The organism is Providencia rettgeri, assembly GCF_013702265.1.
In the GTDB taxonomy this organism is placed as follows: Bacteria; Pseudomonadota; Gammaproteobacteria; order Enterobacterales; family Enterobacteriaceae; genus Providencia; species Providencia zhijiangensis.
Window position 1 is genome coordinate 1,557,128 of the sequence record NZ_CP059348.1, and the last position, 115,343, is coordinate 1,672,470.

The following is a 115,343-nucleotide window of genomic DNA, read 5'->3' on the forward strand; positions in this document are numbered from 1 at the left end:
GTACGATGGCTATCTCCATTTTTTGTACCATTATCACCGGCATCAGCATAGCCGCTGTAGACAAACTGCTGGCCAGACATTTGCACAATGGATGCGCCCATTTTACCCGTGACATAAAGCCCCGTTTTACTGTCATCCGTGTTAGCGAATGCTGGTAATGAAATGCACCCCATTAGGGCGGGAACAATAAACGCTTTTTTCATGATTGATTTCCTTTTAATCAATATCACATTAAGTATGGTTGAATCGCGTTATGTCAGAGGAAGGCATGAAAGATTTGACTCAATCACCTTAATATCACTGACATAAAGATAATTTAGCGTGAGACAGTTTAACTTAATCGATCTGTTTTACCTATCAATAATTAAAATACGATCGGTAATATCGATCGTAACTATCAATAAACGGTTATCGATCGGCGTAATCGATCAACTGTTGTTTTGGTGCTTAAATAAGAAAAAGAGTTGATGAGAGAGTGAGTCAAAATGGAAGGGAATAAAATGATGTTTAAAGAATTCTCTCCTTTCTTGAATAGGTTGGTATGCTCGATATTATCAAGTACCAAAATACGGAATAAGTCTTTATGTTAGCGCTAACGCTTTATAAGCAACGCCGTTTACTCATGTTATCGATATGAAAACCGAACTCCGTTAAGACCCAATGGTTTGATGTATGTAGTTGAATCATTCCTTTTTTCTCCAGCGAGTTGAGTGTCCTTTTGTTGCAGAGTGAGGCATAATTGAGTTTCACATTACCCAAGGTTTTTAGTTGACGTTCTGATAGTTTCATCGCGTTCACCGTAAGATTCAATTATTTAACGTATGCTGTGGCTATAGTTGTTCGCGTCCAGCAAAATGAGCATGCATTTGTTCTGTCAGTACCCACAACGCTTTATTAAGCTTAATATCCCCATCAATTCCATTCACTGAACGCGTGCGAGCGCGTTTACCTTTGGCATTCCTGCCTGATAATCCTCCCTTGATTAAATTTTCCTGCAAACGTTGGTACACTGTCCAAAGATCGTCTTTTTTATCTTCAAAGCGGCGAGGTTGTAACACTTGGGCTTCAGTGATCGGTTGATGTTCTTCGCCATAACGATACATGAGAGCGGCTTGGGCGAAGATCTGTTGTGCTGGTGGCGGTAATAGTAAGGACTGCATTTGCTCACGTTTTTCAGCGATAGCATCAAACGTATCTAACACTTCATAAGCCCCTTCAATGACTTTATTCACCACATCGCCCTTGTGCGGTACTCTCACTTCACCAAACGTGTCACCGCAAACGAGGCCATTACAGCAAATGGCTCTAAAGAAGCCGGGTAACATTTGATAGCTACTTGAGCCATCATGGCTATTGAGTAAGATGATTTCAGGCACTTGATTTCCTGTAATTTGATCATGGCGTCGAAGTCTTAACATATGCTTGGTGTGCTCTCGGCGACTAGCATCACGTACACGAGTCTGGCAAGCAAAGAACGGATAGAAGCCTTCTTTTTGAAGACTATCCAATAAGGTAATCGTAGGGATGTAAGTATAACGTTCACTTCTGGATTCGTGTTTTTCTTCTGAAAATACGCTAGGTACTGTGCGGAATAATTCTTCAATGGTTAGCGGGCGGTCACGACGAATAGAGCAAGCATTGCCAAAACGGGAAGCTAAACGAGACATAGGGGTTCTCCTCAATAATTAAACTGATAAATCATTCGATAAATGGATTAAATTAAAGATTGCTGGTGGGGGAAAGATAAAACCGTGACTGATAATTCAGTCTATAAGGCGAAAGATTTGAGCTTGCTCCGGATGCTGTATAGCGTAATCACGCAACAGGTAAAAATATTCCACCAGCACAGGGCTTTCGGTTTTAAATGACCAGATGCTATACACCAGTAAACAGACAGCAATACCAGCTGCCTCCGGGCTTAACTCAGCTTCATTTCCGTTATGCGGGTTAAACATTTGCAGGGAGGTTTCGAGCATATCAGGCCAGATAAATGCGCCGCCATTAGACAGCATACTGAACTCCCAGAAAGCACCTTGATAGCGATGACAGCATTTAGCCATCATGTTAAAGATATCGCCTTCAATACGTTGCCAGTCTGGCACAGTACCAAAGTAAAAACGCCAGAAGGTACTACGACCACGGGAATTGACGAGGTTGGTTTTGATAACCGTTGATTCTTGCTCTTGTAAAGTAAACATAATAGAACTCCAATTCAGTCGATATTGATAGACAGTAATAAACAAAAAAGCCCTACACCTTGCGGTGCAGAGCTTTCTCGAAATGATAGGTATATTGAGTATCATTTTTAGTGACGCATTCTGATGATTGATTCACTAAAATAATATAGATATAAAAATAAATGTAAGTTAATTAATGGGTTAGTCTGATGATGCTTTTATAATGAATCAGATAATACGAAGGCGTAAATAAGGACGTGGTTAATCGATTAGATGGAAAATGGCGGAACGTTCTGGGTGTTGTGCCGCATAATCACGCAATTGATAAAAGCGATCGACGAGGATGTCACTTTCCGTTTGAAATGACCATAAACTGTACATCATCAAACACACGGCAATGCCTGCCGCTTCACACTTAACGTTCGCTTCATTGCCGTTATGCGGGTTGAACAGCGTAAGCTCTTCTTGATTTAAATCGGGATAAATAAAAGCGCCGCCATTAGATAAAGTGCAATATTCCCAATACCCGCCGTGGTAGTCCTCACAAAACTGTCCCATAGTAGTAAAGATGACCACTTCAAAGGTGCTCCAGCCTTTCACGCTTCCGAAGTGGTTGATCCAAAAATCCAGGCGTTGCTCATCGGGAACGAGTGTCATTGTAACTGCACATTCAGTTGAATTATTCATCAGTTGATACTCCAAGAAAAAGAAATAAAAAAGCGCCAATCCTTAACGGGACTGGCGCTGAGAGTGATAATTAATGGTTTAATGTAAGAGGTTAAAAGAACATTCTCCACAGGGATTTAGCGACGGAGACGATACTGTTTTTAACGGTGCTAACCGTACTTCTTATCAATGGCGGCAAGGGAATGATATTGATTAAGGTATCCACAATATCACTGACACATTGCCCAAAATCGTTACGTGCGGCGTTCTCCACCGATTGCGTCCGGTAAGGGCTGTTCAGTTGCCTAGCTACTCCGCTACTGGCTTGCGCCGGTAACGCCTGTATGAGTTGCTCTGCTAATTCAGTGAGTTGATAGTTTTCGACCGCAGAAACTGTTATCACAGGATGATGCGGCTTAAAGGCGGTTATGACGGCTTGTTGCTTTAATTTTAAGTTATAGGCCTGCTCTGAGGATGGTTGATGCTTGTATTCATCCCACTGGCGACAAGGCTCTATTTTATCGGCTTGGTTCAAGGCAAATAGAAATTGATTAGGTTGGTAACCGCATTTCTTCGTGAGAAAGCGATAGCACTGTTCATCAGAAGACCATGCTCGGTCATCGGCCTTGAGTACCCAAATGATTAAATCGAATTCTGGTAATAAGTTGCGATAGAGCTGGTGGTACTCTTTATCCCGCTCAAGGCTTTCCCCCACGCCGGGTAAATCTACAAAAGTGAGAGTATGGTTGTTCATCGTCATGCTGAAGCGTTGGGCTTGGCGTGTGCAGCCTGAAACATCACTCACAGGTGATAATGACGATTGGAATAGTGCGTTGATAAGACTGGATTTTCCCGCTCCCGTTTTACCCATCAAACCGATGATGGGAGAGTAGTTGATTAGGTGACTGAGTTGGTTGAAAAAAGAGGTTTGGAATGAAGTCGGTAGAGTCGATAGGAGGGTTTTAAAGTGAGCGTTGTGATGCATATTACTCCTTGAAATAAAAGAAAATTATAGTTATTCAAGGAGATAATATATATCTGAGATTTTTTATAATACTGAGTAGAGTTTCGAATTAAAGTTAGTACAACCAATGGCTGTAAGCCAACGGTGCTTTATTCAGCAAGTCTTTGCGTTCTTGCCAATCAGGAAGTAGCTTATCCATATAGGCTTTAAATCGTTCATTATGTTTACGTTCAAGTAGGTGAACTAACTCATGAACTAGGATGTATTCTAAACATTCTGGTGGTTTTTTGGCGAGTTCTAAGTTTAACCAAATACGTTTTGCTTGCGTATTGCAACTGCCCCATTTGGTTTTCATTTTTCTCACGCCCCAAGCGTCGACAGTGACACCTATTTTGCTTTCCCAAATAGGTAACAAGTCAGCTATTCGCTTTTTAAGTGCATCACGGTAGTATTCAGTGAGAACTAAAGCCTTTTGCTCAGCAGTTGCAGTATGGCTTACATACAAATGTAATCGCCCACGGCCTAATTTGGCTTCATGCTTTCCTACATGTGTTACAACATTGAGGCGATAGCGCCGACCCCACAAGTAATGGCATTCTCCACTGACCATTTCGCGTTCTGATTGGCGGGGTTGTTTTATAAAATTATTCTGCTGCTGTTTAATCCAAGGGATACGACGGATCACCGCCATACGAATAGCTGTTTCTGTCATAGATACAGGTGCAGATACACGTACACGACCATCTGGTGGTAACACGCTGATATGTAAATTTTTGATTGCTTTACGATTCAACTGTATTGCGATTGAACCAATTTCAATCATCGTCATCATTGATACTCTTTTTGAGCTTTAGCGAGTTCCATTACAGCCTGAATATCCAATTCATAATCAGCTGTTTCCTCTCGAATGGCATTGGCAATTTCCCGTTCTTTAAAACGATCTCCAACCCAGTCGGCCTTCTTCGTATAACGAATTGCACTATCAATTTTGGTGGCAAGCCATTCATCTTTGCCAAAGTTATCATAAAAAGCACGTTTGGGATTAGTATCCATTGATGCAGGGTAATTAGATGCTATTTGTTCAGGACGTACCACTTTAGCAGCGAGTTCGCGAATTTTTTCGAGGTAATCTTGATATTCAATGGCTTTTTGTCGACGAAGTTCGATCAGTTCATTCAGTAATACTGACATCTGTTCATAGTATTTAGGGTTAACCGGATTTTCATCGACAATAATTTTTCGAACGTTATTTTCGATGGTTTCGGCCATGGCTTCCTGATTCTTACGAATACTTTCAGGCAAAGCCTCTACGGCATCAGCACCTTTTTCGACAATGAGCTCAATTAGCCCTAGCTCTTCAAAATCCATCAGTACTTCGCTGTCATCCGCACGAATATACATATCTAACAAATGGCGCATGGCAGGCTCAAAGCGTTTCATTTCTACCAAATCGCCACTGGCCAGTTTTACTTCGTCACGGACTTTTTCAAAATGAGCAACTTCTGCTCTTATCAAGTCTACATCTTGCGCAGAATAGCCTGCATCAGGCATTTCATTGGCGATATTGGCGAACGCACGCAGCAGTTTGGCAACGTTCTGATAAAGCGTTAAACGCAGTGCTTCTTTCTCGGTGAGCTCGTCTTGGTTCAGACCTGACTTACCACAAAAATAATAAATGTAGTCTTCCGTATTGCGTGGCGCTTTTACCGGCTCACACAAGGCGCGCACCATTTCCAGCGCATTATCCAAATCGAGCTTAGCTTGCTCTAAACGATCTTTCAGCAGCCCTGCAACGTCTTCCTTGTCATAACCATCAAATGCGCCTTGAGTATAATCAGAAATCGCTTTATCCAACGAGCGGAACAGATCTTTGTAATCAATGATGTAACCGTATTCTTTATCATCGCCATCCAAGCGGTTCACGCGGCAAATGGCCTGAAACAGGTTGTGATCAGCCATCTGCTTGTCGATATACAAATAGGTAGCCGAAGGGGCGTCGAAGCCAGTCAGCAACTTATCGACCACGATCAATAAGCGCATTTGCCCTGGCTCATCAATAAATTGTTTTTTAACTTCTTTTTCAAACTCTTCAACACGGTTTGCGGCCTTATCTTCCGGTTGCTCGAAGTAATCCGCAAGCATCTTGCGGTAAATATCGTACTTAAAGAGCTTTTCCGTTAAGCCTTCACCGGTTTCTTCCCCTTTAATGCTCGCAGCAGTCGGCTGAAAACTGGTGACAATAGCCACCTTACCGGCTAAATCTGTTTGGCTGAACATTTCATAAGCTTTACAAGCTTGATAGACACTAGAGCAGACCAACATGGCATTGCCGTAGCCATCCATCAGGCGTGGCTTAGTGTCCATATCCAGCAAGATATCGTTCACAATTTGCTGCAAACGCGATTTACTGGACAGCACCTTTTGCATGGTGCCCCATTTCTGTTTCAACTGGGTTTTCGCTAATCGAGATAAGCCGCGAGTTTTGGCTTCAAACCATTCATCGATCTTTTTCTGCGACGTGACATTTTGGTCGATGTCTCGTGCTTCGTAGCGTAAATCGAGCACAACGCCATCGGCCACAGCTTCATCAAACTTATAGGTGTGAATGTAAGGGCCAAATACCTCAACCGATTTTTTCTTGTCTTTCTTCATCAAGGGGGTGCCGGTGAAGCCAACAAACATGGCTTCTGGCAGAATGGACTTCATCGCTTCGTGCAACTTGCCCGATTGAGTACGGTGGCATTCATCAACAAATACGAATAGGTCGCCTTTGGCTTTAAAGTCCGATGGTAGGGATTTCTTTAACTCGGCAATAAACTCATCCGTCGCGGTATCGTTTTCCGAATCAGACTGCCGACCAAATTTATGGACTAAAGAGCATACCAGCCAAGGGTTGGGCTGATTGAGCGTCGCCACCAAATCAGCACCGCTTTTGGTGCGATAAATATCCTCCTCGACACCGGTGAACACTTTTTCAATCTGTTCGTCCAGCTCAGTACGGTCAGTCACGATCAGCACACGAGCGTCTTTGACATTCTCACGTATCCATTTGGCCAGCCACACCATAGTGAGGCTTTTGCCAGAACCTTGCGTATGCCAAATAATGCCGCCTTCCCGCCTTGCGATATGGCGTTTTGCCGCTTCAATACCAAAGAATTGATTGTGGCGACAGGTCTTTTTTATACCCGCATCGAAAACAATAAAATCATGGATAATTTGCAGCAAGCGCGCTTTGTTACACACGCGACTCAGGTGAAAATCGAGTTTATGTTCGTATGGGTTGGTGCAATCTTCCTTCCACTCAAGGTAGTGCTTTTCTGGTGTCTCAATCGTGCCGTAACGCAAGCCTTGCGTATCGTTACCCGCCATCACCAGTTGCATGGTGGTAAAGAAGTTACGGATAAAATCTTTCTTCTGATTATCGAGGTTCTGGCGAATCCCTTCAGAGACAGACACCGAAGAGCGTTTCAGCTCAATCACGCCCAGAGCAATACCGTTAACATACAGCACTATGTCTGGGCGTTTTTTGTTCTCGCCCTTAATGGACACTTCTTCGGCAATGGCAAAATCGTTTGCTTCTGGGTTTTTCCAGTCAATCAGCCACACGGTTTCATTAAGATGGCCAGCACCTTCTTTTTCTTTCACGCCGTAACGCAGCAGGCGATAAACCTCTTTGTTGGCGTAATAGAGCTTTTTGCCTTCGCCCAGTGCCGCTGCCGTATCCAATTGGCGAATAGCTCGATTGATCAACGCCTCGCTGACACCACGTTTTTTTAACCAATCAACGAGGATATCCACTTCAATATTTTTATTATTAGCGCGATCCTGCCAATCGCCTAAATAGCGATAGCCTAAGTCAGTTTGAAAAAACTGAACGATACGATTTTGTGTAGCGCGCTCACGCTGACCAACGTTACTCATCCTAACCTCTAATCAATTCGAAGCTTGTTCCCCTTGCCAATCAAGCAACAACCAAGCAAGTTAGACTTTTGAGCACTTAACGCTACCAACTGTGCTCGCTATTCATCGAGCTCGCTTAATAATGGCCTTGAATGCATTACCAGCCCTGTCGTCAACAAACTCAATGTCTGGATACGCTTTTATCGCTCGTTTTATGCCGCTCCCCAAGCCTCGATATGGCAACACTTTTGGAGCAAACGAGGCCAAAATTGGGTTTCTAACATTCGAGTTACCCATTTTGATATTTTCTATCGTTAAATTATTGGGCAAGTGACCAGGGCTCACGATTTCAATTCGATCAGCAAACACCAAAACCTTAATCGGAGCGGATACAAAGTAATCTCGATGAATAAGCGCATTGGCAATAAGCTCCTCAAGAACGATTCGCGGAATTTCTGGCTCGCCTACTGAGTTGAAGCCTTGTTCATTCTGCACATGGCGAATGTTAGCCAGCACAAAACCCAGAACCTTTTGGAATACATCCGATAGCTTGCCGTTAATATCCTGGCTGTCGATATAGTGCTCGTCTTCGATATCAACACCCGGAAAAGCCACCGCTTTTACAATAAAAACGGGTAAGCGTATTTGTGGGCGTGATGCAAACAACAAGGCGCCGCAGATGTTAAGCTGCCCGTTCTTTGCCAAATTCATGTTTTCAAGCAGTTGAACACGAGAAACCTCTTGATCTTCAACTCGTTCGCCGTATTCCCTTTCAAAAAATGCGTCAAAAAACTCTTGGTCTATGTCCACAACTGAACTACCGCCAACAGGGATTTCATCAGCGTGTATCAGTGCAGCTTCTTGAAACATTCTCAGTAGCTCTTCTCGCGCGCTGACTTTGGATTTGTTAGCGCTATTTTTTACCCATACATGTAGGTTGCCATCCATATAAGGCTTGCTTATGCCTTCAGGCACATCAACAACCATCACCATACCACTGGGTAAAGCAACATTTTCAGTGGTAACGGAAATCGGTGGTTTTACATCCTTTGCCGCATTAGAAACCAACTGATTAATTCGCCCCATATCCTCAAGAGTTAGTCCTTGAATGCCTCCGTCATCAGTGATTCCAATAAACAATAAACCGCCTTTAGAATTACTGAATGCCGCTAACTCGGGCACCAGACTCTCAGCTCGGGTAATGTTTCGCTTAAACTGATGCCTTGAGTCTTCACCGTTGACAATAATGGCTAAGAGTTCTTCGGTTTCCATGCTTCATATACCTGCTTACGTTTCTCGAAGGCTTCGGCACCACCTTCCATAATATTTACAATGCGTTGCTGAACGTCAGCACAGTCAATACTGCCGTTAACTAATGCGATATGGTCATCTTGATACTCACAGGCAATCACCTGTTCCGCATCACCCAGTACCGGAATATTGGCGTTGTGTGTTGCGAAGATAAACTGGGTAGAAGGCTTAAGCTCTCTAATCAACTTGATGACATCGTCATAGATAGTTTGGTTGTCCAAATCATCTTCTGGCTGATCAATGATCACCACGTCGTTTTCTTGCTGACTTAACACAAACAGCATCAACGCCGATGCCCTTTGCCCCAACGAGTGGTGCGCCAGTGCTTTGCCGTGATACTCGATAGTAAACACATTCGGCACTTGCCAGGTTAACAAGGCTTCTAAGTTGTCTTCAAAATACTGCCAGAAGGTATCAAAAGACCCGCCAAGCGTGCTTTTCAGCTTTTCAATGTCGCGATAGGCCGATGCGAAATCACTGTATTCATCCACCACACTTTGCAACGTTGCTTCTCGAATACGGCTCCCGCGATACAAATCTTGAATGTGCTTAAGCATGGCAGCCTTATTCGCTTTAAATTGCGGCACAATTTTAAGGGGCGAATTAGCTCGATTGATCCTGCTCAGTACCTGTTCAATAGTGCGGTACTCCTCCAGCCAAAGATCATTAAGCTGCGCTAATTCACGCTCTAGGGATTGATTCAAATCCGCGTACTGCTGCTCGCTTTTGGCGAGTACGGCTAACATTTGCTCGGCTTGGTCTAACAAGCTTTTAAGCTGCTTAAACTCTTGCGGGCTAATTGCCTGTGCACCGGCTTGCTTAAGCTCGGTGGCCAGTTTGCGTTCAATCTCGGCAAACTCTTCTTTTAGCGCCTGCTTTTGTTGTACAAAGCCAGCTAGCTTCTGCTGTAATAGTGCAACCGTACTTTGACCCGTTAGTATCGTTTGCTTGATGCCATCAAAGCCAGCAATCAACTGCTGGTAGGTCGCAAAAAAGTCATCAAAAAATATCTGATTCTGGGCAGACTTATACAACGCCTGATTTTTTAGCTCATCTTCAAAGCTGGCCACAAAACTATTGAGCTCGGATAGATAATGCTCAGCACCTTGAATGACTTGCTGTGCTTTGCGCTCATCGCGCTCAAAATCAATTTGCTTTTGTAGCTTAGTTTCAACACCGTGTTGCTGATAGAACTTGAGCTTAAATTCAGCATCTTGCTTTTTCTGCAACCATTCTTGCTTTTGCGTTGCCGCTCGAGTAAGACGCTTAATCTGATTAATCGCATCCACCACCCGCTGCCGGCCCTGATCAATTTTTTGTCGAATGGGCACCAGTGCGTCGCCAAGCAACTTTTCAATCAAATCTTTTTCAAAGCCAGCGCCCGTACTGGAAAGATCTTTCTGACCAAAATAGATTGGCTGGTGCAATACCGTTTCACGCACCGACACGCCGGGTTGCAACTGACCATTCACATACACATCGGGGCGCTCACCCAAGATACGGCGGATTTGATAGGGCTGACCACGGCGATCAATGGCGTCGATGGTAATTTTACCGCCACTACGCAGTAAGTGTTTTACCAGCCCCTCTTTATATTCCACATCCGACGACTTATCACCAAAGGGAATATTCAGCGCATAACGCACCCCTTCCAATACGGATGATTTACCACTGCCTCGAATTCCAATCAGGGTATTGAGCTCAGGTGAAAGGGAAATTTCTGTGCCACCTAAAGTACCCGCCCCTTCAAAGCGGATTTTTTGAATATAAGAATGTTTATAGCTAGGCAGCTCGGCGCGGACTCGGGAAGCTTTATCACGCAACGCAAACTTAACCGCCTCAAAGCTGAATGAGCCAAGCTTTAAGTAGCTAGCCTCTTTACGGGCCGCCATATCGGCAAGGTTCTTGGCATCACAACCTTCCACTTCAGCCGGATATAAATTACCTAATGCCTGCTGGATTTTCGCGCGTTCATCACGGGTGCGCACTTTTTGAAAAGCCAAGACTCTACGCCTTACTGTCGCGTTATCAAATAAATCCTTTATTCGCCCTGCTGCGAGTTCTTTCCACACCCCCTTTGGCGCTTCGACGTGGGCAAAAATGAGAAAGTAATCTTTGTGAAATTTATCCAGCTCACGCACGGTTTCGACAATATCGTGGTTCGAGCGCGCATTTTCATCTTCGAAGTTCGCAATACCAGCAAAAGTCAGGCTAAGAAACGTCTGAATATGGTTGGTTTGTTCTTTGTTGCTAAACCACTCATCCGAAAATACCACTAAAGTATGCACACCTGCCTGACCATCCTTGATGGATAACTCAATGCCAGGCAACAAACCAATGCCTGATTTTTTGGCTTTTTTGCGCAATGCCTTAAATTCATCTGCATCAAATTTATTGTGGTTGGTGATAACCCCAAGACCAATGCCCGCATTCGCAAGCGCCGCAACATACTGGTTAGCATAGTCATTTTCTTCACCAGTATAAGTAAACTCTTTATCAGCGCGAGTATGGAGGTGGAAGTCGGCCTTTAACCAGCGGCTTCCGTATGCAAATACAGATTCACTCATGAATAACCTCCTTTGATGGCTTGATTAATCGCGTTTTACCCGTCAGCAGCTCTTGCATCATGCCTTGTTTGATCTGGCGGGTTTTGCTAAGGCGTTGTTCCAGCACTTGAATTTTTTCATCCATATCGGAGAGAATGGTGGCGATGGCGGTTTGTTCTTCTCTATTAGGCGACGAAAATTCGAAATTAACAAAATCCTTTTGATACAAGTGAGTAATCGTTGAGCCTGCCGTAATTCTGTTGATGAAATCATCAAAAATTCTGGAGGTAAGCACGTAGAATAAGAAACGTGGTATCAAATTGTTATATCTAGGCCTAATTACGAATATTCCACTATTTAGTGTGGCAGGCCGGCTAAGTGCAGCAACATAACCAACTTTACCAATTGTTCCATCCTTGGTTATCAATAAATCATCATTTTTTAACTGAATGTTTTGATCTTGTTTGTAACGCCACTCACTAACATAAAAACATCTTTCCCACTTCACTACACCAGAGTCAAAATCTGTCCCTGTTACCAAATAGATATCTCCTGTTGTTTGGTACTCTTTGGTAGTCAAAGCTTGCCAGCCAATACGAGCTTTTAATGTTGTATCTTGAGCGATTGATATAACCTTCCAATCCTCTGGTATTTCCCCCAACTCACTTGGCTTGGTACCTTTTGGCGTGCCATCTGCACGCAAAGCAAATTGCGGCAGGCGGGTGCGGCCTGTGAGGAGCTGCTGCATAGTGGCAGTTTTGATAGCTTGTTTTTTGGCGATCAGTTTTTCTAATTTACTAATCAGCGCATCAATATCGGATAGTGCAGTGGCTATGGCGTTTTGTTCGTTAATTTTAGGTAGAGCAATTATTGATGCACGAATGATTCCATTGTATAACCGAGCGATAGTACTGCCTTCTGATGACGCCCATTTGATTATCTTGTAGTAATGATATAAGTATTCATTAAGTAATTTATATTTATTAACTTCGAGCCAAACGATGTTCGAATCTTGGAAATATGCAGGCTTCCCATCATAAACTACAGATTTCCCGAGCGTTCCTGCTGCAGAAACTAAGATGTCACCTTTATTTGGAAATGAGTATTTAGCTTTAAATTCTTTATAAAGAAAGTGTGTAATATAAGCATCAGGCTCACCTCCAAATGTACCTATTTTGAAAAATGGTATAGCGCCTATCTTTTTAGTTTGTCCTGAAAGTATGCGTTTACACATGCGAACTTCTGAAATATCTCCGAGACATACAGCATCCCAATCCTCAGGGATCACCCCAACTTCCGTCTGCTTATAGCCAGCCGGAATAAGATTTAAACCCGTTTCTGTTACTTCAACGCTCATAGTGACCACTCCAAACCCATCGCTTTTAAATGGCCTGCGACTTTCTCACTCAGATTTTTTACCGATTTAGTAATAGCCGGTAATGGCTCATTGTAGCGCTCTTCTAACTCTTTAACTCGATTTGCTAATTGTTGGGTCACGCGCTCAATTTCAGCAACGATATTACTTTGCAGTGTTGCCAGCCATTTATCATCCACAATCAGGGATTTGATCTCATCGATGCTGAGTTTGGGGTATTGCTTAAACACCGCTAAATCCAGCGCGTCTTGCGCTTCTTTTAGTGCTTTTTTGGCATCGGTCTCGGCATCAAACAGCTTTTGAGCTTGTTTTAATGCCGATTTTTCATCGGGGTCAGTGGCAACTTTCAAACGTGCCGTGACTGTTGCTTTGGTTATCTTGTCTTTATCATTCAAGGCATCATTAAGTAGGCCGTCGTCACCGCTATTTTCCTCAAGATAGGTTTCTAACTCTTGACTGGCACTATCAAGTTTGCTTTGCAAGGTATCGATTTTAGTTTGTTCATCGGCAAAATAGCGTGCCACGATAAGTGCAGGGGGGATCAACTCAGCTTTATACTTGGTTTTACCAATCACTAAGTCAGGCGTTTCTCTCAGTTTTTCACCTTTTTTGACTTCTAACTCACGCAATACCTTACCTGTAGACCAACCATCTTGTACCAGTACGTACACATCGTCTTGCATTGTATCACTCCAGTAATCCATCAGGATCTGGTAGATATCGTATTTGCTCAGCAACGGTGTTTGTGAATAGCTTTGTAACAAACTTTCGCTAATTTCAGCGATTAACGCTTTAGGCTGATCACCTACACCGATCTCAGCTAAATTAGATGCGCGAGCCCAAGCGTGATAATACTGCAAGCTATTCGTCGCAAACTGTTTAAATTCATCATGGTTTAGAATGGTATTCTTCACTTCAGAGGCTTTAACTAAAGCTTCGCTATAACCTTCACGTGCTGGTTTGAATAAGGTCGCACGAATACTTGGGAATATCTGCCAGTAGTGTTCTAAGGCATCGATATCACGATTGGGAATACCACCTTGTAGATGGGCACTGAGGTCGTGCAAGTCTTCTGGTTCACTGGAATCAATATAACGCGGTATATTTAGATTGTAGTCATTAGCCACTATTTCGCTTAATGGCACCATCCGGCTAAAGCGAGGTTGTTCTAATTGCTTGGTAAATACCTCAACAATTTTATAAATATCCTGACTACGCAGGCGGTTTTTATTGCCATCTTTGATAAAGCCTTTGCTGGCATCGACCATAAAAATACTTTCTCTCGCCTGTGCGTGTTCTTTGTCGATCACGATAATACAGGCAGGAATACCCGTGCCGTAAAACAGGTTGGCCGGTAAACCGATAATTCCTTTGATATAACCTTGCTTAATCAGATTTTCACGAATACGCGCTTCGGCGTTGCCCCGGAACAATACACCGTGGGGGAGAATGACGGCGCCTTTACCCGTGCTTTTTAAGCTTTTGATAATATGCAACAAGAAGGCGTAGTCACCATTTTTTTCTGGGGGAATTCCCCAGCTAAAGCGATCAAACTCATCCTCTTGAGGATTAATGCCGTTAGTCCAGTTTTTGTTGGAGAAAGGGGGGTTAGCGACAGCAAAATCGAAGGTTTTCAGTTGCCCGTTGGCTTCTTTCCACTGTGGATCTGAAATGGTGTTGCCTTTCCAGATTTTCGCGGTGGCGTTGTTGTGTAGGATCATATTCATACGAGCCAAGGCGCTGGTGGCGTTGTCCATTTCTTGGCCAAAAATACTCAAGCCACGCGGTGCTTCATCACTCGCTTTTAATAATAATGAACCTGAACCGCAAGTTGGATCATAAACGGTAGCGTCTTGCGGGGTATTACTATCAATACCAATCACTTTCGAAAGAATGCGTGAAACTTCGGATGGGGTGTAAAACTGGCCTTTGGACTTACCTGACTCAGTCGCAAAGTGACGCATTAGGTATTCGTAAGCATCACCCAATAAATCGTCACCATCCGCGCGGTTGGAAGAGAGATCTAGCCCTTCAAATATGCCTATCAGCTTGGAAAGGCGGTCAATCATCTCTTTGCCTTTTCCTAGTTTATCTTCGTCGTTAAAATCGGCGACATCGATGACACTTTTGAGATCGTTTTCTTCGGCTAACGCACTGATGATTTTGTTTATTTTATCGCCGATTTCTTTATCGCCTTTAAGCGCAACCATATCATCAAAACTGGCACCTTGGGGTACGACAATCATACCGTATGGGTCGCCTTTATACTTATCAGATACATACTTCATAAACAGCATGGTCAGTACATAGTCTTTGTACTGGCTGGCATCCATCCCACCGCGTAATTCGTCGCAACTGGCCCATAGTGAGGAGTATAGTTCGTTTTTCTTAATGGCCATTTGGGTCCCTTAACCTTTAGATGATAGATTTGTTGCCTATAACATTATAATGATTGATTCAGCGCGTAACTAAATAATTCACATAGCTTATCTAGCGTTTTAAAGTATTCATAGCGTGTTTTTGTACAAAAACATAATCTAGTCCGATTTTTCACGTTATGTCGCTGATACGTATTTAATATTCACTTATTAAACGGGCTACAATGATTAGCTAGTAGTCGCTAGTGTTCTTTCCATGTGATTTTTATTATTAATGAATTGATTTTCATTGTTTTTTTACTGTTTAGTTTGATGTGTCAATGTTGCTTATACTATCATTGTAATGATTTTTCCTCAAAATATTCAAATCGAAGTGGATTAGAAAGAAGTGAGTCCAATTGTTTTCTTCGGTATTGGATAGTAACGTTCGTTGAGTGTGATCAGTTTGTTATAACGATAGATTACGCAGTACTGCCAGTGTGAATATTACCTAATTGCATAGGTGGCCCTAAGGCCACCATATGTATTATTAATACTGACTATAGCCTATCGTACGGTAATTCGAACTGTAGTGTTTAGAATATTCTTTAGCTAGGTAATTTAATCGTTCTATTACGGTATTATAGTCATCGCTAAAGGATAAGGCTTCTCGATTTAAACAGTACCGACAGTTCTCAGGGTAGTGAACTAATGGACCAGTATCAATAATAGGGTCTAATTCGAGCTGTAACGCACTGTACCACGCTGTGGTAATCATCGTCCGTAAACTAGGTATATTTAAGTCATAGTCTCCTAGGTGATAGTAGGCGTCTTTATTGAAGATTAATGCACAGTGGTAGTGAGGGAGGTATCCATCTACGAGTTCTTTTACCCAGATGTAACGTAAACGGTTAGGGTAAACGCGTATCCCTTGACCTATTTTACGGTGTTGATCGTGTTTAAGCTTTGCATTTAAGGAGTTCATAAAGCGGGTGATAGGAGAGCCTTCAGTGTTAGGGAAGCAGTTTGGCATATCCCCATATTCATCCATCATAGGGAAATGGAGATCTACTCGTATCACAGTAATACGAGGGTATGCTTGCAAGGCACAATCTAAAGTTTCTGCAATCGCACCTTGGTAACCCGGGTTGTATTCTTTTTTAGACATAATGATCCCTTAGGGTCATTTGGAATGCCCCTTTCGTATGAATGTTGGTAGTGATAAAGGACAGATAATGTGGTTATCTGATCCCTTATGGTTTATTGAGTATTGTGTTATTCCTGTTTAACAGGCATAGATTTATTAATCTATAGATTAATAATGACGTATTTATTTAGATATTGACCTCTGGCTAAGCTGATATTATTGATATTAGGTTACAGTCAGTATTGGATTATATTGGTATCTACGGTGTAAGTTATATTAGTTATTTATTCAGGTTGTGTTATTGGTAATATATATTACCTTTCCAACATCAATAATATCGATAATACCCCACCAATACTGAATTGGTTGATAAATAATCACTCTGTAGTTAGTGCTATTCGAATAGTCTTTTTTTCCAATATCGTTTCACGGTAGAAAGGCTAATATTAAAATGATTAGCGACTTCTCGTTGTTTATATCCTTTGCACCTCATTTCATAAATAGCTTGTTTATAAACACTTCCTTCGGGTCGTCCTAATATTTTTCCTTGTTGTAATGCAATCGCATGTCGTCTATCGAGTTTCATTTTTTCATAATTATCCTCAATGTTTTTTAATTGATTGAGTATTTCGACTAAAGGGACATTTAGTGAAAATACATTTTGGCCTAATTCGTTGAGGAAGAGTAATTTCATCCCCAGAGATTGGCAGCGTTGTATAACATAAGCGATTTGTTGTGTGTTATTCCCCAAATCATGGAGTGTTCTTGTAATTAAGGTATCATCAGGTGTAAATACCCTATCAATATAATACATCAATTGACTTGGTAGCTCATTGACATCCGTTATTGATTGATGTTCTAAAATAATATGTTCTCTTTTTATTGGATGGATGCCAGCGATATCGTTTAGGCATTGCTCAACCTCTTGTAGACTAAAATTGCTATTTTGAACGATTCTAAAATATGCATAATGGCTCATTTTGTCACCTTAAGGGTCATAAAACGAATTAATGAACGGTTAGATTGGATTTATGATAATCGTATCTGGACTGCTCTCTATTTTTCTATTTACTTGCGTTTTATCTATCACACCAATTAAAACACACTGATTGTTTGAGTGATAAATAGGAATAAAAGCGACATAACTTTCTTTTAATATTATTTGGTTTTTTTTGAATGCTGCCTCTATTCCATGGAAAACAATATCCTTTATCGGGATGTGAATAATTGCGTTAAAATCGAATAGGTAATTTTTGTATTCAGTGTTTCTAATTAATATTGTATTTGAAAACCCACCTGCTTTATGTAATTTATAGTGAACGTGCCTGTCTGTATAAATAAAAATGGCCTTTTTAATATATGGTGAATCTATATAGCTATTCAATGTTTCTTGAATGGTTTTCTTTTCCTTTAAACCTATTTTGGGGCTTTTATAAGCATGAGGGTAAGCATGTTTGTCAATAATGATCCCTTTTTCTATTACGTGGGTTTGCCAAATATCCAATAAGTATTCAGGTAGTGAAAATACGGGGGTGTCTCCCCATAATTTTTGTGAGTTTTTTTTAGGATTAAATAGCTGGTTTTCCAATTCATTAACTATCTGTGTATGTTGATTTATTTCATTCAACAGCGGGCAAGCACTCGCTAATATGTTCGCTATTACAGCGGAGCGTGTTAAATTATTTTTATGGCAGTATTCATCAATAGCTTTTAGGCTTGATTCATTTTTTATGGTAATAGAAATCCGTTGGGACATGATAATTATCCTTTTCTCTGGGTTATATATAAATGAAGACAGTCATGGTTGAATCATCAAAATTCAATAAATTAACTGTTTAGTTTTTTATTTTTTTGTGTAATCACAGAAAATAACATGAAGATTTTTAATCTATTCTCCTTATTTGCTATAGTGAATTAAATTAAACTGATTGTCTGTTAAGTAGCCAATCATTTATTTCTGATTCAACCCAGCCAACGGATTGGCGTCCCAAGCGCTTTTGCTTTGGAAACGTTGGGTCATAGCGTGGTGATTTTGGGTTTATCCAGTCATATAGCGTTGATCGTGCAATACCAATGCGTTGTAACACTATCGGTAAGCGCAATATTTTAATATTGGATGTGTTTATCATGGGTTAATACCTCTTGGTGTGCTTTGGATGATCAAAAGCATAACGAAATATAATGAGCATGAACATGCAGGAGCTAGGAAGTTTTTTTTTAAAAATGAAATTGCATTTATTTTATTGAAAAATAAGTTTTTTTATTGGCTTTTTGCTCGGAAAAATGTTTTTTTAGGCAAGAGGTACTCCATTTTTAAAACAAGGCTAATGAATAGGGGAGTTACTGTTATGGGGTCATTCGATTATTTTCTTTTGAAGAAGTATTTAAGGGATTTTCGTCATGCTAGAAAGCGCTTATCTTCATTTCCTAACTTAGAGTATGAGGCTGGCGAGCTATACAGGGATGTATTGGCTCAAAAGGATCACGAGTTAACCCAAAATACCGTCACTGCAATTCTTAGTCAGTATACGGACAGTCGAGAAGATTTAACGCTTTTGTTGCAGAGGGCTTCTATTTTTGTGCTTGAAGAACAGTTGAGGTCGTGGCGTGAGCCACATGATATTTTCCAAGATAAAATTCTTTGGTCTTCTGTTTTTTATTGGTTAGGTCGTCATTGTTGGGGAAAACATAATGATATTTCATTAATTTTTTTAGAACGTGCTGTTATTTTAATTCATGAATGCATCGGCTCGATGGGTTATGTTAATCAGATGGTGAGAACTGTATCGGAAAGAGAGCAGCGCACGACCGCAGCAATAAAAGGCGGGAGCGTTAAATCTGATTTACACACTAAGATCCGCTCGGAAGCAATACGCATTTTAAATGAAAAGGTTCTCTTAGGCTTTTCATGGAAAAGTAAAAAAGAAGCTGCAGATGCGATTGCTGGTGAGCTATGGGGTTGTGTACAGCAAATTGATCCTAAAAATAGTATGAATTTTTCTGAAACTGAGTTCAGTTATTCTATTACACGTTGGAATCAGCCTGATATTAAAAGAGCCTTTAGTCACGCAGTAAAAAAAGAAAATAGCAAAAGAAGGAAAAAATCAAAAAAAACGAATAAAAAATAATGTATTTATTTGATGTGCTGTAGGCACAACACCTACAGCATTTAGAGTTAATGTTGAGCCAACAAGTAATCAGCCCACGCTTGCATCATGGGTCTTCGTTGCTCTAATAAATCAGTGCGGTGGTACGCCGCTTCTACTTTATTTTTAACGGTATGTGCAAGTGCCCGTTCAGCTAAATCCCGCGAATAGCCATGTTCTGAACACCAATCCCGAAAGGTAGAGCGAAAACCATGTGCTGTTGCAACGCGACCATTGGTGTCACTGGGGGCTTTGGTTCGTCTAAGAAATGAGGTGACAACCATATCGGAGAGCACAATTTGTTTTCTAGGTGATGGAAAAACTAGTGTGTCATGTACGCCTTTTAGATTGTTCAATAGCGCTAAAGTTTGCTCAGATAATGGCACTCGGTGTTGCAACCCTGATTTCATACGTTCTGCGGGTATTGTCCATACCGCTCGTTTAAAATCAATTTCCTGCCATTGCATCGCTCTAGCTTCGCCAGAACGACAGGCTGTTAACATGATAAATAGCAGTATTGCTCGGGTAACATTGTAACGTTCGGGTTGGTATATATGTGTGCGAATATATAAAGGTAGCATTTTCCAAGGCATCGCAGGTTGATGCTCGGTACGTACATGAGCGCTGATTTGTTGCGGTAATAAATGGTTAACGACATCAGTAGGGTTGGCTGCGCAATAGCCATGAGCCCATCCCCACTGCATAACTGCGTGGATACGTTGTTTTATGCGGGATGCTGTTTCTGAGCGAGTTAGCCAGATAGGGCGTAATGCATCTGCAATATTGGCTGGAGTTATGATATCCAACTTTAATAAACCTATGGTAGGAAATACATATTGTTCCAGTGTAGTGATCCATTGTTTACCGTGTTTTTTATTTTTCCAACCAGGTAGTAACTCTGCATGGAGTTTACGGGCAGCCACCTCAAAAGTAGGGATTGAAGGTTCATCGGAGATTGATTTTTTGAGCTCAAGAGGATCAATGCCTTTAATAATTTGTTCTCGCATCGTTGAGGCAATATTTGCCGCTTCGGAAATTGTGATTTCAGGGTAACTCCCTAGCCCTGCATTTCGGCGTTTTTGTGTTACTGGACTCATATAACGAAGTACCCACTTTCCTCTACCTCTAGTTGATGATGGGTGTAGCGTTAATCCGGTGATGCCACCGTGAGGTAATGGTTTATCGCCGGGCTGTATATGCTTAGCTTTGGAATGCGTTAGTAAAGCCATGATGAATAAATCCTAAAAGTTGGGTATGCCATCTGGTATGCCACTATAGTTAAGTCTTGAATGGAATTGATTATATTGGTTTGGAATAAATAGTTAAATAACTAATTGATAGTAAATGATAAATTGGATTTATTTGGATTGTATAGGAAGGGTTTTAGGCAGACTCCTCCTCCGCCATCTCCACTTCCAATCAAGTCCATCAAAGTCTACTAATCCCAGTAAAACCAAGCAACCTAGCGAAATCTCACTCTGTCTAAGTCTACTAACGTTTTTCTAAATCTCTACAATTTATTGTATAGTTTTTTGTATAGAAATTTCCTCTACGATTTTCCTATACAATATTGGTGATTTATGAAGCTAACTGACATGGCAATTAAACGCGCCAAGCCAAAAGAAAAGGCATACACGCTGGCGGATGGTAACGGATTATCTTTGTTAGTTGAAACTAATGGTTCCAAAGGTTGGCGTTATCGCTATCAGTTCGCAGGTAAAACTAAAATGATATCGTTAGGTATCTATCCTGTTGTCACTCTCAACGAAGCAAGAGCGAAAAGAGATGAAGCGCGAAAACAGGTTGCCAATGGTATTAATCCAAGTGAAGTCAGAAAAGCAGAAAAAGCGGCAATAATTAATAAAACTGTAAACACCTTTAAAAATATTGCTCTTGAATGGTATGAGGGCAGAAAGGATCGCTGGTCTGTTGGTTATCGTGATGACATGATGGATGCTTTCGAAAAAGACGTCTTCCCTTATATAGGTAATCGCCCGATTGCCGAGATCAAACCAATGGAACTACTCGAAGTGCTTTCTATTATGGAAAAGCGCGGAGCAACGGAGAAGCTAAAGAAAGTGCGCCAACGTTGTGGTGAGGTGTGGAGGTACGCCATTATTACAGGTAGGGCAGAGTATAACCCTGCACCAGATTTAGTTAGCGCCTTTGTTCCACATAAACGTGAGCACTACGCCCACCTTTCAGTAAGTGAATTACCAGAGTTTCTTTCTTCTATAGATAAGTATATGGGAAGTCAGATTGTTAGAGTGGCACTAAGAGTACTTATTTTAACTGGAGTTCGACCAGGCGAATTGAGAAAAGCAGAATGGTCAGAAATTAACTTTGATACTGGAGTATGGGAAATACCGGCTGAAAAAATGAAGATGCGCCGCCCTCATATTGTACCACTATCGGATCAGGTTATTGATTTGCTGATGCAGATACACCCCATAAGTGGATGTTATCAATATATATTCCCCAGCCGCACTGATTATAAAAAGCACATATCAGATATGGCACTTAATACAATGATTAGGCGCATGGGCTATAGTGGTAGAGCCACAGGTCACGGATTCAGGCACACAATGAGCACCATCCTACATGAGCAAGGCTATAACTCAGCATGGATTGAAACACAGTTAGCGCATGTTGATAAAAACTCTATACGTGGAACGTATAATCACGCTCAGTATATTGATGGACGTAGAGAAATGCTTCAATGGTATGCAGATTACATGGACGCATTAGAGAACGGCGATAATGTGATTCATGGTAACTTTAAACGTGCTTAATCCACCAGCAATAGCAAATAACCAGCCAATAAAACGGCTGGTTTTTTTGTGCCCAAATAAATTTAACTGGACAAATAGACAGTAAAAATAGTCTGTATTTGATAATCCGCCAACGTCCGCTTCGGCACAGAGCGGACTGTCAGGTTATATTTAGCTCTGTTTCGTAGTTATGTAAGCTCAAATCTGATTTAATACACTTTAATAAAAGTTAATTGTGTAGAAAATCGCTAGTTCGCAGTTGACCGTGAAGTGGAAATATAGAGTTAAAGACTCTTTATTACTGGCTTTGTTCAATAATTGTCTGTTATCAGTAGCTATAGTTATTCTCAGTTTGTTACTACATATTATGGTCTTTGGTACTACTGTTGATATTTTCTATTTCAGAGGTTAAAGCTACTGCGCCAGCAAAGGGAGTAGGCATTGAACCTATAAAAATTAAAGTTAAAGATAATAAGGTGTTCTATTTTTCTGTGTTTAATGATACGGATAATGAATATATTGTGACGTCAAAGGTAGTCAGGGACAATATTAATATTGATGATAAATCAGGAGTGCCTTTTACTATTAGCCCGCCTATCCAATTATTGAATAAAAGGGATGATGCAAAAATTAAGTTAATATATCTATCAGGACAGAAAGAGAATAAAGAAAATAAATACTATTTAATTGTTTCCTTTGTGCCTAAGATCCAAAAGGATCATGCTGGTTTTTCTACTCCAATTATATTAAGTCACAAAGTGCCCATTTTTTTTGAGTAATTATAGAACTCATATATCAGAAATATAAATTTAAAGCATTTTCTAGATAATGTTGATTTTTAGTATTAACTAGTAAATTTAAATAGATAATTTCGGGTAAAATATGAAAAAAGAACATTATCTTTTTACACCATTTATGTTGGGATTCCTTGTGAATGCTCATGCCGAAGATTATTTCGATCCTACTTTGTTAGCTTCTGAAGTTTCTGGGATAGAAAATATTGACTTATCTATATTTTCCCAGCCAGGGGGAGGAATCGAGGGAGAGCAGGAAGTTAGTATTTATATTAATGATGAGTTTTATGCTAGGAAGGTTTTGCACTTCAAAAATACGGCCGATAAAGGGTTACTTCCCGATTTTGAACCAGGCTTTTTTGACGGTCTGATGTCCGAGGAGTATTTGCCTAGCCAAAATGGTGAGGTACTGACTTCCGCAGAGTTTATTGATGGTGTTCCTTACAGTGAGGTGACTTACGATCAGGCTATTTCACGAGTTAATATTAATCTCCCACAGGCATACCTTAGCGAGAAAACTAGACTAAAGTCATCCCCAGAAAGCTGGGACACTGGCGTTCCTGCGTTACTAATGGACTATAATATAAGTGGTAATCGAAATGATTCCAGCAGTTATGATTCTCGTAGTTTTTACGCCTCAGGGAATTTGGGTGTGAATCTCTGGGAGTGGCGTTTACGAACGTCAGCTAACTATAGCTGGTCTGAAACAGATTCACAGTGGTGGAATAGTCGCTCTGAACAGAATAATTTTTATAATACCTATCTGGAGCGAGATATCAGTAGCTTGCGAGCTTCGTTGCGACTGGGAGAAATATCCACCGGAGGGATGATTCTTGATTCTATTAGTTTCCGGGGAGTGAAACTCTACAGCAATGATGACATGTTGGGGAGTCGACTGCGAAATTATACGCCGACAGTACGCGGTTTCGCTCGCAGTCAGGCGGTAGTCACTGTGACACAGAATGGCAGGCAAGTTTATCAGACCAATGTGCCGGCAGGGCCGTTTGAACTTGATGATTTTTATCTCAATGGTTACTCAGGTGACATGCTGGTGACTATTCGTGAAGCTGATGGAAGTGAGCATTCATTCTTACAGCCCTTTTCCACGCTCCCTGAAATGAAGAGGGAAGGTATATCAGGCTTTGAGCTTTCTGCTGGGCGATATGATAACAGCGGTTCTGAAAGTTACTACGATGATCCTGCATTTTTTTATGGTTCATGGTCTCAGGGATTTAAGTATGGAATAACCGTATTCGGAGAAACATTGCAGGCGGAGAAATATCAAAGTTTGGGGGTGGGTAGTACACTTTCATTAGGTCATTTCGGTGCTGTATCTGCAGATATGTCAGTCTCTAGAGCTGATAAATATAATGATATACATACTGGCCAGTCTTATGGGTTGAAATATTCCAAAAGCCAAATTGAAACGGGTACTACATTGACTTTGGCAACTTATCGTTATTCAACCAAAGACTTTTATTCATTCGATGATTTTGCTTCTAAGACAGAGGATGCTCGATATGTATGGGAGAATCGCTTAAAGAACCGAATGACGCTGAACTTGAGTCAGTCATTAGGAAAATATGGTTCGCTATCGTTAAGCGCGTCTCAACAGGACTATTGGACGACTGGTGCAGTTACACGTAATGCATCAATATCTCATAGTTTTAGTTGGGAGAGTATTTTTTTCAGTACCACCTTTTCCATGGATCAGATGCAAAACCGTAATTACGGACATTCTAATAATAAACAGATTGATCTGTATATGAGTGTACCTTTAAGTAAGTTTTTAGGCGGGAGTGATCCCACTGGAAGTTCATTATCATACAGGGTGAGCCGTTCAGATAATCAGGTAAGTAATAATGTAATCTTGAGTGGTAGGATCCCTAGCTCTGATATTTACTATCGTCTGGGAGGTAGCTGGGGGAATGGGGATAACATGAGTAGCCAGACAGCTTCGCTTAGCTGGAGTGGTGATTTTACCAATGCTTCATTAGGTTATACGCGAAGCGGAGATTATAAGACAATAGATTATAGTCTTTCGGGGGCGGCTGTTATGTATCCATGGGGTGTGGCATTAGGAAATAGTTCAGTCACTAATAATGGCGCTATTGTTGTACAAACTTCTGGTGCTTCTGGTATTCGTAGCAGTATGGGAGTAAAAACCTCTTGGTTGGGCACTGCGCTTATGGCTCCATCCCAGACCTATACAGAGAATAGGGTGGATGTATATCCAGAAGATTTAGCCGATGACATTGTCGTGGCGGAAACGTCTAAAAGTGCAGTACCAACTAAGGGGGCTGTGGTTGTTCTGGATTATACCGTGTTTAAAGGAAGTCAGGTCGTTTTTACACTGAAACGAACGAACGGAAAACCTTTGCCGTTTGGCACAATTGTTTCACTACAAGGTGCAGTAAAGGAAAATACAGGCATAGTCGGGGAAGATGGTCGTGTGTATATGGCAGGAGTACCGGAAAAAGGCGAACTAACAGCATCTTGGGGGCTGGATAATTCTTGCTCAGTTTCTTTCCAAATCGAAAGTAATAATGAGAAAGGTCCAGTGAATGAAATATCTCAGGTATGTAAATAATGAAATATATAGCTGGATTTTTTGTCGTCGCGAGTTTAATGATTACCTCTGAATGTGTTGGTAATACAGTTAAGTATCCTGCTCCTGTTGATATTCGTGTCCGGCTAAAAAGTGATAAAAACTTAGGTTACCTTAATGGTAGTTTAGCGGTGAACAATCCAGGAGAGAAGGTTTGGCTTATTCAGTCTTGGCTTGAAGATGCGGATAATAAACATTATCAATATGTTTATCCACCGTTAGCTAGGATTGAACCAAATGGAAGCGTGAACCTCAAAGTATATTTTAATACCAGTAATGGTAAATATATACCAGAGTGGCTTTATGTTAAATTTATACCAACGAAAGAAAAATTGATTAAAAATGGCCTTGTTTTTCCCGTAACATATAAATTAAAAGTCTTTACAGATAAATAACTCTAGCTTTTATATTCGTATTGGAGCCAAAATGAAATACATTCTTATTTTGTTGTATTTTTTATATTCAGTAAGCATATGTACTGAACTTGATGGCTTGATGATAATAAACACTATCAATATGTTTATCCTTTGTTAGCTAGGTTTTAACAAAATGGAATTGTAAATTCTAAGGTGTGTTTTAATACTGGTGATATTAAATATATATCAGCGAAAAAGTTAATTATAAAAGCTCTCGCTTTCCCATAACTTATAAATTAAAGATCTTTATAGGTAAATAACTCTAACTTTTATATTCTGTAATGGAACCAAAATGAAGCACATTCTTTTATTGCTATTTTTTTTATACTCAGCAAGCATACATGCTGAACGTCAAGATATAGAACTAACTTTAAGGGTTAATGTATTAGACTCAAACTGCACTTTAGTTTCAGGAAGTCAAACTATTGATTTTGGTGAAATGTATGCATATATAGGGATTGATAATGTTCCAACTCGTGAAGCTATATTCCGTTTTGAGCAATGTAAAAATGTTAAAAAAATTAAAATTAACTTCAAAGGTAATAATATTGATCTTAATAATAATTTAATAAGAAATAGAAATGATGATTCTAGTTTTGCATCAGGGATTGGAGTGAAATTATTTAACGAAAAAGGAAACATAATTACTTTAAAAGACGATATATCTGTTCCTGTTAATAACAATAAAGACTCAGAATTGCTTTTAAAAGCCAAAGTTACTTCTATTGAAAATGAAACATTGTCACCAGGTATATTAGATACAAGTGTTGAACTACAAATATCTTATGATTGATAACGAAGTTTTGATATATGAAAAATAGGTGGTCACATGTCTGTAAAAAATTTTTTTACATATGCTATTGGAATTGTGTTACTCACAATATCTTATGGAGCGGCTCCAACACCCCATGGAAATAGTCAATCGCTGAGCAAGTCTTATATGATTGACACTGAATCGTATAATTCTTCTTTTGATTTATATGATCTGGGGACTATATCTATTGCTAAACATTATCCAGACAGAAACGATCCTGCTTCTAGGTGTATTGGCCGTAACCTGTGCATAGGTGACCAATATTTATTTCGTCCATCCATTCCAGGAGATCATCCTGCCTATGGATACGCTGGAGTCGTGTGGCGTGTAGGAGAAATAGATCTGGGTAACGGGCAATTTGCGTATTTAGGATTGGCATACCCAGACTCGAGACCTAGTTTTAGTATGTTAATGTATAAAGATATACCTGCACCAACAGGTTATACTGTATCCGGTTACGGTGAGATGAATGCTCCTGATCCCTTAACGCTTAGTTATGCAATAAATGACTCTAAAAGTGTAGTCTCAAAAAAGGAGGATAAGTCGAGTTCAAAGCCCTATTACTGTAATCAATTGAGTAGTGGTTGTGGCTATAATTTTGCGTTTTTTATGAATGACTCAAGCCCTGATCCTCATTTATATATCAGACTACCAAGAAAATTTAGTGCGGATTCTGGAGATGTATCTTTTAATGTTTCTCTTCTGGATCTACTGTACAAATCAGCAGAAGGAGATTCATACAGAACAGTATCTCTTAATATTAACGGGACAATTTCATTAGCTCAACGTTGTTATGCTTATATAGATGGCGATTCTAATCAACAAACTATCGAATTTAAAGATGTAAAGGCAAATGCAGTAAATGGTGCCCAGGAAGTGAAGAGTCTTCAGCTGAAAAGTTCATGTGACTATCCCCCCCAAGATCTTTTAAGAACAGTTAAAATAGTGCCAATAAGAGGTGCTACTTTATCATATGATAATAAGGTTTTGTTTTTCGATCCCGATGAGCGTTTCCAATATACATTTGGATTTATATTCAGAATAAATGGTACCCCAGACTGTTCTAGCTCATCAAATGATGAATATAATTATAATGTACTTTCACAATACGCAGGTCGTGAGAATGATAAGGTAACATGGGAAGATACTTTAAATATAGCATTATGTAAATATGGTATTCCTAAAAGTCCTGGAGGAGAGCGAGATGTTGTTATAAATGTTCAAACAGAATGGCGTTATTGAATTTTATGCAATATTTTATATTAAGAAAGTGATTATGTATTATTGAAGAAAATGATGCTAAACGACCTCCACTATTCTTTTTGATTAAAGGATGATTATTAGTCTTTTCTGTGCATGTTGAGGTGCTTCTGACTGGCTGATTACTTTGAACTGGTAGAGGCATTAGATGATGTTACTAAGCTAGGTATCCTTCGAATTCAAAGACAAAAGATCTGTTAATGGCATACTTTGGGCTGGTGTAGAGCGGTCCAAAGTGTTTGTTAGGATTATTTTGTGATATTAGTCAAGATTATGTAAATATTTCCAGATAGTCTCTGTAGAGAATAAATTTCTTCCGAAATAGTTAAGTTTTGCACTTTTTAAGTTGTAAAATTTTTACATGTACGGGAGGCTAGGTATGAGAAAGTACATAACAGCAACTGAGTGGGTATCGTTTTATTCAGCCATTAATGGTAATAGTATGGCATCCCGTGATCGGGTAATGTTTATGATGGCTTATCATCATGGGTTACGTGTTAGTGAACTATGTAATCTGAAAATTAGTGATATTGATTTAGATTCTAAAACCGTATTTATAAAACGTTTGAAAAATGGTTTTTCAACAACACATCCTCTTCAGGACCTTACCTGCGAGTTAATTAAAAAATGGCTTGATGAACGAAAAGCATTTTCTCCGGTTCCAGATAACGATTGGTTATTTCTGTCATTCTACGGCAAAAAAATATCTCGACAATGGATATATAAATTAAGTCGTCACTATTCAATAAAAGCAGGTCTTGCTGTAAATGTGCATCCACATATGTTAAGGCATGCTTGTGGGTATGCTCTTGCAAACCAGGGCCTTGATACGCGACTAATACAAGATTATCTGGGTCATAAAAATATCTTTCATACGGTTCACTATACTGCAAGTAACTCAGCGAGGTTTAATAAAGTCTGGAAAAATACAGGTTAAATTATAGGAATATAGTGATGTAATATAAAGATATCAGGTTCATTACTATTTAAAAATGTAGAGAATGTTGGTCCTTTTTGTAGAATGCATTTGTGTTTATGTAACCCATGTCCTGAAGCCCATGAATGAAACGCCATTATATCTTTTAATGAACCTGAGTATTTAAAACAAATATACTTTGATGGAGGTATTTTTTTATAATTACCTTTAGAAGTGTTTTTATTTGAAATCTTACCAATGTAGGTCTTAATTTCAGCATCAGAACCTTTCATGGGAATAATATCACCAAGAATTGTAAAGCTTGATTCAACTTTAAGTATGTTTTTAAATATTGGAATATAATGTTCTTCTAAATTCTTTGATATGATTATATTTCCTTCATATGTGGAAACTAAAAAATTAAAACCATAATCGATTGTTATATTTTCTTCATGTTCAAAAGAAACATGGTAATTTTTTAGATATATGACTGAAGATCTATAATTAAAGTCAGAGACTATTACGGATGGATAAAAAAGACTCATATTCCATGATTCAGCATTTCTGAATGCTCTTGGAGATAATCCGAAATGATTTTTAAATAGCCTTGAAAAATGTTGCAGAGAATCAAATCCATACATAAATGCAATTTCAGTAATAGGTCTTCCTGAGCGTCTTAGCATATAAGAGGCTTGGGTTAGTTTTCGTAAACGTATATAGCTAGCTACACTGATTCCTATACTTTTCTTGAACTTACTATAGAGATGGCGAGAAGTGTAACCTGATTTTCTTGCCACATCCTCAGAGGTCATCTTACTGTCAAGGTGATTTTCTATCCATTTTATTATTTCATTCAAACTGTTCATTATAGAGTCAACCTAGTTTGCAATATTACATAGTACACTTGACTAGGAAAAATAAAAGAAGAAAGTATCAATATCCTACGGAATCGAGCAATTTATTTTAGAGTGCTTCATTCGTTATGCGGGTATAGTGAATAATAGGTGCGAATTAAGAATAAAAAAAACCCTAAAAATAGGGGGAGGAATTAATAATAAAAAGAGAATATTTAGTAACACAACACAACTCTTAACACTTAGTGATTGGATCTAATCACTCAGGCAAGGTAAAAATACAATATATAATAACTTTATAAAGTGATCTACATCAAATTTATATTATGTCGTTAAATTGTTAAAAATGATCTTATATGCTCGAAATTTTTCAAGTTTATAATTTTGCTTTGATTTGTTTTTATTTTAAGTTAGAAATTCTATTTTTATGGTTTTTGGGCTTAGGTTTTATACAAAAATTTTAGTATAAATTAGATTGTTAAATTTTTAATTATTCCCAATAGCTTTAATATAATTTATAATTTATAGTTTTTTGTTGTCTTGCTTTATTAGATTTCGGCTGATGGTTGAAAATTAAAAAAAAGCCCCTTAAAGGAATAAGGGGCTAAAAGAAGAAGTATAAATATGAGACTTACTACCTAACTAACAAATATGTTTCATGTTATTTAGAGGTCGGTAACATGATCACATAAAAATTACAATAAATAAAAATTTGATAAATTGATGAGAGTCAAAATTTTTTATTTTTATTTTTCGGAAATATCGAAATATAATTAAGATATTTTCGAAATATTTTTTTGGGATATTGAACTTGTATTTAATATAAAAAAGCCCTTCTGGTGAAGGGCTGTGGAATGTAGATGAGCATTTATTGAGTTTATATTTATATCTTATGCATTTAGTTGGCTAGTGCGCTCAAAACTTGGAATTTATTATAACCAATGAGATATTTTTTTTGATGAATGTCAAAACTCAGAAAATAATAAACAAAAAATTTTAATATCATCGTTATTGGAGAATGATATCTCTATGATAAATGACTTTACAGAATGGTATATCACATACAGTAATAAGGAAAAAACTAGTGCGAATAGATGGGTGAGCTAAGTGTAAAAATAAAGTTCAAGACTGATTCATTTGTTTCCAAACAGGAGGTTTCCAAGCAAGTTTCCATTGAAAAGGCTAATTTTTAAGTGTCCGTTCAAGTGGAGTAGTAAAAAAGGGGACAGTTACGGCTGGGGGGCTGGTTGGTGTTTAGCTATCTGCAATGAAGTTACCAATTGATGATATTTTTGTAGTTAAGATATTTCATTGAACCAAGAAAATATAGGTGTCAAAAGCAGCCTAGCAATGATCTTGCTTGTATAGAAATTTTTATAGAGTAAAAATTAAAATTTAAATAATCATTATTTATCAACTGGATGGTTTTCGAGTATTGTTCTCTCCTCCTTCCAAATAAATCCCAAAGTTTACCAAGCACTCTAGCAAAATTTCATTCTACCGACGTTTACTGATACTTTTCTAAATCGCTACGATTTCGCAATGCAATACTGGCGGTTTATGGAACTAACCAATAAAGCAATTAAGTGCGCCAAGCAAAAGACATTGTCCATTCCCTATTAACTAAGTCCTCTATACTTAAACTAACACCAAATTATCTGGGAAATTCAAACCAATCCGCTGGATTTTAGTTACAAGCAAACTCAATTAAGACATAGTTAAATCTAATTATATTCTGTGTAACGGTATCTCTAATTTGAGGCCTCAATATGATAATTAATTGCTATGATAAAAAAATAAATGAAAATAAAATCGATGAGCTTGTTAATGTACTTTATAAGTGCGTCCTTGGAGGTGCGAGTGTTGGATATACTGATGCAGAAGCTCAAATTAATGAAATGAGAAACTATTGGATTGGCGTCAATCATTCGTTATCAACAAATAGTTTTAAGCTGATCTCAGCAGAGCTAGACGATCAAATCATTGGGGTTGTTGGTCTTGAATTATGTGCTAAATCAAATGGTAAACATCGAGGAGAAATCTGTAAGTTATTGGTGTTACCTGAATATAGGCGTAAAGGGCTTGCAAGAAAATTGATGCAAGAGGCTGAGCAAGTTGCATGGAGTTCAGGATTGAGGCTTTTAACATTGGATACAAATACTAAAGGGATAACGGTTAGCTTATATAATTCCCTTGGATGGCAGATAAGTGGTGAAATTCCAGAATTCGCTCAATCGGTTGATGGTATTCTTGAATCCACGACTATTATGTTTAAGCGTAAACCCGAAAATGGAATTAACATACACCATCCCTAGTGATGTAGAATGATGCCTTATTTTTAAATGTTATTCAAATTTTAACTATATGATTTATATGAAAATAAAAATAAAGCCCTACCAACCTCAGAATGCAGAAAAACTGCATGAAATATTTTATACCTCGGTTCATCATATTGCCGCTGCGTATTATACAGAAGAACAGCTTGAAGCTTGGGCACCAGATTTATATGAGCGTGAGCAGTGGCAAAATAAAATGGATCTATTAAAGCCGTTTATTGCCTATCTTGATGAAGAGATTGTTGGATATACAGATCTTCAGGATGATGGGTATATTGACCATTTTTTTGTTGCTAAACCTCGCTATGGAATTGGCTCTGCACTTATGAATAAAATTCTTGAAGTGGCTAATACCAAAAGCATCAATAAGCTATGGTCACATGTCAGCCTGTCAGCTGAAGAATTTTTTAAAAATCATCAATTTGAAATAGTTGAACGTCGAGAAGTTATTGTAAAGGGAGTGCTACTTCATAACGCAATGATGGTTCGATTGACATTATAGCTAAATGGCTCTAAGTATTGATTGATACCTTGATATGAAAAGTCGACCTCTAACGTTTTTGTTCCGTAATCATAATTCACGAAATCCAACATCTATTCGGTAATATCAATATATAGCTTACCCATACGCTACTCATAAAACCTGTATTTCTTACTAAGATAGTGAGTGATTTAGATGTAATCACATAATGTTAGCCTTTAAGTGAGATTATTTCATAGCTATAAGCATTAGTTGCTAATGAATAATAATCTAAAAATGATGGATTTTTATGTATTTCCCTTTGAAATCAAAGGGCTATTGATTTCGCCGAAAAATGCAATTAAATCAATTGTTTTCAATGGGATAATAAGGTGTTTAAAAATTAACAAATGAAGTTTTTATTTATTTTGAACTGAGTAATTAGACAAAAAAATGGCAATACACACAAAATAAACATGATTTACTAATAGTTTACGAATGATTAACAAATAATATAAAATGGCGAAATTGTTAGGTAAGTAATATTGATCGTGTATAAGGAATAGTGTCGAAATGGCAATAACCAGAAGAAAATTTATTATTGGTGGTTCTGTAGTCGCTGTCGCAGCGGGAGCCGGTATTTTAACTCCGATGTTGACTCGTGAAGGGCGATTTGTTCCGGGTAAACCACGTGTTGGTTTTGTTGAAGGAACGCCTGGCGCATTGCCACAGCAATCTGATGTTGTTGTTATTGGGGCTGGTATCTTAGGTGTAATGACGGCGATTAACCTTGCTGAACGTGGCTTATCTGTCGTGATTGTAGAAAAAGGGAACATTGCGGGAGAGCAATCATCTCGATTCTATGGTCAAGCAATTACATACAAAATGACCGATGAAACCTTCTTATTACACCATTTAGGCAAACACCGCTGGCGTGATATGAATGCGAAAGTGGGTGTTGATACTACTTATCGTACTCAAGGCCGTGTAGAAGTTCCTCTGGATGAAGAAGATCTGGTTCACGTTCGCCAGTGGATGGATGAGCGCCATAAAAACGTTGGCTCTGATATTCCGTTCAAAACACGCATGATCGAAGGAAGCGAGTTAAATCAGCGTCTTCGTGGTGCGAAGTCTGATTGGAAGATTGCAGGTTTCGAAGAAGATTCTGGTAGTTTCGATGCAGAAGTTACCGCATTCGTTATGGCAGAGTATGCGAAGAAAATTGGTATTAAGATCTATACCAACTGTGCAGCACGTGGCTTAGAAACTCAAGCGGGTGTGATCTCTGATGTTGTGACTGAGAAAGGTGCAATCAAAACTTCTCAAGTTGTTGTTGCGGGCGGCGTTTGGTCTCGTCTGTTCATGCAAAACCTGGGTGTAGATGTTCCAACATTACCAGCTTATCAATCACAACAATTGATTAGCGCGGCACCAAATGCACCGGGTGGAAACGTTGCTCTGCCGGGCAATATCTACTTCCGTGAACAAGCCGATGGAACCTATGCAACTTCTCCACGCGTGATCGTGGCTCCTGTTGTTAAAGAATCCTTCACTTATGGCTATAAATATCTGCCATTGTTAGCATTGCCTGACTTCCCTGTTCATATTTCATTAAACGAACAGCTGATTAATTCGTTTACTCAAGAAACCAGCTGGAAATTAGATGAAGTTTCTCCATTCGAGAAAAACCGTGATATGACGGCATTACCAGACTTACCAGAACTGAATTCATCTCTGGAAAAACTGAAAACTGAGTTCCCTGCATTTAAAGACTCTAAATTAATTGACCAGTGGAGTGGGGCGATGGCTATCGCACCAGATGAAAACCCAATTATTTCTGAAGTTAAGGAATATCCAGGTCTGGTTATCAACACGGCAACTGGTTGGGGTATGACTGAAAGCCCAGTTTCCTCTGAAATGACCGCAGATATCTTGTTAGGTAAAGAGCCAATCATTAACCCGAAAGCATTTAGCCTGTATCGTTTCTAAGTTAATACAGCCTTAAAAATATTAAAGCCCTCAATATGAGGGCTTTTTTGTATCGGCAGAAAGTTAAAATTAGGTCAAAACAGTGCAACAGTTCTTTTATCATTTATCAACGATATTAGGTTTGACTGAAAAGCAACCTTACTCTAAATCACCAAAATGCTGGGTAAACTGCGTTTCATATTGACCAATAAATTGCTCTAGTTTTGCTGGGGTATCTCTGATATTGGCTTCGGTGATCCCTGCTTTTGCCATTGCCGCTTTTAACTTGGCTTCAGTGCCATCATTGATATCAATATTCGCAATAACAAGGAAAATGGTTTTTAAATCATCACAACCGCTTTTTGTTTCACACACTTTCGCGATTTTTTGCTCATTAGACATATATATAGAATAGCTAAAGGCATCTTTGGTACACACAACATCATTTCTCTCTTCTGAGGTCATATCTTTAGTTATGGCACTGAAAACGCTATTAGTGACCTCAGTGTAGTTTGCAAAAGAGGTACTATTTTTAGGGGTTGGTAAACCGCTTTTTGTTAAACTTTGATCCGTCACAGGCAAACAGCTTGAATTAGCCATTGCACCAGAAACAACCGTACCGCTTAAAATAAGGGATAAAAGTAATTTTTTAAACATAACAAACCTTTCGTTTTTGAAATGATAAATTAACGTACAATTTAAGTGTCATGGAGGATATAGGATTAACGGTAATCTTTAGGTTTTATTTAGACTTTGTAATTGATATCTAATTATTTTACGGAGTTAAGATTTTTAGGTGTTTATAAAGGTTGTTTAAGCATACCATTGGCACGATATTTTTATGGCAGAAATGAAACTATGTTAGCAAAATACATATTAGGCACCATGAAAAAGCAGGCCGCATGTGAAGTTATTTTTGATCAGCGCCAGCAAGATACCCAGTCGGAAGTTATGCAAGTTATCCGGCAGTGGCGTTTCCATGATGGTGTTATTCTTCAATGTACTGAAGAAATTGAGCTTTCCATTCCAGACAATGATAGCCAATGCCCTGAGCGCTGGATTATTTGGCAGGTTATTGATTCTGCGGAGCATCCTGTTTTACCTATCAGAAAAGAGTTTTTTAACCTATGCCAACAAGCCTTTTGGCTAAAAATGCAAATGGCGGAAGAATCAAGCGAAAAATAAGCAAATTAATGACGAATGTAATGTAGAGGCTATCATTGGTTATGAAGTGTTTTTTGCATATTGATCGATTGAGAGTAATCTTCTGGTAAATTTAGAGACATTAATTAAATTAGCTGCGTTTTTATAAACACGTTTTAAATATGATATATAGCAAGATTTGTAAGTGAGCGTGCCACATGGCGATGGATAAAATTAAAGAACTATTTGTGAATAACAGGGAATGGGCAACGTCGATTAAAGAACAAGACCCCGACTTTTTTCGACAATTATCAAAAGACCAACAACCTAAATTTTTATGGATTGGTTGCTCAGATAGCCGAGTACCTTCTGAAAAATTAATTAAAGTTGGCCCCGGTGATCTGTTTGTTCATCGAAATATAGCGAATCTCGTGGTTCACACAGATCTCAATTGTTTATCTGCTATCCAATATGCTATTGATGTGCTTAAAGTGGAGCATATTATTGTCTGTGGGCATTATGGCTGTGGTGGTGTTGAGGCTGCGATTAACAATAAGGAATTAGGTTTAATTGATAATTGGCTGCTGCATATTCGAGATATTTGGTTTAAACATAGCCGAATGTTAGGTGAACTTAAACCAACAGAACGTATTAATCGTTTATGTGAATTGAACGTGATTGAGCAAGTTTATAATCTGGGCCACTCCACCGTATTACAATCTGCTTGGAAAAGAGGGCAGGATATTATGGTTCACGGTTGGATCTACGGTATTAATGATGGTTATTTGGTGGATTTGGATATTACGGCAGATAGCAGAGCAAAACTGGAGCTTTGTTATCGTGAAGCGATAGCGGCTTTAACCACAAAGGCACCGTTTACGACAGGCTGCTCCGCGGACTAATATAATAGCTATAAATTAATTTTACGAAAAAGCCCCATTGATAACTGCATGCCAGTGGGGCTTTTTTTAGTGTATATGAGGATATTTTTGATTGAGAAATAAGATTAAAAACCGACTGCAATACCTGCACCATAAACCGCACTGTCTTCATTATTCCAACTAATGGAGCTACGAATATTCACATTGTCATTAACATGATATTGGCCACCGAAGGCGACTGCGTTGCCATTACGATAATTACCTAAACCCATACCCATGCTAAAGTTGGTATTGTTGGTATACGGGATATTAGCCATTGCAGAAACAGACGCGATACCCGCGTTAGCTCGGTCAGCATTCTTATCCATTTTGTTATCCAGTGAGTTGAGTCTGCCATTCATATTTTGTTCTAACATATCAACACGTTGATTTGTATAGTTTCTGCTATCACTGATTGCTTTTGATTGAGCACTTTTAATCGAGGTATTTAATTGTTCAGCTTTTTGATTTGTATAATGGTGGCTTTCTGTTATCGCGCTAGATTGCGACTCTTTAATATTATTATTCAACTGCTGAGTTTTCTGGTCAGTGTATTGATTGCTTTCAGTCACTGCGTTGGATTGTGACTCTTTAATATTATTATTCAGCTGCTGCGCTTTTTGGTCAGTGTATTGATTGCTTTCAGTCACCGCGTTGGATTGCGACTCTTTAATATTATTATTCAACTGCTGAGTTTTCTGGTCAGTGTATTGGTTGCTTTCGGTAACCGCGTTGGATTGAGACTCTTTAATACTGTTATTCAGTTGCTGAGTTTTTTGGTCAGTGTATTGATTGCTTTCAGTCACCGCGTTGGATTGAGACTCTTTAATACTGTTATTCAGTTGCTGAGTTTTTTGGTCAGTGTATTGATTGCTTTCAGTAACCGCGTTGGATTGAGACTCTTTAATGTTGTTATTCAGTTGCTGAGTTTTCTTGTCAGTATATTGATTACTTTCGGTGACAGCATTAGCTTGGGCATCTTGAATATTGGAGTCTAAATTTTTCACTTGTTCATCAGTATAATTGATACCAACGGTAATAGCTTGAGTTGTGGAAGTTAAAATTCGAGTATTTAACTCAGTCACTTTTTTATTTGTATAACTTTGGCTGTTTTTTTCAGAAGCCTCTATTGCGGTATTTAATTCTGCCGCCTTAGTATCGGTATATTGCGTCCCAATTTGAATGGCTTCCATCTCTGCTTTATTAATTTGATTTTGAATATCAGAGGGTTGTAGGCTAGTTAGTGCTCTACTTGAAAATGAGTCATTTTTTAATTCACCAGCGACAGCATTAAAGGTTAATAAAATTGACATAATAGAGAATAAATAGCTTTTTTGAATTTTTCTCATTTTGAAATTCTCTTAAATAAAATAGTTAATTTTTCTGTGTGTAATTATATGAGATGAATTAAAGGTTTCCTGCTGATTAAATTATAGTGAATTCACTTATTAAACAAACTAAATAAATTGTTGTTACCTTTTAATTTTTTTCATTCAGTTTTAAATAAAAGTAAGACTATTCCCATGAAAATAAAAATTAAGATATGCTGATGATGTATTTATTAAAAAATAAGAATTCAATATTTAACAATTGAAATGTAAATTTAACAATTGAGTCTTTTTTTCATGAGAACAATAGAGTTTATGGCTTCAAAGCTTAAATGTGATTCGCCACTCATTTGTAAGGATCAAAAATTTTGACTGTTTGTAAACAATATTTAAAAGGCTTACTATCGCTTCAATATTCACTCGTCTTCCATTAAATAAGGTTTTCTATGTCAATTTCAGCACGTAATCAGCTTTTAGGAACGGTCGAATCAGTTTTGGCTGGTGCCGTTAATGATGAAGTAGTTTTAAGCTTAGGTAATGGTGAAACAATCTCTGCAGTGATCACGAAAAATAGCACCCAGCTGCTAGGCTTGGCAAAAGGCAAGCAGGCTGTTGCCATTATTAAAGCGCCATGGGTTGTCTTAGTTTCGGATGATCACGAGTATCTCTTTTCGGCTCGTAACCAGTTCACTGGGCGTATTGATGCAATTGAAACGGGCAGTGTGAATGCGGTTGTCCATTTGACGACTGGGGCAGGTACTAAATTATCTGCAGTGGTAACAAATAACAGTGTTGCTGAGATGAAATTGGCGGCAGGCAGTAAAGTCACGGCTATCGTGAAAGCGTCTAGTGTGATTTTAGCAACCAAAAAGTAAGTTAATGCGATGAAGAGAAAGAGGGAGCCGCTCTTTCTCTTTTAATTTTTTATTCTTACCAGTAAATTATCGATAGCTTGATGGTAATAAATCAGCTCATTTTCCTTTCTATTTTCTTCAGTATTAGTTTTCCTTTTTGCTACTGCTAGTGCAGAACCATGAGTAAAATCAACCAAAATATGTACCCAAAGTGTGGCTTGCTCTAGAGAGTATTTTAATTCCATCGCAAGCTTGATAAGGGTATTGGTTATTCGCAGTGCCTCTTCAGGAAAAGCATTTGGGTGATTAAATATTGATAACGTTAATTCAGGATAACGCACAATACGTTCTCGATATTCAGTTAATAGGTACTTTATTTGTTCGATGGGTGTTCCCGATAAACAAGGTATTACCTTAGCGTAAACCTGGTTGGCAATCGCTTTGACTAAACACTCTTTGTCTTCAAAATAGTAATAAATTGTCATAGGGTTAATGCCCATTTCTTTGGCGAGCGCTCGCATACTGAGTGCTGAAAATCCATGGGAATCAATAAATATTATTGCCGCACTGACAATCGCCTTTGCTGATATTTTTGGTTGTTTCTTATTTGGGCGTCCTACCGACCTCACTGTTTGTGTTTTTGCTATCAATGCTTTATCCATTATTATTGACCTTCATTCGAGGACGGTTTTATTTCATAGTGGGATTGGATAAATCCAGAATCAAAGATTTTAGTTTGTGTATAGTATAAGTGAATATCGTTAGGAATTTTACCAAACAATGGGCGACCAGAGCCTAATAAAATGGGGACTCGAGTGATGATAAGATCATGGATCAATCCTTCAGAAATAAAAGATTGAACCACTTTTCCGCCATCAATATAGGCGTGATGATATCCCTCTGCTTTTAGCATCTGCATGACTTCTTTAGGGGATAGGTCAACGAAGCGTACTTTTCCTATTAATTCTTCAGGGATAGCTTCTTGAGCGAGTATTTTTGATAGTACAATGACCGGACGATTATAAAACCAAGGTTGAATATGTTTTATTGTCTCGTAGGTGCCTCTACCCATAATTATCACATCAATATTAGCAATAAATGTATCATAACCGTGATCTTCACCAGTTGAATCTAATTCAAGTAACCAGCTGATATCGCCATTTTCACGGGCTATAAAGCCATCAAGGCTGGTTGCAATAAAAACATGTCCAGTAGTCACCACTGCATTCTCTCTCTGATTTATTATACGATGTATAATAAATGGATAGGTAGAATTTGCAATAGTGAAGTGCTTAATTTCTTATCAGGATAATCTGCATAAAATTGAGTAAATAGGATGTTAAAAGGTGTATTGACAAAATATCATTAAAGATTAGAATGATTCTCAATTGGTCTCTATGACTCGTAAGCGTTTACGTTAATCAACGCATATAACTTTGTTGCACCAACAGTTATATGCTGTTGTGTATCCGCTGATTAATGGAGACTGTATGTCCTTTCAAGATCGTAACTATATTTTAGGTATTCCTAAACTTCCTATGCGTGCCCTGTTTTTTCTGGTGCCTTTCTTTTTATCTTTGGTGATGAGCGGTATTGTTTCGCTAATAAGTACTCTTCGTGCACTGGGATTCACCTCCGAAATTTATGCGCCTTGGATTAGTTCATGGGCTATTTCATGGATGATTGCATTCCCAACCGTATTATTTGTTTTGCCTATTGCAAGACGTGTATCACTGCTATTTGTTAAGCAAGTTTAAACAATATGCCGCCTATTATTAGGTGGCATAAATAGTAATTTTTTTGAGAAGAAAACATTTTTATGTCATTAAAAATTATTGGATTATTTTTTTTAACTGCGCTAGCAGAAATTTTAGGATGCTACTTCCCTTATTTATGGATGAAAAAACAGGGGAGTATTTGGCTGTTAGTGCCCACAGTACTCAGCTTAATGCTGTTTGTTTGGTTGTTAACGTTACACCCTGAAGCCAGCGGACGTATTTATGCGACCTATGGAGGCATTTATATTGTGACGGCATTGATCTGGCTAAAAGTCGTTGATGGTGTTTCCCTTGCCGCTACAGATTGGATTGGTGCGCTGGTGGTTTTACTTGGTGCGGGTATTATTATTAGTGGTTGGAAATAATAATTATCCATATATTAAGTTAATTTTAAATATCTATCTTAATATATGGATTGGTTATTTATTTTAATGTAGGTATAAACCACAATATAGAAAATATTTTCTAATCTAATTAAAATTCATTTGCATTATCTTTATTTAACTTAATTTGTTACTTAATTCAAATATTCTATCTAATTGATCCAAATCAATTTAACAATAATTACTCATTAAGTGGTATTTTTAATGGCTAATTAACTACCTAAATGACATTAATTAACCTTTATTTTCACTTTCATTGATTTTAGGCAATATCTAATTACAAGTGACTGATATTCTCTCCGGCGAATATACAAAAATAAAAAGAGGTTAATAATGAACGTCAGTCGCAGAAAGTTTTTTAAAATCTGCGCCGGCGGGATGGCAGGTACAACTGTAGCTGCGTTAGGTTTTATGCCAGGAATGGCAATGGCTAATGTACGTGAAAATAAATTATTGCGTTCGAAAGAAACGCGTAATACTTGTACCTATTGTTCCGTGGGTTGTGGATTGCTGATTTATAGTATGGGTGATGGGGCAATGAATGCTCGCTCTGCCATCTTCCACGTCGAGGGTGATGCGGATCATCCAGTGAATCGCGGTGCTCTGTGCCCGAAAGGGGCGGGGTTACTGGATTACATTCGTAGTGACAGTCGTTTACGTTATCCTGAATATCGTGCACCAGGCTCGAATAAGTGGGAACGCATTAGCTGGGACGATGCCTTTACGCGTATTGCCCGCTTAATGAAAGATGACCGTGATGCCAACTTTATTGAAAAAAATGAACAAGGCGCCACTGTCAATCGCTGGTTATCGACAGGGATGCTTTGCGCATCTGCGGCTAGCAATGAAACGGGGATGTTAACCCAAAAATTCGCACGATCGCTCGGTATGTTAGCGGTCGACAACCAAGCGCGTGTCTGACACGGACCAACGGTAGCAAGTCTTGCTCCAACATTTGGTCGCGGTGCGATGACCAACCACTGGGTTGATATTAAAAACGCCAATGTGATTATGGTGATGGGCGGTAACGCCGCTGAAGCTCACCCTGTCGGATTCCGTTGGGCGATTGAAGCGAAAAACAATAATGATGCAACTCTGATTGTGGTAGATCCGCGTTTCACGCGTACCGCATCGGTGGCCGATCATTACGTGCCAATTCGTTCAGGAACGGATATTACCTTCCTTTCTGGTGTTCTACTTTATCTAATCGAAAATAATAAGATAAACGCGGAATACGTTCAGAACTATACCAACGCATCTTTGATTGTCAGAGATGATTTTGACTTTAACGATGGCTTATTCAGTGGCTATGACGCTGAAAAAGGTCGTTATGACAAAACCAGTTGGAACTATAAGTTTGATGAAAATGGTCATGCATTACGTGATGACACGCTGCAAGATCCGCGCTGTGTTTGGAATCTGCTAAGAAAACACGTTTCCCGCTATACCCCTGAAATGGTTGAACGGATCTGTGGTACATCGCAAGCAGATTTCTTAAAAGTGTGTGAAATTCTAGCAACCACGAGCGCCGCAGATAAAGCGGGGACATTCCTGTATGCATTAGGTTGGACTCAGCATACAGTGGGCGCACAAAACATTCGTACCATGGCGATGATCCAGTTGCTTTTAGGCAACATGGGGATTTGTGGTGGTGGGGTGAATGCGCTGCGTGGACACTCAAACATTCAAGGTTTAACGGATTTAGGTCTGCTGTCGACGAGCCTGCCGGGCTATTTAACACTGCCATCAGAAAAACAGTTAGATGTTGATAGTTATTTAGCCGCTAATACGCCAAAAGCCACATTACCTAATCAGGTTAACTACTGGAGCAATTATCCGAAATTCTTCGTCAGTTTGATGAAGTCATTCTACGGTGATGCCGCTCAACCAGAGAACCAATGGGGCTTTGATTGGCTACCTAAATGGGATCAAGCTTATGATGTCATGAAGTATTTCGACATGATGAGCAAAGATAAAGTCACCGGTTACATCTGCCAAGGCTTTAACCCAGTTGCCTCGTTCCCAGATAAAAACAAAGTGGTTAGCTGCTTAAGTAAGCTGAAATATTTAATCGTGGTTGACCCATTAACCACCGAAACAGCGAACTTCTGGCAGAATCACGGCGAAATGAATGACGTTGATCCTGCTTCCATTCAAACGGAAGTTTTCCGTCTACCTTCAACCTGTTTTGCGGAAGAAGATGGCTCCATTGCTAACTCCGGTCGCTGGTTACAGTGGCACTGGAAAGCGGCGGACGCCCCGGGTGAAGCACGTAACGATGGTCAGATCTTAACGGGTATTTTGCATAAAATCCGTGAGATGTATGAGCAAGAAGGTGGTAAAGGTCGCGAACCATTACTGCAAATGCGTTGGGATTATAAACGTCAATTCCATCCGGAATCGGAAGAAGTGGCGAAAGAGAACAACGGGGTTGCACTGGTCGACTTATATGATGCTGATGGCAACTTACAAGCGAAAAAAGGCGAGCTTCTGAATTCATTCGCGTTGTTACGCGCTGATGGTTCAACGGCGTCTTCTTGCTGGATCTACACCGGTAGCTGGACTGAGAAAGGCAACCAGATGGCGAATCGCGATAACAGCGACCCATCGGGCATTGGTAATACATTAGGTTGGGCATGGGCATGGCCATTAAACCGCCGCGTTATCTATAACCGCGCCTCTTGTGATACCAAAGGTAAGCCATGGAATAAAGATCTGGTTCTGATTGAGTGGAACGGTAAGAAGTGGGTCGGAAACGATGTGCCTGACTTTAACGCGTCAGCTCCAGAAGTTGGTACTGGGCCATTTATTATGCAGCCAGAAGGTTTAGGTCGTCTGTTTGCCATTGATAAAATGGCAGAAGGTCCATTCCCTGAGCACTACGAGCCATTTGAAACGCCATTGGGAACTAACCCTCTGCATCCAAATGTGGTCTCTAACCCTGCTGCACGAATTTTTGAAGATGACAAGAAACGTCTTGGCGATCATAAAGAATTCCCGTATGTCGGAACCACTTATCGCTTAACGGAGCATTTCCACACTTGGACGAAGCATGCGCGCTTAAACGCCATTGCTCAGCCAGAGCAGTTTGTGGAAATCAGTGAAACCTTAGCCAAAGCCAAAGGCATCGCCTTAGGTGATAAGGTTAAAGTCAGCAGTAAACGTGGCTTTATTAAAGCGATTGCCGTGGTAACACCACGTCTGCAAACCCTGATGGTTGACGGTAAACCGATTGAAACAGTGGGTCTACCTATTCACTGGGGCTTTGAAGGTGCAACGCAAAAAGGCTTTATTACTAACACGTTAACGCCATCTGTAGGGGACGCTAACTCTCAGACTCCTGAGTATAAAGCGTTTTTAGTTAACATTGAGAAGGCGTAAGGGAGGGAACTATGTCCATGCAATCTCAAGACATTATTAAACGTTCCGCGACCAATAGCATTACGCCTCCACCACAGGCGCGTGACGATAAATTTGAAGTCTGCAAACTGATTGACGTGTCATCCTGCATCGGCTGTAAAGCCTGTCAGGTGGCATGTTCGGAATGGAATGATATCCGTGATGAAGTTGGGCACTGCGTTGGGGTTTACGATAACCCAACCGATTTAAGTGCTAAATCTTGGACGGTGATGCGTTTTAGCGAAGTCAGTGAACAAGGTAAATTGGAATGGCTTATCCGTAAGGATGGCTGTATGCACTGTGCCGATCCTGGCTGCTTGAAGTCATGCCCATCTGCGGGTGCGATTATTCAATATGCTAACGGTATTGTGGATTTCCAATCGGAACACTGTATTGGTTGTGGTTACTGTATCGCGGGTTGCCCGTTCAACATTCCACGATTAAATCCAAAAGATAATCGTGTGTACAAATGTACATTATGTGTTGACCGTGTCGCTGTAGGACAAGAACCGGCTTGTGTGAAAACCTGCCCAACAGGTGCGATTCGTTTTGGTACGAAAAACGAAATGCTGGAATACGGCGCTGAGCGTGTTGAAAAACTGCAAAAACGGGGTTATGCCCAAGCTGGTATTTATGATCCTGAAGGTGTTGGGGGAACCCATGTGGTGTACGTGCTACATCATGCGGATAAACCTGAGCTTTATCACGGATTACCAAAAGACCCACAGATTGATACACCAATTAATCTATGGCAAAGCATCCTGAAACCATTATCGGTAGCGGGCTTTATCGCCACATTTGCAGGGCTGATTTTCCACTATGTGGGTATTGGTCCAAACAAAGAAGTGGATGATGAAGAGGAGAAAGATGACCATGAGTAAAAAGAGCAAAATGATCGTTCGGACTAAATTTATTGACCGAGCGTGCCACTGGACAGTGGTTATCAGCTTCTTCTTAGTCGCATTGTCGGGTATTGCACTGTTTTTCCCAACCTTGAAGTGGTTGACTGAAACCTTCGGTACGCCACAGATGGGACGAATTTTGCATCCTTTCTTCGGTGTACTTATTTTCGTCGTGCTGATGTTTATGTTTGTGCGCTTTGTAAAACACAATATTCCAGATAGAAAAGATGTTCCTTGGCTACTGAATATTGTTCAAGTTCTCAAAGGTAACGAACATAAAGTGGCTGATGTGGGCAAATACAACGCCGGTCAAAAAATGATGTTCTGGAGTATCATGAGTATGATTTTTGTACTTTTGATCACCGGGATTATCATGTGGCGTCCTTATTTCGCGCATTTATTCCCAATCTGGATGGTGCGTTGGAGTATTTTGGTTCACGCATTAGCGGCGATTATTTTGATCCATGCAATTTTAATCCACATGTATATGGCATTCTGGGTTAAAGGATCTATCAACGGCATGATTGAAGGTAAAGTTAGCCGTCGCTGGGCGAAGAAACATCACCCACGTTGGTATCGTGATGTTGAAGCGAAAGAAGCCAAAGCGGAAGCTGAAAAAAGCCAGTAATTTGGCTGTCAATTAAGTAATATAAGCCACTGTTGTTGACGTTACCGAAAAGGTTACACAATGACAGTGGCTTTTTTATGTTTAAAAAAGTCTTATTTTAGATTGATTATCTTGAGTGATTTCGGAGGGGAAATGGTTGAACTGGTAAGAATTTCTGCAAATGATAAACACGATAATGAATTAATTAATGCGCTATACGATATTTCCTTCCCTAATCACGAACAACGTTCTTATGCAGGGCGAGCGGCATTACTTCCGCTAGAACAATACTATTTATATAAAATTACTGATAATAATCAGTTTGTTGGGTTTATCGGTGGGTGGGTTATTGATGCCTTTTTCTATATTGAACATTTTGCTATTGACCAACACATTCGTGGGTCAGGTTACGGTCAAAAATCGTTGACCGCACTGTGCCAGTTGTACCCACAGATAGTGTTAGAGATAGACCCATTAGTTGATGAAGTTGCGAAAAAACGCCTTCATTTCTATGAAAAAAATGATTTTGTCAGAAATGACTATGTCCATCATCACCCATGCTATAACACCCAGTATTCACCTCATAAGCTGGAAATTTTAAGCTTAAATACCCCTTTCACACAGAGTCAGTATGACGTATTTAACCATTTTCTGGTGAATACAGTGATGAATAGCCAGTATCTATAACAATCTGTCGCTATTTAGCTAATCGCATATGCAGTAAAGGAAATGGATTTCCTTCCCCATCAAGTTCGGAACGCGCATATTGAACAAATCCCATGTGTTGATAAAAACCAACCGCTTGCGGATTTTGCTCATTCACATCGACTTCATTAACACCTAAGTGTTCAATGGCGTAATTCAGTAGTTGTTTACCGATGCCAGTCCCTCTTGCAAGCGGTGAAATAAACAACATTTCTAGACGATTTCCACCCGTACCCAAAAAGCCCGCTATTTTGCCATTAGGATCAAAAGTCACAAAAACAGACAAATTAGGTAAGTATTGTTCCCTAATGGGTGTTTTTAGCATTTCAATGTTCTTTTCTGGCAGAAAATCATGAGTTGCTCTTACTGAGGCTTCCCAAAGATGAAGGATCTCATCGTAATGTTCGACAGTGGCGGGCTGAATATTCATTGCATTTTATCCTTATAGAGAAAATTCATCTTAAATTGTGGGTAGCGAATGTCAATATTTGATGGTTATTTTAGTTAAGGGACGTTTTTGGGATATTAATCGCAGAAAAAAAAGATAACTGCTTCATTATTAGAGGATATGTTCCCGAAATTCATATAAGCACTATACTTTATTTTATTGCAGTGTTTATTGCTTGATTATGTTAATCAATTTAAAAACCATGGTAGGAGTATGCTGATGAAATATAAAATGCTAACAGTGTGTTTATCGGCGGCGTTATTCGCACCAATAGCCCCCGCACTTGCAAGTACAGATAATTCACAAAATATGGAATTAGACCAAGTTTTAGTTCTAAGTCGTCATAATTTACGTACTCCTATTGTTAATACAGGGATCCTGACTGAAATAACGGATAAAAAGTGGCCCGCATGGGATGCTGAAAGTGGCTATTTAACGACAAAGGGCGGGGCGCTCGAAGTGTATATGGGGCACTATTTTAGAGAGTGGCTCGATAGCAATAAATTATTTGTGAATGAATTATGTCCAACCAGCAGCGATGATATCTATATTTACACGAATAGCCTACAGCGAACTATTGCAACTGCGCAGTTCTTTACTGCAGGGGCATTCCCAGGTTGTAAAGTGAATATCCATCATAAACCGGAAATTGGTACGATGGATCCCGTGTTTAATCCTATCATTACGAATAGCTCTCCTGAATTTAAAAAACAAGCACTTGAAGCGATGGAGTCCCACCTTAAAGGGTTAAACCTGAAGCCAGGTTACGATGAGCTTGACAATGTTCTCAATATAAAAGATTCGAAGAAGTGCGCGACGGACAAACTGTGTAATTTAGCCACGCCAAAAAATAGCTTTATCATTGAAGCCGATAAAGAGCCGGGTGTGAGTGGGCCTTTGAAGATGGCTAACTCTGCCGTCGATGCAATTGACCTGCAATATTATGAAGGCTTCCCTGAGAAAGATGTGGCATGGGGAATGGTCAATAGCGATGAAAAATGGCAAAAGCTGAATACCTTAAAAAATGGTTATCAAGAAACGTTATTTACACCGAAAATCATCGCAAAAAATGTGGCACATCCAATTTTGAGTTATATGGATAAAGGTTTTGTTTCCGTCAATAAAGGCGAAACCGCTAAATTTATTTTCTTAGTGGGACATGATTCAAATATTGCTTCAGTGCTGTCTGCGATGGATTTCAAACCATACCAATTACCTCAACAATATGAGCACACACCGATTGGCGGTAAATTAGTATTCCAACGCTGGACAGATAAAAAAGAGAAAAAGGACTATGTGAAGATTGAGTATGTGTATCAAACCGCAGATCAGTTGCGAGACAATGCTTACCTCTCTTTAGCAACTCCGCCAAAACACGTTACCCTTGAATTGAAAAATTGTCCGATTGATAAAAATGGGTATTGTTCATGGGAAGATTTTGAAAATGTGATGAAAGCGGCGTTGAAACAGTGATATCCAACTGCCAATAATGCCTGAATGAGGCATAAAAAACCCTGCTCTGAGGAGCAGGGTGTGAAATAGTCACGAAAATGTTTATGAGCCTCTAATTTACCTTAAATGTCGAATAAATGGGCTTATAAATTGTATGGAATTGCCCTTTAGTGTAACAAACTTTAACCCTAACCATTCGACGAGTTAAAATAGAGCTTTCTGCGGTTATTAACCCTTCGTATGGATTAGCGAACCACTAATACGCTCGTTTTCGCATAACGTACAACTGAAGCCGCATTGGAGCCTAATAAGTAGGTAGACATACTTGGGCGACGCGAGCCCAGTAAAATCACATCTGCTTTAATATCTTCAGCTGTTGCCAAAATTTCATCTTTAACTGAGCCTACAACCGCTTTTATTTGCACTTTATCTGCAGGGATAGAGAACAGTTTAACTTTCTCTTGCAGCTCTTTCAGAATGATATCAGCTTGTTTTTGATCATCCGGGAAGTCTCCTGGCAAAATAGTGCCGCCATAGCGTAAGTAATTGGAAATGGGTGCAGTCACAGCTAAAAAATGAACAGTAGAATTGTTTAGTTTCTGCATTGCATTAACATGCGGAACTAACATTTTGGTGAGGTCGTCTTCGGTAACATCAATAGGAACTAAAATTGTATTGTACATAATATCTCCTTTTTTCTTTTATATTATAAGTTTAGAACATTTTAATCATTTTTCATATTGATTGTTAATAAATTAATATTAACTGAATTGGATTAAAAATGATGTGAGCGGGAGTACGCAATTGACGGGAATAAAAAATAGATAATAGAAATAATGACAATAGAAAAACGGCAATACATGAGGGGAGTATCACCGCTTTTCAAAGAAAATATTATTTTTTAGGCGCTTTAGGTTTTGTGGTTTCTTTTTCTGGGCAGGCAGGTTTTAATCCACCTTTACACGCTTTATCAATATATTCAGCACCGAGTTTTTCATTAAACTCAGTTCCTTCACCATTTTGTAGCATTTTTCCTAATTGATATTCAGCGGGTGGGAACTTTTTATCTGCTGCTTTTTGGAACCACTCAAAAGCCACGAGATAATTTTGTTTTACGCCGGCACCTTGGTAATAGAATTGGCCCATATAGTTTATGGCTTCAGGATTTCCCTTATTCGCCGATTTCTCAATCCAACCATAAGCTGTTTCAAAATCAGATTGAACGCCATTACCATTAAGATACATATCACCTAGAAATAGTTGAGCATCCGCATTGCCTTTATTGGCGGCCATCGTAAGCCATTTCTTGGCTTTCGGATAATCTTGCTTAATTTCGTTACCGACATAGTAACCAATGCCTAGCATAACCTGAGCTTTAACATCCCCTTTTTGTGCTTGTTGTTCAATTTGCTTAATGACTTCGGGAGGAACAGGGGCAGCGAAAGTTAAATTCGTTGAAAATATAAATAAAGAAATAAAGGTCAATAATCGTAACATAAGGCTTTCCGTATCTTAAGTTGGCTATGAATATCCTTATTTCAAGATAAACTCGAAACGGTGTTAACAGTTATTAACTACAGGATATAACTATCAACGCATCAAATACTCTACTTCTATAATTTATAAATATCAACGCTCCATCGAAAATACAGAGTAAACGAGCTTTTTACTCTTCAGGGGTGAATATTCAAAATGTTTTTCTTCATTAATAAGCCTGCAGCGATTCTCTTTCACTCGATAAATGGGTAAAAATTAAATGTTACTCTCAATAGCGAACTAGTTATTTATATCGAAAATTAACAAGAGAAATACAAAATACGGAGTTATTGCAAAGAATAGTAGTGGTTATCATGGTGTCTTGTGATGTTTAGCACGAAATAAAAGGATAATTGTTGAAATTGTTAATAATCACTAATGGGTTATTAAAAGACTAACACCTTTAAAAACAAAGAGTTATAATTACTGCGTCCAAAAACAATTAATAGGGATTATTTCCGTCGATAGATAGAGATATTTACGTCGGATTGCTCTTTTTAGAGAAAAAAATTCTCTTTATCGGGGGTTTTATAGGTTAATAAAGAGATAATTTTTCTCTCACATATCCTCTATGATGGAATCATTATAATAGCCTGCAAATAATTAAGGTTATTGAAAGAAATAACCACTTAAGTCGCATCTAAAACAAAAAAAATTCTCTTTTAAGAGTTCAACAATATTAAGTGAGTAATTATGGCTACGATCCCTACAATAGATAATGTCGATGATGGAAAAGCTTCTACGGCTGCTTCTCGTGCAGGCATGACACAAGAACAATGGCGTGCTGCCACTAAGTTTGATGGCACAGATGTTGGTTGGGTGATTATGAGTATCGGGATGGCGATTGGTGCGGGGATTGTTTTTCTCCCCGTACAAGTTGGCTTGATGGGCTTATGGGTATTCTTGCTCTCATCCGTTGTCGGTTATCCTGCAATGTATTTGTTTCAGCGTCTGTTTATTAATACGCTGGCGGAATCACCAGAATGTAAAGATTATCCAAGTGTGATCAGCGGATATCTAGGTAAGAACTGGGGTATGCTGCTTGGCGCACTCTATTTTATTATGCTGGTAATTTGGATGTTTGTTTATTCAACGGCAATCACCAATGACAGTGCGTCCTATTTCCAAACTTTCGGTGTAACGGATGGGTTATTATCTGAAAGCCCTTGGTATGGTTTGGTTCTGATTTGTATTTTAGTCGCCATTTCTTCTCGCGGTGAAAAACTGCTCTTTAAGCTTTCAAGCTTTATGGTTCTGACTAAATTATTTGTGGTTGCCGCATTGGGCATTTCCATGGTCGGGATGTGGCACTTATATAATGTGGGTTCATTGCCACCAATTGGACGTTTGTTTAAAGAGGCAATCATCACATTACCTTTCACATTAACATCGATTCTATTTATTCAAACATTAAGCCCAATGGTGATTTCATTTCGTAGCCAAAACGTGAACCGCGAAGTGGCACGTTATAAAGCCCTGCGTGCAATGAATATTGCGTTTATTGTTTTATTCTGTACCGTCTTTTTCTACGCAGTATCATTCACATTAGCTATGGGTCACGATGAAGCGGTGAAAGCTTACGAGCAGAATATTTCTGCGCTGGCTATCGCAGCGAAATTCTTCCCGGGTGGTTGGGTGACTGTCGTCAGCGTCATGTTAAATATTTTTGCCGTCATGACCGCGTTCTTTGGGGTTTATTTAGGTTTCCGTGAAGCCACTCAAGGCATTGTGATGAACATATTACAACGCATGATGCCAGTTGAGCGTATTAATGAAAATTGGGTGAAGAACGGCATTATGATTTTTGCTGTGCTATTAGCATGGGGAGCGATTATCCTGAACGCACCAGTGCTGAGCTTCACATCCATCTGTAGCCCAATTTTCGGGATGGTGGGTTGTTTAATTCCAGCGTATTTAGTCTATAAAGTCCCAATGCTGCATAAATATAAAGGTATCTCTTTATATCTGATTATTTTTACCGGAATTTTACTGTGTATCTCTCCATTCTTAGCATTCGCTTAATGTCGAGAATATGAATAATGTGCGCTCTATCTTAATGATCGGGCGCACATTTTTTATTTACCAATGTGAATGGTGGTAAATAGAGAGCGGTGATTACTGTTCAAACATTTACCGCTCAAACAATGGGGTTGGTTTGCCATTTTCATCAATAGCCACGAAATTAAACTGCCCGTGGATCACTTCTTCTCGTCCCTCAGCGTACATATCTTCTAAAAAGATAGAGACATTAACGGTAAGGCTAGTGCGACCAACTCGGATCACTTCCCCGACTAATTCAACGATGGTGCCTGATGGGATAGGGTGGGTAAAATTGATTTTTTCTGTGGAGACGGTCACCAATCTTTTGCGGCAAAAACGGGTCGCGGTAATGAAGGAAACTTCGTCCATCCATGCTAATGCAGTACCACCGAACAGGGTGCTATGGTGGTTAGTGGTGGTTGGGAATACCACTTTAGAAACATGGGTAACAGATTGTTCAATTTTTTGTTTGATTACATCATCAACATCGGAACGCATATTTAAGCCTTACTTTCTTTGAATTCTTACTATTTAAAAACTTGAACCAGTAAAAATAATTACTTACCGGAACATTAATGTACATATCATTAATGTTGCCGATAAGTGTAATCCTGATCACAAATAAATACAGTGATTAATCAAAAGTGAATCGTTCCGGCTAAAAAGAGTGTTGCTTTTCCGGTCATTTTGACGCGATTTTGTTCAATTAAGCAGTGTATTTTTCCACCTCGAGCCGAAATCTGGTGACCTAATACTGGGTTTTTCTGTAATCGTTTAGCCCAAAGTGGGGCAATCACACAGTGAGAGGTGCCAGTGACGGGATCTTCATTAACACCTTTGGCTGGTGCAAAATAGCGAGATACAAAGTCACACTGTTCGTCGTGGGCTAGGCTATCGGTGCTTTTCGCGGTAATGGTTAATCCCTGCAAAGGTAATTGCGCAAGACGCAACATATCAGGATGGCAATTCTGCACTTGCTCTGGCGAATCAACAAAACAGATATAACGGTCTTTGGCTAAATACAGTTCAGAAATAGGTGTACCAAGGATCTCGCTTAATTGTGGATATTGGCTTAAATCGGCAGGTTCACAATCTAAAATAGGGAAGTCTAATGTGAAGCCTTCTTGATTTTTATGAACCGTCAGTTCTCCAGATAAGGACTGAAACACAATAGGGTTTGCCGGGTGCTGCTTAAACTTGTTTAGAATATACGAGGCGGCAAGGGTCGCATGACCACACAATTTAACTTCCATTACGGGTGTAAACCAGCGGATATGTTCACCGACCAGAAAGGCTGTTTCAGATAAGTTAATTTCGGCGGCGATAGCGATAAGCTTGTCATCAGGAAGCCACTCATCAAGTAAAACGATAGCGGCTGGGTTACCATGAAATAGGGTATCAGTGAACGCATCGACATAATAAACCGGAACAGACTGTGTGCTCATCGTAAAAGATCCTTGAACGGAAATAATTCATTATGATTAGAAAAGTGAGGGAAGAGTAGCACGAGATTTGCGGTATTGAGGAGAGGTTGGCGCAATAATTGTTGAGATTATTACGCCAACAACACTATCTAATAACGAATAATATTATTTCGCTTTTGCTTCGTTTTTATCTGCGTTTTGCAGCATTTTTCTGACTGGAATAATCAGGGCTGCTAGCACAACAGCACAAATAACCAGTGCGATAGAAACGTGGGAGAACAGATCTGGCATGGAATCCAGTTGGTCTTTACGGATATTACCACCCATGATACCTGCTGCTAAGTTACCCAGCGCACTTGCACAGAACCATAATCCCATCACCTGACCGCGCATTTTTTGTGGTGCAAGTAATGTCATGGTTGCCAGGCCAATTGGGCTTAAGCACAGTTCACCTAATGTCAGTAATAAAATACTGCCGACTAACCAGAATGGTGAAACGCCAGTTTGTGTTGCCAGAACGTGGTTAGCTGCAACCATCATGACCGCAAAGCCACCCGCGGCGAACAGGATACCAATAACGAACTTCGTCATGCTGCTTGGGTTCAGATTACGCTTAGCCAAAGAAGGCCAGAACCAGCTGAAAATAGGCGCTAACAGAATGATGAATAAGGCGTTGATTGACTGGAACCAAATCGTTGGGATTTCGAAGTTACCCCATTGGCGATCGGTATAGTCACGCGCAAAGATGTTAAATGATGTTGGCTTTTGTTCAAATGCAGACCAGAAGAACGCCGCAGCAATTAACAGAATTAAACATGCCAGTAAGCGAGAGCGTTCACTGCTGTTCAAACCTGCACAGAAGAACATGAAAATAAAGTAGATGCCCACACACGTAGAGATAATGTAAGCCGAGCTTTTTGCTATGACTGAAGGGTTGAATGGAATAGTGCCATTATTGATTAATACCACCAGTACAGCCAGTGCAGCCATGGCAACCGCAACCCATTTACCGACGTTTTTACGTTGAACGGTAGGGTGATTCCATGTGGAATCTAAGCCGACTTCTTTGTCATAACGACGCATTTGTGGAATAGCGTAGAAACGGAAGATAAGCAGGGCAACTAACATACCCAAACCACCTAAACCGAAGCCTAAATGCCAGCCGTATTTTTCATGTAATGGGCCGATAATTAATGGGGCAATAAATGAACCCATATTGATACCCATATAGAACAGAGAGAAACCACCATCACGACGTGTATCTTCTTTCTTATACAGGGTTCCAACCATTACAGTGATACAGGTTTTAAATAAACCGGTACCTAATACGATCAATAGCAGTCCCACGAAGAAGAAGGTATTGGTAAATAACGCAGACAGCGCTATCGATAAGTGACCCAATGCAATGATTAAAGAACCATACCAAACGGCACGACGCTGACCTAACCAGTTATCCGCGAGCCAGCCACCCGGTAATGATGTGATATAAACACCACCCGCGAAGATACCCACGATAGCAGATGCTTGCTCAATCGGCAGCCCCATGCCACCTTGCAACAAAGTTGCACTCATAAAGAGGATTAAAAGAGGACGAACACCATAGAAAGAAAAACGTTCCCACATTTCGGTGAGGAAAAGCGAACTCAACGGGTAAGGATGCCCGAAAAAAGTTTTAGTTTTAGTCGCAGAATGACTCATCTGTGAACTCCAATACGTTGTGACTTAAGAGGTTGTGCCGAATTGTGAATGTGGAGCAAAAGTTCCATCACTGTTTTTTATTGATATGTTAATGCTGTGTTGCAAACATATTTTCGGCATACATTATTATAAAATTGCTAATAAGCAGAATGAATTTATCGTAAGAAAGTCAGTTTTAAGATGAAAATTCGATGTAACTCTCATTCTTACGATAAGGGGGCACAGAATAACGGATTTTTATTGACAATAAAAGAATGTTTTTTGAATCGATTAAGTTGATTAAAAACAGTATGTTACAAAATATTTTTTGCGCTTATAAACTTTTCGTGGAAAAGATAATAAAAAGTTATGTTTTGGCGTAAAAGGGACACATTAACATTACTCTTTAGAGGGAGATGCTCTTAGACCATCAGATTGCTTCCTAATGATAAGCCAAGAGTAAATGAGGTTGACCAGCACTAATACGGCAGTGAAGAAGAACACGGCTCTAAACCCGTAAGTCGCTGCAACAAAGGAACCCATTAAAGGCCCCGTGACATTACCCACATCTCGTAACGCTTGGTTGTAGCTAAATATGCGTCCAGTGATTTGGTGAGAAATATTATAAATAATTAAAGTTTGTACGGCGGGTAACAGCGCGGCGTTAAGGGCGCCGAGTAAGAAGCGCAAGGCGCCTAATTCCCAATAACTGCTAACGAGCCCCATCGGAAATAGAACAAAAATTGAGGCGGCAAGTACCGCTAATAAAACACGGTCAGGTCCAATGCGGTCGCTCAGTTTACCGAGCATAGGGGCACTAATCAGTGCGGCAACGCCGGGAATGGATGCAATAATCCCACTGATAAAAGCAAGATTATCAATCGAGTCTGAAAGCTCCCGAACATACAAGGTGATCACCGGGTTAATCGAACCAATTGATGCTTGGATGATCATGGTGGTGAAAAATAGGCTGATCACTAAGTTTTTATTACGTAAAGAGGCAAAAACTTGTTTTCCAGATAGGGCATCTTTGCGTGAAATGGGGGTAAAACGCTCACGGACGTAGAAAAGTGTGACAAAAAAGCAGATAAACAACACGCTAGCGGTAATAAAGAAAACTGGGCGCAATCCATATTGGTCGGCCAGTAATCCACCAATCAGTGGGCCAATCAATGCACCGCTCACCGCGCCAGTTGCCAAGACACCCATCGCCCAACCGCTTTTATTCACGGGGACTTGGGTGGCAATCAGCGCATTGGCATTCGGAACAAATCCGCCAAGTAAGCCTAAAAGTGCCCGTAAAGCCAAAAGCTGCCAAATATTCTGCGCAAAGCCAATCAGCACCATGACAATCGCCATACCAAGGGCAGAGCGCAGCAACATTAGTTTACGACCGTGGCGGTCAGAAAGGCGTCCCCAAAAAGGGGCAGCAATAGCGGAAAAGAGAAACGTAATACTGAAAACGGCGCCCGTCCATAAATTCAAAGAGCCATGGTCAGTAATACCAAGTTCTTCGATATAAAGAGGAAGAAAAGGCATGATCAAGCTGAAGGCAGCGCCCGTTAGAAAGCAGCCGAACCAGAGGATGTAGAGGTTTTTTTTCCAGTAGGTGCTCTTCTTCATTACCTCTCCCTTCACACTTCTCTCCCGTCATATTTCGCGCCGCAGCGTTGTTGGCTTCATTCGTGAACCCCAGTCACATACTTATGTATGCTCCTGGGGATTCTCTCACTCGCCGCCTAGCTGCAACACGAACTATTTTGGGAGAACCATTTAGCGGTAACTCACATTTTTTGGGGCTCCGCCTGTTCAATGCGAACAATATGGGAATAGGCAGCCTAGCGGTGGTGGATTTTATCTAAATCGCCGTACAGGGAGGGTTCTCCCTTTGGACGCGTTTTAAAACGGCGGTGCATCCACATATATTGCTCTGGTGCCCGTAAAATTTCTTTCTCAATGACCTGGTTCATCATCGTTGCGGTGGCGACGTTGTCGTCCACAGGGAAATTGTCCAGGGCAGGCTGGATCAGCAATTTATAACCTTTACCATCGGGTAAACGGATAGCTGAAAACGGCACAACGAGTGGGTTGCCAAGAGATAATAAGATTTGTGAGCCATTGGTGGTTGCCGCTTTTTCCACCGCAAATAATGGCGCGAATGAACTGTTTCGAGGGCCGTAATCATGGTCAGGGGCATACCATAAAATTTCCCCTTCTTTTAATACGCGGATCATGCCTTTAACGTCTTTACGGTCGAGCATGTATTTATTGGATTTCAAACGTCCACGAGTTTGTAGCCAGTCCATCAGTTTATTATCGTTAGCGCGATAAACACCAATACCGGGGTTCAACATACCAAATGCGCGCCCCCCGATTTCCAACGTTAAGAAATGGACGCCTAACACAATAATGCCACGGCCGGTTTCTTGAGCGGCGAGCATATTTTCACGACCTTCAACTTTAAACCAACGGCGCACTCGCCAATCGGGCCAGAACCACGCCATTCCCGTTTCGAAAACACCCATACCGACGGCTTCAAAGTTTTTATCCACCATTTTTTGGCGCTCTTCTTGGCTCATCTCAGGAAAACACAATTGCAAATTACGATCGGCAATCTGGACGCGTTTTTTTAAGAAGCGCTTGGAGAAACGCCCTAAACGGGTACCTATCCAATAAATGACGGGATAAGGAAGCAGGACGAGCAGGTAGAGCACGCTAATGCCAAACCAAACTAGCCAGTAGCGAGGATGTAATAAACTTTTTTCAAATTTTGGTGCTGGGATCATTGTTTTTTCGGTTTCTACTTAAGTGGATTTCAATTAAAAATAGCTTGTTAATCTGAATGATATCAAATTAACCTGCAAAAAGTTGTGCTGTTTGCATGGTGCTCATTAATTCGGCAAGGTTTCTAACTGCCATTTTTTCCATCACTCGGGAGCGATGCACTTCGACGGTTCGCACAGAGACGCAAGCCACTTCAGCGATTTCGCGGTTAATTAGCCCTTGAAGCACATAGGTGCAAACATCTTTTTCTTTCGGCGTTAAGGTTTCATAACGCTGTTTAATTAATATGCGTTCAGTGGCTTTGATGGTTTGTAAGCGAGCTTGCTCAAGGGTTTCGGCAAGTTGCTGGCTATCAATGGGTTTTTGTAAAAAATCGATAGCGCCTAATTTCACCTGTTCTACCGCCATTGGGATATCCCCATGACCAGAAAGGAAAATCACCGCGAGGGTGCTTTGCTGCTCTTTCAGGTATTGGTGCACTTGGCGCCCGTCAAATTTTGGCATGCGCATATCGAGCAATACAATGCCTTCCTCATGCAGAGGGGCTTGCTGGATAAACTGCTCACTGTCGTTCCAGACGGTAACGTTATAACCGAGCGTTTCGAGTAAAAATTGACAGGAATCAGTGACATCGGTGTCATCGTCGACAAGGTGAATGACTGGCATTAATTCATACCTCGTGGCTTATTTCTTGTTTGTATAAGTGTCTTGCTTATATAAATAGTATTCATAGCATTGTCACATATAGTTATTGGGAATGTTATCTTTTGTGTGGCAAAACATGCGCTATTTCTGATTATCTCGAGTAATTAAAAATTAGCGTCACACGCAGCCCATTCTTACCGTCATCATTATGTTGATTTTCAATGCGAATATCCCCACCTTGGCTTTGAATTAATCGCTGGCAAATCACCAATCCGAGTCCTAATCCTTCCTGTTTAGTGGTGGCGAATGGCATGATCCCTTGATTGAGCTGTTCGTCAGGCATTCCGCCAGCATCATCTTGTAATACCAGTAAAAAGCGTTCATCGGCAAAGTGAAAGCCAAAGGTTAATGTGGTGGCGCCCGCTTGTAGGCTATTACTGATCAAGTTTGAGAGTAACTGGTCGAGTAGGGTATCAGGTAGCAAGAGCTGGACATCGGGAGTTTCGGGTAATTGCAACCTAACGGTTGGAAAATGTTGCTCAACTTGCAACAGTTGCCAAATATGATTAATGGTCTGTTTGACGGATTGCTGGCGTAGGGTCAGACGGGATTCTTGCCCCGGTTTTCCAGCCCATAAGCGCAGGTTTTGAATAATATCAGCCCCCCGTTGAGCCTGTTCATCAATCTTACTGATAGCACCAAGAAGCGGGTGGTTTTCCGACTCTTTTTTCAATCGCAAAATAGAGCCTTGTGCATAATTTCGAATCGCGGATAACGGTTGGTTCAATTCATGGGCAAACCCAGAAGCCATTTCACCTAATATATTGAGTCGCTGCGCTTTTTGTAGATTAGCTTCTTGCTGACGTAGGCGATTATGTGCGACTTCAAGTTGTTGGCTACGACGGCGAACCAAGAAGGCTATCCAGACGTGGTTAATACCTAACAATAAGAAAATTAAAGTGATAATACCGATGGTAATTTGGTGCTGAATTGTCCAACTGACAATATCTTGCCAGATTTCCCGTTGCTGTGGATGTTGGTTAACGTCACGCAGTAAGTTTTCAACTTGTGTGATGGATGCAGGAGCCCCCCAGCGCATATTGGGCGTATCGCCAGAAAGCAAAACTTTAGTGACTTTATCCACTAAATTGTCAGGAACTTCGCTTAACGCGGCGAATGACCAATTAGGGTAAAGTTCGGTGCTGGTTAGGCAGGGTAACGCACTCTCTTTTTGAACAAGTGGACGGAATTGGTGTTTATCAATCAGTCCTTCACTGTCCATATTTTCTAATAAGCAGACAGGAACAATTGCCGCAGAGAGGGATTTATCCCGCAAAGCGTATAGCAGTGCATCCGCGGGGAAGCCCAAAAACTGCATCCGAAAGTCTTTTTCCGTGTCATATCCTAAATCTCTTAACACTTTATAACCTAATAGATATCCGCCAAATGCATCGGGGGATATTGCGCCGACTTTTTTGCCGATGAGCTGATCAGCGCTGTGAATGTCGCTATCTCCACGAACCAAAATAAGGCTACCGATCACGTTGCGTGTTGTGCTGTTTGGCTCCACATCCGAGCGTAAAGAGAGTAGCCAGCGTAGGTGGTAGCGATTATCGAGTTGGATAAATTGAGCAGGGTTAGTGAGTAAGAAATCAATTTTGCGATTCGAAATCGCCTCTTTCATCTCTTCAAGATTCAGGGGTTGCAGGGTAAAGCGCTCCCCCGGAATGGATTCATTGAGGGTGTCCACCAAAGGTTGCCAGTGCAACTGAGTGAAACTCGGCCCTCGCAGGGCGAGAACACCGATCGTCCATTGCGCCGCACCCGCCGGAATGCACCATAGCAGCAGGGTAACTAAAAGTATGTGATACAACGGGATAGACGTTTTTTTTAACATTTGGGGTTTATTCGTTGCGTTAGATCAAGATCCCTTCGGGTATGTGGAAAACCACAATAGGGGCGCAAGGCTTTTCTTCTTACTATGAACTCAGAATTATTAGAGTAGCACAAAGATAACACACTGATTTTAAAGAGAAATAAGAATTTAGTGGTTATCAGACATCGGTAACACGGTGTTACCAATACGTAAGATAAACCAATAATAGATTGATTATTAACTTTTATTTTCGCATTAGCAATGTCAATACTGGAGCCGATTATGGATCTGAGTAAACGAAAATTCCTACAACAGATTGGGGCCGTCACTGCGGGTGCATCGCTGATCCCAATCGCCGAGGCGGGTTTGAATTTTTCCCCAACTCGCCGTGAAGGCAATCCCGAAAAACGCTATGGCATGTTGATTGACCTGCGTCGCTGCGTAGGCTGCCAATCATGTACTGTTAGCTGTTCTGTTGAAAACCAAACACCTCAAGGTCAATTTAGAACGACGGTTAACCAATATCAGGTCTCCTTAAAAGGGGAGGAAGGGTTCACTAACGTTCTACTACCTCGCTTGTGTAACCATTGTGATAACCCGCCTTGCGTGCCAGTTTGCCCAGTGCAAGCAACGTTTCAACGTGAAGATGGCATCGTGGTAATTGATAACGAGCGCTGTGTAGGTTGTGCGTATTGTGTTCAGGCTTGTCCGTACGATGCTCGCTTTATTAACCATTCAACGCAAACCGCAGATAAATGCACATTCTGTGCACACCGCTTAGAAGTTGGTTTATTGCCAGCATGTGTCGAATCCTGTGTGGGGGGCGCCCGTATTATTGGTGACTTAAAAGACCCTAACAGCACCATTCGTAAGATGCTTTCTGAGCACGAAGCGCAAATCAAAGTCTTGAAACCTGAAAGTGGCACGTTGCCGCAGGTATTTTATTTAGGGCTGGATGATGCGTTTGTGGAACCGTTGCAAGGTAAAGGGCAACCGGCATTATGGCAGGAGGTGTTCTGATGAGCGAACAAGTGACCTATATTTCCGAAATCATGGCGCAGCCACAAGAGTTTTTCTGGCTTCCTTGGGCAGTGCAATACTTTTTCTTTATTGGAATTGCCGCCTGTGCCGTGCTGTATGCCTGTTATCTTCATTGGCAAAACCGCAGTGGAAACGGCCGATTAGAAATGATCGCCGTGTTTATTGCTATCACGATGGGGATCACAGCGCCGTTAGCATTAACGGCAGACCTGCACCAAACCGCGCGTGTGTGGCACTTCTATGCACATCCAACAATGTGGTCTTGGATGTGGTGGGGCTCTGTGTTGCTACCGCTATTTACCACGTTTGTTGGGTTGTACTTTGTTGCGCTGTTAGTCAAATTGATTTGGAAGAAAGAGTATAAAGCGACTCGTTGGGTAGCATTACTCAGTGCGTTATCCTCCATTGGTTTACTGCTGTATACCGGTCGTGAAGCCTCTGTGCTAGTGGCTCGTCCAATTTGGTTTAGCTGGTGGATGCCAGTGTTGATGTTCTTAAGTGCAATGCAAGTGTTGCCTGCACTGATTAGCTTAGGTGCGCGTCGTGAGCCGCAATATCAAAACCGTTTAGCGCGCTTCCAAGTAATTACATTACTCCTGTTTGCAGTCTGTTTTGCACTGTGGATCTCCGGTGATACCACGTCAGGCATTGCAGTTCGTCAACAGTTAGATGTCGCAAGCCCGGGCTGGTGGATGTTAATGGGGGTTTGTGCACTGTGGGCAATCACATTTGTAATGGCATTGAGTAACGTTAAAGCGGTGCGCTCAGTCCCTTACATTACGGTTTTAGCGTTAGTGTCGATGGCGTTAGCGTGGGTATTACGCTGGATTTTCCTGATGGAGGTCCAAGCGGTACCAAAATACAACATCATCACCAATCCATACCATTTTCCATTAGGCAATGATGGACTACTGGCGATTGTCGGTACATTTGGATTGTGGATTGCATTAACAATTATTGTTCGCGAAGGTGTTCGCTGGTTTGCGGGGAGAGTGCAACATGGCTAAATTCTCAAGACGTCAATGGCTTAAAGGTGGTTTAGTTGTCGGTGGTCTTGCTCTTTTTGGTGCAAGCTATCGTGAAGTTGCCAAACGTGCAGTAGATGGTTTAGTGGATGGCACCTCTGGCAAAGTGACGCTGGATCGCATCAATGGTAACTCACTGATCCCTGAAGGTTCAGCGATTGGTGGTTGGAAAGAGAACCCTGCGCAAGTCGTTTCAATGACGCAATGCTTCGGTTGCTGGACGCAGTGCGGTATTCGTGCCCGTGTGGACAGTGCGAAGAATGAAGTTTTGCGAATCGCGGGGAACCCATACCACCCTCTATCCCATGAAAAGCATTTCCCATACGGAATGCCGTTATCCACTGCATTCGCCAAAATGGGCGGTGAAAGTGGTTTAGAACATCGTTCAACGGCATGTGCTCGTGGCGCCACGCTGATGGAAGGGTTAACCAGTCCATTACGTATTCTCGAACCGATGAAGCGAGTTGGTAAACGTGGTGAAGGGAAATGGGAGCGTATTAGCTTTGAACAGTTAATTAAAGAAGTGGTTGAAGGTGGGGACTTATTTGGTGAAGGTCATGTGGATGGTCTGCGTGCTATTCGTGATTTAGAAACGCCACTGGATCCATCTCAACCAAAATTAGGGCCTAAAGCCAACCAGTTACTGGTGACTAACGCCGGGGATGATGGTCGTGATGGTTTTATTCGTCGCTTTGCTCAAAACGCTTTTGGTAGTAAAAACTTCGGGGCTCACGGGGCTTACTGCGGTTTAGCGTATCGCGCAGGCTCTGGTGCGTTGATGGATGACTTGGATAAAAACGCCCACGTCAAACCAGACTGGGATAATACCCGTTTCGCGCTGTTTATCGGAACATCGCCAGCGCAATCAGGTAACCCATTTAAACGCCAAGGTCGCCAGTTAGCGAGTGCTCGTTTACGTGATTCGTTTAACTATGTGGTGGTTTCTCCGGCACTGCCATTGACCACAACTTTGGCCAATGACCATGGTCACTGGGTACCAGTTCAACCGGGTACCGATGCCGCATTAGTGATGGGGATGATCCGCTGGATTATCGAAAATGACCGCTATAACGCGGCTTATCTGAGTGTGCCAAGTGAAAGATCCATGGAAGCGGCTGGCGAGAAAAGCTGGACGAACTCAACTCACTTAGTGATCACCGATGATACCCATCCTTTGGCGGGTAATCTGTTACAGCAATCTCACCTAACGGGTGTGGTGGCTGAAGAGGGTGAGGACGAGAAAAAATCCTATTTGGTTCAGGATGCAAACGGCGAGCTGAAACTGGCGGATGAAGTGACGAATGCGGAGCTGTTTGTGACTCGTCAAGTCACGCTTCATGATGGTAGCGAAGTGACGGTGAAATCCAGCTTCCAATGTCTGAAAGAAGCCGCAGATCGCATGACGCTGGAAGAGTACAGTCAACGTTGTCAAGTGCCCGTGAAAACCATTGAATCACTGGGTAAAGCCTTAACCTCTTATGACAGAAAAGCGGCGGTGATTTCTCACGGCGGCATGATGAGTGGTAATGGTTTCTATACTGCATGGTCTGTGATTATGCTTAATGCGTTGATTGGTAACTTAAACTTAAAAGGTGGCGTTTCTGTCGGTGGCGGTAAATTTAACGGGGAGAATGATGGCCCTCGTTACAATATCGCAGGCTACAAAGGCAAGGTGAAACCGAAAGGTGTAGTGCTATCGCGCAGTAATGAAGTTTATGAAAAATCGGATGAATTCAAGGCAAGAGTAGCAGCGGGTGAAAAACCGTATCCAGCGAAAGCCCCTTGGTATCCGTTTGCGAAAGGTCAGTTAACTGAGCAGTTGGCTTCCGCATTGATGGGATATCCATATTCCCTGAAGGCGTGGATCACTAATATGACGAACCCTGTTTATGGTATTGCGGGTATTCGTCAGGTGATGGAAGAAAAACTGAAAGATCCGAAGCATCTGCCACTGATTATCGGTATCGATGCTTTCATGAATGAAACCACAGCGTTAGCGGACTATATTGTGCCAGATACCCACAACTTTGAGAGTTGGGGCTTCAGCGCACCATGGTCAGGTGTACAGGTGAAAGCGAGTACCGCGCGTTGGCCGATTGTAGAGTCTCGCACTGCGAAAACAGCGGATGGCCAGCCAGTTTCAATGGAGTCATTCTGTATCGCAGTCGCTAAAGAGCTGAATTTACCGGGCTTTGGTGACAATGTGATTGCGGATATGGATGGCAATATGTATCCGTTAAATACCGCTGAAGATTACTATCTGAGAGTGGCGGCTAACATGGCGTGGTTAGGTGAAAAACCGGTACCAGAGGCGGCAACAGAAGACATTACGATCAGTGGTGTCGAACGTATCATGCCGCAAATTACTCGCACATTGAAACCTGAAGAAGTTCGCCGTGTTGCGTATATCTTTACGCGTGGTGGTCGATTCGCGCCTTACGAGAAAGCGTGGGATGGCGATGCGACGGGTCCACAGTGGAAGAAAGGGTTACAAATTTGGAATCCTACGGTGGCGATTAACCGTCATGCTATCACTGGTGAGCGTTTTAGTGGTTGCCCGACCTACTATCCGCCTCGTATGGCGAATGGTGAAGATGTGAATGTGGTATTCCCAGAGAAAGAGTGGCCATTAAAAATGATGTCCTTTAAATCTCATGTGATGAGCAGTTCCACAACCATGATTGAACGTTTACGTCATGTGAAACCAACCAATATGGTGGCCATTCACCCTGATGATGCGGCAAAGGTGGGCGTTAAACATGGGGATTGGGTCAAAATCACCACACCAGGTGGCCATGTGGAAGCTCAAATTAGTGTGCTTGATGGTGTTATGCCGGGAGTTCTCGCGGTTGAACATGGTTATGGTCATACCGAAATGGGAGCTAAACAGCACTATTTAGACGGCGAAGCTATGCCGATGAATGCGGCAAATGGTTCAGGTATTAACTTGAATGATTTAGGGTTTGCAGATCCGACTCGTGAAGTGGCAAATACTTGGCTTGATTGGGTATCTGGTGCTTCCGTGAGACAAGGCTTGCCTGCTCGTATCGAGTTAATTGGCTAACACAGAAATCTATCCAGTAGGTTGAAAGTTGTACGTTAGTAAAGTGTAGGTAGTAATATAAGCAGTAAAGAGGTTTCTGACCTACTCCGTTCTGCATAGCGGAGTAGGGAAGCGTCTCTAAAAGCAGTTGACATTGCGCTCTACGATGCGGTTTACCCATCGTAACTTCGGCAAATGCCAGGGAGGGGGAGCCCTCCCTTTTTTCTTTTCTATTTAATACAGATAGCTAATACAAATATTGCTATATAAACAGTTTATAAAAATATTGAGCTATTTTTCTTAAGTGGATATTTCTTCCAGCGAGCCACTAGCCATTCAAACTCTTGATAGGTTGTCTCTGATTTTCTTTTTTCTCTAATGGCTTTAATCAAAGGCTCGGCAATCTCATATGTTTCAATAACGGTTGAGTATGAGGCTCTTTTGATCATCTGCTCGTTATAGATACCTTCTCTGATACTAACGGCAACGCGTTCATAAAAATTTAAAATATATTGGAATTTGAGACGCTCTGCGGTTTCACAACTTGTCATAGCGACCCCTTCAGCAGGGAAAACATAGGCACGAAATGATTTTCCAGAGTAATGGATTTGTTTTAAAACATGAAGGGACTCTACGTATTGCTGATCTAATCGACTTTCAAATAAAAATAGGGCAGTTTGTGTTTTTTTAGCCGTTTCTAAATTATAAATAATTGCGCCGATGGCAACAAAAACACCAAATAAAACCGTTGTATTACTAATAATTTGTAGAGTTGTCTGCATTAATGTCATGGGTTCCATCCATAAAAAAGGCGGGGTCAATCCCGCCTAGTTAAAAGTTTATTAGCTTAAAAGCCATCAAATTCGTCAAATTTTGTTCTCATATAGAACCTCTTCAAGTGGGGGATTTTTATTCAGAGGAAAATTAGCGCAATGGTATTTTTCTGTCAAAGGGCAAAGGAATTTATCAGACTAACTTTTTTAATTTAGTGATTTTTTCTTTAACATTATCATTAAGAGTTTGTGATAAGTGTAATATCCACTAAAAATAAATGGTTTTTTATTAACATAATAAAAGGGATAATAACCCACAATTAACGAGCAATTCTTTGCTGGTGATTTAAATTTTTTATATCAAAGCATTACATAGGAAAGCGAACACCATGCCAGTGTTACATAACCAAATTTCGAATAAAATCCTTAAAGAACGTATGTTGGCTGAAACTGAGCCGCGTACCACAATCTCTTTTTATAAATACTTCAATATTCAAGACCCTGCTGCATTTCGCAATGAATGGTACCAACAATTCAAAGCGTTGAGTGTATTTGGTCGTGTGTATATTGCTAAAGAAGGGATCAACGCACAAATTAGCGTACCTGCCTCTAATGTAGATGCGTTGCGTGAACTTATCTACGCAACAGACCCGGCCTTAAATGATCTGCGTTTGAACATTGCTATTGATGATGATGGCAAGTCCTTCTGGGTACTACGTATGAAAGTACGTGACCGTGTTGTTGCCGATGGTATTGATGACGAAACCTTTAATCCTGCCAATACCGGACAGTATCTGAAAGCAGATCAAGTCAATGCGATGATCGATGACCCAAATACTATTTTTGTCGATATGCGCAACCACTATGAATATGAAGTAGGTCACTTTGATAATGCGATTGAGGTGCCATCAGACACCTTTAGAGACCAACTGCCAATGGCGGTTGAAATGCTGCAAGACCAGAAAGATAAAAATGTGGTGATGTATTGCACGGGCGGTATCCGCTGTGAAAAAGCGAGCGCCTACATGCTACATAACGGTTTCCAAAATGTTTATCATGTGGAAGGCGGGATCATTGAATATGCACGTAAAGCAAAAGAACAAGGCTTGCCACTGCGTTTCAAAGGCAAAAACTTTGTGTTCGATAACCGTATGGGTGAGCGTATTACGGATGACACCTTAGCGCATTGCCATCAGTGTGGGGAAGTCTGTGACACTCACACTAACTGCAAAAATGACGGTTGCCATTTACTGTTTATTCAATGCCCAAGCTGCGCTGAAAAATATGAAGGCTGCTGCAGTCATGCGTGTACTGAAGAGATGAAGTTGCCTGAAGAAGAGCAGCGTATTCGCCGCGCTGGTCGTGAAGTGAGTAATAAAATATTTAATAAATCTCGTCATCGTTTAGCGGACGGACTGTTAAATAGCGAAAAATAGTATTATTTTAAAATGAAGAAAGCCCTTTTTTAAAGGGCTTTCTCTTTTAATAAAGATACTTAAAAACATTATAAATAAAAAATAATTCAATTCTATTTTTAACAAAGACTTTTGATGTAATATGCCTTTTTTGTGAATAAACCGTGCTGTTACTTATGCCTAATTTTCTAGAAATAATATGATTAGGAGTTTCATTCATCCAATTATTAATTATATTTTGCTCTTTCATCGTAAAAATGGATGAGTCATTATTATTAGCGAGCTTTGTTATTTTTTCTATTTGATCTGAATCAGTAATAACTTTGTCCAATATTTGAGTCATGATGTTTTTTGACATAATGAAAAAATTATCTTTTAGTAGCAAAGGCTTGTCTGTTAATGGGTATGCAGCATTGATGTAAATATAGAATCGAATGCTACTGGTTCTGTTTAGTAATGTTTTCAGGGTTGGGCAGTAACTCGAGTAATGACAATAGTATGTCAAATTAACTAGAACAATACTGGGTGAATATTTATTTATATATTTAATACCTTCATTAATGCACCCTGTGCTAATGAATTTTAATTTTCTATTAGAAGATAAATATTCAGTAATACCAAGGCGGGTATAATAACACTCATCAATAACTAATATTCTCATAGGGAACATCCTTGTCCGGAAAGAGTATTACAATAAATTGGAACTGATATTGAAGTCAATAAAGTAATAATAAAAATAATAAATTATCGCTTGTATTTGCAATTAATTCATAATTTATAGTTTTTATTTTATCTTTAATAATAAACAGCAAAGTATCATTTATTAATGATATGAATGAGAGCGGCGGAGTGATAACGAATGGATATTTGTTATGAGACAAATATCCATTCTGTTTACCTGCTAATGAGTTTTGAAATCAGATTCAAGATATTCGCCAGACTCAATCTTATCAATTCCAGCCTGAAGAATATTAATCAGCTGTTTGGCTACATCTGTTGTCAGCCACATGGTTTTATCAATTATTGCGCTATCCAGGCTATTGTTCTGTTCAGGGAGGTAATGTAAACGTAGCATCATCGCATCGTAGGCATCGACAGTACTGATATCCCAGCCAACAACAGGGTGAGTTTGGATTACATCGCTTTTTCTATTCATTTAGACCTCCTAATCAAACATCGTGATAAATAGTAAATATCTATTACTGACTAAGAGCAGGTGACTCAGAACGAGCTATATCTAGTATAAGAAGATTTTTTTAATATGGTAGTAGTAAAACTATTTTTTCTGTGAATTTTGATGAAAATTGACAAAATAGTTGGTGATTCTTTAAAAAAGAAGATGTGAAAAGGATAAAACCTTTCCACATCATAATGTTATTGGCCTACTTTGATAGTCCAACCGCAATCTTCACCCGCTAAGAATGGGATCAATTTATCTGTCCCACAGGCAATAGATTCGCAGGTCATATTCTCAGATTTTGTCAGTGTAATGTGGCCATCATTGACGGGTAATTCGTAAAATTTAGGTCCATTTAGTGAACAAAATGCTTCGAAATGCGCTAAAGCGCCTAATTCTTCGAATACAGTCGCATAGGCAGCTAGTGCGGTTGGTGCGTTAAATACGCCTGCACAGCCACAGGATGTCTCTTTACGGGATTGAACGTGCGGTGCAGTATCAGTGCCTAAGAAGAAGCGATCACAGCCAGAAGCGACAGCTGCACGTAATGCTTCTTGATGAACATTACGTTTTAAAATCGGCAGGCAATATAGATGCGGTCGTACACCACCAACTAACATATGGTTGCGGTTAAACATCAAATGCTGTGGTGTTAAGGTCGCAGCTGTAAATTCGTTAGCCTCTAACACATATTGCGCGGCTTCTTTGGTTGTGATGTGTTCGAAAACCACTTTTAACTGAGGGAATTGAGCTCGTAATGGCAGCATGACTTGTTCGATAAACAGCGCTTCACGGTCGAAGATATCGATATGGCTGGCGGTCACTTCCCCATGAATGAGTAATGGCATTCCAGCTTGTTCCATGGCAGCAAGAACAGGGTAGATTTTTTTAATGTCAGACACGCCATGGCTAGAGTTTGTTGTGGCATTTGCGGGATACAATTTACAGGCCGTAAATACACCTTCATTGAAACCACGAATTAATTCATCAGCATCCGTTGTGTCAGTTAAATAGCAGGTCATTAGTGGTGTAAATTGGTGCCCAGCAGGTACCGCTTGTTTAATTCGTTCACGGTATGCTCTTGCGGCTTCTACCGTGGTAACAGGGGGTACAAGGTTAGGCATGACAATGGCACGACCAAAAAATTGGCTTGTGAACGGCACGACTGTATTTAACATTTCATTATCGCGAAAATGAACATGCCAATCATCAGGGCGGCGGATCGTTAGGGTAGTTACAGTTGTCATTAAACCGGCTCCAATAAGGGGGGAAGTGATGAGCAGATGCTCAGGCCGGGAAAGAATGATAAAACGAAAACGATTAAATAGCTATGATCAAGGACAATTAATATAGAAATTATTTTTCTGTGGCTTTTTTTAACATGTTGGAAAATAAAGGAATTAGAATAGAATAAATCAGAGAAAGGAAAGATTAAGTTGGCTCCTCCAGCTGGACTCGAACCAGCGACATACGGATTAACAGTCCGCCGTTCTACCGACTGAACTATGGAGGAACTCCCTTAACACGCAGAGGATATTAGCGTTCTGAATCGCTAATGTCAAAGGGGAAAATGATAAAATAAGTTCGTTTGCCTGTTATCTGCGCGAATCGATAAAATTTTGATCTAACGGATGGAGTGTAAAAAAATGGAAGTTAAAAATAGCCGAAAAAAGAATCAGTTAAAAGATGGGATTAAGATAGTAGAATAAGTTTGATGTGTAAAAATTATCTTTGATAAGGAATTTGTAAGAAAGATAAGAATGGCTGAATTAGAAAGCAATAAGCCCGCTAGGATTAACCTGAGCGGGCTTATTAAATTTGGCTCCTCCAGCTGGACTTGAACCAGCGACATACGGATTAACAGTCCGCCGTTCTACCGACTGAACTATGGAGGAATTGGTTGTTCCTGAGAACGAGGCGCATATTACCCACCGCGTACTCAGTTGTAAAGCATAAAATTAAAAAAAATGTTCAATAGGCTGTTAAATAAACAAGTTGGTGATTATTTATGCCTTATCAATAGGGTTTCAGGGATTTACCCGTTGTTTTAAGCAGAACTGCTAAGATGTGAATAGCGAGCAAGCAATAGGGATTATTCTATTAATGAATAGGACAGGAATAAATAAAAGTGGCTGGGAATTGGGGGAGTGTGCATGAAATGGTTAAAGGGACTAGAAAGCAAAAAGCCCGCAAGAATTAATCTTAGCGGGCTTTTTAAATTTGGCTCCTCCAGCTGGACTTGAACCAGCGACATACGGATTAACAGTCCGCCGTTCTACCGACTGAACTATGGAGGAATTGGGTTGTTCCTGAGAACGAGGCGAATATTAACGATATCACCTCGGCCTGTCAACGATAAAAATAGAAAATAAATCTAATTGCTCACTCACTACTCATTACGAATAAAAACTACGCTATATTATTGATAATGTTTTAATTTTGAGCAGCTAAAGTAACTTGTGTTGGCAAAGAAACCTCTGGGTATGCAATATGGTAAATATCGTAAAAGGAAATATTACCCTTTAATGCTAATAAACGAGAAATTTCTTGCTTGATAGCTGAGCTGACTTCTTGAGATTCAAGAACTTTATTTAAAGCATCTTCAGATACGACTTCAGTGACAAACCATTCGCCGTTATAGCAAACGCGCAAATCAAGCACACCAATGTCTTCAAAATGGTAAACAGGCTTAATGTCAAACAACAGAACGCTAGCAAGTATAATGAATAAGAGGGTTATACCGAGCGTCCAATAAGGGCCAAAGTAGGGTGCGTACCATAAGATCACGGCAAGCGGTAAATAGGCTGCAATCATGCCAATACATAAATAAGGATGATTGGCGAGAAATTGGCTATTAAAGTAAGGTTTGCCATCACGTTGTTCACGCTGATTAATGGCATCTAAATCATCTATAAGTATTTGTTTGATAATATCCATGGTAAGTGACTCTCTGTCAGATATCTATACTAGGAGGGTATCACGGAGGGAATGAATTGTTATATATCAGTTAAAAAAAATATTTAACTGGATTGTCATCATCTGGGATTAATCCTGTCGACTTTTGAGGCTTGAAGAGGGTTTTATTTAAAAAAAATCTTTAAAATATCAATAAAATGCAGCTTTTTTGTTAACATAATCCCGCCTAAAAGTGACGAAATCGAAAAAACATCAATATTTTCGGGATTGAATGTATAAAATAGTTGCTATTATCTCAAAGTCATGAGTTAATGTGCATCGGCCTGTTTAGCAGTCCTATTTGATGTATGATTACTGAGTTAGTGTGTTCTAAAGAAAAAAGTTATCACAGATAGCCTTTTACCGTGACGCTTCATCTTGGTGTTTCCCTGATTAAATAGCTGACTCTGGCCCATATATGCCAAAAGGCAAGTTTTTTTGATGTTATATAGGAAAAGTCAAATGTCCGACAAAATGAAAGGTCAAGTTAAGTGGTTCAACGAGTCTAAAGGCTTCGGTTTCATCACTCCAGCTGATGGTAGCAAAGACGTTTTCGTCCACTTCTCTGCCATTCAGGGCAATGGTTTCAAAACTCTGGCAGAAGGCCAGCAAGTTGAATTCACCATTGAAAACGGTGCAAAAGGCCCAGCAGCTGCTAACGTAACTGCTATCTAAGCTAATTGCTTAACTGATTTTCTAAAGCCCGTCCTTTTTAAGGACGGGCTTTTTCATTTCTGAAAATTAAAAAATATAGTGTAAAAATAATTAACATTTAAATCTTTACTTAATAATTAGCCGCATCTATACTCAGCTCACATTAACCTATTGGAGATAAATTACTTGGACAGTCAGAGTTGTAATAAAAACTTAATTTAATTGGCAAGTAATTAATAATCTCTTCTATTAACTGCTTGCCACTACGGCGGGCGGTGTCTGATGTTTCCATCACTCATACTCCCTGATTTATATAAGAAATTTTCATTTTTTGAATGAAATAATCACTGTTGCAGTGAGTGTGTATCATGCAAGTTTATATTTATTCTCTATTCCCTCCGGGCAATAGCCATTAATTACTGAATATTTATTTATTCAGCAATTTGGCATGGGCTTTTATTCTGCTCATTAATTGTTATCCATTATTTGATGGAGGGATCATTATGTTTTTCACACCGGATATATTAAATCTTTTATCTGCAATGTGCCTTGGTGCATTAATTGGCGCAGAGCGTCAATGGCGTCAAAGAATGGCTGGATTGCGTACGAATGCATTGGTTGCAACGGGAGCAGCTGTATTTATTTTGAGTTCAGTGACGACTTCACCAGATAGCCCTGGGAGAATTGCTGCACAAATTGTGTCAGGGATTGGCTTCTTAGGTGCTGGAGTGATCATGCGTGAAGGCATGAATATTCGAGGGCTGAATACTGCCGCAACACTATGGTGTTCAGCAGGAATTGGTGTGTTATGCGGGTTAGGGCAATACTCACTAGCCACAATAGCTACATTATTGATTTTATGTGCAAACATTCTATTGCGAGAAGCTGCAGCAAAAATTAATCGCCAGCCGCAACAGCAGGCATTAGATGTTGAACAACGCTATAAAATACGGGTGATGTGTCACCAAGGTGATGAAATCCTTGTTAGAACGTTGATTTTACAAGCCATTAATGGGCTGCATATTCGCTTACAGTCATTGAGTAGCGCAGATACATTGAAACCAGAACAGCTGGAGGTGTGTGCAGAGTTTCTTGCCACTCCAGTAGAGCAAAAAGAGATAGAAGCATTGGTTTGCCGGATTAGTCTTGAGCAAAGTGTCAGTGCTATCAATTGGAAAGTGGCATCTGAGCTACCCGCTTGATTGCTAAAAATTAACTGATTAAAGGAGCCGAAATGGACGAGCACCCCCCGTCTTGGAGATATAAACAGGAGCTATCTGGCTAAAATACAATATTTTCAGTCAGATAGCGTTTAAAAAGTACAACTGTACTCTATAGAGATAACGTTATGACTGAAATAAGGCATCAGCGCAAAGGCGCAAAAGCCCCTGCACGCCAAAAATTCATTGTTGGCGAACAAGCGAGCAAAAACATTGAGCAGGTTCTCAATGAATATCAAACTAACCTTTTGGGCTTATCTGAGAATGAAGCTCTCGACCGCCTAGTGGTAGAAGGTGAAAATGAAGTTGCTCATGAAAAAGCGCCTCCTGCTTGGAAGCAATTACTCACTTCTTTTAAAAATCCATTTATTTTTGTTTTGATGATCCTCGCGATTGTGAGTTTCTTTACTGACTACGTGATCCCTGAGCGTCAAGGTGAAGAGACTGATTTAACGGGCGTTATCATCATTGTCACGATGGTTGTATTAAGCGGATTGCTACGTTTTTGGCAAGAATATCGAACCAATAAAGCGGCAGAAGCCTTGAAATCCTTGGTTAGAACCACGGCTACTGTATTCCGCCGCGATGATAGAACCGGACGTTCTATTCGTAAGGAAGTACCGATCAAATGCTTAGTACCAGGGGATATCGTTTTATTATCGGCAGGGGATATGGTTCCCGCGGATTTAAAACTAGTGGAATCTCGAGATCTATTTATCAGCCAAGCCATTTTAACGGGGGAATCTATCCCAGTTGAAAAATATGACACTCTCGCAAATGTGTCCGCAAAAAGCTTGGAGCCCGCATCACCGACAGAAAATGAATTACTTGAAATTTCAAATATCTGTTTGATGGGCACCAATGTGACAAGTGGGACGGCGAGAGGCATTGTGGTTGCAACGGGGAGCAAAACGTACCTAGGTTCGCTGGCCAAATCGATTGTTGGAACTCGAGCTCAAACTGCTTTTGATCGCGGTGTGAATAGTGTGAGTTGGTTACTGATCCGCTTTATGCTGGTAATGGTGCCGATTGTCTTATTAATCAATGGATTCACTAAAGGCGATTGGTTTGAGGCAACACTATTTTCACTGGCAGTTGCTGTAGGGTTAACCCCTGAAATGTTACCGATGATTGTGAGCTCGAACCTTGCAAAAGGGGCGATAGCCATGTCTAAGCATAAGGTTATCGTTAAACGGCTCAATGCGATTCAGAACTTTGGTGCGATGGATGTACTCTGTACGGATAAAACAGGAACGCTAACGCAAGATCGCATCATTTTAGAGCATTATCTCGACAGTAATGGGCAAAAAGATAGTCGAATTTTGCAATTGGCGTGGTTGAATAGTTTCCATCAAAGTGGTGCCAAAAACATGATGGATCAGGCAATTATTCGACGTGGCCGTGGCAATGATAAGGTCGAGCAGTTGAAGGCTTATCAAAAAATTGATGAACTACCGTTTGATTTTATTCGCCGAAAATTATCGGTCACAGTAAAAACCCCTGAAGGTGATGCTTTATTGATCTGTAAAGGGGCAGCGGAAGAGATGTTGGCTGTTTGTCATAGTTATCAGCATGATGGACATACCACCTTATTAGATGATCAAGCTAAAGCTAGGATTGCTGAGCTAGTCAGTGACTATAATAAACAGGGTTTCCGGGTATTACTGCTGGCAACGTGTTCATTAAATGATGCAGAAGCTTTGTTACCGTTATCAGCTCAAGCAGAGCAACAGCTTGAGTTACAAGGTATTCTTACATTTTTAGACCCTGCAAAAGAGAGTGCAATTTCGGCTATTGCTGCACTAAGAGAAAATGGTGTGATGGTCAAAGTGCTTACTGGCGATAATGCCGTGATCACTGAAAAAATTTGCCATGATGTAGGTTTGAATATTGATGAGATTATGACGGGTCTTGAAGTCGAGGCGATGAATGATGAGGAGCTGAAAACAAAAGTTGAACAAGTTTCCGTTTTCTGCAAATTAACCCCACTGCAAAAATCTCGGATCCTAAAATTACTACAAGCAAATGGGCATACGGTTGGTTTTCTGGGGGATGGGATCAATGATGCGCCGGCTTTACGGGATGCTGATGTCGGTATATCCGTGGATACAGGCACCGATATTGCGAAAGAATCTGCGGATATTATTCTGCTAGAAAAAGATTTAATGGTATTAGAACAAGGCGTTATCAAAGGAAGAGAAACGTTTGGGAATATTATTAAGTATTTAAATATGACCGCAAGCTCTAACTTTGGAAATGTGTTTTCCGTTCTGATTGCGAGTGCATTTATTCCGTTCTTACCGATGTTAGCTATTCATTTACTCGTTCAAAACCTGCTGTACGATATGTCCCAACTCGCATTACCGTGGGACAAAATGGACAAAGAGTTTTTAAAACGTCCACGTAAATGGGATGCGAAAAATATTGGGCGCTTTATGATTTGGATTGGTCCAACATCGTCCATTTTTGACATCACGACATTCGCCTTAATGTGGTATGTGTTCCAAGCTAATAGTATCGCCCATGAAGCGCTATTCCAATCCGGTTGGTTTGTTGAGGGATTACTGTCGCAAACCTTGGTTGTTCATATGTTACGGACACAAAAAATCCCATTCATTCAAAGTACGGCTGCGTTACCCGTGTTACTGACAACAGGGATCATTATGGCTCTTGGGCTTTATATTCCGTTCTCATCATTTGGTTCGATGATTGGCTTGCAGCCTTTGCCAATGGAATATTTCCCTTGGTTAGTACTGACATTAGTGAGTTATTGCTTTGTCGCACAAGGTATGAAGCACATCTATATTAAACGCTTTGGAACGTGGTTATAACCTGATTGGGTTACGTGACTTGAGCGGAATCTATCGCTTTAAGTTAAATAAAAAAGAGCCATATAGGCTCTTTTTTTACAGAATAGGAAGGCTTATTGCAGACCTAAAGCTGTTTTCATTTGTTTCATCGCATCAATGCCTTGCTGGCAAGCTTGATCTTGTTGGTCTTTAGGTAAAGCAGCAACTTGTTTTTTACCTTCTTCTAACTGACCTTTCATCGCATCTAATTGAGCTTTGGCTTGTGGGTTCTCAGAAGCTTTAGCAATTAAGCTATCAACTTCAGCAAAGTAAGCGTTACAGGTTTCAGTTGCACCAGCAACTTGACCTTTTTTCTCTTCTTCTGAGCACGCAGTGATTGTTAATGCCAATAAACCCAGTCCACAAGCTAAAATCATCTTTTTCATAATCAACCTTATTAAAATTATTTATATATAAAGCAAATTAAGTATATAAGAGGATCTTCTTTTATCAATGTAACAAATCCTAAAAAGGGAATTGATAATCAATTCAAATGATTAATCTCTACTATGAAAATTTATGCTTTATAAATGACTTTTGTAGTGATAATTATCTATCATATTTTTTGTTAGCCTATTATGACGAATGGAAAATAAAGATAGATTATTATTTATTAGTATAAATACGTAATTGACACTGAGTTCACATATTCATGAAATAAGAATAACAGCATAAAGTATCAAGTGAGTGGCAAACTGTTTTGTAAAAAATACGTTAAGTAAAAGTAACTAAAGATTGTCTGTAATAAGAGAAAATTAAACTCCTTATAACTTTTCTAATGATGTTAATAACTTTTTTTCATATGCAGTAAAAATAATTAAAATTGAGAATTGGTGTAAAAAATAATTTACATTATACGTATAAAACTAGATTATCGAATATTTATAGAATTAATGGCTGTACATTTAAAATGCGATTATAGAAGTGAAAGGTGAGCTGTATCACAAATTTATTAATAAAATGCTTTTCACTATATAATATTGATTTTTAAATTAAATTTCCTTTGAACCATTAGGGGGTTATCAGGTAAAGTCTCTGCCTCCAAGGGTGTCTCCCTTTCGAATCTTGGTTTTTTAAGTGATAAAACTTTGCTATTTAGGTTAACAACGATTAGGTTCGTTAGGTTGACGCTAGGTCAAATTTACGTGCAAAATTACTCTCATAAGAAATTCGCCAAAGTGTTTTAGACAGGTTAGAATGCTTCGGACAAAGGGAAATAAATTTTCTTACATTACATTCCCAGAAGGATCCACCTTACAAAGGGAAAGTAAGAAAATGAGATAAGGCAATTACGCTTATCTCGATATGCAACATAGCAGACAATCATTAATGCTATGGGCATGGTATGTATGTAACCGGATTTATCTTGTTACTTTTTATTTTTATAATTACACACAGGGCTTTACCATTATGTCTGCTTCTATTGTAAAGAAACGGCCGTTAAGTCGTTATATTAAAGATTTTAAACACAGCCAAACTCATTGTGCACACTGTAATAAAACTCTTGATCGTATCTCCCTCGTTTTCAACGATGGTATCTTGAATAAAGAAGCTATCGCTGACATGACCGATTTGGTTGATGAAGCGGCTTGGGGCGAACTTCAAGGGCAATTTACAGCACTTTGTCGTTTTTGTAGTGAAATTTTCTGTAATAGCAATACAGACTATTTCGATATTATGTCTTTTAAACAGTATTTGTTCTTACAGACAGAAATGAGTCATAGCACCGTCCGCGAGTACGTTGTTCGTCTGCGCCGCTTAGATGAACTACTGTCATCCTCTAACTTTTCAATGAAAGACTTTACCGCAAGTAAAGTTCAAGAACAGTTGAGTGATAGAATGACTGATTCAGCATTTAGCAACTACAATATTGCACTACGTAAATATGAGCAGTATTTAAGCTGGCAGTCAGAAAAAAACTAATAATATTTTAAGTTAATAAAAATAGTTAGTTATACGATTATTTTTAATACTAAAATAGGCAAATAGGTGTCCAATAGGGCACCTTTTTTTATTTTTGAATAATAGTCAGTATAAATGATATAAATTGAACAGATTTAGAATTAAATTTCATCAGCTGTTATAGCTAATGCTTAATATATAATAATAAAAATTAATGGGAACTATTTAATTAAATTTACAGATAAATAAGGATGACAAAAAACAAAAAAGGCAGTGAATATTTGGACTTAATGAAAAAGGAATAGAATATTATGAATGTAGTTCAAGAGTTTATAGTGAGGGGAGAGCCTGAGTTAATCAACCTATATTATACTGGGCTGAAAAACTCAGGCTTTTGCATATTATCCGATAGTCATTAAGCTTGCATTACCACCCGCTGCGGCAGTATTCACACTTAAAGAACGTTCATGCACTAAGCGTTCAATGAGCAAGTTAGTTTCACCACGCTCAAAGCCTTGGACTGAAATAATCGGCCCTTTGCGTTTGGCAACAGCTTCACAAACGTGTTTTAGTTGATCGCAATCTCCGTGATAAATCACACCTTCAATTGGCTCCACTGTATTTTGCCAATCTTTGGTGAATGATATAGTTTTGCGGACTTTTTCTGGCAGTGATTTAAATAGCTTCTGATGCAGTTCGCTATTTTCCCACAGTGTTTGACAACCACTTGCGAGTACGGCAGATAACTGAGTCAAACAATCACGTTCATTATCGCTAAGGCATAAAATAGTGCCGCGTGGACGCAAGGTGTAGGTGTTCTTTTCACCCGTTGGCCCTGGTAATAAACGTGTTGTACCGGCTTGCGTTAAACGAGCAAATTGTTCAACCGTAGATTGTTCAATTACAGATTGTTCAACATCCGTTTTCTGTTTTTGTACCCATGCAGAGAAAGCTTCAAATGGTGCGAGTAACTCAGCGCGAGCACTTGCATCCATTGGTAAATGGCTATCTTGCTGCTCCAGTGTTTGGCAAACTGCATTCTCAGGACGCTCGCTTAATAAACGGTAGAGATAAAGCGGCCCACCGGCTTTAGGTCCTGTACCTGAAAGTCCTTCACCACCAAATGGTTGTACACCGACAACAGCACCGACCATATTGCGGTTAACATATAAGTTGCCCACTTTCGCTTTAGCGACCACTTGGTTGATGGTTTCATCAATGCGGGTATGAACACCTAATGTTAACCCATAACCAGCGGCATTGATTTGGTCAACTAATTGCTCTAACTCATCACGCTTGAAGCGAACAACATGCAGAACTGGTCCGAAAATTTCTTTTTTCAACTCACCAATACTATCTAACTCAATCAGAGTTGGCTTAACGTAGGTTCCTTCGGCTTGTTCTTGCTGATCTTGGCTGTCCGCAAAGACGGCTTGGAAAACGGTTTTGCCTTTACCGCGCATTTGTTGAATATGTTGGTCAATATTCTCTTTGGCTTCACTATCAATGACAGGACCAATATCGGTGGAGATGTGTTCAGGATTCCCCATCCGGCACTCTTCCATTGCACCTTTCAACATGCGAATTGTTCGGTCAGCGACATCTTCTTGAACACAAAGAATACGCAATGCGGAGCAGCGTTGACCAGCACTGTCGAATGCAGAGGCGACGACATCGGTGACAACTTGCTCAGTGAGTGCTGAAGAATCAACAATCATCGCATTTAATCCACCAGTTTCTGCAATCAGTGGAGTCGGGCGACCTTGAGCATCTAAGCGACCCGCAATATTACGCTGCAATAAGCCCGCTACTTCGGTTGAACCAGTGAACATCACGCCACGAACGCGCTGATCGCCGACCAATTTTGCTCCGATAGTTTCACCTTTACCCGGTAAAAATTGCAGAACATCACGCGGAATGCCCGCTTGGTGCATAATGGATACCGCGATAGCACCAATTAATGGTGTTTGTTCCGCAGGTTTAGCTAGCACAGTGTTACCTGCGGCTAATGCCGCTGCGATTTGTCCAGAGAAAATGGCTAATGGGAAGTTCCATGGGCTGATACAAACAACAGGGCCAAGAGGGCGGTGGGTGTTATTATCAAAATCTTCACGGACTTGAGTAGCGTAATAGTTTAAAAAATCAACCGCTTCACGCACTTCAGCAATCGCATTGGCGTAAGTTTTCCCAGCTTCACGCACCAGCACATCCAATAATGTCTGCAACTGTTGCTCCATAATATCGGCAGCACGTAACAGGATAGCTGCACGTTCAGATGGTGGTGTTGCAAACCAAATCGCACCTGCATCAGTGGCGATATTCAGCGCATGTTCAGCTTCTTGTTCGCTGGCTTCACGCACTTTACCCACGATATCGCGATGGCAGGCTGGGTTGATAATTGCGACGGCTTCAGGTAGCGCTTGTTGTGCCACAAATTCGCCACCCAATAGTGGCTCTGCGATTTTCTCTTGCGCCGCGGCATTGAGTAATGCGCTCGAGAGTGATGCTAAGCGGTGTTCGTTAGATAAATCTAAGCCCATTGAGTTAACACGGCGAGTTCCATACAGGTCACGCGGTAATGGAATTTTAGGGTGTGGTAAGCCAATTTGCCCTTCAGTTTTAGATAGCTCACGAACGTCTTTAACCGGATCAGCAACCAACTCATCTAATGGGATCGTGGCATCCGCAATTCGGTTAACAAACGAAGTGTTTGCCCCGTTCTCTAAGAGGCGGCGAACTAAGTAAGCTAATAATGTTTCGTGGGTACCGACTGGGGCATAAATGCGACATGGTCGGTTGAGTTTACCGTCTGCCACTTTACCAACGACTTGTTCATATAATGGTTCACCCATGCCATGTAGGCATTGGAATTCATATTGACCAGGGTAGTAGTTTTTACCTGCAATTTGGTAGATAGCCGATAATGTATGTGCGTTATGCGTCGCAAATTGTGGGTAAATTAAGTTAGGTACGGACAGTAATTTACGCGCGCAAGCAATATAAGAAACGTCGGTATACACTTTGCGGGTATAAACTGGATAACCTTCTAGGCCGTCAATTTGCGCACGTTTAATTTCGCTATCCCAATAAGCGCCTTTTACAAGACGGATCATCAGGCGGCGTTGGCTGCGTTCGGCTAAATTGATAATTGAGTCAATAACAAATGGGCAGCGTTTTTGGTAAGCCTGAATGACAAAACCAATACCGTTCCAGCCAGCCAATTTCGGTTCAAAACACAATTTTTCGAGTAAATCTAACGAAATTTCTAAGCGGTCAGCTTCTTCAGCATCAATGTTGATGCCAACATCGTATTGGTGAGCTTGCAAGACTAAAGAGAGTAAGCGCGGATACAGTTCTTCCATCACGCGCTCGTATTGCGCGCGACTATAGCGCGGATGCAGGGCGGATAATTTTATGGAAATACCCGGCCCTTCATAGATCCCGCGTCCATTCGAGGCTTTACCAATTGCGTGGATCGCTTGTTGGTAAGAGACCATATAATCTTGGGCATCTTTCTCGGTTAATGCGGCTTCACCCAGCATATCGTAGGAGTAGCGGAAACCTTTATCTTCTAATTTACGGGCGTTGGCAAGGGCTTGGGCGATGGTTTCGCCGGTGACAAATTGTTCACCCATCAAACGCATTGCCATATCCACGCCTTTGCGTACCAGCGGCTCACCACTTTTGCTGATAATGCGATTTAGCGAGGAGGATAGTTTTGCTTCATTGTGGGTAGAGACTAATTTACCCGTAAATAAAAGCCCCCATGTTGCCGCGTTCACAAACATTGAGCTGCTTTGACCAACATGAGATTGCCAGTTACCTGTACTGATTTTGTCTCGGATCAGTGCATCGCGAGTGGCTTTATCGGGGATACGTAATAGTGCTTCGGCAAGGCACATTAATGCCACGCCTTCTTGAGAAGACAGGGAAAATTCTTGTAATAACCCTTGGACTAAGCCAGAGCGACCAACCCCATTTTTTTGATTACGTAATTTTTCCGCAATGGAGTAAGCCAATTTATGAGCCGCATCAGCTTGCTCAGGAGGCAGCTCTGCTTGTTGTAAAAGCATTGGTACAGCTTGAGTTTCAGGAATGCGGTACGCCGATGTAATTGCAGAGCGTTTCACCGATTGGGGCAAAATATGCTCAGCGAACTCAAGGAATGGCTGATAAAGGGTCTCAGGAGACGAAATTTCATCACCAGAATGCTGATCTTTTGTATCCAAAACCGTTGATAATTCAGGTATAATTTGGTTGTTATCGAGTTGCTCTAAATAATTATATATAGCTTGTTTAATAAGCCAATGGGATGTGCGATCAAGACGTTGAGCGGCGGCTTTAATGCGGTCACGAGTTTCTTCATCAAGTCTCACACCCATAGTTGTTGTGCTACTCATCTTAATTCCTTCCTTTTCACAGGTGTTAAATACCAAAAGTTACACACCATTATGATGATGTTGCAACTTTGTGCAACATTGTTAATGTGTCATGTGAAGAAAATGTGAAACAACTCTTATTTTTATGAGTGATTTATGATGCTCATTGATTGGGTTTTTATAATTCACTTATAAATCAATATATTGATTTATGTTTTAGGATGATGGCAAGTTAAACGCTTAATTAAGAATTTGACTTAAAAGTTTAACATTTGTGATGTGTCTTTTATTTATTGAACAAAAAATAGTTAATTTCTTGTTAAAAGCATCTGAGTCTGTCTAGCATGATGTGGCAAAGTTATTGAGTTATTGCAACACAAACAATCACAACATAGATAAGGTGTGCATCAAAAAATGCAAAATTGTGCAATTAAGTGCAACACCTTGAGATTAAAAGTTATCAAAGAAAATTATAAAGATAACGACAAAATAGACGCACTATGGAGACGACAGGATGACTGTAAGCACTCCGATGATCATTATGTTCATCGTATATATCACGGGTATGTTATTGATCGGCTATTTAGCCTATCGCTCAACGAAAAACTTTGATGATTACATTTTAGGGGGACGAAGTTTAGGTAGTGTGGTAACCGCATTATCTGCAGGGGCTTCAGATATGAGTGGCTGGTTATTGATGGGGTTACCAGGCGCTATTTTCCTCGCTGGGATTTCTGAAAGCTGGATTGCAATTGGTTTATGTTTAGGGGCTTATTTAAACTGGTTGTTTGTTGCAGGGCGTTTACGTGTACAAACTGAAAAAAATAATAATGCCTTAACGCTGCCAGACTATTTCACAAGTCGTTTTGAAGATAATAGTAAGATTTTACGTATTATTTCTGCGGTTGTTATTTTAGTTTTCTTTACTATCTATTGTGCATCTGGGGTTGTCGCAGGGGGCTTGCTGTTTGAAAGCACCTTTAATATAAGTTACGACAAAGCTCTGTGGTTAGGAGCACTGGCGACCATTGCTTATACTTTCTTAGGTGGTTTCTTAGCGGTAAGCTGGACAGATACTGTTCAAGCATCGTTGATGATTTTTGCCCTGATCTTAACGCCAATTGTCGTGATTTTATCCCTCGGCGGGTTAGATACCTCGATTGAAGTGATTAAAGCGAAAAACCCTGAATATCTTGATATGTTTAAGGGCATGAACTTTGTTGCCATTCTGTCATTGCTAGGCTGGGGACTGGGTTATTTTGGTCAGCCTCATATTCTGGCGCGTTTTATGGCGGCAGATTCACATCGTACGATCCGTTCAGCACGCCGTATCAGTATGACATGGATGGCTCTTTGCTTAGGTGGAACGATTGCCGTTGGTTTCTTTGGTATCGCTTATTTTGAAAACAACCCTGCATTAGCAGGCTCTGTGATGAAAAATAACGAGCGTATTTTCATGGAATTAGCCGGATTACTGTTTAACCCATGGATTGCAGGTATCTTATTGTCTGCGATTTTGGCGGCGGTAATGAGTACATTAAGTTGCCAATTATTAGTGTGTGCCAGCGCATTAACCGAAGACTTATATAAGCCATTCTTCCGTAAATCAGCTAGCCAGAAAGAGCTAGTGTGGGTAGGGCGAGGAATGGTGCTGTTAGTGGCGGCGATCGCAATCTATATTGCCCAAGACCCAAATAACAAAGTCTTAGGATTGGTGAGTAACGCGTGGGCAGGTTTTGGTGCCGCGTTTGGTCCAGTCGTTTTACTCTCTGTTATGTGGAAACGTATGACACGTTCTGGGGCATTAGCAGGGATGATTGTCGGTGCGGTAACGGTATTAGTTTGGATGAAATTCAAATGGTTAGGTTTATATGAAATCATTCCAGGCTTTATTTTTGCGACCATCGCTATCATAGTTATCAGCTTGATAACTAAGGCGCCAAGTGCAGCAGCACAAGCCCGCTTTGATGAAGCAGAAGCTGAATACAATACAAAATAATTGATAGATTTAGATTTTATAGATAGGTCTAGTTATAGATAGTAAAAAGGCTGAAAGGGAAACCTTCCAGCCTTTTGTTTTGTTTGTTAATTGCGTATCCGTCAAATAATTAACGCGGTTTACGGCGTTTGACGACTTGGTAGCCAATAAACAGAATAACAAACCACAGTGGAGTCGCAATTAAAGCTTGTCGGGTGTCATGTTGGAACGCGAGTAATACAACCATAAAAGCAAAGAAGGCAAGACTGACCCATGACATAAAAATACCCCAAGGCATCTTATAGCGAGATGCGGCATGTTTTTCTGGGCGATTCTTACGGAAATTCAGGTAGCTTAATAAAATCATACTCCAGATAAACATGAACAAAATCGCAGACACGGTTGTGACTAAGGTGAATGCATGCATGATATCGGGAATAAAGTAGATCAAAACAATACCGAAACTTAGGCAGATACAGGTGAAAATTAAGCCTGTTGCAGGTACCGCTTTTTTCGATAACTGACTAAATTGTTTCGGCGCATCTCCCTCTTTAGATAACCCAAACAGCATACGGCTGGTGGAGAAAACACCACTGTTTGCCGATGAAGCCGCAGAGGTAAGTACCACAAAGTTCACGATACTGGCAGCAGCTGGCAGGCTGATTAGCACGAACATTTCCACAAAAGGACTTTTGTCCGCCAAAATGGTGCGCCAAGGGGTAACGGCCATAATCACAATCAGGGATAATACATAGAAAGCAATGATCCTAATCGGGATAGCATTAATGGCTTTTGGTAGGGATTTTTCAGGATCACGAGTTTCTGCTGCTGCGGTTCCCACTAATTCAATTCCCACAAAGGCGAAAATCGCAATTTGGAATCCAGCAAAGAACCCACTGAGCCCCATTGGGAACATACCACCATCGTTCCAAATATTACTTAAAGAGGCCGTGTGTCCGGTCGGTGATTGGAAATTCATCGCAATCAACGTACCGCCGACGGCAATTAGCGTGACAATAGCGACAATTTTGATCATCGCGAACCAGAACTCCAGTTCACCAAACAGTCGAACAGAAACTAAGTTAAGCGTCAGTAGCGTGGCAACACAGATAAATGAAGTCACCCATTCTGGGAAATTAGGTACCCAGAAACTGACATACGAGGTGATCGCGATAATATCGGCTATTCCCGTGATCACCCAGCAAAACCAGTAAGTCCATCCCACAAAGAACCCTGCCCATGGACCGATTAAATCCGCAGAAAAATCACTGAACGATTTATAGTCTAGGTTGGAAAGCAGTAATTCCCCCATGGCTCGCATGACAAAAAACAGCACAAAGCCGATGATCATGTAGACAAAGATAATAGAGGGACCTGCAAGGGAGATGGTCTTTCCTGATCCCATAAATAGCCCTGTACCAATGGCTCCACCAATGGCAATTAACTGAATATGACGGTTACTGAGGCTACGTTTTAGTTGATTTCGGTCAGAAGATGGCCGAGAGGTGGTTGTCGTTGCATTTTCTTCCATATTGTTATTTATCCGATAGTCATTGTGATATTAGCCCACACTATTTTTTTAAGTTTGAGGCTGTGTTTGCTCGAAATATTGTGACATAAATCTCAATTAGAGTAAGAGAAAATTTACAAATGGCTGAGAGACCGCTGGTTTAACCAACGGATCTACCTAGGTCATTAACACTATTAACGAAAAATTAACCTAAAATTAAAAATAGCAGAATAAGTTGAAATGAACCAAATGCTTCATTCTAAATAATGACAGTTGTAGTGTGGGAAATGCATAAAGGTGATGTAGCTCGTTTTTTAACTGAAAATATCACGGTTTTTCTTATTTTTAACAGTTATCTTTATTGGCTATTTCTAAATGATAGGGCTAACTGTCACTTTCACATCATATCCCACGACAAATAAGGCTTGTTCTAAGGTTTCAATTTTTGAAGCGTATTGAAGGTCTAGTAGCCGTTCTATTTGTTGGGCACTGATATTGAGTGTTCGAGCAAGTTTGCTGCGCGAGGTTTGAGTTTCAAGAATGGCATTGTGCAGTGCGATTTTTAAGCAGCTCAATACAGGCAAATGAATAACAAACGCATCAGCGACTGAATTTTGGGGAAGAGGAATAGGGTTTCTTGATGTGATCAGCTCAGAAAGCGTGGCTAGCAATGTTTCTTGAGCTTCTAATTCGACATCTTCTGCGCAATAAGTCACACCTTGAATATCGGGGAAGTCACAAAAATTAATTTCGTATACACCTTCATCTTCGATAAATTCAACCGTTGCTAAATAATTAAACATAGTAAACCTCAAAAATTAGTTTCTTCATAAGATAAATAGTACAAAACGTCACAGAATAGACAATGAGTAGCATGTTAATAAAATGAAAAACGGATAGTGATAGTTTGTAGATTGAACATTTTTTACCACCTACAAGTCTGATTGGTTAAAGAATAGATGCGTTTCATAATGAAACAGTCATGTAAACCCATTACCTCTTTGTGAACCAAGTCTCAGTTTTAACAATATTTTATTCACCTCTTGTCCCAGTATCAATATGCCAATTTTACCCTTTTAGTCACCATATAATTTTTTAAATAAAACATATGAGAACGCATATGCATCCTAATTCGAATAAGCAGTTATACGTAATTTTGTCGTTGTGGTTAAGTAATTTGTTAAAATAAAAGTATATAGTAACATTCCGGTATCATCATTTTGAGTTACTAACTAGTAAATAAACAGCGATATGTACGCGGGGATAATAAGTTAAATTACTTATTTACATAAGTCATATTTTCGATGCAGGGCAGTCGTATTTACACATATATGTAGTGAACTTGGATGACCATCTTATTGTTTATAAATTCGCTAGCAGAATGGTGCTTAGTTTTTTTATTTTTTCCTTTTATCAATAACTCAGTGCGCTAACTAATGCTATGGCTTGAATTTTTTATACAAAAAACAATAGCGAAATAGGTTAATCAAATGTTTGAAAAGTTAATTTAATTAAAATGAGTTTGTCATACAAAAATAACAATCTTGCTTATTAATATGGCAATACTCGATGAGAATTCATGACAATTTTATCTGAAATCTTTAATGGTATTGCCTGTGTATAAAATGGGCTTAATTAGAATTTTTAATGTTATTGTCATTGGTTAATAATAAGACAGTTAAATTTAATTAATATAAAATTACTGTGGAATAATAATATGTATGACAAATTTAACTTTAATCTAGTCGAGAAAAAATTGAATTAATTTGATTAAGATTTGTGGTTTTGATTAAACACATTGAAAAATAATGTTTAATTTTTATTCCTAAGTTACCGATATTACTAAGCCTTTAAACAAATTGCATTTTTGCGGGAGTAAGAAAGATTGATTTAGATCAATATGTAGGTTCTTTCGTTATGCTTGGTGTTTATTGCTTATAAATTCCCTCATATGGGTGAATTTTTTACTTAAAATGCTAGCATTTGACTTAGTATAAATCTAAATGTTGTGAATATTTGAGATAAGTAGGATTAAGATATAGTTGTAATAAAGAATTGCTAATATATAGATGGATAATTATCCCGATAGACCAAAAAGAAACATAAGTGTCTTGAATAGTTAATTTAGTGGTGCATAATAATTAACGGCTAATAATGAAATCGGTATATTCTGAGATTTACAAGAAATGCTAACTTTTTAGCCACTCGTTATTGTTGTAGGTAATCAGGAAATATATTTAATTTAAGTTTGAACCTGTGTGTTTATATACTCCAAACTGGGTATTTCAATGGACCTCATGGGATAGTAATGGACTACACTATCCAGCTTTAATTATTTTCATATTTAAAACTTTGGTTAACACATTCGGCTCAAATTGATATTTGTTCTTTCTGCATGCAGATGTTAATAATTATTCGAAAGGTATAAAAAAATGAGCTCTACCACTGATTTTCTGAAGCATATATACGATATTAATCTTTCATATTTGCTTTTAGCTCAAAAGCTTATCGCCCAGGAAAAAGCCACTGCCATGTTCCGTCTCGGAATTTCCGATTCGATGGCGAACACTTTAGCAGAACTTTCTTTACCTCAATTGGTTAAATTAGCGGAAACAAATCAGCTAATCTGTCAATTTAGATTTGAAAACAGCGACACGATTGAGAAGCTTACCCGAGATTCTCGAGTTGATGAATTGCAGCAAATTCATACGGGTATCCTCCTTTCGACCCGACTATTGCAAACGCATAATGAGTCCGATTCAGATATAGCGAGAAAAAGATGAGTAGCGTAGCTGAGAAAAGTATCGTCAAGGAAGCTAATGATATTCGTTTGGCAATGGAATTGATTTCGCTTGGGGCTCGCCTGCAGATGTTGGAAAGCGAAACTCAAATTAGTCGTGGACGCTTAGTGCGTTTATACAAAGAACTCAGAGGTTGCCCACCACCAAAAGGGATGCTCCCTTTTTCAACCGATTGGTTTATGACATGGGAACAAAATATTCACTCATCCATGTTCTATAACGCCTATCAATTTTTACTGCAAACCGGTCAATGCGAAGGGGTTGATGCTATTCTCAAAGCCTATCGACTCTACCTAGAGCAGTGTTCACCTAATGCAGGAGATGAGCCAATTTTGGCATTAACCCGAGCGTGGACATTAGTTCGTTTTGTGGAAAGTGGTATGTTGCAAAGCTCCGATTGCAATTGCTGTAGTGGTTCATTTATCACCTATGCCCACATTCCTGAAAATAGCTTTACGTGCAGCTTGTGCCAGCCTCCATCACGAGCAATAAAAAAACGTAAACTTTCCGAGCATCTCGCCGATATTACGGAATATCGACAAGATGGCATTACCAAAGCGGTAATGTAATTGGATTAATTTGGTTTACAGGCAATTTCATTGCCTGTCCTTCCTCATATTCCCTTTGACTGCCATCTGTTAACCAACGGAGTGAAAGGGAATACTGTGTTAATACTCATCGGATATATCATTGTTACAGCTGCCGTTATCGGTGGCTATGTCATGGTCGGTGGTCATCTTGGCGCGCTGTACCAACCAGCTGAATTTGTCATTATTTTGGGGGCTGGTTTAGGCGCATTTGTTGTGGGTAACAGTGGTAAAGCCATCGTTGCATTATGTAAAGTATTACCAAGACTCTTCCGTCGCTCTTCTTACAACAAAGCCATGTCAATGGACTTAATGGCTTTGTTATTTCAGCTTTTGAATAAATCTCGCCAACAAGGCCTACTTGCACTCGAAAAAGATATTGAAAACCCGCAAGAGAGTGAGATTTTCTCCCAGTATCCTCGCATTATCAAAGATCAAACTGCCATGATGTTTATCGTGGATTATCTACGTTTAATGGTGACGAGTAACCTGCAAGCGCATGAAATCGAAGCATTAATGGATGAAGAGCTAGAAACATTTCGTCAAGAAAACGAAGTACCAGCATCCGGTTTGAACATGGTGGGCGAATCCATGCCTGCGTTTGGGATCGTGGCGGCCGTTCTGGGGGTGGTAAATGCGCTAGCAGCTGCAGACCGACCAGCGGGTGAATTGGGCGCCTTGATTGCACATGCAATGGTAGGAACTTTCCTCGGTATTTTAGTGGCTTATGGTTTTATTTTACCACTGGCTAGTTTGATTCGTCAGCGCAGTAGCGAACAATTAAAAATGATGGAGTGCATTAAAGTTACTTTCCTCTCTTCGTTGCAAGGGTATGCGCCTCAAATTGCGGTTGAGTTTGGTCGTAAAGTCTTATTTAGCGTTGATAGACCATCATTCCTTGAGCTGGAAGATAAAGTCCGCGAAGTCAAAGTCGGTAATCGCGCAACAGAAACCACTGAGGAGTAATCGCTAATGGCAGCCAATGGCCCTCAAATTATTCGTGTTAAGAAAAAAGGCGGTCATCAGCAGCACGCCCACGGCGGTGCATGGAAAATCGCATACGCTGATTTTATGACTGCGATGATGGCATTCTTTCTGGTTATGTGGCTGATCTCCATCTCCAGTCCTCAAGAATTAACCAAGATAGCGGAGTATTTTCGTACTCCGCTCAGCACTGCCATCAACCCAGGAACGAAAAGCGGAGATGCCACTAACCCCATTCCCGGCGGTGGAAAAGATCCGATTTTTCGTGATGGCGACGTGATGCCAGAGCCAAATAACATCATTTCCGGTGATGCAAATTATCGCTTTGAAAAATTAAAAGAAAATCTTGAGCAAGCGATTTTACAAGACCCGCGTTTGAATGAATTAAAACCCCATTTGTTGATTGACATGATCAACGATGGTTTACGAATTCAAATCGTAGATAGCGCCAATCGCCCTATGTTTAAAGTCGGTTCTGCCACCGTTGAACCTTACATGCGCGATATTCTGCGCGCGATTGCACCACTACTCAATGATGTTCCGAATCGCATTAGTATTTCTGGACATACGGATGATTTGCCGTATGCCAGCGAAGCCTATTACAGCAACTGGGAACTCTCATCCGATAGAGCCAACGCTTCTCGCCGTGAGCTGATCATGGGGGGAATGGATGAGCGCAAAGTTTTACGCGTAGTGGGGATGGCTTCATCCATCCATCTAGACAAAGAAAACGGCTTAGCACCCGTCAACCGGCGGATCAGCATCATCGTATTGAATGAAGATGAAACAAATCAAATTTTACATGAATACGATGGCGCAACACCGATTAACGATGTGCTGAAAAAAGGCCCACAAGATGTGCCAATACCGGCAAACAGTGATGTCGTAACTGTGAAGGTGACAAAGTCACCCGATAAACAGTGATGACAAAAACCATAATCACCCGAATCTCACTACTGCCGGATTTATCCGGCAGTCAGTGTTAAGTGAAACTTAAGCGAAATTGGATAAAAAGCATGGATATTACCGAGTTTTATCAAACATTTTTCGATGAAGCCGATGAGTTGCTTAGGGATATGGAACAGCATTTGCTTGAGCTTGATCCTATTGACCCAGATAGCGAGCAGCTCAATGCCATATTCCGTAGTGCCCACTCAATTAAAGGTGGGGCGGCAACCTTTGGTTTCACTCATCTGCAAAATACCACACATACCTTAGAAAACTTGCTCGATAAGGCACGTCACGATGAGCTGACATTAACGCCAGATATTATTGACGTTTTCTTAGATGCAAAAGATGTGATGGTGTCCCAATTGGATGCCTATAAAAATGACTCATTACCAGATGATGAGACATTCAAACGCATTTGTGATGTGCTCAAAAGTATTGAACATGATGTCAGCGAGATTGGCCCGGAAGAGGTTGCCGCGATTGTTAACGCGAGTACCAAAGAGACTGACGATGCTGTGGATGACAATGTTGTAGATGACGATGCTGCGACGGATGAGCCTTCCTCAGAAACCGCGATGCAAACTCATGCCGCATTGACAAATAACGAATTCTCTCACTATTTCATCATTACGTTGAACGGTCTGAAATCAACGGAAGTGGATGTATTAGCAGATGAATTAGGCTTATTCGGTAGCTTATTTGGCTCTGAAAAAAGTGATTCCAGCTTAAAAGCGTGGCTAGGTACCAATACGGATATCGACGATATTTGTGGTGTGCTGTGTTTCGTCGTGGATGAGTCTCAAATCCAGCATAGCGAAATCAGTTTTGAAGAGTGCCAGCGTGCAACACAAGGTAGTAACCAGAAAAGTAAAGTTGCTGCAACTCTCGAAGAACTGGAAGCAACGGTGGAAGAGTTGGCGGCAATGGTTGAAACACCAACCGAGCCAGTTGAATTGCCTAAAGTGGCGGTTGCGGCACCGACACCTGTTACAGCGCCAACGCCATCATCTGTATCGTCATCCGCTGCTGCTAAAAAAGCAGCTGCAGCGAAGCCCAAAGGGGATTCAAGCAGTATCCGTGTTGCCGTTGAAAAAGTTGACCAACTGATCAACTTAGTGGGCGAACTGGTGATCATCCAGTCAATGCTAACTCAGCATAGCCAACAAGTTGACCAAAACGAATATGCAGATTTACTCAGTTCTATCGTTCAATTAGAGCGTAACTCACGGGCTCTACAAGAGTCAGTCATGTCTATTCGTATGATGCCGATGGATTATGTCTTCAGTCGCTTCCCACGTATGGTGCGCGATATTGCCTCTAAACTGGGTAAGAAAATCGAACTGAAAGTGGAAGGTAGCTCAACTGAATTAGACAAGAGCCTTATCGAACGCATCGTCGATCCACTCAATCACCTTGTCCGTAACAGTCTCGATCATGGTATTGAAAAACCAGAAGTTCGTTTGGCAAATGGTAAGCCTGAAGCGGGAACATTGACGCTGTCTGCGGCGCATCAAAGCGGCAATATCTGCATCGAAGTACGCGATGATGGAGCCGGGCTAAACCGCGAACGAATTCTGGCTAAAGCTCGCTCTCAAGGCATGAATGTTCACGATGGCATGACCAATGACGAAGTTGCGATGTTGATCATGGCACCGGGCTTCTCAACCGCCGAAGTCGTGACTGATGTATCAGGCCGAGGTGTCGGAATGGACGTGGTTAAACGAAACATTCAAGACATGGGCGGGCGCATTCAAATCGGCTTCACGGAGGGTAAAGGCACCATTATTCGTATTTTACTGCCATTAACCTTAGCCATTCTTGATGGGATGTCAGTCAAAGTCTCTGACGATGTATTTATCGTTCCACTTAGCGCGATTATTAGCACATTACAGCCACGGCCAGAGGATATCTATCGCCTCGCAGGTGAAGAAAAAATGCTGCTCGTTCGCGGTGAATATTTACCACTGGTCGAATTGCATCACGTCTTTTCTATCGAAAACGCCGAACCAAATCTCGCCAATAGTATTGCGCTGATCATCCAAAATGCGGGGCATCGCTTTGCTTTATTGGTTGACAAGCTGGTGGGGCAGCAGCAGGTCGTGGTGAAAAACATCGAAAGTAATTATCGCAAAATTCCGGGAATTTCGGCTGCCACCATCATGGGCGATGGTTCTGTTTCGCTGATTTTAGACGTCGCAGAATTGTAGAGAATGAACAACAACATTTTGATTAATAAGAAACAGCCTGTTTCTCAACCAGTAATGCACTAAATAGAGGTTATATACCATGTCTATGTTAGATGACGATTTAAACAAGCTTGAAGAAGAAAAGAATGGCGAAGGCTACCTCATTTTTACGCTTGGTGAAGAAGAGTACGGAATCGAAATTTTAAAAGTGCAGGAAATTCGTGGTTATGAGCAAGTGACTCGTATCGCGAACACCCCTGACTTTATTAAAGGCGTCACCAACTTGCGTGGTGTCATTATTCCGATCATCGATCTGCGCATTAAGTTTTCCCATGAAAATGTGGTTTACAACGACAACACCGTTGTCATCGTTGTGAACTTAAAAGATCGTGTCGTGGGAATTGTGGTTGATGGTGTTTCTGATGTGCTAGTGCTGCATGAAGAACAAATTGCACCGCCGCCAGATTTCGCGGTGACATTATCCACTCAGTATCTGACCGGGTTAGGAACGGTAGGCGAACGTATGTTGATTCTGGTTGATATTGAAAAATTATTGACCAGTGAAGAGATGGCGTTAATCGACAATATCGCGGAATAACGTGTCATTAGATGCGTTAAATACGCTGATAATTTGCTCAAAAATGGTAAGCGTATGACTAAAGTTTTTGAGCAACTGTCCGATATCCAAACTACAACAACACTATGTTAGTAAAACACCATGTACAGTCGAATTAAAATCGTATCAGGACTTTTGTCCGTTATTTTTGTATTTATTTTATTGCAGCTGGTATCAAGTGGTTTGATGTTTACCAAACTCGGCGATAACAGCGACAGTATTAATTATTTGAATTCTCTCCAACGCCAAAGACTCGTTCTGACTCAAAGCTGGGTTAACTTATTGCAAGCTCGTTCTGACTTAAACCGCTCTATTAACGCGTATTTATTAGAAGAGTTAAGCATTAAAGATGATGCCTCTGCTGCGGATCTTATTGCTTCAGCAAAAGGTAAATTTAAAGCTGCCGATGAAGCGTATGACAGCTACAGAAAGTTGATGGCAAACGCAGAGGTGGATAAGGGGTTATTTGATAACTTACTGAAATCCTATGAGGATTACCGTACTGCATTAACCAAACTGTCAGAATATGCAGAGAAAGGGGACTTAAACGGTTTCTATGCGCATAGAACGTCAGGGCTACAAGCCAAATTTGAAGAGCAATTCGGTCTCTATTTTGCTGAAATTTCTTCAGATTTTGAAAATGAAGTCGTGAATGCAGAATCCAATTACCGCCAAGCTCTGTATTTGCTGGTTATTTTATCGGTACTGTTAGCAGTGATCAGCGTGATTAGCTATCGCTATGTGCGTAAAGGGATCACTGAGCCATTAAATACGCTGATCGAGCGCATTAAAGTGTTCGCTTCAGGGGATTTAACACCAAAAATTGATACCTCAGCGAACAACGAAATTGGTGAACTTGCGCGCGGTGCTCAGCACATGCAACAAGAGCTGATCAATACGGTTCGTGGTGTACTGGATGGTAGTGAAACTATCTATCAAGGTACCACTGAAATCGCAGCGGGTAACAATGACTTATCTTCACGTACTGAGCAGCAAGTGGCTTGCTTAGAAGAGACGTCTGCTAGCATGAGTGAGCTGACAGCAACCGTTAAGCAAAACACTGAATATGCTCATCAAGCCAGTGAGTTTGCAAGCCAAGCTTCTGTTATTGCAAAAGAAGGCGGCAAAGTGGTGTCTAACGTGGTTCATACCATGCGTAACATCGCCGATAGCTCACAAAAAATCTCTGATATTACCGCGGTTATCGACAGCATTGCTTTCCAAACCAATATTCTTGCACTGAACGCTGCCGTTGAAGCTGCGCGTGCAGGTGAACATGGTCGAGGATTTGCGGTGGTTGCCGATGAAGTTCGTAGCCTTGCTCAACGCAGTGCAGATGCAGCAAAAGAGATCAAAGGCTTGATTGAAGACTCTGTTTCTAGAACAGACGTCGGGGCTCGCCAAGCAGAAGATGCTGGTGAAACAATGACAAAAATTGTCGACTCAGTCACACGTGTTACTGACATCATGACGCACATCGCAACCGCGTCTGATGAACAGAGCAAAGGTATTGCTCAAGTGAGTATTGCCGTGGAAGAGATGGACAAAGTGACTCAGCAAAACGCCTCACTCGTTGAGCAATCCGCTGTTGCTGCAAATGTACTGGAAGAGCAAGTCGCTAAGCTTTCTCAGTTGATCTCCATTTTCCGTTTACCTGCAATGGATCAAGCAAAAGTACGCAACGCACAACCTGCACCAAGAACAGTATCTAATATTGTTAAAACACCAGATTTATCCAAAATCGCATCGAAAAATCATAAAGATGACGATAACTGGGAAACCTTTTAAGGGTAAATCTGTTCGAGCGCTGTGAGAGTTTCTCTCGCAGCGCTTTTATATGTTTAAGCTCGATAATTAAAAAAGGGCCAAACTTTTGGCTGGCATAAGTAGGGGATTAAATATGTTAGGAAAGAATATCCGAATTTCAGTGAGCTTATACTTACTCCTGATTTTATTTTGTGGTATGCAGTTAACCTCAAGCGGCGTCTCTGTCGGTATCGTTAACAGCGAATTAAAAGCGCTAGAAAGAATCGATATGGGTTCTAAAAAACGCGCATTACTGGAAGAGACCAGTAAAAACTTAATGCAGGCGCGTAATAGCCTGACCCAAATTGCCTTACTGATGAAAGTGGGCGACCACGTCCCATTAATCGAAGAAACCCGTGTTGTTTTCGATAACTACTTAGTTTCAGCTAACAAATCGTATAACGAATTCAAAACTCAGCCAGTGCTAAGCGAAAAAGAAAACTTAGCGGCATTGGAAGAGAAATTTAATGCCTTCGTCGTCACGTTAAATGCATTGAAAGGCAATCTTGATAACAACGATGTTGCAGCTTATATCAATCTGCCAGCACAACAAAACCAAGATGAATTAATCAGTGTTATTAATAACTACCTCTCTGTTTTAAACGACGAAAGCAACGCTTCTATTGCGGATGCAAGATTTTATAACCAATTTGCATGGGGCTCATTCTTCACCGTTATTATCATTATTTTCGGTGTGATTGCCGTTGTACACCTATGGTTAAAACGCAAAGTCATTTCACCATTAAACAGCATGAGTGAGCACTTTATGCACGTTGCGGAAGGGAAACTAAATCAGAATATTGAAATTAACTTCCGTGATGAAATCGGTGATGTATTCGAAAAATTAAAAGTCATGCAGCAGTCACTGGCAAAAACCGTCACCTCTATTCGTTCTAATACAGACCAAATGTATACGGGTATTCGTGAGATTGCTTTAGGGAATAATAATTTATCATCAAGAACAGAACAGCAGGCTGCCTCGTTAGAAGAGACTGCGGCGAGCATGGAAGAATTAACGGCGACGGTGAAACAAAACGCGGATAACGCCCGTCAAGCTAGCGAACTTGCTGTAACTGCATCGCGTACGGCGACCAAAGGCGGTGAAATCACGGAAGGAGTGATTGACACCATGACCGCAATTTCGAACAGCTCTCAGAAAATTAGCGCCATTATCAGTGTTATTGATGGTATCGCTTTCCAGACCAATATTCTTGCATTGAATGCAGCAGTAGAAGCGGCGCGTGCGGGTGAACAAGGTCGTGGATTCTCGGTAGTTGCAGGTGAAGTTCGCGCATTAGCGCAGCGAAGCGCTGAAGCGGCGAAAGAGATCAAAGGCTTGATTGACGAGTCAGTTGGACGTGTGAACCAGGGCTCTCAGTTGGTGAATGAAGCAGGTCAAACCATGAATGAATTGGTTGCCGCCGTTAATCAGGTGACCGAATTGATGGGCAACATTGCGTCTGCATCGAATGAACAGAGCCGAGGTATTGAGCAAGTCGCGATTGCGGTAACCCAAATGGATTCTGTTACACAACAAAACGCTGCATTAGTAGAGCAATCAACGAGTGCAACAGCGGCACTTGAAGACCAAGCCAATAATCTGGTCGAGACAGTGGAATTTTTCGAATTACCAGAACAATCCACCCGAGTTAGACGGTAATGGGGATCCACGCAATAGCGTGAATAATGAAGTCTCAATCTAGATAACGTGAGTTAGGGTGAGACGGTTAGTTAGACAATTCACAAGTTAGATGATGATAGTTAGGCAGCCACTTTCGGCTGCCTCGCCGGTTTTTATTGAATAGGACGACAAGTACGATGCTATTAGTACCACAGATAGAACCTTTGACTGATGACGAGTTTGGTCGGGTTTGTCGATTTATTCATAAAAAGTCTGGAATAGTCCTTACGATGAATAAGAAAAATATGGTCTATAACCGCTTATTAAAGCGTTTACGTGACTGTAATATCGACAATTTTTCTGACTACTTACGAATGTTAGAACGTGAACCGTTGAATGCGGAATGGCAAGCATTCATCAATGCTCTGACCACAAACTTAACGGCATTCTTTCGAGAGCCTCACCACTTTGCGACATTGACGGATTTTTTAAAAAGCCGCCGAAATAGCAATATCAATATTTGGTGTTCGGCCTCTTCGACAGGGGAAGAACCTTATTCTATCGCTATGACAGTGAGTGATGTTCTGGGAGCCAACGCCATCAATGCCAAGGTCGTTGCCAGCGATATTGACACGGAAGTATTAGAGAAAGCGAAACAAGGTATCTATCGAATCGAAGAGCTCAAAACCCTGACAGCATTGCAACGGCAGCGCTACTTCATGAAAGGGGTGGGTGAATACGAAGGGTTTGCTCGCGTAAAACCCGCACTTAGCAACATGATTGAGTTTCGTTACTTAAACCTGACGGAAGGCGATTGGCAATTACAACATCGCTTCGATGCGATTTTTTGTCGTAACGTCATGATTTATTTTGACAAGGAAATGCAGATAAAACTGCTAGAGCGCTTTGCGCCACTGCTCAAGCCGGATGGCTTATTGTTTATTGGTCACTCTGAAAATATTTCGCAACTGACAAAACAGTTCGTGATCAATGGGCAGACTGTCTACAGCTTAGCGTCGGCGAGGAGAGGACAATGAAAAAAATAAAAGTATTGTGCGTCGATGACTCTGCACTAATGCGCCAATTGATGCGTGAAATTATCAACAGTCACTCTGATATGGAAGTGGTCGACACGGCGCCAGATCCGTATGTTGCTCGGGATTTGATTAAGCAACTGGAGCCAGATGTTATCACCCTCGATGTTGAAATGCCGAGAATGGATGGCATTGATTTTTTAGAAAAATTGATGCGGCTACATCCAATTCCGGTGGTCATGGTATCCACATTAACCTCTAAAGGTTCTGAAGTGACATTAAAGGCTTTAGAGCTGGGTGCCGTGGATTTTGTGACAAAACCACAGATTGGTATTCGCGAAACCATGATGAGTTATCGCGATATGATCGGTGAAAAAATTCGCGCAGCGGCGATGTCTAAAATGTCGCAGCGTAACCGTTTTGCTCGCACAGAGAAAAAAGCAGCTGAACCAACAACTCTTGCTAAACCGCTGACGCCATACGTGTGCAACAACCGCGTGATAGCAGTGGGCGCATCAACCGGTGGAACAGAAGCAATCCGTCAATTTTTAGAGATGCTGCCTAGAGAGTGCCCTCCTGTGGTGATCACTCAGCATATGCCTGCAGGCTTCACCCGCTCTTTTGCTGAACGCTTAAATAAACTGTGTGCACTCACAGTTAAAGAGGCAGAGCACAACGAAGTTTTACAAAAAGGCTGCGCGTATATCGCGCCGGGTGATTCACATATGCTGATTGCCGATAAAGGCAAAGGCTACCAAGTGGTGTTGGAGCAGAGCGAGCCGGTTAACCGCCATCGTCCTTCCGTTGATGTGCTATTTGACTCAGTCGCTAAGCATGTCGGACGTAAATGTATTGGTATTTTGTTGACGGGGATGGGAATGGATGGTGCCAAAGGCCTACTCAACCTGCGTCAACAAGGGGCTTTCACTTACGCTCAAAACGAAAGCAGCTGCGTAGTATTTGGTATGCCGCGTGCCGCAATCGAAATGAATGCGGCAGATGAAGTGCTGGATCTACTGAAAATTGCCCCTAGCGTATTAACAAAACTTTCTACTGTCACCGTTTAGTGGTGACAGTTTATTTATCATTGTATTTTTGAAGGAGTGGTTATGGCCGCTAAAGATCTGAGCTTTCTGGTTGTCGATGACTTTTCTACTATGCGTCGCATCGTCCGTAACTTATTAAAAGAACTTGGTTTTAACAAAATTGAAGAAGCGGAAGATGGCGTTGATGCCCTCGAGAAAATCCGTGCTGGGAATATTGATTTTGTGGTTGCAGACTGGAATATGCCAAACATGGATGGCTTAGAGTTACTTAAAACCATTCGTGGTGATGATGCACTAAAACATATCCCCGTCTTAATGGTGACTGCAGAAGCGAAGAAAGAAAACATCATTGCGGCAGCACAAGCCGGCGCAAGCGGCTATGTTGTGAAACCGTTTACCGCCGCTATCCTCGAAGAAAAATTAAATAAAGTATTTGAAAAAATGGGGCTGCAATAATCGCGGGCGGTAAAGGAGACAGTGATGATTGAACAAGTAGCAATGAATGGCAGCCGTAGTGGCACTGGCAACGAAGATCTAAAACACGTCATTACACGCATTGGAACTCTGATGAGAACCTTACGTGAAAGTATGCGTGAGTTGGGTCTTGAGAAAAGTGTTCAGCAGGCAGTAGCAAGTATTCCAGACGGTAAAGATCGCCTGCGTTATATTGCCCAAATGACTGCCCAAGCGGCAGAGAAAACACTCAACGGTATTGATGTCATCAAGCCGCTGCAAGTGGAAATGAACAAAAATGCGATTGCGTTGCAGCAACAGTGGGAAGAGGCAGCATCCGGTGAAGTCTCCGAAGCGTTACGCGGCTCCACTCAAGCATTTTTGGGACAAGTTATCCAAGATAGCGAAGTGACTAAAGCTGAATTACTAGAAATCATGATGGCGCAAGACTTCCAAGACTTAACGGGTCAAGTCGTCAAAAAAATGATGGAAGTGGTTGAAGAAGCAGAGAAACAGCTATTAGCGTTGCTGATGGAAAATACACCACCAGAAATGCGAGTGAAGACTCAAAGTGAAAGCCTGCTCAACGGTCCTCAGATTAATAAAGAAGGTGTGAATGTGATGGCATCACAGTCACAGGTAGATGATCTGTTAGATGAGTTAGGTTTCTAATTCGTTCGCTCCTTCGTGATATTTTGAGCTATAGCGTTATTGGCTGCGTTTGCCTTGTTGCTATGGCTCAAATTATTTAGGGTAGTTGTGCATCATTATTTTATTAGCGATTTTTAATCAAAACCCATCGACCAGTAGGTCTATCGCACTTTTGATTTTATCTCTTTGGTACTCAATGCAAATAATCTCTTTTCCTAGCATGGATTTAGAGATGGCAGACATCAAATGAGTCATAAGTACAAAGGGTTGCCCTTCAATATCAATAATTGGGTTAAGTCGAATCGGCAGGGCAGCTTGCAGATGACGTGTATCAAATAAAGGAATGATTAGGCGTGTTGTTAGGTCATCAATAATGTACACTTTGTACATCCAAAAGATAAGGATAGTTGGTTAGCTCTTTTTTAGCTTGATAGACACAATATTGCATTAAAGCTCCTTATATTCCTCTGAAAAAATTCCATATTCTTCACTGATCCTATTGAGTTCCTGAAAACCATCTTGGTTATCCGCTTTCCATTTTAACGCCTCAAGTTTTTTGAGTTCAGCCAGTAAAGCATTGGATAACACGAGGGAGAAATTTAAATTGGCTTTTCTCGCTTGTTCATAAAGTTCAGGGGAGACTGTCACACTCACCGTCTTTTTCATTTTATTGGCTACCGTCATCGCAACTCCTTTTTGATATATATGCTAAATTTACTGATGCATCTGAGTACGCGTGCTCGAACACGGGTAAATGTAGCATATATTTTGAGCGGAGAATCAATTTACCTCCATTTATTGAAAAATTCAGACACTCTGTTCTCTTTTTACATATCAAAAAGCGCTTCAATGGACTTTATTGGATAAAAAAAGCTATCAGCGTTATCTCCTGTTAATTGGATAAAACCGAGTCTGAGATAAAATTGTTTGGCTTTATCATTTAAGGCCTCGACAAATAGGCCGTAAATACCCACTGCATGCGATGCTTGATAGACAATTCTCATTGCATGAACAACGAGTAACTCACCATAACCTTGTCGTTGAATACTTTTATCAATGGCCAAACGACCGAGCGTGACACTGGGCGCATTTTCGTAAGGCACTGCTATTTGTCGCTGGCGGCTTGGCAACATTCTTTTTTCAAAACTACTCCCTGATAAGGTGTAGTAGCCCATTACACGCGGCTTTTCTTCTTTGGTTAACAGCATATACCCACGTAAAATTTGGTTTTTATGCTGCCGTTTTAAATGTTCGGTGAGAAACGTATTCATATAGGGCTCACCGCAATCAAAATGTGTTAAATCATAGTCGATTTCCTCTGAATACATCGCGATTTTAAAGTCCTTCACTTATTCCTCCGTGTCTTGTAGACGTTTGGCAACTTGCTTCAAGCGGTTATTTACAGTTGGTGGGTTATTGATAGCATTTTGAACTAAATTCCATGAATGCTCATTCAGGATGAGGCGTCGATGGTGATTGACAATTTCACTGGCTCGTTCTGATGCAATACTAATCATGAACTGAGATATAGACAGGTTGGTAATTGCTGCAGCTTCTTCAATCAAATTTTTGTCCTCTTCATTAAGTCTTAAGTCGATTCGTTTGGTTTTGGGGGCTAACATGGTATTTCTCCTAGCCTAAATAGCGGTCAGTTTTTCATGTTCAGACGTTCAATAACCCTTTACTGGGTTATCATTCCATCACATTCATATTGTACGGTTTTGCACCGTACTTGAATGATAAATGTACACTGAGGTAAGTTCAACTAGATTTTGAACACCAAACTAAAAGAAATACGCAATGTGGTTTTATACGTGGTTAGCTTTGTTCACAGGTAGTTTTATATAGAGCCACAAACAGATCGAATGTGTTTATTTGGGTTTGCGAAGCGCTTCGCAGAGGGTATGCAATAAGCTGCAATTGCTGATGAATGGAGGGATAGCGTGCCGAAAAATGAAATTATAATGCTGGAATAGAGAGACGAAGGCTGGAAAGGCAAGGCTAACAGTCGGAAGAAACGCAGGCTTGAATAGCATTTCAAACCTGCGAGAACAAAATGCGGATGCGATTATTTCTTTTTATCTAGCATCGCTTTTAAATCTGCAAATGGGTTATAAGTGGCTTCACCCACATCTTTTTGTGCATCTTCACCCGCAACCACATTCGTTCCATACTGGTCGGCTTCTGTATACTTAGAATGTTCATGATCGTGACAGAAGAGACACAATAACTCCCAATTACTGCCATCTTCAGGGTTATTGGTATGGTCATGATCGATATGATGAACGGTTAATTCTCTCAGATTCGAATAAACGAATTCCCGCGTGCAGCGCCCGCATATCCATGGATAAATTTTAAGTGCTTTTTCACGGTAGCCACTTTCTAAGCGAGCATAGTTTTTAGGGATCAGAGCCATAACGAATATCACCTGCTATAAATAGAGTGTTTTACATTGATGTTATCAATATACCCCATTTTACGGCGTGGGTATTATAGGAAGTGATTTTTTAGGTCGTCCTTTTTTACTCTCTCTCTTTTTACCTTTCATTTACCTCTTTGCGAAGCGCTTCGCAAAGTTGTTGCCATATTGCTCAATAGCCAAAAAACCCCTGCGAAGTACGTCTATTTTCCACCATTGATTTTTTTACACTCTGTCATGCTATAGCGACTATGCGTATAGGCTAATTTTTTGGAAGTCACGTGTCCGACGAAAGTGATGTAGAAAAAACAGAAGAACCCACGCCTCATAAAAAGCAGAAAGCGAAAGATGATGGGCAAATTGTTCGCTCCAAAGAATTAAGCTCCCTCATGATGATGTTGGCTGGAGTCAGTTTGCTGTGGCTAAGTGGAGGGCATTTGGCAAACCAGCTACGACAAATCATGCGCCAAGGATTTATCTTTGACGGGCATTATCTGCAAAACACCGGGTTGATGCTCAGTTATTTGGGGAGGGTAGTTAGTGAGGCGTTATTTGCTCTATTTCCAATTATTGGGGGGTTAGCGCTGGTGGGGATCTCGGCATCGTCACTGGTAGGTGGGCTGTTATTTAATAGCAAACTGATTAAGTTTGATTTGAAAAAATTAAATCCAATCAAAGGATTAAAACGAATTTTCTCCATGAATGCCTTATCTGAACTGTTTAAGGCGATATTAAAATCACTGTTTGTGGGGTTAGGTGCGTCCATTTTTCTTTGGCAAAGCTGGCCATCGTTACTCCATTTGGTGATGGAACCACCGACAACCGCGTTGGCAAACGCACTCGAGAAGGTGATTTTTGCGGGTTATTTAATTGTTTTTCTATTAATCCCGATGGTGGCATTTGATGTGTTTTATCAATTTCGCTCTCACTTGAAAAAGTTACGGATGAGCCGCCAAGAAATTAAAGACGAATTTAAGCAACAAGAGGGCGATCCTCACATTAAAGCCAAAATTCGTCAGCAACAACGAGCGATTGCGCGTAACCGAATGATGGCAGATGTACCCAGTGCGGATGTGATTGTCACCAACCCGACTCACTACGCTGTCGCCCTAAAATATGACGATAAAAAAATGGGAGCGCCGAAAGTCTTGGCAAAAGGCGCGGGGGTTATTGCCCAACGTATTAAAGAAATTGGTGCAGAGCACCGTATTTTACAACTTGAAGCTCCACCGCTCGCGCGTGCGTTATATCGCCATGCGGAGATTGGACAAAGTATCCCTGTTGCGCTGTATGCAGCGGTAGCAGAAGTTTTAGCATGGGTTTACCAATTACGCCGCTGGCGTCGTGAAGGTGGCCTGAAACCAAAGAAACCGAAAAATTTACCAGTGCCACCGACGCTGGATTTTGCTGGAGATAACAATCGCGATGGCTAATTTGGCTGCACTTTTAAAATTGCCGAAAAACTTACAAGGAACTCAGTGGCAAATCCTCGCTGGACCCGTGCTGATATTACTGATTCTGTCGATGATGGTTTTGCCATTACCGGCATTCCTGCTGGATTTACTGTTCACCTTTAACATCGCGCTGTCCATTATGGTGTTGTTAGTGGCGATGTTCACCAAACGAACACTCGACTTCGCAGCATTCCCGACTATTTTGCTGTTCGCAACCTTATTGCGTCTATCGTTGAATATCGCTTCAACGCGTATCATTTTGTTGGATGGTCATACTGGGCCTGATGCAGCTGGGCGAGTTGTCGAAGCTTTTGGTCATTTCTTGGTTGGCGGTAACTTTGCCATTGGTATCGTCGTTTTCATTATCTTGGTTCTGATTAACTTTATGGTTATCACTAAGGGTGCGGGGCGTATTGCTGAAGTGGGCGCTCGCTTTGTACTTGATGGTATGCCGGGTAAGCAAATGGCTATCGATGCCGATTTAAACGCCGGTATCATTAATGATGATGAAGCGAAAAAACGCAGAGCAGAAGTTACCCAAGAAGCTGATTTTTACGGTTCAATGGACGGTGCGAGTAAATTCGTCCGTGGTGATGCCGTCGCCGGAATTATGATCATGGTGATAAACGTCATCGGTGGTCTGATTATCGGTGTGGGTCAGCACCATATGACACTCGGTGATGCAACGAGCGCTTATACCTTATTAACCATCGGTGATGGCCTAGTCGCCCAAATTCCAGCATTGATTATCTCGACAGCAGCGGGTGTTATCGTCACTCGCGTTGCAACCGATGAAGATGTTGGTGAGCAGATGGTCACTCAACTGTTTAATAACCCACGCGTGATGTGGCTCAGTGCTGGGGTATTAGGGTTGATTGGTCTTATTCCAGGAATGCCTAACTTTGTTTTCCTACTATTCACCGCCGCACTCGCTGCATTAGGGTGGTATCTGGTCAAACGTGCTCGCAACCCAGAAAAAGCGATGGATGATAGCCAAGCGCAGCATTTCCAAGAGGCCAATAAAGTGGTCGAAGCCACATGGGATGATGTGCAACTAGAAGATTTACTGGCAATGGAAGTCGGTTATCGCTTAATTCCGCTGGTGGATAATGACCAACAAGGGGAGCTGTTGGGTCGACTTCGTGGGCTACGTAAGAAATTTGCTCAGGAAGTTGGCTACTTACCTCCGGTGGTGCATATTTGCGACAACCTAGAGTTATCCCCGTGTGAATATCGCATTCTTATTAAAGGGGCTGAGGTGGGGCGTGGAGAAGCTCAACCAGGACGCAATTTAGCGATTGACCCGGGCAATGCGGCGGGAACCTTACAAGGGGATAAGACTAAAGAGCCTGCATTTGGTCTGCCTGCAGTATGGATTGACGATGACTTGCGCGAACAAGCTCAAATTCAAGGTTATACCGTTGTTTCCGCAAGTACCGCGGTAGCAACGCACTTCAATCAAATCTTACTGCAATACTCGAGCACGCTTTTTGGTCGTCAAGAAGCCCAAATGCTGTATGACCGCGTGAAAAAAGAGATGCCAAAACTGGCGGATGACCTGATCCCAGACACCATTTCTCTGACCATCTTGCACCGTGTTTTACAAAACCTACTCATGGAAGATGTGGTGATCCGCGACATGCGTACCATTATTGAAACGCTGGCTGAAATGGCGGGTGAAAATGGTGAACAAAAAGATACCGATTACCTCACTTCTCAGGTGCGTATTGCTCTAGGACGCGCCATTACCCAGCAATGGTTTGGTAGTGCTGAAGAGATTCAAGTGATTGGGTTGGATGCGAAGTTGGAGCAAATCCTGCTACAAGCTGCGAAGAATGGTGGTGGCTTAGAGCCAAATTTAGCCCAGTTTATTCAAACTCAAGCTGAAGAGGCGGTGGGGCATCAAGAAGCCATGGGCGCACCAACGGTGCTGTTAGTGAATCATGCACTGAGACTGATTTTATCCCGCTTCCTGCGTCGTAGCTTGCCGCAGTTAGTGGTGATGTCCAATTTAGAAATGACAGATCACCGTAAGATTAGAATGACATCGATGATCAGCGGGTCATAAACAGTCGATTGATTTCAAATTAACAAAACACAAATAAGTATCACAATAGGCAGTGTAGTGAGATGAGCGTCATAACTCCTCACTCACGGCCTATTTTTTTGCGCGTTAGTTCTATACAAGAGCACCGTTAAGGTCTTTACGGACTTTAAATCGAACGGCATCCAGTCTCACTGGCATGAGCCAAAAGACGCTAGATGTTAATCATTAAAGTGCATCGATATCTTATACATAATCATGGTGGAAATAACATGGCAGACACATTGAAGGAATTATTGGAATTTGCTAAAGGACTAGAAAAAGTCGGGGTTACAGATGGAGAGGTTGTGAAGCGTATTGAGGCGAGAAGAAAAGCAAGAAAGGCTAAATTTAATAAACAAAAAGACTCTGATCATTTAACCAGATAAAAATAGGGGGCGAGGAAAATAGGTTTAGCCAGAAATCTAAATTGAAATTTTCTTTCCTAACGCTGGGCGTTTAGATTCTAAGCCATCAGCACCGTAAGTTGACTGATTATTATGCTTTTTCACAAAATTTAGACGTTGTGCATTCAGCTCAATATGCAGTTGAAGCATTTGGTGATTACGATAATTTAAATCTTTTAGCTGAGCCGTCAGGTCTTTAATTGTATTCCAAGTGTGGCTAAGCGCTGGGTTACCTTCATACGGTGCAACGATTTTTGCTTGCTCTTCCAATTGTAAACGGTGGTTCTCGCCATGACTGATAGCGGCAACTAAAAAACGCTTTTGCTCCGTCGTTTCCTGAAATGGAGAAGGTGGCACACGATGGTAACCCAGTAATAACTCTTCATTTTTCATCACAATTTCCAGTGACTGCAAATGACCAAGCTGCTGTTCTAATAGGAGTAATAATTCGTCGTTCATAGTCGTTCAGTTTATTTCATAGAAAGCATGCATTCATGGGCATCACGTAAAATGCCATCAGCGATTTTACCTGCATCCATGGTTAACGTACCGTCTTTGATGGCTTGTTTGATTTTTTCAACTTTAGCGACATCAATATCAGAAGCTTGAGGCTGAAGTAATTTCTTTTGTAACTCACTCGGTGCAAAAGTGCTTTCTTTAACAGCTTCATTAGCGGAGACTTTTTTCTCACGAACTAACGCTGCGGTTTCTTGTGGATCGCGAGTGGTTACCTGAGTCAAGGCAGAGATTGCAGATGTTTGCTCAATAGCCATAGTATTTTTCCTGTTCCCGATATTTTTGATATAGAAGGTTATCGGCAGATATTAGTGAACCTTTAATATTCGGTTAGTTTTCAAATTACCAGTGAGATAAGTAATTTCACTTAAATTGCGATGTAAATCCTGATAATTAACTGCATATTTAACTACTTCAGACGAATTGCAAAAATTATACCTGTAATTCGCTTCAAAAACAGAAAATTATCACGCTATAACTTGATGATTTAATTTTAAATTAAGCTAGTTAAGCGCCACTTGAACACTGCCATTTTCTTGAGCTTCACCATTGACCACTTGCCCATTGATGAGTCGAATCCGAATATTCTCACCCATCGCAGCATTATTAATGGCTCGGCCTTCATACTTAACGGAAAAGTTATTGCCAGTAGCAAATACATACACGGTTTGACCCGCTTTAATAGCCCAAGGGCGCCTAACCATTGAGCTAGTAAACGTCTGCCCAGCAGTAATATTGCGAAGGGCTAACGTACCACGCAGCGCCATTTTATCGGTAGATGCACCTGACGGTAATTGATGAATAAGCCCTTTTTTGGTGCCAATATCCACAAATTCAATGGTTTCTCCCTTCTGAATATTGCGGGTGGCAACATAGTATTGCCCAGTGACATTCACCGTTAGCTGTAAATACGTTTTTTTCTTATCACACTGCACTGGCAATGAAATGTTTCCCATATTACGGCCACCACTTGGTAAGCCAATTTGCGGCTTATCACAATTTGGCCATTTATCTATTGGGGTTTTTATTTCAATTGAAACGCTATTTTGTTTTCCATGAATTTTACGGAAATACTGGTCAATATCTTGTGGAAGAGATGCTTGAACAGAAAAAGGAAATAGGTTTAATATACTGATAATTAAAATATATTTAATTGAAAAAATAGTTTTTATCATCCCATTTCCTTTTTCATCCAATACCTTTTCACCCTTGAAGTTTACCTACATCGTCAATAATGAATGAGGCAAATAGGTCAATTATTTTGCCTTTATCTCGCCATTAGATTTTTTATCTGCCAGCTAATATGAGCATCGAATTTCTATATTCAAACTTTGCGTTTATAAAAACCGCAATTAAAAGATTCTTAATTTTCGTCTAAATCGATTAGGAATTAACTGAAATCCATTGAGGAAACCATGATTGATAAATTAGATGCCACCTTTGCTTTTCAGCAACGGGCTTTGTCCATAAGAGAAGCAAGACAGACTGTTTTGGCTTCTAACATCGCCAATGCGGATACCCCCGGTTATCAAGCGCGTGATATTGATTTTAATCGTCAATTACAACAAGCGATGGATAAAGGCGTGGTGAAAGGAAAGGGTATTTCACTGGCAGTGACAGCCAAAGGACATATCGAAGGCCATGATATGAAGCCTGCTGCGCTGGATCTGAAATATCGCGTGCCTTATCAAACTTCAATGGATGGAAATACGGTTGATATGGATGTTGAACGCAGCCAATTTGCTGATAACACATTGAAATATCAAGCCGATCTTACATTCATCAATAGCCAAGTCAAAAGTATGTTGGCCGTTCTACAACAAGGGTAAGGGTTATGGGTTTACTCAGTATTTTTGATATCTCCTCTTCTGCATTAACCGCGCAATCTCAGCGTTTAAACGTTAGCGCGAGTAACATGGCGAACGCAGAAAGTGTGACGGGTCCTGATGGTGAACCATACCGCGCGAAGCAAGTGGTTTTTCAAATGGCGCCACAAGGTCGCAACCAAGTTGGTGGCGTTCGTGTGAGTGAATTAATCGAAGATCCCGCTCCCCCGCGTATGGAATACAAGCCCGGTCATCCTCTTGCAGATGAAAAGGGCTATGTGAAGATGCCTAACGTCGATACCGTGGGTGAAATGATCAACACCATCTCCGCATCGCGTAGCTATCAAGCCAACTTAGAAGTAATGAATACCGCTAAAACATTGCTACAGAAAACCTTAACGCTAGGTCAGTAACGGAGACGCGCAATGGGAATTTCTGCCTCAATGAATGATTCTTTGGATAACACAGTTGCTGGACCTGCAGCTGCAGCGAGTAACATTCCAAAGAAAAGTCAAAGTGATGATATGCGTGACACATTTTTAACCATGATTGTCACGCAAATGCAGAACCAAGACCCGACCAAACCAATGGATAACGCGGATTTAACGGGGCAATTGGCGCAGATAGCCACGCTTGAGAGCATGAATAAGCTCAGCGATAGCGTCACCGGAATTTCGCAACAAATTGGGTCTGGACAGTCATTACAGGCGACGCAATTAGTGGGCAAAGGGGTACTTATCCCGCGCAATGAAATTGTGCTTGCGCCACTGAAAAAAGAGAGCAACGGCGAAAAGAGCAATGTGGCTAAGCCGGCTAACCCGTTACCTGATGATGTGATTAGCGCGAATAGCCCATCTAATTTTGGGCTCAGTAATTTTGGCGCAACAGAAGGTAATGAAGGCGGAGAAGATACTGAAGAGCCGCAAACCGATTACATTTCATCGCCATTTGGTTTCTTCCTACCGAAGATGGCCGATAGCGTTGAAATTACCATTCGAGACAAAAACCGCACCGTAATCCGCACTATCACCTATGACTCAGAAGTGAAACCCGATATTTACGATATGGCATGGGATGGTCGCGATAACAACGGCAATGTGGTTGCCGATCCGAAAGGGAAATATTTCTTTGATGTGAAAGCCGTCAGGATGGGGTCTGAAATAGAGGTCACCAAACTCGGTTATACCCGTGTCAATGGTGTCACACCGGGCTCAGATGCACCATTACTGGATGTTGGAATAGGGCAAAGCGTGCCACTAAGCAGCATCTTTAAAGTGTATCCCGCATCTTAATTTTATTCCCCAAACTTTTATTCCCCAAATATTCATGGAGAAAATATGTCTTTTTCACAAGCAGTCAGTGGCTTAAATGCAGCATCAGCGGGGCTAGATTCGATTGGTAACAATATTGCCAACTCCGCAACTAACGGTTTTAAAGGGGCGACAACTTCGTTCGCTGATATGTTTGCCGGCTCCGGTGTTGGGTTAGGTGTTAACGTCGCAGCCGTCACTCAAAACTTCAAAGATGGTCCAATTACCCGTACTGACAGAGCAACCGACGTTGCGATTTCCGGTAACGGTTTTTTCCGTGTTCAAGACCAAAACGGGGATGTTTATTACAGCCGTGACGGTCAATTCCTACGCGATAAAAGCGGTAACTTAGTCAACAACCAAGGCATGGTAGTGACTGGGTATCCGGCAAGCGTGGATGAGAAAGGTAACATCACAGTACAAAGCGGCGGTGTTCCGGCTGGGATGAACATTCCAACGGATATGATGGATGCGAAAAAATCGGATTTAGCCAAGTTAACGATTAACCTGAATTCAGAAGATAAAAAGAAAGACAAAGCGTTTGATTTAACAAAGCCGGACGATATTGCGACCTATAACTTTAGTACCACCATGACTGCCTATGATAGCCAAGGTAACACTCATGAGATTTCAGTCTATTTTGTTAAGAATGATGATAATAAATGGACGGCATACGCTAAAGATGCCAGTGAAACAGACGCTAGAAAATTAGGTGATTTAGAGTTTGATGGTAACGGTAAGCTCAAAGATGCCGAAAATGCCATTTTTGATTTTGCTTATAAAGGGCTAAATGGTGCTGATGGCGGCACTCTACAAGTTGATTTGGGTAAAACTCGCCAGCAAAAAGTGAGCGAATCTTCAGTCAGTGCTATCGATGTGAACGGCTACCCAGCGGGTGAATACACCACCTTCAAAATCGAAGATAACGGTCTGATTGTTGCTAACTACTCCAACCAACAAAAACGCGTCGTAGGTCAAATTGCGTTATCCGCATTTGCTAACCCGAACGGTTTAGTTTCCCAAGGCGGTAACGTCTGGGCAGCGTCCAACGCTTCTGGTAACCCAATGGATGGCGTTCCGGGTGTAGGTCAATTCGGTAAATTGACCAGTGGTGCGCTGGAATCGTCCAACGTGGATATGAGCCAAGAACTGATAAGCATGATCGTGATGCAGCGTAACTATCAGTCCAACGCCCAAACCATTAAGACCCAAGACCAGATGTTACAAACACTGGTTAACTTACGTTAATCCTAGAGGCTGGCGATGGATCATGTCATTTATACCGCAATGGGCGGGGCGCGTCATGCGCTTGAAAACCAAAGTATTGTTTCGAATAACATTGCGAACGTTTCAACAGCAGGCTTTAAAGCTCAGCTGTCAGCGATGCGCGCAGTGCCTATTCACGGTGATACCGAGCAGACGCGTACGCTAGTTGTCGCATCAACACCCGGTGCGGATATGAGCCAAGGTCAACTGAACTATACCGGTAGACCGATGGATGTTGCGTTGAATGATAAACACTTTTTGGCAGTCGCTTTAGGCGATGGCACTGAAGCGTATACCCGCAACGGTAACATTCAAATTTCGCCAGACGGTGAATTGATGATTGGTGAGCGTGTGTTGCAAGGGGATGGCGGGGCTATCAACGTGCCACCTAATGCGGAATTAACTATCGGTAACGATGGAACCATTACCGCGTTGCTGGCAACCGATCCGCCAACCATGTTGGGACAGATTGGTCGCCTCAAAGTGGTTGAAGCGCAGCCGCAAGACTTAGTCCGTGGCGAAGATGGGTTATTCCACTTATCCCCTCAGGCGCAAGCAGCGAATGGCGAAGGATTACCGATGAGCGAGCGTGCGGTCGTGACTTCTGGGGTGATTGAAGGCAGTAACGTCAATGCCGCTGAAGCCATGGTCTCCATGATTGCCAATGCTCGCCATTTTGAAATGCAAATGAAAGTGATCCACAGCGCAGACGAAAATGCGCAGCGTGCCAATCAACTACTTACGATCAGCTAATCACTAACAGCTAGCCGCTGGACGGCAATTGTTAGTAAGGAATGACTATGATCCGCTCTTTATGGATTGCAAAAACAGGGCTTGATGCTCAACAAACTAACCTAGACGTAATTTCCAACAACTTGGCAAACGTCAGCACTAACGGTTTTAAACGCCAACGTGCGGTATTTGAAGATTTACTGTACCAAAACATCCGTCAACCGGGTGCGATGAGTTCAGAACAAACTTCATTACCATCAGGTTTACAAATGGGTACTGGTGCGCGCCCAGTGGCGACAGTACGTATTCATAGCCAAGGTAACTTGAACAAAACTGGCACGACCACGGATATCGCCATTAAAGGCCAAGGTTTTTTACACGTTCAGATGCCTGATGGTACCGATGCTTACACCCGTGATGGTGCGCTTCAGCGTAACCAAGATGGCCAATTAGTGACATCGAGTGGCTATCAAGTGGTTCCGGCGATCATGATCCCAGAAAACGCCAACAGCTTGAGTATTGCCCGTGATGGTACGGTTTCAGTCACCGTGTATGGAGACAACCAACCACAGCAAATCGGTCAAATCACGTTAACCACTTTTATTAACGATGCTGGCTTAGAAAGCATGGGTGAAAACCTGTATATGGAAACCGCAAGTTCAGGGGCACCGAATGAGAGTGCTCCGGGCACCAACGGCGCCGGGTTGCTGTATCAAGGTATGTTAGAAACCTCAAACGTTAACGTTGCCGAAGAGTTGGTGAACATGATCCAAACTCAACGTGCATACGAAATTAACAGCAAGGCAGTTTCTGCATCAGACCAAATGCTGCAACGTCTGACACAGCTGTAAGTAAGGATGGCAGTTCATGAATAACATCGTGAACTGCCTTTCGTGATGACAAAGGTATCCAGTAGCAAAAGAGTCGCATGATGATTGAAAACGGTATTGTTCCTAAGCGGAAAAAAACAGTGTTACAGACCACAAAATCCGTCTGTTTGGTTGCGGCAGTGGCGGTCACATTAAATGGCTGTGCACATATTAAGCCACGCCCGCTGGTGGACACACAAACCAGTGCAGTACCGACTGCACCCACAGCACCCGCTCCTAACGGTGCTATTTTTCAGAGTGCTCAACCTGCTTACTACGGCTACCAGCCGCTATTTGAAGACAGAAGACCTCGTAACGTTGGCGATATCTTAACGATTAACTTACAAGAAAACGTGAGTGCGAGTAAAAACTCGTCGGCAAATGCAAACCGTAGCGGAAAAACCGGATTCTTGGCAGCGATTCTGCCTGGGTTTATGCAAGGTTGGTTAGGCGGTAGCAACACAGAAATTGATGTGAAAGGAAACAGTGACTTTAACGGCAAAGGTGGCGCAAATGCCAACAATACCTTTAAAGGCACAATTACCGTGACCGTTGACCAGTTATTAGCAAATGGCAATTTGCATGTCGTGGGTGAAAAACGCATTGCGATTAATCAGGGAACGGAATCTATTCGCTTCTCAGGGGTAGTTAACCCGCGCACGATTGGCGCAGATAACAATGTAAGTTCCACGCAAGTGGCTGATGCTCGGATTGAATACGTTGGTGATGGCTATATCAACGAGTCCCAAACAATGGGGTGGTTACAGCGTTTCTTCTTAAATGTATCCCCTTACTAAGTGAATATCCGTCAGCTAATAGCCGAGAAAAATCAATGAAAAACAAATTATTCGTTCTCATTTCATTTGTTTGCCTTTTCGGGAGCCTATTTGTTGCTCCTGCCTACAGCGAACGAATTAAAGATCTCACCACGGTGCAAGGGGTGAGAGATAACCCATTAATTGGTTATGGTTTAGTGGTCGGGTTGGATGGAACGGGTGACCAAACCATGCAAACGCCATTTACCACTCAAAGCTTAAATAACATGTTGTCCCAGATGGGCATCACTGTTCCACCGGGCACCAACATGCAGCTGAAAAACGTCGCAGCGGTTATGGTC

102 protein-coding genes and 3 tRNA genes (2 of these 105 running past the window's edge) are annotated in these 115,343 nt (G+C 40.9%); 54 read left to right on the forward strand and 51 right to left on the reverse strand.

What is annotated here, in order from left to right:
• The 15 genes from H0913_RS07040 to H0913_RS07110 form a co-directional block, all read right to left on the reverse strand.
• Positions 1-203 carry the 5' end (the start) of an outer membrane protein gene (locus H0913_RS07040; protein WP_166268048.1) on the reverse strand. The gene continues 532 nt to the left of window position 1, outside the view, so the window shows 203 of its 735 coding nt (coding positions 1-203); it begins with the start codon at positions 201-203; its stop codon lies off the left edge, out of view.
• A gap of 627 nt (positions 204-830) precedes the next feature.
• Positions 831-1,667 (reverse strand): DUF932 domain-containing protein, encoded by an 837-nt coding sequence (locus tag H0913_RS07045; protein WP_076914184.1) that lies wholly within the window; start codon positions 1,665-1,667, stop codon positions 831-833.
• A gap of 96 nt (positions 1,668-1,763) precedes the next feature.
• Positions 1,764-2,198, reverse strand: coding sequence for an antirestriction protein (locus H0913_RS07050; RefSeq protein ID WP_181478319.1), 435 nt, complete (start codon positions 2,196-2,198; stop codon positions 1,764-1,766).
• 240 nt (positions 2,199-2,438) lie between these two features.
• Positions 2,439-2,864 carry an antirestriction protein gene (locus tag H0913_RS07055; protein WP_166266807.1) on the reverse strand — a complete coding sequence of 142 codons (426 nt, stop codon included), beginning with the start codon at positions 2,862-2,864 and terminating at the stop codon, positions 2,439-2,441.
• Between the two features lie 91 nt (positions 2,865-2,955).
• Positions 2,956-3,828: a GTPase family protein gene (locus H0913_RS07060; RefSeq protein WP_181478321.1), complete on the reverse strand. Its 873-nt coding sequence runs from the start codon at positions 3,826-3,828 to the stop codon at positions 2,956-2,958.
• A gap of 94 nt (positions 3,829-3,922) precedes the next feature.
• Entirely contained in the window at positions 3,923-4,636 is a 714-nt protein-coding gene (locus H0913_RS07065) for a M48 family metallopeptidase (protein WP_154639983.1), read from the reverse strand.
• Positions 4,636-7,728: a type I restriction endonuclease subunit R gene (locus H0913_RS07070; RefSeq protein WP_166266811.1), complete on the reverse strand. Its 3,093-nt coding sequence runs from the start codon at positions 7,726-7,728 to the stop codon at positions 4,636-4,638. Before H0913_RS07070 ends, H0913_RS07065 begins: the two co-directional genes overlap by 1 nt.
• 102 nt (positions 7,729-7,830) lie before the next feature.
• Entirely contained in the window at positions 7,831-8,979 is a 1,149-nt protein-coding gene (locus tag H0913_RS07075) for an RNA-binding domain-containing protein (protein WP_166266813.1), read from the reverse strand.
• The gene (locus H0913_RS07080) at positions 8,958-11,585 is read right to left on the reverse strand and encodes a TrlF family AAA-like ATPase (RefSeq protein WP_140187050.1); all 2,628 of its coding nucleotides are present in this window, start codon (positions 11,583-11,585) and stop codon (positions 8,958-8,960) included. Before H0913_RS07080 ends, H0913_RS07075 begins: the two co-directional genes overlap by 22 nt.
• Complete coding sequence (locus H0913_RS07085; RefSeq protein ID WP_166266815.1) at positions 11,578-12,921, reverse strand: restriction endonuclease subunit S; 1,344 nt, start codon at positions 12,919-12,921, stop codon at positions 11,578-11,580. Before H0913_RS07085 ends, H0913_RS07080 begins: the two co-directional genes overlap by 8 nt.
• Positions 12,918-15,338: a type I restriction-modification system subunit M gene (locus H0913_RS07090; RefSeq protein WP_166266817.1), complete on the reverse strand. Its 2,421-nt coding sequence runs from the start codon at positions 15,336-15,338 to the stop codon at positions 12,918-12,920. Before H0913_RS07090 ends, H0913_RS07085 begins: the two co-directional genes overlap by 4 nt.
• A 508-nt stretch (positions 15,339-15,846) precedes the next feature.
• Positions 15,847-16,464 (reverse strand): inovirus Gp2 family protein, encoded by a 618-nt coding sequence (locus tag H0913_RS07095; RefSeq protein WP_154628735.1) that lies wholly within the window; start codon positions 16,462-16,464, stop codon positions 15,847-15,849.
• A gap of 373 nt (positions 16,465-16,837) precedes the next feature.
• Positions 16,838-17,422, reverse strand: coding sequence for a helix-turn-helix domain-containing protein (locus H0913_RS07100; protein WP_232368837.1), 585 nt, complete (start codon positions 17,420-17,422; stop codon positions 16,838-16,840).
• Between the two features lie 39 nt (positions 17,423-17,461).
• Positions 17,462-18,199, reverse strand: a complete 738-nt coding sequence (locus H0913_RS07105; protein WP_036967273.1) for a hypothetical protein — start codon at positions 18,197-18,199, stop codon at positions 17,462-17,464.
• Between the two features lie 163 nt (positions 18,200-18,362).
• Positions 18,363-18,572, reverse strand: coding sequence for a helix-turn-helix transcriptional regulator (locus tag H0913_RS07110; protein WP_036967264.1), 210 nt, complete (start codon positions 18,570-18,572; stop codon positions 18,363-18,365).
• 27 nt (positions 18,573-18,599) lie between these two features.
• Between H0913_RS07110 and H0913_RS07115 the strand changes: the two genes are divergently transcribed.
• Positions 18,600-19,571, forward strand: coding sequence for a hypothetical protein (locus tag H0913_RS07115; RefSeq protein WP_166266820.1), 972 nt, complete (start codon positions 18,600-18,602; stop codon positions 19,569-19,571).
• A 47-nt stretch (positions 19,572-19,618) separates the two neighbouring features.
• Here H0913_RS07115 and H0913_RS07120 read toward each other — a convergent pair whose 3' ends face one another.
• A complete protein-coding gene (locus H0913_RS07120) occupies positions 19,619-20,818 on the reverse strand; it encodes a tyrosine-type recombinase/integrase (RefSeq protein ID WP_166266822.1) in 1,200 nt (399 codons plus the stop codon).
• 351 nt (positions 20,819-21,169) lie between these two features.
• On the opposite strand from H0913_RS07120, the gene H0913_RS07125 reads away from it, so the two are divergent.
• The 7 genes from H0913_RS07125 to H0913_RS07155 all read left to right on the forward strand — a co-directional run bounded on the left by H0913_RS07125 (position 21,170) and on the right by H0913_RS07155 (position 29,189).
• Complete coding sequence (locus H0913_RS07125) at positions 21,170-22,381, forward strand: tyrosine-type recombinase/integrase (protein ID WP_181478324.1); 1,212 nt, start codon at positions 21,170-21,172, stop codon at positions 22,379-22,381.
• A 365-nt stretch (positions 22,382-22,746) separates the two neighbouring features.
• On the forward strand, positions 22,747-23,139 hold the full coding sequence (locus tag H0913_RS07130) for a fimbria/pilus periplasmic chaperone (RefSeq protein ID WP_232368838.1): 393 nt from the start codon (positions 22,747-22,749) through the stop codon (positions 23,137-23,139).
• Between the two features lie 103 nt (positions 23,140-23,242).
• On the forward strand, positions 23,243-25,744 hold the full coding sequence (locus H0913_RS07135; RefSeq protein ID WP_181478326.1) for a fimbria/pilus outer membrane usher protein: 2,502 nt from the start codon (positions 23,243-23,245) through the stop codon (positions 25,742-25,744).
• Positions 25,744-26,157, forward strand: a complete 414-nt coding sequence (locus H0913_RS07140) for a molecular chaperone (protein ID WP_181478328.1) — start codon at positions 25,744-25,746, stop codon at positions 26,155-26,157. Before H0913_RS07135 ends, H0913_RS07140 begins: the two co-directional genes overlap by 1 nt.
• Positions 26,158-26,470: 313 nt before the next feature.
• Positions 26,471-26,971, forward strand: coding sequence for a fimbrial protein (locus H0913_RS07145; RefSeq protein ID WP_181478329.1), 501 nt, complete (start codon positions 26,471-26,473; stop codon positions 26,969-26,971).
• Between the two features lie 36 nt (positions 26,972-27,007).
• Positions 27,008-28,234 (forward strand): hypothetical protein, encoded by a 1,227-nt coding sequence (locus H0913_RS07150; RefSeq protein WP_181478331.1) that lies wholly within the window; start codon positions 27,008-27,010, stop codon positions 28,232-28,234.
• A gap of 397 nt (positions 28,235-28,631) precedes the next feature.
• Complete coding sequence (locus H0913_RS07155; RefSeq protein ID WP_181478333.1) at positions 28,632-29,189, forward strand: tyrosine-type recombinase/integrase; 558 nt, start codon at positions 28,632-28,634, stop codon at positions 29,187-29,189.
• Here H0913_RS07155 and H0913_RS07160 read toward each other — a convergent pair.
• A complete protein-coding gene (locus H0913_RS07160) occupies positions 29,186-30,034 on the reverse strand; it encodes a helix-turn-helix transcriptional regulator (RefSeq protein ID WP_181478335.1) in 849 nt (282 codons plus the stop codon). The two genes, H0913_RS07155 and H0913_RS07160, sit on opposite strands and share 4 nt — an antisense overlap.
• Before the next feature lie 1,757 nt (positions 30,035-31,791).
• On the opposite strand from H0913_RS07160, the gene H0913_RS07165 reads away from it, so the two are divergent.
• The 3 genes from H0913_RS07165 (at position 31,792) to H0913_RS07175 (ending at position 34,807) form a co-directional block, all read left to right on the forward strand.
• Complete coding sequence (locus tag H0913_RS07165) at positions 31,792-32,337, forward strand: GNAT family N-acetyltransferase (protein WP_181478337.1); 546 nt, start codon at positions 31,792-31,794, stop codon at positions 32,335-32,337.
• A 58-nt stretch (positions 32,338-32,395) separates the two neighbouring features.
• Positions 32,396-32,860, forward strand: coding sequence for a GNAT family N-acetyltransferase (locus tag H0913_RS07170; protein ID WP_181478339.1), 465 nt, complete (start codon positions 32,396-32,398; stop codon positions 32,858-32,860).
• A 531-nt stretch (positions 32,861-33,391) separates the two neighbouring features.
• On the forward strand, positions 33,392-34,807 hold the full coding sequence (locus H0913_RS07175; protein WP_036951608.1) for an NAD(P)/FAD-dependent oxidoreductase: 1,416 nt from the start codon (positions 33,392-33,394) through the stop codon (positions 34,805-34,807).
• 138 nt (positions 34,808-34,945) lie between these two features.
• Here the strand turns inward: H0913_RS07175 and H0913_RS07180 are convergent, their stop codons facing one another.
• Positions 34,946-35,443: a hypothetical protein gene (locus tag H0913_RS07180; protein WP_154604218.1), complete on the reverse strand. Its 498-nt coding sequence runs from the start codon at positions 35,441-35,443 to the stop codon at positions 34,946-34,948.
• A gap of 201 nt (positions 35,444-35,644) precedes the next feature.
• Here H0913_RS07180 and H0913_RS07185 point away from each other — a divergent pair, with 201 nt between their 5' ends.
• Entirely contained in the window at positions 35,645-35,971 is a 327-nt protein-coding gene (locus tag H0913_RS07185) for a hypothetical protein (RefSeq protein ID WP_181478341.1), read from the forward strand.
• 176 nt (positions 35,972-36,147) lie between these two features.
• Positions 36,148-36,831: a carbonate dehydratase gene (gene can / locus H0913_RS07190; RefSeq protein ID WP_181478343.1), complete on the forward strand. Its 684-nt coding sequence runs from the start codon at positions 36,148-36,150 to the stop codon at positions 36,829-36,831.
• A 104-nt stretch (positions 36,832-36,935) separates the two neighbouring features.
• On the opposite strand, the gene H0913_RS07195 is transcribed toward can, so the two are convergent.
• Positions 36,936-38,198, reverse strand: coding sequence for a YadA-like family protein (locus H0913_RS07195; protein ID WP_181478345.1), 1,263 nt, complete (start codon positions 38,196-38,198; stop codon positions 36,936-36,938).
• A 425-nt stretch (positions 38,199-38,623) separates the two neighbouring features.
• On the opposite strand from H0913_RS07195, the gene H0913_RS07200 reads away from it, so the two are divergent.
• Positions 38,624-39,052 (forward strand): TOBE domain-containing protein, encoded by a 429-nt coding sequence (locus H0913_RS07200; protein ID WP_181478347.1) that lies wholly within the window; start codon positions 38,624-38,626, stop codon positions 39,050-39,052.
• A gap of 41 nt (positions 39,053-39,093) precedes the next feature.
• On the opposite strand, the gene H0913_RS07205 is transcribed toward H0913_RS07200, so the two are convergent.
• Together H0913_RS07205 and H0913_RS07210 are read right to left on the reverse strand one after the other, a co-directional pair.
• Positions 39,094-39,693: a TetR/AcrR family transcriptional regulator gene (locus H0913_RS07205; RefSeq protein ID WP_181478349.1), complete on the reverse strand. Its 600-nt coding sequence runs from the start codon at positions 39,691-39,693 to the stop codon at positions 39,094-39,096.
• A gap of 2 nt (positions 39,694-39,695) precedes the next feature.
• On the reverse strand, positions 39,696-40,250 hold the full coding sequence (locus H0913_RS07210; RefSeq protein ID WP_181478351.1) for a dihydrofolate reductase family protein: 555 nt from the start codon (positions 40,248-40,250) through the stop codon (positions 39,696-39,698).
• A gap of 271 nt (positions 40,251-40,521) precedes the next feature.
• Here H0913_RS07210 and H0913_RS07215 point away from each other — a divergent pair, with 271 nt between their 5' ends.
• From H0913_RS07215 to H0913_RS07240, 6 genes are all read left to right on the forward strand, one after another.
• Complete coding sequence (locus H0913_RS07215; protein WP_181478353.1) at positions 40,522-40,788, forward strand: DUF2798 domain-containing protein; 267 nt, start codon at positions 40,522-40,524, stop codon at positions 40,786-40,788.
• Between the two features lie 62 nt (positions 40,789-40,850).
• Positions 40,851-41,174, forward strand: coding sequence for a YnfA family protein (locus H0913_RS07220; RefSeq protein ID WP_154604211.1), 324 nt, complete (start codon positions 40,851-40,853; stop codon positions 41,172-41,174).
• A gap of 351 nt (positions 41,175-41,525) precedes the next feature.
• Positions 41,526-44,573, forward strand: a complete 3,048-nt coding sequence (gene fdnG, locus H0913_RS07225) for a formate dehydrogenase-N subunit alpha (protein ID WP_154604210.1) — start codon at positions 41,526-41,528, stop codon at positions 44,571-44,573.
• A gap of 11 nt (positions 44,574-44,584) precedes the next feature.
• Complete coding sequence (gene fdxH, locus H0913_RS07230) at positions 44,585-45,472, forward strand: formate dehydrogenase subunit beta (protein WP_181478355.1); 888 nt, start codon at positions 44,585-44,587, stop codon at positions 45,470-45,472.
• Entirely contained in the window at positions 45,465-46,121 is a 657-nt protein-coding gene (gene fdnI / locus H0913_RS07235; RefSeq protein ID WP_154604209.1) for a formate dehydrogenase-N subunit gamma, read from the forward strand. Before fdxH ends, fdnI begins: the two co-directional genes overlap by 8 nt.
• A gap of 132 nt (positions 46,122-46,253) precedes the next feature.
• Positions 46,254-46,787: a GNAT family N-acetyltransferase gene (locus H0913_RS07240; RefSeq protein WP_232368839.1), complete on the forward strand. Its 534-nt coding sequence runs from the start codon at positions 46,254-46,256 to the stop codon at positions 46,785-46,787.
• Between the two features lie 10 nt (positions 46,788-46,797).
• Here the strand turns inward: H0913_RS07240 and H0913_RS07245 are convergent, their stop codons facing one another.
• Positions 46,798-47,235, reverse strand: a complete 438-nt coding sequence (locus H0913_RS07245; protein WP_154639117.1) for a GNAT family N-acetyltransferase — start codon at positions 47,233-47,235, stop codon at positions 46,798-46,800.
• A 237-nt stretch (positions 47,236-47,472) separates the two neighbouring features.
• On the opposite strand from H0913_RS07245, the gene agp reads away from it, so the two are divergent.
• Positions 47,473-48,726: a bifunctional glucose-1-phosphatase/inositol phosphatase gene (gene agp / locus H0913_RS07250; RefSeq protein WP_154604206.1), complete on the forward strand. Its 1,254-nt coding sequence runs from the start codon at positions 47,473-47,475 to the stop codon at positions 48,724-48,726.
• Positions 48,727-48,950: 224 nt separating this feature from the next.
• Here agp and H0913_RS07255 read toward each other — a convergent pair whose 3' ends face one another.
• Together H0913_RS07255 and H0913_RS07260 are read right to left on the reverse strand one after the other, a co-directional pair.
• On the reverse strand, positions 48,951-49,388 hold the full coding sequence (locus H0913_RS07255) for a universal stress protein (protein WP_154639118.1): 438 nt from the start codon (positions 49,386-49,388) through the stop codon (positions 48,951-48,953).
• Between the two features lie 211 nt (positions 49,389-49,599).
• On the reverse strand, positions 49,600-50,202 hold the full coding sequence (locus tag H0913_RS07260) for a tetratricopeptide repeat protein (RefSeq protein WP_154604205.1): 603 nt from the start codon (positions 50,200-50,202) through the stop codon (positions 49,600-49,602).
• Positions 50,203-50,934: 732 nt separating this feature from the next.
• Between H0913_RS07260 and H0913_RS07265 the strand changes: the two genes are divergently transcribed.
• The gene (locus H0913_RS07265; protein ID WP_154604204.1) at positions 50,935-52,263 is read left to right on the forward strand and encodes an amino acid permease; all 1,329 of its coding nucleotides are present in this window, start codon (positions 50,935-50,937) and stop codon (positions 52,261-52,263) included.
• A 108-nt stretch (positions 52,264-52,371) separates the two neighbouring features.
• Here the strand turns inward: H0913_RS07265 and H0913_RS07270 are convergent, their stop codons facing one another.
• The 7 genes from H0913_RS07270 to ttrS form a co-directional block, all read right to left on the reverse strand.
• Positions 52,372-52,779: an acyl-CoA thioesterase gene (locus H0913_RS07270; RefSeq protein ID WP_154604203.1), complete on the reverse strand. Its 408-nt coding sequence runs from the start codon at positions 52,777-52,779 to the stop codon at positions 52,372-52,374.
• 140 nt (positions 52,780-52,919) lie between these two features.
• On the reverse strand, positions 52,920-53,726 hold the full coding sequence (locus H0913_RS07275) for a PhzF family phenazine biosynthesis protein (protein ID WP_181478359.1): 807 nt from the start codon (positions 53,724-53,726) through the stop codon (positions 52,920-52,922).
• Positions 53,727-53,870: 144 nt separating this feature from the next.
• Positions 53,871-55,403, reverse strand: coding sequence for a peptide MFS transporter (locus H0913_RS07280; RefSeq protein ID WP_036951563.1), 1,533 nt, complete (start codon positions 55,401-55,403; stop codon positions 53,871-53,873).
• Between the two features lie 378 nt (positions 55,404-55,781).
• On the reverse strand, positions 55,782-57,005 hold the full coding sequence (gene mdtG, locus H0913_RS07285; protein ID WP_181478361.1) for a multidrug efflux MFS transporter MdtG: 1,224 nt from the start codon (positions 57,003-57,005) through the stop codon (positions 55,782-55,784).
• 215 nt (positions 57,006-57,220) lie between these two features.
• A complete protein-coding gene (locus H0913_RS07290; RefSeq protein ID WP_181478363.1) occupies positions 57,221-58,168 on the reverse strand; it encodes a Kdo(2)-lipid IV(A) acyltransferase in 948 nt (315 codons plus the stop codon).
• Between the two features lie 67 nt (positions 58,169-58,235).
• On the reverse strand, positions 58,236-58,832 hold the full coding sequence (gene ttrR / locus H0913_RS07295) for a tetrathionate respiration response regulator TtrR (protein WP_181478365.1): 597 nt from the start codon (positions 58,830-58,832) through the stop codon (positions 58,236-58,238).
• Positions 58,833-58,962: 130 nt separating this feature from the next.
• The gene (gene ttrS, locus H0913_RS07300) at positions 58,963-60,708 is read right to left on the reverse strand and encodes a tetrathionate respiration histidine kinase TtrS (protein ID WP_181478367.1); all 1,746 of its coding nucleotides are present in this window, start codon (positions 60,706-60,708) and stop codon (positions 58,963-58,965) included.
• A gap of 261 nt (positions 60,709-60,969) precedes the next feature.
• Between ttrS and ttrB the strand changes: the two genes are divergently transcribed.
• The 3 genes from ttrB to ttrA are packed head-to-tail and all read left to right on the forward strand — an operon-like array spanning position 60,970 to position 65,817.
• A complete protein-coding gene (ttrB, locus tag H0913_RS07305; protein WP_154604198.1) occupies positions 60,970-61,707 on the forward strand; it encodes a tetrathionate reductase subunit TtrB in 738 nt (245 codons plus the stop codon).
• Positions 61,707-62,735, forward strand: coding sequence for a tetrathionate reductase subunit TtrC (ttrC, locus tag H0913_RS07310; protein WP_181478369.1), 1,029 nt, complete (start codon positions 61,707-61,709; stop codon positions 62,733-62,735). Before ttrB ends, ttrC begins: the two co-directional genes overlap by 1 nt.
• Complete coding sequence (gene ttrA, locus H0913_RS07315; RefSeq protein ID WP_181478371.1) at positions 62,728-65,817, forward strand: tetrathionate reductase subunit TtrA; 3,090 nt, start codon at positions 62,728-62,730, stop codon at positions 65,815-65,817. The genes ttrC and ttrA overlap by 8 nt, the downstream gene beginning before the upstream one ends.
• Before the next feature lie 254 nt (positions 65,818-66,071).
• On the opposite strand, the gene H0913_RS07320 is transcribed toward ttrA, so the two are convergent.
• Positions 66,072-66,587 carry a DUF4760 domain-containing protein gene (locus tag H0913_RS07320; protein ID WP_181478373.1) on the reverse strand — a complete coding sequence of 172 codons (516 nt, stop codon included), beginning with the start codon at positions 66,585-66,587 and terminating at the stop codon, positions 66,072-66,074.
• 371 nt (positions 66,588-66,958) lie between these two features.
• Between H0913_RS07320 and H0913_RS07325 the strand changes: the two genes are divergently transcribed.
• Complete coding sequence (locus H0913_RS07325) at positions 66,959-68,005, forward strand: rhodanese-related sulfurtransferase (RefSeq protein WP_154604194.1); 1,047 nt, start codon at positions 66,959-66,961, stop codon at positions 68,003-68,005.
• Between the two features lie 46 nt (positions 68,006-68,051).
• Here H0913_RS07325 and H0913_RS07330 read toward each other — a convergent pair whose 3' ends face one another.
• The 7 genes from H0913_RS07330 to H0913_RS07360 form a co-directional block, all read right to left on the reverse strand.
• A complete protein-coding gene (locus H0913_RS07330) occupies positions 68,052-68,645 on the reverse strand; it encodes a LuxR C-terminal-related transcriptional regulator (protein ID WP_154604193.1) in 594 nt (197 codons plus the stop codon).
• A gap of 240 nt (positions 68,646-68,885) precedes the next feature.
• Entirely contained in the window at positions 68,886-69,140 is a 255-nt protein-coding gene (gene bssS / locus H0913_RS07335) for a biofilm formation regulator BssS (protein WP_154604192.1), read from the reverse strand.
• A 218-nt stretch (positions 69,141-69,358) separates the two neighbouring features.
• Entirely contained in the window at positions 69,359-70,408 is a 1,050-nt protein-coding gene (gene pyrC, locus H0913_RS07340; protein ID WP_154604191.1) for a dihydroorotase, read from the reverse strand.
• Between the two features lie 190 nt (positions 70,409-70,598).
• Positions 70,599-70,674: transfer RNA gene (locus tag H0913_RS07345), tRNA-Asn, on the reverse strand.
• A 306-nt stretch (positions 70,675-70,980) separates the two neighbouring features.
• Positions 70,981-71,056 (reverse strand) — tRNA-Asn (locus tag H0913_RS07350).
• Positions 71,057-71,382: 326 nt separating this feature from the next.
• Positions 71,383-71,458 (reverse strand) — tRNA-Asn (locus tag H0913_RS07355).
• Positions 71,459-71,594: 136 nt separating this feature from the next.
• Positions 71,595-72,098: a YlaC family protein gene (locus H0913_RS07360; protein ID WP_154628434.1), complete on the reverse strand. Its 504-nt coding sequence runs from the start codon at positions 72,096-72,098 to the stop codon at positions 71,595-71,597.
• Between the two features lie 480 nt (positions 72,099-72,578).
• On the opposite strand from H0913_RS07360, the gene cspE reads away from it, so the two are divergent.
• From cspE to mgtA, 3 genes are all read left to right on the forward strand, one after another.
• Positions 72,579-72,791, forward strand: coding sequence for a transcription antiterminator/RNA stability regulator CspE (gene cspE, locus H0913_RS07365; protein ID WP_004909801.1), 213 nt, complete (start codon positions 72,579-72,581; stop codon positions 72,789-72,791).
• Positions 72,792-73,273: 482 nt separating this feature from the next.
• Entirely contained in the window at positions 73,274-73,972 is a 699-nt protein-coding gene (locus H0913_RS07370; RefSeq protein ID WP_036951537.1) for an MgtC family protein, read from the forward strand.
• Between the two features lie 146 nt (positions 73,973-74,118).
• A complete protein-coding gene (mgtA, locus tag H0913_RS07375; RefSeq protein WP_181478375.1) occupies positions 74,119-76,821 on the forward strand; it encodes a magnesium-translocating P-type ATPase in 2,703 nt (900 codons plus the stop codon).
• A 92-nt stretch (positions 76,822-76,913) separates the two neighbouring features.
• On the opposite strand, the gene H0913_RS07380 is transcribed toward mgtA, so the two are convergent.
• On the reverse strand, positions 76,914-77,225 hold the full coding sequence (locus tag H0913_RS07380) for a DUF5339 domain-containing protein (RefSeq protein WP_006657479.1): 312 nt from the start codon (positions 77,223-77,225) through the stop codon (positions 76,914-76,916).
• A 1,024-nt stretch (positions 77,226-78,249) separates the two neighbouring features.
• On the opposite strand from H0913_RS07380, the gene fliZ reads away from it, so the two are divergent.
• Positions 78,250-78,762 (forward strand): flagella biosynthesis regulatory protein FliZ, encoded by a 513-nt coding sequence (gene fliZ, locus H0913_RS07385; protein ID WP_154639126.1) that lies wholly within the window; start codon positions 78,250-78,252, stop codon positions 78,760-78,762.
• 380 nt (positions 78,763-79,142) lie between these two features.
• On the opposite strand, the gene putA is transcribed toward fliZ, so the two are convergent.
• The gene (gene putA / locus H0913_RS07390) at positions 79,143-83,141 is read right to left on the reverse strand and encodes a trifunctional transcriptional regulator/proline dehydrogenase/L-glutamate gamma-semialdehyde dehydrogenase (RefSeq protein WP_232368840.1); all 3,999 of its coding nucleotides are present in this window, start codon (positions 83,139-83,141) and stop codon (positions 79,143-79,145) included.
• A 493-nt stretch (positions 83,142-83,634) separates the two neighbouring features.
• Between putA and putP the strand changes: the two genes are divergently transcribed.
• Positions 83,635-85,119, forward strand: coding sequence for a sodium/proline symporter PutP (gene putP, locus H0913_RS07395; protein WP_154604187.1), 1,485 nt, complete (start codon positions 83,635-83,637; stop codon positions 85,117-85,119).
• Between the two features lie 109 nt (positions 85,120-85,228).
• On the opposite strand, the gene cycA is transcribed toward putP, so the two are convergent.
• Complete coding sequence (cycA, locus tag H0913_RS07400) at positions 85,229-86,629, reverse strand: D-serine/D-alanine/glycine transporter (protein ID WP_154604186.1); 1,401 nt, start codon at positions 86,627-86,629, stop codon at positions 85,229-85,231.
• Between the two features lie 350 nt (positions 86,630-86,979).
• Positions 86,980-87,411: a hypothetical protein gene (locus H0913_RS07405; RefSeq protein ID WP_154604185.1), complete on the reverse strand. Its 432-nt coding sequence runs from the start codon at positions 87,409-87,411 to the stop codon at positions 86,980-86,982.
• Between the two features lie 1,629 nt (positions 87,412-89,040).
• Between H0913_RS07405 and flhD the strand changes: the two genes are divergently transcribed.
• The 12 genes from flhD to H0913_RS07465 all read left to right on the forward strand — a co-directional run bounded on the left by flhD (position 89,041) and on the right by H0913_RS07465 (position 101,365).
• Complete coding sequence (gene flhD, locus H0913_RS07410; RefSeq protein WP_036951507.1) at positions 89,041-89,391, forward strand: flagellar transcriptional regulator FlhD; 351 nt, start codon at positions 89,041-89,043, stop codon at positions 89,389-89,391.
• Positions 89,388-89,978, forward strand: a complete 591-nt coding sequence (flhC, locus tag H0913_RS07415) for a flagellar transcriptional regulator FlhC (protein ID WP_154604184.1) — start codon at positions 89,388-89,390, stop codon at positions 89,976-89,978. The genes flhD and flhC overlap by 4 nt, the downstream gene beginning before the upstream one ends.
• Positions 89,979-90,074: 96 nt before the next feature.
• A complete protein-coding gene (gene motA, locus H0913_RS07420) occupies positions 90,075-90,962 on the forward strand; it encodes a flagellar motor stator protein MotA (protein WP_181478378.1) in 888 nt (295 codons plus the stop codon).
• Positions 90,963-90,968: 6 nt separating this feature from the next.
• Positions 90,969-91,904 carry a flagellar motor protein MotB gene (gene motB / locus H0913_RS07425; RefSeq protein ID WP_154604183.1) on the forward strand — a complete coding sequence of 312 codons (936 nt, stop codon included), beginning with the start codon at positions 90,969-90,971 and terminating at the stop codon, positions 91,902-91,904.
• A 92-nt stretch (positions 91,905-91,996) separates the two neighbouring features.
• Positions 91,997-94,138: a chemotaxis protein CheA gene (gene cheA, locus H0913_RS07430; RefSeq protein ID WP_181478379.1), complete on the forward strand. Its 2,142-nt coding sequence runs from the start codon at positions 91,997-91,999 to the stop codon at positions 94,136-94,138.
• 79 nt (positions 94,139-94,217) lie between these two features.
• A complete protein-coding gene (gene cheW / locus H0913_RS07435) occupies positions 94,218-94,715 on the forward strand; it encodes a chemotaxis protein CheW (protein WP_006662059.1) in 498 nt (165 codons plus the stop codon).
• A gap of 120 nt (positions 94,716-94,835) precedes the next feature.
• Positions 94,836-96,521 carry a methyl-accepting chemotaxis protein gene (locus tag H0913_RS07440; RefSeq protein ID WP_154604181.1) on the forward strand — a complete coding sequence of 562 codons (1,686 nt, stop codon included), beginning with the start codon at positions 94,836-94,838 and terminating at the stop codon, positions 96,519-96,521.
• Positions 96,522-96,633: 112 nt separating this feature from the next.
• Positions 96,634-98,199, forward strand: coding sequence for a methyl-accepting chemotaxis protein (locus H0913_RS07445; protein WP_154604180.1), 1,566 nt, complete (start codon positions 96,634-96,636; stop codon positions 98,197-98,199).
• Between the two features lie 158 nt (positions 98,200-98,357).
• The gene (locus tag H0913_RS07450) at positions 98,358-99,197 is read left to right on the forward strand and encodes a CheR family methyltransferase (protein ID WP_154604179.1); all 840 of its coding nucleotides are present in this window, start codon (positions 98,358-98,360) and stop codon (positions 99,195-99,197) included.
• Complete coding sequence (locus tag H0913_RS07455; RefSeq protein WP_154604178.1) at positions 99,194-100,261, forward strand: protein-glutamate methylesterase/protein-glutamine glutaminase; 1,068 nt, start codon at positions 99,194-99,196, stop codon at positions 100,259-100,261. Before H0913_RS07450 ends, H0913_RS07455 begins: the two co-directional genes overlap by 4 nt.
• Before the next feature lie 42 nt (positions 100,262-100,303).
• Entirely contained in the window at positions 100,304-100,696 is a 393-nt protein-coding gene (gene cheY, locus H0913_RS07460; protein ID WP_036951481.1) for a chemotaxis response regulator CheY, read from the forward strand.
• 24 nt (positions 100,697-100,720) lie between these two features.
• Complete coding sequence (locus H0913_RS07465) at positions 100,721-101,365, forward strand: protein phosphatase CheZ (protein WP_154604177.1); 645 nt, start codon at positions 100,721-100,723, stop codon at positions 101,363-101,365.
• A gap of 117 nt (positions 101,366-101,482) precedes the next feature.
• On the opposite strand, the gene H0913_RS07470 is transcribed toward H0913_RS07465, so the two are convergent.
• The 5 genes from H0913_RS07470 to yajD form a co-directional block, all read right to left on the reverse strand.
• A complete protein-coding gene (locus H0913_RS07470; protein ID WP_232368841.1) occupies positions 101,483-101,725 on the reverse strand; it encodes a CcdB family protein in 243 nt (80 codons plus the stop codon).
• Between the two features lie 66 nt (positions 101,726-101,791).
• On the reverse strand, positions 101,792-102,028 hold the full coding sequence (locus H0913_RS07475) for a type II toxin-antitoxin system CcdA family antitoxin (RefSeq protein WP_154604175.1): 237 nt from the start codon (positions 102,026-102,028) through the stop codon (positions 101,792-101,794).
• A gap of 143 nt (positions 102,029-102,171) precedes the next feature.
• On the reverse strand, positions 102,172-102,672 hold the full coding sequence (locus tag H0913_RS07480; protein WP_220127912.1) for a GNAT family N-acetyltransferase: 501 nt from the start codon (positions 102,670-102,672) through the stop codon (positions 102,172-102,174).
• 21 nt (positions 102,673-102,693) lie between these two features.
• The gene (locus H0913_RS07485; protein WP_181478383.1) at positions 102,694-102,966 is read right to left on the reverse strand and encodes a DUF1778 domain-containing protein; all 273 of its coding nucleotides are present in this window, start codon (positions 102,964-102,966) and stop codon (positions 102,694-102,696) included.
• Between the two features lie 446 nt (positions 102,967-103,412).
• Complete coding sequence (gene yajD, locus H0913_RS07490) at positions 103,413-103,760, reverse strand: HNH nuclease YajD (RefSeq protein ID WP_154604173.1); 348 nt, start codon at positions 103,758-103,760, stop codon at positions 103,413-103,415.
• A 284-nt stretch (positions 103,761-104,044) separates the two neighbouring features.
• Here yajD and flhB point away from each other — a divergent pair, with 284 nt between their 5' ends.
• From flhB to H0913_RS07505, 3 genes are all read left to right on the forward strand, one after another.
• Positions 104,045-105,196, forward strand: coding sequence for a flagellar biosynthesis protein FlhB (gene flhB, locus H0913_RS07495; RefSeq protein WP_181478385.1), 1,152 nt, complete (start codon positions 104,045-104,047; stop codon positions 105,194-105,196).
• Positions 105,189-107,285, forward strand: a complete 2,097-nt coding sequence (gene flhA, locus H0913_RS07500) for a flagellar biosynthesis protein FlhA (RefSeq protein WP_154604172.1) — start codon at positions 105,189-105,191, stop codon at positions 107,283-107,285. Before flhB ends, flhA begins: the two co-directional genes overlap by 8 nt.
• 248 nt (positions 107,286-107,533) lie before the next feature.
• Positions 107,534-107,689, forward strand: a complete 156-nt coding sequence (locus H0913_RS07505; protein WP_154604171.1) for a hypothetical protein — start codon at positions 107,534-107,536, stop codon at positions 107,687-107,689.
• A gap of 36 nt (positions 107,690-107,725) precedes the next feature.
• Here the strand turns inward: H0913_RS07505 and H0913_RS07510 are convergent, their stop codons facing one another.
• The 3 genes from H0913_RS07510 to flgA all read right to left on the reverse strand — a co-directional run bounded on the left by H0913_RS07510 (position 107,726) and on the right by flgA (position 109,398).
• Positions 107,726-108,166, reverse strand: a complete 441-nt coding sequence (locus tag H0913_RS07510) for a flagella synthesis protein FlgN (protein WP_154604170.1) — start codon at positions 108,164-108,166, stop codon at positions 107,726-107,728.
• 11 nt (positions 108,167-108,177) lie between these two features.
• Positions 108,178-108,480 carry a flagellar biosynthesis anti-sigma factor FlgM gene (gene flgM / locus H0913_RS07515; RefSeq protein WP_154604169.1) on the reverse strand — a complete coding sequence of 101 codons (303 nt, stop codon included), beginning with the start codon at positions 108,478-108,480 and terminating at the stop codon, positions 108,178-108,180.
• Between the two features lie 246 nt (positions 108,481-108,726).
• Complete coding sequence (flgA, locus tag H0913_RS07520; protein WP_181478387.1) at positions 108,727-109,398, reverse strand: flagellar basal body P-ring formation chaperone FlgA; 672 nt, start codon at positions 109,396-109,398, stop codon at positions 108,727-108,729.
• 240 nt (positions 109,399-109,638) lie between these two features.
• Here flgA and flgB point away from each other — a divergent pair, with 240 nt between their 5' ends.
• The 8 genes from flgB to H0913_RS07560 all read left to right on the forward strand — a co-directional run.
• A complete protein-coding gene (gene flgB, locus H0913_RS07525) occupies positions 109,639-110,052 on the forward strand; it encodes a flagellar basal body rod protein FlgB (protein ID WP_006657508.1) in 414 nt (137 codons plus the stop codon).
• A gap of 5 nt (positions 110,053-110,057) precedes the next feature.
• Positions 110,058-110,462 carry a flagellar basal body rod protein FlgC gene (gene flgC / locus H0913_RS07530; protein WP_154639136.1) on the forward strand — a complete coding sequence of 135 codons (405 nt, stop codon included), beginning with the start codon at positions 110,058-110,060 and terminating at the stop codon, positions 110,460-110,462.
• A 12-nt stretch (positions 110,463-110,474) separates the two neighbouring features.
• Positions 110,475-111,341: a flagellar hook assembly protein FlgD gene (locus tag H0913_RS07535; protein WP_181478389.1), complete on the forward strand. Its 867-nt coding sequence runs from the start codon at positions 110,475-110,477 to the stop codon at positions 111,339-111,341.
• Between the two features lie 45 nt (positions 111,342-111,386).
• Entirely contained in the window at positions 111,387-112,607 is a 1,221-nt protein-coding gene (flgE, locus tag H0913_RS07540; protein WP_181478391.1) for a flagellar hook protein FlgE, read from the forward strand.
• Between the two features lie 15 nt (positions 112,608-112,622).
• Positions 112,623-113,378: a flagellar basal body rod protein FlgF gene (locus H0913_RS07545; RefSeq protein ID WP_154604164.1), complete on the forward strand. Its 756-nt coding sequence runs from the start codon at positions 112,623-112,625 to the stop codon at positions 113,376-113,378.
• 47 nt (positions 113,379-113,425) lie between these two features.
• Positions 113,426-114,208, forward strand: coding sequence for a flagellar basal-body rod protein FlgG (gene flgG, locus H0913_RS07550; protein ID WP_006657513.1), 783 nt, complete (start codon positions 113,426-113,428; stop codon positions 114,206-114,208).
• A gap of 80 nt (positions 114,209-114,288) precedes the next feature.
• Entirely contained in the window at positions 114,289-115,023 is a 735-nt protein-coding gene (locus H0913_RS07555; RefSeq protein WP_154604439.1) for a flagellar basal body L-ring protein FlgH, read from the forward strand.
• A 35-nt stretch (positions 115,024-115,058) separates the two neighbouring features.
• Positions 115,059-115,343 carry the 5' end (the start) of a flagellar basal body P-ring protein FlgI gene (locus H0913_RS07560; protein ID WP_036951445.1) on the forward strand. 831 nt of this gene lie beyond the right edge of the window, so 285 of the gene's 1,116 nt are visible here — the first part of the coding sequence; its start codon is at positions 115,059-115,061; the stop codon falls past the right edge of the window.

Excerpts from the sequence above, each read along its gene's own strand:
- H0913_RS07045 (WP_076914184.1), bottom strand. The coding sequence starts at position 1,667 with ATGTCTCGTTTAGCTTCCCGTTTTGGCAATGCTTGCTCTATTCGTCGT.
- H0913_RS07050 (WP_181478319.1), bottom strand. The coding sequence starts at position 2,198 with ATGTTTACTTTACAAGAGCAAGAATCAACGGTTATCAAAACCAACCTC.
- H0913_RS07055 (WP_166266807.1), bottom strand. The coding sequence starts at position 2,864 with ATGAATAATTCAACTGAATGTGCAGTTACAATGACACTCGTTCCCGAT.
- H0913_RS07060 (WP_181478321.1), bottom strand. The coding sequence starts at position 3,828 with ATGCATCACAACGCTCACTTTAAAACCCTCCTATCGACTCTACCGACT.
- H0913_RS07065 (WP_154639983.1), bottom strand. The coding sequence starts at position 4,636 with ATGACGATGATTGAAATTGGTTCAATCGCAATACAGTTGAATCGTAAA.
- H0913_RS07070 (WP_166266811.1), bottom strand. The coding sequence starts at position 7,728 with ATGAGTAACGTTGGTCAGCGTGAGCGCGCTACACAAAATCGTATCGTT.
- H0913_RS07075 (WP_166266813.1), bottom strand. The coding sequence starts at position 8,979 with ATGGAAACCGAAGAACTCTTAGCCATTATTGTCAACGGTGAAGACTCA.
- H0913_RS07080 (WP_140187050.1), bottom strand. The coding sequence starts at position 11,585 with ATGAGTGAATCTGTATTTGCATACGGAAGCCGCTGGTTAAAGGCCGAC.
- H0913_RS07085 (WP_166266815.1), bottom strand. The coding sequence starts at position 12,921 with ATGAGCGTTGAAGTAACAGAAACGGGTTTAAATCTTATTCCGGCTGGC.
- H0913_RS07090 (WP_166266817.1), bottom strand. The coding sequence starts at position 15,338 with ATGGCCATTAAGAAAAACGAACTATACTCCTCACTATGGGCCAGTTGC.
- H0913_RS07095 (WP_154628735.1), bottom strand. The coding sequence starts at position 16,464 with ATGTCTAAAAAAGAATACAACCCGGGTTACCAAGGTGCGATTGCAGAA.
- H0913_RS07100 (WP_232368837.1), bottom strand. The coding sequence starts at position 17,422 with ATGAGCCATTATGCATATTTTAGAATCGTTCAAAATAGCAATTTTAGT.
- H0913_RS07105 (WP_036967273.1), bottom strand. The coding sequence starts at position 18,199 with ATGTCCCAACGGATTTCTATTACCATAAAAAATGAATCAAGCCTAAAA.
- H0913_RS07110 (WP_036967264.1), bottom strand. The coding sequence starts at position 18,572 with ATGATAAACACATCCAATATTAAAATATTGCGCTTACCGATAGTGTTA.
- H0913_RS07115 (WP_166266820.1), top strand. The coding sequence starts at position 18,600 with ATGATCAAAAGCATAACGAAATATAATGAGCATGAACATGCAGGAGCT.
- H0913_RS07120 (WP_166266822.1), bottom strand. The coding sequence starts at position 20,818 with ATGGCTTTACTAACGCATTCCAAAGCTAAGCATATACAGCCCGGCGAT.
- H0913_RS07125 (WP_181478324.1), top strand. The coding sequence starts at position 21,170 with ATGAAGCTAACTGACATGGCAATTAAACGCGCCAAGCCAAAAGAAAAG.
- H0913_RS07135 (WP_181478326.1), top strand. The coding sequence starts at position 23,243 with ATGAAAAAAGAACATTATCTTTTTACACCATTTATGTTGGGATTCCTT.
- H0913_RS07140 (WP_181478328.1), top strand. The coding sequence starts at position 25,744 with ATGAAATATATAGCTGGATTTTTTGTCGTCGCGAGTTTAATGATTACC.
- H0913_RS07145 (WP_181478329.1), top strand. The coding sequence starts at position 26,471 with ATGAAGCACATTCTTTTATTGCTATTTTTTTTATACTCAGCAAGCATA.
- H0913_RS07150 (WP_181478331.1), top strand. The coding sequence starts at position 27,008 with ATGTCTGTAAAAAATTTTTTTACATATGCTATTGGAATTGTGTTACTC.
- H0913_RS07155 (WP_181478333.1), top strand. The coding sequence starts at position 28,632 with ATGAGAAAGTACATAACAGCAACTGAGTGGGTATCGTTTTATTCAGCC.
- H0913_RS07160 (WP_181478335.1), bottom strand. The coding sequence starts at position 30,034 with ATGAACAGTTTGAATGAAATAATAAAATGGATAGAAAATCACCTTGAC.
- H0913_RS07165 (WP_181478337.1), top strand. The coding sequence starts at position 31,792 with ATGATAATTAATTGCTATGATAAAAAAATAAATGAAAATAAAATCGAT.
- H0913_RS07170 (WP_181478339.1), top strand. The coding sequence starts at position 32,396 with ATGAAAATAAAAATAAAGCCCTACCAACCTCAGAATGCAGAAAAACTG.
- H0913_RS07175 (WP_036951608.1), top strand. The coding sequence starts at position 33,392 with ATGGCAATAACCAGAAGAAAATTTATTATTGGTGGTTCTGTAGTCGCT.
- H0913_RS07180 (WP_154604218.1), bottom strand. The coding sequence starts at position 35,443 with ATGTTTAAAAAATTACTTTTATCCCTTATTTTAAGCGGTACGGTTGTT.
- H0913_RS07185 (WP_181478341.1), top strand. The coding sequence starts at position 35,645 with ATGTTAGCAAAATACATATTAGGCACCATGAAAAAGCAGGCCGCATGT.
- can (WP_181478343.1), top strand. The coding sequence starts at position 36,148 with ATGGCGATGGATAAAATTAAAGAACTATTTGTGAATAACAGGGAATGG.
- H0913_RS07195 (WP_181478345.1), bottom strand. The coding sequence starts at position 38,198 with ATGAGAAAAATTCAAAAAAGCTATTTATTCTCTATTATGTCAATTTTA.
- H0913_RS07200 (WP_181478347.1), top strand. The coding sequence starts at position 38,624 with ATGTCAATTTCAGCACGTAATCAGCTTTTAGGAACGGTCGAATCAGTT.
- H0913_RS07205 (WP_181478349.1), bottom strand. The coding sequence starts at position 39,693 with ATGGATAAAGCATTGATAGCAAAAACACAAACAGTGAGGTCGGTAGGA.
- H0913_RS07215 (WP_181478353.1), top strand. The coding sequence starts at position 40,522 with ATGTCCTTTCAAGATCGTAACTATATTTTAGGTATTCCTAAACTTCCT.
- H0913_RS07220 (WP_154604211.1), top strand. The coding sequence starts at position 40,851 with ATGTCATTAAAAATTATTGGATTATTTTTTTTAACTGCGCTAGCAGAA.
- fdxH (WP_181478355.1), top strand. The coding sequence starts at position 44,585 with ATGTCCATGCAATCTCAAGACATTATTAAACGTTCCGCGACCAATAGC.
- fdnI (WP_154604209.1), top strand. The coding sequence starts at position 45,465 with ATGAGTAAAAAGAGCAAAATGATCGTTCGGACTAAATTTATTGACCGA.
- H0913_RS07240 (WP_232368839.1), top strand. The coding sequence starts at position 46,254 with ATGGTTGAACTGGTAAGAATTTCTGCAAATGATAAACACGATAATGAA.
- H0913_RS07245 (WP_154639117.1), bottom strand. The coding sequence starts at position 47,235 with ATGAATATTCAGCCCGCCACTGTCGAACATTACGATGAGATCCTTCAT.
- agp (WP_154604206.1), top strand. The coding sequence starts at position 47,473 with ATGAAATATAAAATGCTAACAGTGTGTTTATCGGCGGCGTTATTCGCA.
- H0913_RS07255 (WP_154639118.1), bottom strand. The coding sequence starts at position 49,388 with ATGTACAATACAATTTTAGTTCCTATTGATGTTACCGAAGACGACCTC.
- H0913_RS07260 (WP_154604205.1), bottom strand. The coding sequence starts at position 50,202 with ATGTTACGATTATTGACCTTTATTTCTTTATTTATATTTTCAACGAAT.
- H0913_RS07265 (WP_154604204.1), top strand. The coding sequence starts at position 50,935 with ATGGCTACGATCCCTACAATAGATAATGTCGATGATGGAAAAGCTTCT.
- H0913_RS07270 (WP_154604203.1), bottom strand. The coding sequence starts at position 52,779 with ATGCGTTCCGATGTTGATGATGTAATCAAACAAAAAATTGAACAATCT.
- H0913_RS07275 (WP_181478359.1), bottom strand. The coding sequence starts at position 53,726 with ATGAGCACACAGTCTGTTCCGGTTTATTATGTCGATGCGTTCACTGAT.
- H0913_RS07280 (WP_036951563.1), bottom strand. The coding sequence starts at position 55,403 with ATGAGTCATTCTGCGACTAAAACTAAAACTTTTTTCGGGCATCCTTAC.
- mdtG (WP_181478361.1), bottom strand. The coding sequence starts at position 57,005 with ATGAAGAAGAGCACCTACTGGAAAAAAAACCTCTACATCCTCTGGTTC.
- H0913_RS07290 (WP_181478363.1), bottom strand. The coding sequence starts at position 58,168 with ATGATCCCAGCACCAAAATTTGAAAAAAGTTTATTACATCCTCGCTAC.
- ttrR (WP_181478365.1), bottom strand. The coding sequence starts at position 58,832 with ATGCCAGTCATTCACCTTGTCGACGATGACACCGATGTCACTGATTCC.
- ttrS (WP_181478367.1), bottom strand. The coding sequence starts at position 60,708 with ATGTTAAAAAAAACGTCTATCCCGTTGTATCACATACTTTTAGTTACC.
- ttrB (WP_154604198.1), top strand. The coding sequence starts at position 60,970 with ATGGATCTGAGTAAACGAAAATTCCTACAACAGATTGGGGCCGTCACT.
- ttrC (WP_181478369.1), top strand. The coding sequence starts at position 61,707 with ATGAGCGAACAAGTGACCTATATTTCCGAAATCATGGCGCAGCCACAA.
- ttrA (WP_181478371.1), top strand. The coding sequence starts at position 62,728 with ATGGCTAAATTCTCAAGACGTCAATGGCTTAAAGGTGGTTTAGTTGTC.
- H0913_RS07320 (WP_181478373.1), bottom strand. The coding sequence starts at position 66,587 with ATGACATTAATGCAGACAACTCTACAAATTATTAGTAATACAACGGTT.
- H0913_RS07325 (WP_154604194.1), top strand. The coding sequence starts at position 66,959 with ATGCCAGTGTTACATAACCAAATTTCGAATAAAATCCTTAAAGAACGT.
- H0913_RS07330 (WP_154604193.1), bottom strand. The coding sequence starts at position 68,645 with ATGAGAATATTAGTTATTGATGAGTGTTATTATACCCGCCTTGGTATT.
- bssS (WP_154604192.1), bottom strand. The coding sequence starts at position 69,140 with ATGAATAGAAAAAGCGATGTAATCCAAACTCACCCTGTTGTTGGCTGG.
- pyrC (WP_154604191.1), bottom strand. The coding sequence starts at position 70,408 with ATGACAACTGTAACTACCCTAACGATCCGCCGCCCTGATGATTGGCAT.
- H0913_RS07360 (WP_154628434.1), bottom strand. The coding sequence starts at position 72,098 with ATGGATATTATCAAACAAATACTTATAGATGATTTAGATGCCATTAAT.
- cspE (WP_004909801.1), top strand. The coding sequence starts at position 72,579 with ATGTCCGACAAAATGAAAGGTCAAGTTAAGTGGTTCAACGAGTCTAAA.
- H0913_RS07370 (WP_036951537.1), top strand. The coding sequence starts at position 73,274 with ATGTTTTTCACACCGGATATATTAAATCTTTTATCTGCAATGTGCCTT.
- mgtA (WP_181478375.1), top strand. The coding sequence starts at position 74,119 with ATGACTGAAATAAGGCATCAGCGCAAAGGCGCAAAAGCCCCTGCACGC.
- H0913_RS07380 (WP_006657479.1), bottom strand. The coding sequence starts at position 77,225 with ATGAAAAAGATGATTTTAGCTTGTGGACTGGGTTTATTGGCATTAACA.
- fliZ (WP_154639126.1), top strand. The coding sequence starts at position 78,250 with ATGTCTGCTTCTATTGTAAAGAAACGGCCGTTAAGTCGTTATATTAAA.
- putA (WP_232368840.1), bottom strand. The coding sequence starts at position 83,141 with ATGAGTAGCACAACAACTATGGGTGTGAGACTTGATGAAGAAACTCGT.
- putP (WP_154604187.1), top strand. The coding sequence starts at position 83,635 with ATGACTGTAAGCACTCCGATGATCATTATGTTCATCGTATATATCACG.
- cycA (WP_154604186.1), bottom strand. The coding sequence starts at position 86,629 with ATGGAAGAAAATGCAACGACAACCACCTCTCGGCCATCTTCTGACCGA.
- H0913_RS07405 (WP_154604185.1), bottom strand. The coding sequence starts at position 87,411 with ATGTTTAATTATTTAGCAACGGTTGAATTTATCGAAGATGAAGGTGTA.
- flhD (WP_036951507.1), top strand. The coding sequence starts at position 89,041 with ATGAGCTCTACCACTGATTTTCTGAAGCATATATACGATATTAATCTT.
- flhC (WP_154604184.1), top strand. The coding sequence starts at position 89,388 with ATGAGTAGCGTAGCTGAGAAAAGTATCGTCAAGGAAGCTAATGATATT.
- motB (WP_154604183.1), top strand. The coding sequence starts at position 90,969 with ATGGCAGCCAATGGCCCTCAAATTATTCGTGTTAAGAAAAAAGGCGGT.
- cheA (WP_181478379.1), top strand. The coding sequence starts at position 91,997 with ATGGATATTACCGAGTTTTATCAAACATTTTTCGATGAAGCCGATGAG.
- cheW (WP_006662059.1), top strand. The coding sequence starts at position 94,218 with ATGTCTATGTTAGATGACGATTTAAACAAGCTTGAAGAAGAAAAGAAT.
- H0913_RS07440 (WP_154604181.1), top strand. The coding sequence starts at position 94,836 with ATGTACAGTCGAATTAAAATCGTATCAGGACTTTTGTCCGTTATTTTT.
- H0913_RS07445 (WP_154604180.1), top strand. The coding sequence starts at position 96,634 with ATGTTAGGAAAGAATATCCGAATTTCAGTGAGCTTATACTTACTCCTG.
- H0913_RS07450 (WP_154604179.1), top strand. The coding sequence starts at position 98,358 with ATGCTATTAGTACCACAGATAGAACCTTTGACTGATGACGAGTTTGGT.
- H0913_RS07455 (WP_154604178.1), top strand. The coding sequence starts at position 99,194 with ATGAAAAAAATAAAAGTATTGTGCGTCGATGACTCTGCACTAATGCGC.
- cheY (WP_036951481.1), top strand. The coding sequence starts at position 100,304 with ATGGCCGCTAAAGATCTGAGCTTTCTGGTTGTCGATGACTTTTCTACT.
- H0913_RS07465 (WP_154604177.1), top strand. The coding sequence starts at position 100,721 with ATGATTGAACAAGTAGCAATGAATGGCAGCCGTAGTGGCACTGGCAAC.
- H0913_RS07475 (WP_154604175.1), bottom strand. The coding sequence starts at position 102,028 with ATGACGGTAGCCAATAAAATGAAAAAGACGGTGAGTGTGACAGTCTCC.
- H0913_RS07480 (WP_220127912.1), bottom strand. The coding sequence starts at position 102,672 with ATGTATTCAGAGGAAATCGACTATGATTTAACACATTTTGATTGCGGT.
- H0913_RS07485 (WP_181478383.1), bottom strand. The coding sequence starts at position 102,966 with ATGTTAGCCCCCAAAACCAAACGAATCGACTTAAGACTTAATGAAGAG.
- yajD (WP_154604173.1), bottom strand. The coding sequence starts at position 103,760 with ATGGCTCTGATCCCTAAAAACTATGCTCGCTTAGAAAGTGGCTACCGT.
- flhA (WP_154604172.1), top strand. The coding sequence starts at position 105,189 with ATGGCTAATTTGGCTGCACTTTTAAAATTGCCGAAAAACTTACAAGGA.
- H0913_RS07505 (WP_154604171.1), top strand. The coding sequence starts at position 107,534 with ATGGCAGACACATTGAAGGAATTATTGGAATTTGCTAAAGGACTAGAA.
- H0913_RS07510 (WP_154604170.1), bottom strand. The coding sequence starts at position 108,166 with ATGAACGACGAATTATTACTCCTATTAGAACAGCAGCTTGGTCATTTG.
- flgM (WP_154604169.1), bottom strand. The coding sequence starts at position 108,480 with ATGGCTATTGAGCAAACATCTGCAATCTCTGCCTTGACTCAGGTAACC.
- flgA (WP_181478387.1), bottom strand. The coding sequence starts at position 109,398 with ATGATAAAAACTATTTTTTCAATTAAATATATTTTAATTATCAGTATA.
- flgB (WP_006657508.1), top strand. The coding sequence starts at position 109,639 with ATGATTGATAAATTAGATGCCACCTTTGCTTTTCAGCAACGGGCTTTG.
- flgC (WP_154639136.1), top strand. The coding sequence starts at position 110,058 with ATGGGTTTACTCAGTATTTTTGATATCTCCTCTTCTGCATTAACCGCG.
- H0913_RS07535 (WP_181478389.1), top strand. The coding sequence starts at position 110,475 with ATGGGAATTTCTGCCTCAATGAATGATTCTTTGGATAACACAGTTGCT.
- flgE (WP_181478391.1), top strand. The coding sequence starts at position 111,387 with ATGTCTTTTTCACAAGCAGTCAGTGGCTTAAATGCAGCATCAGCGGGG.
- H0913_RS07545 (WP_154604164.1), top strand. The coding sequence starts at position 112,623 with ATGGATCATGTCATTTATACCGCAATGGGCGGGGCGCGTCATGCGCTT.
- flgG (WP_006657513.1), top strand. The coding sequence starts at position 113,426 with ATGATCCGCTCTTTATGGATTGCAAAAACAGGGCTTGATGCTCAACAA.
- H0913_RS07555 (WP_154604439.1), top strand. The coding sequence starts at position 114,289 with ATGATTGAAAACGGTATTGTTCCTAAGCGGAAAAAAACAGTGTTACAG.